We start from the raw sequence: 115343 nt of genomic DNA on the forward strand, positions 1-115343 counted from the left end.
TGAAACTCATCGGGGTATTGAAAAGAGCGATAAGCTCATTTTGAATCTGACGAGATTAAAAATCTCATTTGTGTTCCGGTTTTCATACAGCCAGATGGCATGTAGCAAAACCTTCACGTCATTCTGCAAGCAGAATGTTTACTCACTCGTTGTTCAGTTTTCAAAGATCAAACGTATTCTCGCTACCGAAACCAGTTCGTTTCAGCAACTCTTATATAATATCATGTCCGAACCAACTTTGCAAGCTCTTTTTTTCAAGTTTCTTTCGAAGCTTATTTTGATTTGCTTGCCGCACCGTGTAAACTGTGTTTTCTTGGCCGGAATAAGAATATACCACGCATCACTACCACATGTAAAGCATTATTTATTAAAATTTAATTTCCATATTTTGGACTTACTCTTTTTGATGCGTAGCTTACTCCATACCAAAACATCTTGTTTTTAAAGTCACATTATCTTATGAAACCTGCCGCCTGCCTTAAGAGCTAAACGAAACAGTGCACTTTAATATTTACCTCTATCTGTATAGTAAGAACGTTCTTAAATGTCTAATCCCGTAAACCGTCTGTTCTGGTAAGCCTGCATAAAAAAACAACAGTTCTTCAGATATGAATATCACATCCAAAAACTGCTGTTTCTCTGACAAACTAATCACTTGATTCCACTCCGCCTCTTCCCATGTCCATTTAGTTGGACTTATCCGTACCAGACTCGGCGCTTTCCTTATTCTTGGTTCCCTTGCTCTTATAAGGCTTTGGCGCACTCTTCGCTCGGTTGGCACTAGCTTGCCAGCGATTCCAGCCCTTCTTGCCTGTTCCGCGGCCTGTGCCGCCCTTACCTTTTGCTTTGCTCATGTTATCACTCCATTAATCCTGTCTATGTCTAAAAATGATCTTCCTCGGTAATGTTCCAATGTAAATCAGCCCATGTGGTTCACTTCCAGCATTTCTTATTATACCAAACTTGAAGTGTTCACGTTTTATATTTAGAAGAATTACACTTGAACCTTTGGCTCTTGTACCGATTTAACACTTCTTAGCACACGTAAGGATAATAAGAAACAGATACCAAGCACGACCGCAGCCGATACATACGGATAGTTAATATTCACATCAAACAACGCTCCGGCTACGATGGGTCCAGCGATGTTGCCCAGACTTGTATATGCTGAGTTCAGACCAGCCACAAACCCCTGTTGTTCTTCAGCGAGCTTGGACATCTGCGTACTGATTGCTGGGCGTAAAATATCCATACCCAAGAAGACGATAAATGTTACAACAACGATCAACCAGTACGTGTGAACGAACAAGGTTAGTAATACAAATACGGAGACAAACAGCAAACATACCGTGATAACCTTCTTTTCCCCAAATGTGTTCAGCAACCAGCCAATCAGGGATACTTGCACAACTGCTCCAGCAATGGAACCAAATGTAATGATAAACGCGATATCTTTGGTCGTGAAACCAAACTTGTGATCCACAAACAGGGAGAATACCGTCTCGTAGTTTGCCAAACCAAAAGCCATGACAAATACGATGATTAGACTGAAAAAGTAAGGTTCCCGGTAAGAATTGATAAGTTGGGATACCATGCCTGGTACTTTTACTTTTGCCCCGCTAGTTTCAGGTGTAGTCTGCTCACTCGCGCTCCGCTCGGATTCAGGCAAAATAATCAGTGTAATGATTGCAGCCATCAAACCCGCAACCCCTGCCGCATAAAAAGGAACCCGTATGCCAAACTCGGCTATGTAACCGCCGATTCCTGGCCCGATGATAAAACCTGTTGTGATCGCTGCATTAATAAGCCCCATACCTTTACCACGTTCTTCTTCCGTTGTGATATCAGCCGTATAGGCCATAATCGCAGGAAAGATCATCGCCGCACCAATACCGCCCAGCATCCGGGCTGCGAAGAGCAGATAGGGTGCATTTACCGCACCGAACATAAATTCAGATACGGCAAAGATCAGCATTCCAAATACGATAATCTTTTTGCGTCCCCACTGGTCTGACCACCTGCCAGCAGCTGGAGAGAACAAAAACTGTGTGAATGAAAATGCCGCGAATAGAAGCCCCATCGTGAAGCCCGTTATATGAAGTAAGTTCATATAAGCAGGCATAATCGGCACAACCAGACCTATTCCCATAAATACGAGAAAAATATTAAACATCAACAGCAGCAGCGCGCCCCTGTTGCGTGTCAGTAAAGCCATGATTCCATCCTCCATCGTTGTCTAATTATGCTGTTTATCCTTGGCAATCCCGTGGAGAAATACACTGGCGGCCTGACGATACAATGCAAGAGCCTCGCCGGGTTCCAGCTTTCGTGACATTTGGCTGAGCCCAATAATGGTACTTTCCAAAATCAACGCAAGATGCTCTACATTCTGATCGTTGAACTCACCGCTGTCTATTCCTTCTTGGATCAGCTGTTTATTGAATTGAATATGCCGCTCGAACAATACAGCGATTCGTTCTTCAATATCATTCTCTTTTTTCTCTCCAGTGAAGAACTCATCGGCCGCTTTCGTTAAAGGATGGTTAATATCATCCAGAATGAGTTGTTCCGCCAAGCCATAGATCTTCTCAGTGGAAGTGCGGTACAAGTGTACTTTAGACTTCCAGCTTGCTTCCCACTCCCGATCCCATTCATCAATGAGATAGAGAAAGAGTCCTTCCTTGCTTTTGAAATGATAATATATATTTCCCTTACTGCTTCCAGTCGCCGCGACGATGTCCTCAATAGACGTTGCTTTATATCCTTTTTGTACAAAAAGGGCTTTGGATGCATCCGCAAGTTTTTTCTTGGTCTGCTCGGACTGGAGCTGCTTTTTATTCAAGCTCACTCACTTCACTCCATTCTCACATACTGAACATTCGTTCTGTATTTTATCAAATATATGTCTAATCCGCAATATAAAAAGGAGAACCCGCCATGTGGCAAGCCCTCCTTTTATTCATGAATCCATTTATGTCTTCTTTTTACCCTGTCCATGTAATATTTTTAATTGTCCATTCTCGTATCCGACCTGATATGTCACGTTATATTTGGTCGTTACATATTCCCCATCCTTGCGCTCCTCGGCAGCGATCACACCGCTCACTTCCATCTCTTCCTTACTCGTGCTCGCAGACGAAATTTTCTCCACACTGACATAGCTCGTATACGTATAACCTTCACGGAATTTAGCGTAACTCGTGCCGCTCTGCCAATCACTCCCAAGCAACGCATAAGCAGATACATAATCACTCATGTTCAAGTAGTTGTAAAAATCAGCAACCAATGCTTCTGCTTCAGATAAAGCAGCAGACGACGTCTGTGAAGATGAGTCACGTACCGTTTGCGCCCCTTTGGTATCAGGTGAACGCTCTGACCATTGTTCCACTTGCTTCAATACACTGGTAATGGGAATGCTGAACCCCAGTCCACCTTCCTGTTTAACCACCGTTGAATTGATCCCCAGAACTTCTCCCGTTTCCGCGTTAATCAGCGGACCGCCGCTGTTACCGTTAGTAATTGGAGCAGATATCTGATATAAGTTGGTATAAATATAGGGCGGGATTTCAAAACTGCGGTCAAGTCCGCTAATAATGCCGGTAGTTACCGTGTTTTCAAAACCTAGCGGACTGCCGAGTGCCAGAATTTCATCACCAACCTCCGCTTTAGCTGACGCAATAGGCAGAGGTTCCATTTTCACAAGATCAGGGACTCTCACAACAGCCACATCCGTCTCTTCGCCAAAACCAATCACCGTACCTCGATATTCCTGATGATCCAAGGTGCGAATGGTCACTTCTTTGGAACCCTCGACGACATGCGCATTAGTGATGACATCGCCCTTGTTATTATATAAGAAGCCGGAGCCCAGACCATCGCTGCTTTCAATCGTAACTACTTTTCGCTGACTATCTTCAATAATCTGTTTACGCGTTTTCTTTTCTGTTGTTTTAGATGTTGTTTTTGCTTTGGGTTGATCCGCCTGTTTCGAGGAAGCCACAGCCAGTTTGGGAGCTAGCGCCATCTCATCTGCTGTATGCTGGTGAATCCAGAATACGCCTCCAGCGCCCGCACCAATAATGATTGCGCTGGAAATGATCGTTCCCCATACACGTTTGCTCATTTTGCCGTCCTCCTACTCCACATACCAAGATGCATTCGTAACTGTCACATTCGCTGCTTCATATACCCCGTAATAGTAGGTTTCAAAATACCCTTCTTCTCCTACATCCAATATAGCTGGGTATACATAAACATCTGTCTCGCCGATGTAATCGCCATTCGAGGCATTGATGCTAACAATAAGCGCCACGGATGATATGGGGCGTGTTCCCTGATTAAACACCGACCCGCTGATATACAAGTCTCCATACTCATCCAGCTTAGCAGACAGATCCGTTACGTATACAGCCCCTGTACGATTGCGAAGTTCCTCTTCAGCTGCTTGCTGTTCTGCAAGTCGGATACGTTCTTCCTCTGCCTGCTCAAAAGCTTTCTTCTCACGCAATACTTCATCCCGATATTTAGTCAGCTTCTGATCCTCAGGGGCATAAGATAATCCGTTGTCCACGGTTTGCAGTGCTGCTGTAAAATCACGCTTCTTCACTTGCTGCTCCGCCTGCTTGTAACTTATACCTGCCAGCTTATCCGTAATCTGCTTTTTCACAACTTCGGCTTCCTTACCGTTCAGCTTGGAGATCGTTTTAAGTTTATCAGCGAGTGCCTCGACGGTTGTTAACTGATCAATTTCCTTTTTCACTTTCAAAACAGCCAGGGTCACCTTTCGATTGTTCAACGCTGACCTTACCTTATCAAACACCGGCTCTTGGCGTTCGTTTAATGTTTTAGCCGCGGTTTGAATCATTTTGTCCGCTTCCGACAGCTTGCCTGTTTTGAGTAGACTCGCGGCTTCGTCCATTTGTTTTCGTAAGTTGTTCGCTTGCTCTGTAATTCGACGATCCAGCACGAGCGCCCCTACATTCGGTCTTTGAGCGAGGGCTTTGTCCAGCAACTCCAGAGCTTCTGAATATTTCCCGTCCAGTGCAGCCTTCTCTGCCTCAACATGCAATGTCTTCACATGAGCGTTAATCAGATTCTCCTGATTATAATAATACGTTAACAACGACCCCATAATTGCTGCAAGCAACAGTGGGATGATCCATAGAAATGGACTGCTCTTGCGCTTGCTCGCCGTTCCGGTTGCAGATGCATTACGTGGCTCCAGCCCTGATGGCTCCGACCAGATTTGCTCCTCTGTGGAGCTATCTTGTTTCAATCGGGTTCCACACTTCTGACAGCGGTCTTCCCCGGAGCTATTTTTCGTTCCGCATATGTGACAATACATCCTGATCCCTCCAGCCTAAACGTATGTAAATTTAGACATGTCATCTTTTGTTTTTTCTGTTGTCGTTCTGTTACTTGATATCACTCCAGAATATGTGTTGCCTAATCTCGGGGTGAATCGACATTTATCATATAGCAAAAAGGTAAAATGCACCATATATTCCTGATGAAAAATAAGATCTTCACAAGGATTCATGCAAAAAAGACCCTCCTTTATCAAGGAGGGCCTCTATATTAGTCGACACGATTTTATCTGATCTGTTCGGGCTGGTTTGAAGGGAACGCACTCAAATTAATATAAGAGACTTCCCATAGATGGTTGTCCAAGTCTTGAAAACTCCGTCCATACATAAATCCATGATCTTGGGGTTCGTTATATTGCTTCGCTCCAGCATCAAGGGCAGCTTGTACGATCGCATCCACTTCTTCACGGGAAGCAACAGACAAAGCGACGATCACTTCTGTTGTCTCAGCCGCATTCGCGATTTTTTTCGTGATAAAGGATTGGAAACGTTCCTCCACCAGAAGCATGGCAAAGATATTTTCTCCGACAATCATACAGGTAGCTTTATCGTCCGTAAACTGGGCATTGAATTCAAACCCCACTTTCGTAAAGAAATCAACCGATCTCTTCAAATCCTGGACTGGCAAGTTGACAAAAATCTGATTAGCACGAACAGCCACCATTGATCACCTCGGATTCCTAGAATAGATTCCACCCCAAAATATCACCTCGCGAATGCGCTGTCAATTCGGTATAATGGGACTATTCCAACATGTGAGGTGAAAGGGATGTTGTTCCCAATCGTTCGAAGTAATTAAATGTCGGGCTGGATCAAAACGCGTACCAGCTACCAAGGGGTAGGTCTGTCCTTTTGAGCCTGTTCGATGTGTAGATGAACGATGATTGAAAACAACAAATCCTAAATAACACATCACATACTGGAGGAAGAATTAATATGACAAAAAAGTGGGATTACAACACATTTTATGAACGTGTCGGTCAACAAAACGGATGGGATTTCAGCACAATGAAGGTGATCTCCGAACCCACCGACTGGGACTTCTATGATGAGGTGACTCGTTGCACACAACCATCCGATCTGCTGCTGGACATCGGCACAGGTGGAGGCGAAGCCGTGCTCTCCATTGCTGAACATGCTCATCTGCTTGTCGGCATCGATTTGGCTCAGGGCATGATCGAGACAGCTCGGCGAAATTTAAAGCGAACTGCGAACTGTATGAATGTGCGATTCATGCAGATGGATGCGGACAACTTACAGTTTCCAAAGTCATTCTTCAATATCGTTTCTTGCAGACATTCCGCATTCTCCGCGTCAGAAGTGTACAACGTTCTCGCAGAGGATGGCGTATTCCTGACCCAGCAGGTCAGCGAGCACGACAAATTAAATGTAAAGCAGGCTTTTGGACGCGGACAGCATCTCGGCATTGAACCTGGAACGCTGTTGGAAAAATACAAACAGGATCTGAAACATGCCGGTTTCAGACAAATCGACGTCCGCGAATATAATGTAACCGAGCATTACACTACACAGGAGGATCTCTTGTTCCTGTTAACCCACACACCTATCGTTCCTCAATTTGGAGAACTCGCGTTCGACTTGAATATTTTTGAACAGTTTGTTCAAGATCACGGCGACGAGAAGGGGATTCGCACCAACTCGGCACGGTTCATGATTACAGCCAGAAAATGATCTTAAATCCAAATCCCTTATAAATGTAATATATAAAGTAAAATGAAAAACGCGTCTTGGCGACCTGTATGGTTAAGCCAAGAACGCGTTTTTTGGTTATGTCTCATCGTTACACACTTAATAGTTCAGGGTGTTGCAATCCTTTTCAATCATGTTGATACGAGAAGCATCACTGGATTACGTTCATGGCTCAAGCTGCAGCTTCTCCAAGAATGGTTTCAAGCGATCCACCACATAATGGCTACCACCGCGACCATTCACCTCTTCGATTACAGCCGCCAGCAGGAACGACGGTGATTCGGTATCAAAGGTAACGAAAAATCCGTTCTCCTGACCTTGCTCACCCTTCTTTGCTTTCAGTTCGGCCGTTCCCGTCTTGCCTGCAAGACTGCCAGCAATCGAGCTAAGGGCATGTGCCGTTCCGCCTTGACGAGATACCACCTGTTTCAGTGCGTCTCTAACGGTATTGGCTACATCCGGTGTGATGATCACCTCAGGATCGGGGGTTTCTTTTCCAACAATCAATACAGGTTTCACCAGCTTGCCTTCATTCACAAACGGCGTAAACGCAGCAGCAAGATGGATCGGCGACATTAACATCTCACCTTGACCATACGAAGTGTCGGCTAGCAGTACCTCGGAAGAAAGATCCCTATGCGCCTCATTCGCATACTGGCTAGGTTTCAGATAGAGTTCATCCAGTCCGAAATTATCACCAAACCCGAACTTTTGAATGCCATCAATAAACTTTGCACTCCCCATCTCTGTCGCTTCCATTGCAAAATAAATATTGTCGGAGTATACGAGCGCATCCACCATATTCACAGGACTCAGGCTTTTCACCCGCTTGACGTAATATCCGCCCCAGCTATCGTTTTTCCGCCATTGCAAACCAGAAATCTCATGGGTTTTGTCCGGTGTTGTCACCTTCTCCATTAATCCCGCAGCCGCAGTAATCGCCTTGAAGGTTGAGCCGGGAGCGTATCGTGTCGTTACTCGGTTGATAAAAGGAAGCTTCTCGTTCGCCGAATAGGCATCCCACTCACCCTGCGTCAGACCGGTAACCATTTTATTCGGATTGTAGGAAGGCGCGCTCACCAGAGCAAGCATATTTCCATCCTTCGGGTCCATCATCACCATCGCTCCGGCATCGCCGCCACCCGCCAGCGTCTGATATAGCTTTTTCTGTTGTGATGAACTGATCGTTAGTTGCACATCCTTACCGTCGACTGCATCTTTGCGGATCAGTTCCGAACGCGTGTTGCCCGCTTCATCCGTAATTTCAATTAAACCGCCGCGTTCTCCGCGTAGTTGTTTCTCCATAGACTGTTCCAGTCCAGCTTTGCCGATCCAATCTTCCGCACGGTAATACCCTTCGGTATCTTTGTCCAAGTCTTCCTTGGTGGCCTTACGCACATATCCGATCAGATGTGCCGCTGCCTCGCCAAGCGGATAATACCGAATTTCCTTACTTTGCAGAGCAACTCCGCTAAGAGAAGCCGGTACATCAAATTCCTCTGTCGATCCCATAGGCACGAAAAATTCCGGTTTCACCCAGGTCTGACCCAGTGCCTTCTGAATGGCTTCTACGGACACCTTGTAATGATCCGCGATGCGTGTAATCATCTGATCCGGATTCTCTCCGAGCTTCTCGGGTACAATCCCCCACTCATTCATGGTGCCTTGGGTTGCAAGCGGCAACCCGTCACGATCTACAATATCCCCGCGATTGGGGAATAACGTCTTCACCCGGACTTTGCTACCTTTCACCATGTCACTAAGGATCAGAGAAGGCTGCCAGTTAATCTGCCAGACTTTGCTCCCGTCCTCAGTCTCCTGTCGAACCAAACTTAGCGTATGTGTTTCATTGACCTCGCCCAAAAAAGTGGTCAGATGTATATCATAATCGGTTTGGTAAAGATCAGGATTACTAGCCCCTTGTTCTGTCTGGTTCGTCCCCTTTTTGTCCGTTGTTGCTTGTGATTCAACCTTAGTCTTCGTTTCGGTTCCACCTTCAGTCCCTGTTGTTTGAGCGCCAGAGTCAGCTTCCGTTCCTGCCGTATTCGCTACTGTCAGCTCAGCTTTAACAGCAGAGACCTGCATACCCGAGTAGATTGCATTGTATTTCTCAATAAACTGTTCCTTGGACATACCTGCCTCGGTCAACGAAGCAGGTGACATCAACGAATACAGCTGGTCGAACTCTTTCTTTTGCAGATACTCTATGTACTGATTCACGGTTGCCTGGGGTTTTGCTTCCTCTGGTTTATTGTTCTGCATATAAAGATACATTCCGATGCCACCTGCAAATAGAATCGGCAAAAGTCCGTATAATAATTTACGTTTGGATTTCACGTCACATCACCTCTACTCTATACTATAAATTTCCTGCGCCGATTAAACAATGTAACAAATCTGATGAATTTGTCATTAAAAATAGCCTTAAGCTCACATAATATGTTTAAATAAGAATAGTGAATTACATACTAAAGCTTTTTTGCGATGCAAAAGGCTGAAAAGGAGCCCGATGATGGAAATCAGCTATTTTTTACTCCCAAAAGCCGAAGTGGCCTATATCGAGTCTACCGCTTCCATGAAAGATGCTATTGAGCAGTTGGAATCGCACCACTACACCGCCATTCCCGTAATTGATCCGGATGGAAAATATGTTGCTACTCTGTCCGAAGGTGATCTGTTATGGAAAATGCGTAATACGCCTGGATTGACATTTGATAATATGGACCAAGTGCAGGTCGATGAGATTAGCCATCGGGTCTATAATGAATGCGTGTACATCGAAGCAGAGATGGAGGATATGCTGACTCTTGCGGCAGACCAAAACTTTGTGCCCGTGGTGGATATAGATCGGGTCTTTCTTGGAATCATTCGTCGTAAAGATATCATTGAATATTACACCCGCAACATATCCGATTAAATGAATCTCGGTCGACATGGAAATGCCCTATTGAGATTCTAGTGTCTGCAAAAGATCAGCCGAAAAAGACGAGCCAATGTGCTCGTCTTTTTTGTGTCATCCTTTGCAATTTTCCAGATTATGGACTCAACATAAAAATGTTGCTAATTCCGACCAAAATAAATACAATATTCTTCATGAATCGACATATTTCGTCATTGTAAGACTGTTTTCGAACCTAAAACCATCCCATATTAATTGAATATAATAGATAAAAAACAAATATATACATATTTTTGTTCAGAATTCGTTCAGAACGCTATTGTACGATAGACATATGGTTAGATTTGATGAACGTTGATTTATTTCACCAATCATAGAGAGAGGTATGCACCTTGAATCGTTTAAGCACACGCAAAAAAATGCTGGTTACCGCAACGGTGATCATGTCTTGTATTTACGTCATATGGCGTACCTTCTTCACCATTCCTTTCGGCTATGGCCCGCTTGCCGTGACCGCCGGTCTTGCCCTCCTGATTGTCGAACTCATTGGTATGTTTGAACTCGCTGTGCATTTTTATAATATGACCCGGCTTGAATACCCTGAACTTCCTGTCGTTGATGAGTCATTGTATCCTGACGTTGATGTTTTTATTGCTACATATAACGAACCTACATCCTTGCTTTTCAAAACGATTAACGGCTGTCTCAACATGGATTATCCGGATCGCTCCAAAGTACATATCTACCTGTGTGACGACTCCAATCGTCCCGAGATGCGAGAGCTGGCTGATCATATGGGGATTAACTATCTGACTCGGACAGAGCATATTCACGCCAAGGCTGGAAATTTGAACAACGCCATGAAACATACTTCCTCCCCTCTAATCGCCACGTTTGATGCCGATATGATTCCGAAGCATGATTTTCTGACGTCCTGTGTGCCTTATTTTCTGACAGGAGAAAAGATTGGCTTCGTGCAAACTCCGCAAAGCTTCTATAATCCCGATCAGTTTCAATACAATTTGTATTCCGAAGCTCGAATTCCAAATGAACAGGACTACTTCTATCGTGATGTGCAGGTCGGGCGGAACAAGTCCAACTCCGTTATCTACGGCGGAACCAATACAGTGCTGTCGAGGCAGGCACTCGAAGATGTGGGCGGTTTCTATACCGGCTCCATTACTGAGGATTTTGCTACTGGCATTGAAATGCAGAGCAAAGGGTATCGCTGTTTTGCCACCAATAAAGTGCTTGCTTCAGGACTTGCTCCCGGTGATTTGAAAAGCCTGATCAAACAGCGCCAACGCTGGGCACGCGGATGTATTCAAACGGGCAGAAAAATGAACATTTTGTTCAAGCGCGGGCTTACTTTTGCCCAGAGACTGAATTATATCTCTTCCATAACCTATTGGTACTCAGGGCTGAAAAGGGTGCTCTACATCATGTCGCCTATTCTGTTTGCTGTGTTCGGTGTGCTCGTAGTGAAATGTACCATTCTGGAAATTCTCGTGTTCTGGCTACCGATGTATCTGTTAACGAATATGTGTCTGCGTATGTTGTCAGGTAATATTCGAACCACGAAATGGACGAATGTATACGAAACGATCCTGTTTCCGTCTCTTCTACCTGCGGTCATTCTGGAAACACTGGGCGTCACGATGAATAAATTTGCGGTAACCCGCAAAGACGGTGCCCATAACGATCGCAATTACCAGCTCAAACAGATCATTCCGCATCTGATCTTGGCCGTGCTCTCTATCATCGGTATCGTAAACTGCATTCACTGGACATTTAGTCAGGGCACCATTGGATTTCTCGTAGTTCTGTACTGGCTGTTGATTAATTTCTACAACATTATGATGTCGATCTTTTTCCTAAGCGGCCGTAAAGTGTTCCGCAACTATGAGCGTATTCTGGCTGCAGTGGACTGTACACTAACGACTGAGGGTGAAACTCTGTCCACGGTTACACATGATATTTCGGAAGGCGGGATCGCTATCGTACTGGATACACCGAGATACATCCCGAGCGAAGCCGAATTTGCTGTACGTCTGGTAACGGATCATTATTCAAGCGAGTTTACGGCCAAGGTCACTCACGTAACTTCATTCGGTAATAAGTGGAAGTATGCATTCAAAGTACACGAGATTACAGAGCAGGATCAGCGTCAGTTGTTACATATTGTGTATGACCGCGAGCCTACGCTTCCGCAGAAGCTGGATAAAGATATCAGTACGTTCGAGGACATCCGTTTGAATTTTGTAAGACGCGGACAAGCGGGCATCATGTCCAACCGTAAACTGGCACGCATTCCGCTGAATCACGAGCTGGATACACCCGACTATGGAACCGTTACGCTGATGGACTTTAATTATGAATTTTTGCTTGTGAATATATCTCGGCAGGAAATGGCCTATGAGCTTCGTTTGCCGCTTGCCGAAGGCCTCGAACTGGACTGTGTATGGGTGAAGTCGATGCGAAGCAAACATGGCATTCTGTACCGGATCAGAAATATTCAGGACATTGCCCGAAATGGACAAATGCCTGAACTGGAAGCTCTTTTGAAACAGTGGAATGTGGCGTATATCGACGCAAGCATACCCAAACGCCCAGTACAGAATAAAAGCTTCATCTCGAATGATGAACTGGACGAGATGGCCTATTTATAACATGGAGGCAAAGAACGCATGAGTACGAAATGGCAGCAATGGCTGCTTGTCGCAATCCTCACAGGTTTATCAAGCTTATATCTCGCTACTACTGCTTCGGCTCAGCCGGATCAGCTGCAGTGGAGCGAGAGCTCCATAAAGATATGGAACAATGGAGCCAAAGTGCAGTCCACGTTGAATCGTAACGGTAGTTTACAGATCAACACCTCGACACAGGATCTAGAAAAAGGCTATTACTCCGCCTATGTGTATGAGCTACAGAACAGGGACTGGTCGGGCTACAGCGAGTTAAGATTCTCGATTCGCAGTGATTCCGATCAAACGCTGCCGCTAAACGTTGTCATCACGCGAACGGATCAATCGGCACTGACGGTGGCGGATCAACGCAATGTCATCCTTATTCCCTTGGCAACCCAAGAACCGAAGCTGGTTCATCCGGTGGATGGGTTGATAAGGCTGGAGCCCGGGTTTGAGGGGGAGATTCGTGTTCCCTTTTCCAGCCTCATGGTTCGAAATCATGCAAATACGGTTGGCCGTGTCGCACCAGGGAAAATGCTGAGCTGGGGCATCACGATGACCACGACGGAAAACGCACAGCTGAATTACCGCGTTGGCAATATCAAACTCGTTCCTAGGAAAGAAGCTGTTGCAGAGAACCAATTATCTTCTGTGACAATCAAAGGTGATGAACGAGTCGTAAAACCGGTGGTCGGTGAATCGGTTGCAACGTATACCGTTAGTGGCCTGCAGGTGACAGAATCGAAAGCTTCGGAAACGCCAGAAGTACATTTCCAGCTTGCTCATCCTGTACAGGGCGTAACCATCACATCGGATGGTCTACTGACCGTTGAAACGGACGCCGCAAAAGCCGACTCGGTGACTATTCGTGCGCTGGTGAATCAGCAGTGGAGTCTTGATTATATTGTGAAGCTTGATCGTTCCACGGCGATGCAGATGAAGGAAGCGGATGGAACACCTCGTTTCATCCCCTCGCCAGGCGAGGTTCCCAAAGTACTTGAACCTTCCACCATATGGTTACAACCATGGATGGAATGGCTGATCCGGATCGGTCTTCTTCTGATTGGACTCATGGTGGTTGTTCCGTACTGGCTGTGGCGCAAACTTCAGCAAGGCTCACAAGCGGGAAAACAACGTTCGATGAATCATCGCAGGTCCAAGCGGCTGTTCAGAATGTAATTTAATTATTTCATCATCAACATCATCAAGGAGGAAAGGCAGTGCTCTTTTCCAGTGTAGTCTTCTTATTTTATTTCTTGCCGCTTGTACTTGGGCTGTATTATATATTGCGGTTTTCTGTGACGCTGAAAAATATGTTGTTGCTCGTGGCAAGCCTGTTCTTCTACGCATGGGGTGAGCCCCGATTTGTGCTGGTTATGCTGGTCTCCATCGCACTGAATTACGTGTTCGCACTGCTCGTGGACAAGTACCGGGATCGGCGCAATGCCGCCTATACCGTGATAACCGTGATGCTGGCTGCCAATCTGGGTATGCTGTTTGTTTATAAATACCTGGCGTTTGCCCTGCGTATTGTCAATGAAAGTACAGGCTTTGGCCTCAGTATTCCGCATATTGCGCTGCCGCTCGGCATTTCCTTTTTTACCTTCCATGCAATCTCCTACGTCATTGACGTGTACCGCGGGCATGGCAGTGTGCAGAAAAATCCGTTTTATGTCGCCCTCTATATTTCCTTCTTCCCTCAGCTTGTGGCCGGGCCCATTCTGCGTTACAACATGATTGCGGATCAAATGATCAATCGGAAGGAAAGCTGGGACAAGTTCGCGGTCGGCTGTTGCCGGTTCATTGTGGGTTTGAGTAAAAAAGTGCTGTTATCCAACAGCATGGCCATTGTCGCCGATCATGCATTCAGCATGGGCGGAACAGGCGATATGGCTTCAAGTCTGGCTTGGCTGGGGGCGATTGCCTATACATTACAGATCTATTTCGACTTCTCGGGTTATTCGGATATGGCGATTGGACTCGCGCTGATGTTTGGTTTCAAGTTCGAAGAAAACTTCAGGTATCCGTATATCTCACGCTCCATCACCGAATTCTGGCGCCGCTGGCACATCTCGCTTGGCACCTGGTTTAAGGAATATGTTTACTTCCCGCTGGGCGGATCACGTGTCAGCAATAAAGATAAAATGATTCGCAATCTGCTGGTCGTCTGGGGACTGACGGGCATCTGGCACGGGGCGGAATGGACATTCGTTATCTGGGGTCTAATCAACTTCGCATTCATTGCACTGGAGAAAATTTTCAACCTGGACAAAAGCACACGGTATGCTCCGCTCCGACATTTCTATGCCATGTTTGTTGTGGTCATTGGATGGGTGATTTTCCGGTCACCGGACTTGTTACAGGCTGGCAACTACCTTGGCAATATGTTCGGACTGTATGGCAACGGGTTCTGGAGTGATACGACCTGGATGTTCATGAAGGAATACGCCCTTTTCTTCATTCTCGGCATTCTGTTCTCCACGCCACTTGCCTTACGGATGAACAAATGGATGGTGGATGGTGTACGCTTCGGTAAACCGCTTGAACTGATTTACCCGGTGACCATTATTGCTCTGTTTCTCGTGTGTGTATCCTATCTGGTCAAAGGAACATACAACCCGTTCATATATTTTAATTTCTGAGAGAAGGATTCCATATGCATAACTTTTTTGCCAAAAAGAGAATGACCGCCTTCCTCTTCATTCTTGTGCTTGCCACATTATCGATCTTGAATATCATGCATTCCTTCGGACCGATGAAAAAAACACTATCGGCGGCAGACTACCGTTTCTCCAATGCCAAAGGCATCATCAACGAATTGGATGCAGACATCAATGAGCACGTTTTTGAAAAGTTTGGATTCGTGGAAGCCTACGGATACTTACAGTCACTCATGTGGAAGAACGAAGAGAACAACTTCGAGGTGGTCAAAGATACGGAGGGCAAGCTTCACTATACCTATTTCGCCACCGGGCCAACGGATACGACAGAGCTTTCTGATCGGGTTGCCGAGCTAGGGGCACAATTGGGGGCAAAAACCAAGCTTACGTATGTCATGACACCGGACAAATATGTACGTGGCTATACCACATTTCCAGATGGCATTCCTTATAACTATAACAATGAAACGGCCGATGGCTTCCTGGATCATCTGAAGCAGGCTGGGGTCGATACGCTGGATTTGCGCGAGGGTTTGCTGGAGAGCGGCATACCGGCGAAGGATTTATTTTTCACAACCGATCATCACTGGAAAATCAAAACGGCCTTCTGGGCCTTCGGCCAGTTGGTTCACCATCTGGATGGCATATATAACAAGCCACTTGACCCGGACCGTTATTTTACGGATATCGGCAACTACAACGTCATCCCGTACACGGATTTCTTTATCGGCTCACAGGGCCGCAAAACCGGGAAGTTTTTCGCGGGGGATGATGACTTTGACCTGATTTATCCTAAATTCAGAACCGACTACTCTTTTTATTTTAAGACGGGCAAAACGGAAGCCACACTGGATGGAAGATTTGAGGATGCGCTGTTAACGACATATCCCCTGAATGTGAAGGGCGCTGCGTATGACCTGACTGCGGACAAATACTTTACGTATCTGTATGGCAATCAGGGAATCGTACATGTGACGAATAAAGACAATCCAAACGGACTCAAGGTCATGTTTATCAAGGACTCACTCGCCGTGCCTATGATCTCTTTTCTCTCGACGGTTGTCTCCGATGTGTATCTGATTGATCCACGTTACTATACAGGAGACATCATTGATTTTGCGAAAAAGACCGATCTGGATCATGTATTTGTATCGATCTCTCCTCAAGACCTTGTCGATGAGTTTTTCCCTTACGGGAAAAACAAAACGGATGATCAATACACTAGCTCTAAGTAAAATATCGTTCATCGAGTTGGAACATACAAAAGGGTACTCCCTAGGCATTCATAGCCACGGGAGCACCCTTTTACTGTTACAGTGTGGTCACTTCCGTCAAACCGAAATACCACTCCAGAAAGGCATTGAAATCCGCCCATTGCGGCTTACTCTCTCCGTTCAGGAATCGTTCAATCGACTCGCCCAGTTCAACCAGCACAACCTCACCTGTCTGGCGATTATAGAAGAATCCCCCTTCCCCTTCAAAGCTGTCCAGCGGAATGTATGCCTCTGGTAATCCCAGTGTAAGTTGCGATATATGCATATCCTGTAGATATACGGTATTCTCGATCACCCAGCAGATCTGGTACAGCTCCTGATGCCGACTGTAAAAGGTCGGTCCATCCTCGGCATGCAGGTAAAATTGTGCGAAATCCGAATTCAGATCAATGTCCAGCTTACGCAGCGCTTCCTCGTATTCAGCAGGCACGTCTTCATGCCACCAGCCTTTTACGCGGCAATGTTCAATTACTTTAGTGGATAACATGGCGAGCCCTCCCGTTCATGAAGCTATACCTCATGTATATGTCATTGATAATGTAGAATACCCTATACACTATATCCTCTGGAATCTCCAGGTTCAAGTCAACTGATGAGTTCGTATATTGATATTCCTTCCAGATTAAGGTGTAACTTTCTCCCGTAAACTTCGTCCAACTAGATGAATACAACTCCAAGGAGATGACTATGAGAATAAGTTGCAGTCCCGGTTTTCCCGGCAGTATGATCGGTTCTATTGACCTGAGACCAACCAAGCATAACCAGCCCCCGTCCACAACAAGTCAAATTTCACAGTATGTTGATGCTGAACTGATTTCTATTCCCTATGTGACCGATCCCGAATTTGGATCACACTTTGATACGATGAAGATTATGAAAGGTACATATCAGGAAGAGTTCCACGAGAGTTACGATGTTGAATTTACGATCGACGTGGATCAGAAAGGTTATATTACACAGTTTGAGCATACCTTCCCACTGGAACGTTACATCGATCTGATTCGAACCCAGTCGTACCGGGTCATTCAGACGAACTGGCGCGGCCAGTCCTTTCATGTGATGACCTACTGTTATATGGAAGAGGTTATTAACCCGAACAATGTGATATTCCGATGTACGAATGCAGAGGATGTCTTCGTTGTAGCCGAGCTGGTTCGTTTTCGCGAAGGTAGCGACGTTGAGCTAAAGGGGCCTCCTTCTCTACACTTCCGTGCATTAATCTCGGCCAGGGACGACCTGTATCCCGTCGATTATATGTGTCAGCCGGATTTCGACTTGAATCTGGACTAAACGAATTGAAGTTGAGAGATATGAAAGAGGAGCATGCGTTATCCTGCATCTAAGGATAGCCTGTGTTCTTTTTTAATCCTTTCATTCTGGATTCACCCTAAGCAAAATCAACGAAACAGACGATAACATATATACATAAAGTTACTATACATAAAGTTACATTTGCGTATCCCTTTGGGTGTGCACTGAAGATGAGAGGAGTTTTAAAGGTTTATGATGGGTACAAAAATGAAAATCAGCTCGCTGCTTGCACTGCCACTCGCTGGCCTGTTATTGCTTCTGGGCGGAACACAGACCGCTCACGCTGAACAGATCGATAGCTTGCTTCCCGAGCGTAGTCAGCAAGAAATCGACCAAAAGTGGAATGAGTGGATGAGGGTTGATCAAACGCTCCCTATGTTTACCGAATCACCTTCTACCGTTTTCCCTTATTCTGCCGGCCTGCTCAATGAGAGATATCTGGAGCAGGGTTTGAATGCTGCCAACTTCTATCGATATATTGCCGGTATGTCCGGTGATCTTGTACTCGATCCAGCTTTAAATATGCAAGCTCAGCACGGAGCCGTTGTTGTCTCCACCGGAGGGCAACTTAGCCATTCCCCTGAACAACCGGCAGATATGCCGAAGGATTTTTTTGATAAAGGCTATACCTCTGCCTCCTCATCTAACCTGCATGTCACCAGCAATGGCAAATTCAATGTACTGGCCGGAAGCATCATGGGCTACATGAATGATTCGGATGCGTCCAACATTGATCGGGTAGGCCATCGCCGCTGGATTTTAAGCCCGAAGCTACAACGAATCGGATTTGGTCTGGCTGCCCATCAAGAGGAAGAGCGAACTCGTTATTATAGTGCCATGCAGGTTTTTGACAAAAGCAGAACTCAGGTGACACCGTATAACTACAGCCTGTTTCCCAATCAAGGCGACTTTCCGATTGAAGCCTTCGGCGCCCTGCAGGCCTGGTCTGTTCAATTAAACAGGGACGTGTTCGCAAAACCCGAATTGGAAAAGGTTCAGGTTGAAATGATCCGAACCTCTGACCAGCGGAAATGGACATTCAACCAGCAAGAGAAGACGGAATTCCCTTCGGAATATTATAATGTAGACCCTTCAAACAAACGCTGGTTTGAACAAGCCTACTTCAATGTCGAGACAACCAACTTTGGCGATAACAGCGCAATTATTTTCCGTCCTGACGATATTCAGTTGTTTAAAAACGGTGATACCTTCCAAGTACATATCACAGGCCTGCAAAAGAAAGATGGCTCTCCTGCCGAAATCTCCTATACTACACGTTTCTTCCATATAGACGGCAGGCAGGAACCCACGTTAACCCAGATTCGACCTGCAAAGTCCGATGTGATCTTGCGAGTTGGAGAAACCGCAGATATCCCTTTAGTCACGGCTATTCTTGGAGACGGTACTTCCTACACCCCCTATTCCAACCTGACCTATACGACATCATCGGATAAGATTGTGATTCGGAATGGTCGAATCGCTGGAACAAAGGTCGGGAAAGCCGAGCTGCATATCCGTTTTGGAGGGAAAGAAACGGTCGTCTCGGTTACGGTAAAGAAAATGCCTAACTATACAGACATTCAGAATCATTGGGCCAAGAATGATATCCTGTGGGCTATTCAGCAAAATATGGTTAGCGGGGATAATGACATGTTCAGACCTAATGATCAAGTGAGCGAAGCCGAATTTCTCTCCATGCTGTTTAATATGTATGCCAACACTAAATACCTGAAGAATATGGAGACGGCTCAGGATAAAGGTACGCTTTGGAGTGACCGATACTATACGTATGCAGCAAGGTTTAATCTGCCACTGGAAGCCAGCATTCAAAATCCCAAGCTGCGCAAACATGCGCTGAATCGGACAGAGGTTGCTGTAATTATCGCCAGCCTTGGGGGTAGAAACTATGTTAGAGAAGAGGACAATATTCAGTATTTGCTGAATATGGGATACTCCTCTGGCAAAACATCAGCCACTGTCGAAGGTTATGCCGGCAAGGAATTATTTACTCGAGCAGAGGCTGTTGTATTTCTGAGGAATCTAAAGGGCAAAGGATTCGAGCCTTGGGGCAGACCTGAACAAGTTACCGAAACGGGTGACAATGAGAAGCAAGGAAACCTCCCGGATGGTACGGTTCAGGCCGAATATACGGTGGATCACACCTTGACTTTACGAGGTACATTTAAGGCCTATGCCGGTCACACCATTCCGATTGATATCAACGGGCCTTCCCCGGAAGTATTGCCTATTCAGACCGAAAACGTAACACTGGCTGCAGACGGAAGCTTCAAACTGACGGTCAAGGTAAATGAACAAAACACCAAGCACCTCAACCTTTACTTGAATGTAAAAGAGGATTACACGTACTGGATTCGCGTAGAGGAAGGAAAAATGGCCGTTAACGAATATACAGAGGGTTAAGAACATGGAGCTGGAGGCATCGATCGCCCCCGGTTTAACCTAAATCGCACTTCCCGAACAAGCAGGCATGGGGGATCGTTTTCCACCTTGCACGTTCGGGAGGTGCTTTTTTTATGGAATCAGCAAGAATTAATTTACTTTTACGCAGAACTTCATCGTCTGGTACAAAAGGTTCATTTTATTAAAATCAACTAACTAATACATCCTCTACTGTCGATAAAATGCATTGAAAGTATATTATTTACATTTTACAAGTTGAAGGAGATTAGAAGATGTTTATTCGGAAAAAGGTTATTCACACACTGCTTACGCTTCCTCTGGCTGGTCTGATGTTCGTACTACTCGGTGCACAGCAGACCTTGGCAGCCCCTGTCGACAGCTTGTTGCCTGAGCGAAGTCAGCAAGAAATTAATCAAAAATGGACGCAATGGATGTCGAACAGGGATCAACCCGCTACATATACCCAAACCCCTTCCACCACAGCACCTTATGTTGCTGGCGTATTAAGTGAATCTTCTCTGCAGCAGGCATTAAATGCGGCCAACTTCTATCGTTACCTTTCGGGACTGGAAGGCGATCTTGTGCTGGATGCTTCGCTTAACGTTCAGGCTCAACACGGTGCAGTTCTTGTCTCTACCGGTCCTCTAAGCCATTTTCCGGCTAGGCCTGCCGATATGCCAAAGGATTTTTTTGATCTAGGTGCTAAATCAGCTTCCAGTTCCAACTTGTATGCTTCCTATGGCGCTACCGGCAATCTGGCGGTTAATAGTGTGGAAGCATATATGGACGACTCTGACTCAAGTAACATTGGCGCACTAGGTCACCGTCGCTGGATTCTGAGTCCGCAGTTGAAAAAGGTCGGCTTCGGAATCGCATCCCGGGACAACAAAAATTATGCAAGTCATTTTAGCACCATGCAGGTGATGGATACCAGTCGGGCAGGGAAGCTGCGCTACAATTACAATTTGTATCCAAATAAAGGCGCGTTTCCGATTGAAGCTTTCAATGTGTCGCAGGCCTGGTCTGCGCAGTTGAACCCGGATGTCTTTGCAAAACCTTCAAATTCGGAGGTTCAGGTAGAACTTACACGAACGTCGGATCAGAAAACCTGGAATTTCGGTGCCAAAACACCTGCCAGCAGTGATCCTTCCAAAGCGTTTTTCAACGTCAATGCCGATGGATATGGGTATAGCTATGCTGTCATTTTCCGTCCGGATAACGTAAAAGCATTGAAGGATGGAGATATGTTTACCGTTCGAATTACCGGATTGAAGAAAAAAGACGGTTCCAACGCGGACATCGTTTATCAAACTCAATTTTTCACGATTAGCCCCTCCGCAGAAGAACCCGTGACCGATCCACAGAATCCTGGAACGCAGCCCCAAGATCCCGGCACACAGCCTCAGGAACCGGATACCGGCAATGAGGTCGTTCTTGATGACCGTCATGTACAATTCGAATATACAGCGGAGCGCACCTTGAACGTACGAGGAACACTTACAGCATATGCGGGTCAAACGTTCTCCTTTCGGATTCATGGCCCGTCACCAGAAGAAAAACATATTCGTACGGAAACCGTCACAGTCGGTGCAGATGGCCGTTTCAATCTAACGGTTCGCAATCTTAGCGTGTCCGACCTGAACATCTATCTGCAGGTGAGCCCCTATTTTATGTATCTGATTCCTGCGGCCAGCAACTCCGATGTTACCTATTACTTTGAGTAGAAACAGTTGGGGAAAGAGCAGGCATCCAAAAAATCCGGATGAATCATCATCCGGATTTTGTATACATTGGTTTAGCCAGTAACGAAGTAGCATCCTATTATAAGCACATTCTACTTTTCAGTACCATGGCAGTACACATCACTAAATTCATCTGTATATAAAACCTCTATGCATCCTGACCAATTGAGAATCGTACCGATAAAATCAGGTATATCCAGCCCCTCCATGTCATACGTCTCTTCTGTATTCACCGTACCGGCCGCATCTTCAATCAGTGTCACTTTAAAACCCTCATGTTCAGCAGTGATCGCCGTAAAAAGACAACAATACTCCATGTTAAAGCCAACAATGAATACATGCTCAACCTGCTGATCGCTTAGCCATTTTTTCAATTCAATATTACTGAAAGCACTCGGTTTGTTCTTTTCCAGAACAAGATGTTGCTTCGTATCCACAACAATTTCCAGATGATTTGCTTTCCCGCGGTAGAGTGAGGACTCTTCATGTTGCTCATCAATATGTTTAGTAAACACCATGGGCCAATTCATCTTCTCGAAGGTCGCAATGACCGATTCGATCTTTGACACGGTTGCCGATACATCTCGTTGCATGGTAAGTCCTCGCTGGACATCAAGAACAATTAGACCTTTATTCATCTCTGATTCCTCTCCACGTTCTCCTTCATTCTAAATTCAACAATCTCGCGTATCAAGTTCTCTGGCAATGGCTCATCAAGTGGAAACTGGACGGAACCCTTCGCGCCCTTAAACCTGGAGAGCTGTTCCTTGAACGCCAGAATACCGCTGGGTGCAGGATAAAAGCCAATATGTTTCGTGTATGCCGCAAAATGAACCAGATTCCCATGCTGCGCATATGTAGGCATTTTGTAACTGATCTTTTCTTCAGCGAGCGGAGCCGCTTCCTGAATGATCTGCCGCAACCTCTGTAATTTTAGTTGCACATCTGCTGGAAATGAAGCGATATATTCATCCACCAGCTCCGAGTGTTGTCCGTTTTGATTCATTTTGCGATCCTCCTCCATATCTGTTTAAGAGTGATTTGCAACGAGTACTATTGGCTCTATTGTACGTTATAAGCATGATCGAACAACAACTGTTTTTCTCCGGGAGAACGCATCTACTTGATTTTAGAGATAGATAACCCTACAATATGTTTAAATGTTCGAACATTTAAACATTTAATGGAGGGTTAACTTTATGACTACCACATATCGGAAAATTCTTATCGCCGGCGGTTACGGCGCAGTTGGTGCACAAATTGCCCGCATCTTGCATGACAGACATATTGATCTAGAACTGTTACTCGGAGGCCGTTCTTCTGACAAAACACCTCCGTTTGTTTCAAACCGTGTTCGCACTGTCATTGTGGATACAGCTGCACCCGATCCTCTAATCCACGTCCAAGATGACGTATTCCTAATCATCAATGCCGTAAATGATTTACAGGATTCATTGCTCGTATCTGCCATTCGGCGAGGCATCCCGTTCATTGACGTCACTCGCTGGACAGAGGTATTTCATCAGGCGCATCACACGGCAAAACAAGAAGAGCTCCGCTCCCCTGTTATTTTATCTTCCGGCTGGATGGGCGGGACAGCTTCCTTGTTTGCGATGATGCTCGCAGAGAATCTAAATCATGTGGAGATGAACATCAGTGCCCTGTATTCACTCCGGGACAAAGCAGGACCTGATTCCGTTACTTTTATGGACCGGATGAGCATTCCCTTTCAGATCACTGAATTGAATACTCAGCGCGATGTCTATCCAATGACTGATCCGCTTCCTGTCACTTTTCCCGGAGGATATCACACGCAATGTTACAGGCTCGATACACCGGATCACGTTACGCTTCCCCGGCAGAGCCACATCAATACTTCCAGCTTCCGTATTGCCTTTGATCATAAGTTGTCTACCTACGCACTTGCAGGCCTAGTCAAAACTGGTATTTGGAATATGATTAGTGGCGAACGGTTTACGCCCCTCAGACGCAAGTTGCTCTACAACCCGGGGAATGGTGGCGCCCATCATCTCGTCATCGAACTGAAAGGTATCGATCACTCGGGTAAACAGGTGAAGCGTAGATTAACCGTCTCCGATCCCCAGGGACAGTCCCATCTCACAGCACTCGGTGCTTCTATTCAGGCGGATAAGCTGCTTCGCTTGCCTGCTGACCAGCCGATGGCTGCAGGAATTTATTATCCTGAGCATTGGCTGGATCACCATACGAATCGGGATGCCGCTGTACAATTTTACACAGAACACGGTGTTCAACTCGGTTAATCTACAGCGTCATGGCTCGGCCATTACGCATGAGATAATCTTCTTTTTCCTTGTAATCCGGCATAATACTACCTACTCTCCGCCAGAACGAACGGTCATGATTCATATGATGAATATGGCACAGCTCATGGATAATGACATAATCAATAACTTCTGGCGGTGCCATGGCAAGGCGGTAATTAAACGTCAGCTTTTTGTCCCAGCTGCAGCTCCCCCATTTCGTGGGAGAGTCTACGATGTCGATAGACTTCGGCTTCACCTTCAGTTCCTGCTGATAACGTGTAATTCGCTGCCCAATCATGCGCTTGCATTCGGCAAAATAAAACTTTTTCAGGTTCGCACGAAGCTCCTCTTCCGTAAATCCCTCTACCGGGATTAAGTCATGCAGGGCATGAGCCTGGCCAAAAAGCAGCAATGCACCCTTGCCCTCTTTCTCGTAATCCTTGGCTTGGGGACCGTCCAGCACCTGCTGCATGCGGGTGGATTTTTGTATAATCTCGGCGCCATGCTGCAGGACCAGCTGACGAATCACCTCCTCATTTGTGCCGTTCGGTGCCTTGATGGTGACCATGTAGGGCAGATCCATCGTGATGGAGGCTTTTTTTCGTTTGCCTAGTTCGATATGACAAGTAATCTTGTGTCCCTGAATCTCTATGTTAATCATTCGTTGTACTCCATTTCACAAATTAATCTATGTATCGATTATATCATTCAGATGACTAACATCCGAATCATCTCGATTGAATTTTTATACATTTTTATGTATTATTATTTGATCTGATTGTTATATTGCCTGTACCCCATGTTAGGAGGATAAGCCACATGTATGCAACAGAAAACAAACATCGTTTAATTGAAGAGTTAACGCTCAACCACTGGCAGCCTTTATCCACTTCACTATATGACGGTTGGGTACTGCGTTTTGCCAAAGGATATTCGAAACGCGCCAATTCCGTTCAGCCGATCTACCCTTCTACTCTGGATGTGCATGAAAAGATCAAAACCTGTGAGAATATCTACAGTTCAAACCGGTTAAATACAGTTTTTAAAATAACCCCGTTCGTTCAGCCAGGGGAATTGGATCAACTTTTACAAGACAAAGGTTATGACGTCGTGGATCGAACCCTGGTACAGCTTCGAGACCTGAAGGATCTGAAAGCTGCTGAACATCTACAGGTACATATCGAGGAACAGTTAACGGAAGAGTGGTTAAACCATTTTTGCCGTTTGAATGCGGTCAGTGAAGCGTTTCGGGGAACCATGGCTCAGATGTTATTCAATGTCCGTGCGAAGACGGGATTCATCACACTGTTTGTTGACGGCTTTGTGGTGGCTTGTGGGCTTGGTGTGGTTGAGCGCGGATTCATTGGGCTGCACGACATCATTACGGATAAGGACTACCGTAACCGCGGACTGGCGGAACAGATGATTCTGCATCTGTTGCAATGGGGGAAAAGACATGGTGCTGTTTCAAGTTATCTGCAAGTGGTCGAGGGCAATGAAGCTGCACGGCGACTATATGCCAAATTGGGATATACCGATGCCTATTCGTATTGGTACCGTGTTAAGAATCATGCATTGTAAGACTCCATCGTTTGGCAAAATCTCAACTAAATTTAATACAGGCCTCTCTTTTGTAAAAAAGAAAGGCCTCAACTGCTCCATCGTTGACTTTTATGCGTTCAGGTTGCGTTCCAATTGTTTTTCTATACCTAATCTATCGATTTGAATCCAGTATTCCACGATTTTGCCTTCCTCCACCCTGTAAACAGCACTGGCAATCTCAATTACCGGGAGCCCCGTTGGGCTGTAATGATCCACCTGGCCTGTATGGATACCCGATTGTTTCCAGCGCACATATACTTTGTTGCCTTGGGCAATCATCTCTTGAATCTCCAGTGTAAAAGAACCATATGCCTCAATCATCTCGCGCACATGAGCTGCATAATCGGCAGGTGTTCTGTTTACCGTGACATCTTCCTCGGATACCACTTGATGGGCTAACACCTGTTCCGCCATCACTTGATTGGCATAATCCGGATTCCGGCCTGACCGGACTTCTTCGAAAAATGTTCGCACAACCTGTTCTGCAATCATACAAGATGCCTCCTCCAACATTCTCCTCTAGGGATGAAATTATTAACTCCGATTGAACCATTGTATCATCATTTCTATGTAAAAATTGCTAAACTGTTCTACCTATATATAGGTCTACGAACCCCCTACAACCTACCTTGACAATAAGTAGATATGACCATAAACTATCAAAGGTATTAGGAAATTAATAGGAGGTTTTTGCGGTAGGAGGATCCAAATTAAGTTTTACCCAGAATAAGTAGAAAGCGGTGTACCATGAAACGATTATTTTTTATGATGTTTGTATTTACCCTGTTGCTGGCTGGTTGCCAGAGTAATGATCAGGAGAGTAGCCCGTCTGAGAACAAATCAACTGAACCCAAGCAAGGCTCCAGCATTTTAAGTTTGAAAGAAAAGTATGGAACAGCCTCGGAAAAAGCAATTATGCCCATGTACAATGTGGCTCAGGATGAAGAATTTACGTTTAAGTTCAAAGGCGATTTGAGAAAGTTGAATTTATCTTCAGATGATATTATCTCCGTACATACCGATATTAAAGCACTAGAGGCTAGTAAGGTATATGCACTACCAGAAATTAATGAAGACAGCGTATCGATTAAACCCTTAAGCTGGGGGGTGTTAAGCTCGGAAGCGATGAAAACGAAGGGAAGCAGCGGTTGGGGCGGAGCTCCAATCTATTATATTCGTCTAAACTATGATCCGGATGCAGAGAATCCCACTTTGCTTGATCAACCACTTATCATCCCATTTACAGTGAAATCGGAGTTGCCCGTACCTAAATTGAAGTATGTTATCGACAAAGACAGACGATTAACGCTTGCATGGGATAAAGTTGAAGGTGCTACCCAATATAACATTTATAAACGTATCGACCGAAGTCGAATTTTTGATCCTAACAATCTTGCTCTTCAAGGTGCAGAGAACGCTTATAGTGAAAGTACACCTCTGGTTATTGCAACCACAACCGAGACGACCTTTAATGACTTTATGAAAGATGGAAAAGGCGGCCTTGGTATTTACAATGATATTGTTACAACACACCAGAATTCCGGTATTCAGGGAGAATACTACGTTACTGCAGTCGGGGAAGGCAAAGAGTCCAACTTTAGCAACGGAGTTGCCACAGCCCCACTAGCCTCCCAGTTACCATCCGCATTAAAAGAAGATTTTTATCGAGACAAGTTGAAAAGCGTTAACGAACTGCCACAGAAAATAACGGTAGAGTACAATGACGGCTCACTGGCTCGTGAAACACTTGTCTATGATACCTCTAATGTAGAAATTTCACCGTTCAATGAAACGGTCATTCCTTTTCACGTCAAAGGAACAGCGCTTAAAAATTACGTACGTGTAGAGAATGTTACTCAGGAAGATCTAGACAAGCTTGCCCAACAGCGTGTGGCTGATTCCAGTAATGGATTCGTTGAGCCTAAAAATAATACACCTTATGTGCCTGCACCGGATGTACCAACGATTATTAACAACAATGATACTACCACCAGCGAGGAAGCTGCCGATCAGACGGCAAGCGAATCTGCGAGTGATTCCTCGAAAGAGGCATCTGCTCAAGAAACAAATACAGATACAGATACAGATACAGGTGTAGAAGCAGATACAGACTCCCAGCAAAACCTTGTCGACGAGCAGAAGTCTAATACCGAGCAAAATGTAGAACAAGGTAATCAGGAGAACGTGCCTGAGCCAGCTACTGGTGATGATTTCATGAATGCCGATTCTGCGCTGGAAGAAGTTTTGGCTAAAAATATGATTGCTGCTCAGGACAGTATCTCCTTGAAAGCTTTTCCGGAAGCTCAAAATTTTACAACACTCTCGGATGTTGTCTTGAAAGTCATGTACCAGAATCCACTGATTCTTGGGGTAGAAGGCTTCGAATATAACTATGGCACACTGACCCTTTCGATTCATTACAACGAAACGGCTGCAGATATCCAGAAAAAACAAACCGAGATTATCGCCAAAGCCAAAGAGGTTGTTGCTTCCATTATTAAACAAGGCATGAGCGATGACGAGAAACGTAAAGTCATCTACGATTATTTGAACGACAATGCAAAATATGATGATGCTGCACTCGAAAATGCAGAGCAAAACAACTTTAAGCATGTGGATGCACAGTTTAATGATTCGTTTACCACCTATGGTATTCTCGTCAAAGGCGTCGGCGTATGCGCAAGTTATGCTTCTGTATACAAACTGCTCTCAGATCTGTCCGGCTTGGAGAGTATCGTGGTTACAGGAACCTCCAGTGGCGTACCTCATGCATGGAACAAGGTGAAAATCGGAAACGAGTGGTTCAACGTTGACGCAACCAATAATCTGACCAACTCTGGAATTCCTTATTTCTTGTATAATACCAATGATGAAACGGCTGCAAGTCAGAAGACTATCGCGGATAAAGATTACTGGCTCGATTCCGAACTCAGTATGTTCAAAGGCGAAAGTGACGCCAATGATTATTATGTACAGAACGACCTTGAAGTCGATTCAATTAACGATTATAAGAGCAAAACAGAGACACATTTGAAAAAGGGAGAGGCTTCCGTCGTTCTCAGGTTTGCCTCACCTGTTGACTTCGATGAACTGTTGAATGCAACAACGGAAGCGGTGACTGCGGTGAATGAAGCACTGCTGGATAACGCGGAGCTCGCCACACTAGGCAGCTATGTACTACTTGAAACGAAGTCGGAGCAAAAATAAACCAACTTCTGATGTAACACAACACATACAAACAGGCCAAAGCAGAGTACACTCTGCCTTGGCCTGTTTTATTTGGAAACTTGATGGAATGGATTGATCTCCAATACCGAGGTTTTTCAATATAACTATACCGCCTTCTCCCGATTATGGACTAACCGTACCACCATTGGCATTCAAGGTCTCTCCGCTCACATAGCTGGATTCCTGACTCGCCAGGAATACGTAAGCCGGGGCCATCTCGGCAGGTTGTCCTGCCCGGCCGAGCGGTGTGTTGTTGCCGAATTCCGCCAGTTTCTCTACAGGTTGTCCACCAACCACCTGTAGAGGTGTCCACACTGGCCCTGGCGCGACAACGTTCACACGAATACCTTTGCTGCCAACCTGTTGGGCGAGTGCTTTGCTAAAGGTATTGATGGAAGCCTTTGTCGTTGCATAATCCAGCAAGGTCGGAGACGGTTTATACGCCTGAATCGACGAAGTATTGATGATCGAACCGCCTGCTTTCATGTGTTTGACTGCTGCTTTGTTGAGCCAGAACATGGAATAAACATTCGTTTTGAACGTCGCATCGAATTGTTCCGTTGTCAGGTCGGCGATCTGCTCGACAAACTGCTGTTTGCCCGCCACATTAGCCAGAATATCAATGCCACCAAGTTCTTTGACCGCCGTTTCGATCAGTTCCTCACAGTACTTCTCATCCTTCAGATCACCTGGGACAGCAATGGCTCTGCGGCCCGCTTCCTCAATCAGTTGCACTACTTCCTTGGCATCTGCTTCCTCTTCCGGCAGATAGGAAAGTACAACATCCGCTCCTTCACGTGCATAGGCTATTGCCACCGCTCGGCCAATCCCGCTATCCGCACCGGTAACGACTGCTTTACGACCCGTAAGGCGTCCGCTGCCTTTATACGTTTTTTCACCGCAATCCGGAACAGGAGTCATCTCACGCTGCAATCCCGGCTCATCCTGCTGCTGCTTCCACTCCTTCGTTGCCTTCGGATATTGTGTCGTTGGATCTTGAATCGAATGCTGATCTTGCGTAGCCATGTTTGGTTCCTCCTCGGTTCGTATTTATGTGTTGTGAATTTCATTTGCGTAAAGGTGTACTCTTTCCTTTGTAACCGAGATGCCCGTTATTTAAACTGCAAAAAAAACACTCCTTCAACATACGGGACTCTTTGCGAGTCACCCAGTATGTTCAAGAAGTGCATCATCATTGTTGCTACATAGGTAGCTTATCATTGGTAAAACGGATTACATTACAGATGTAATTATTATTTATTTGGAATCGTTAGCTTTGGACTGCCGACCACCGATGCCAAATACGTAATAACCAACCACTACAATCGCCATAAACGTTGCCCCCACAATCAGTGGCAGACGTGTATCCGGGTTAAAGGCCATACCGATAATGACCAGAATCAGATACACAATAATAATGTAATTGCTGATGGGGAACCATTTGGACTTAAAATTATGCTCCGCCAGGTCCTGCCCCCAACGCTTTCTGAATCTGAACTGACTGAACGCCAGCGCAAACCAAGGCACCATACCGGGCAATACACTTGCGCTGTAAATGTACAGGAACAGCTTCGAATCAGGCATCAGATAGTTGAGTACAACCCCGATCAGAAGAAGAGAGATGGTCACTACGATACTGTTACGGGGAACCCCGCCTTTGGACAGCTTTTTGAAAAAAGCCGGTGCTTGTCCGTTCTCTGCCAGTGTGTATAACATCCGTCCTGCGCTGTAGATCCCGCTGTTACATCCCGACATCGCTGCTGTTAACACTACGAAGTTGATGATACCTGCCGCTGCAACAATGCCCACTTTGGCAAAGGTTAGCACGAATGGACTTCCAGTCTCTCCTACCTCGTTCCAAGGATACAACGTGACGATCACAAATATCGCACCTACGTAGAAAATGAGAATCCGCCACACAATGTTTTTAATGGCTTTGCGCAGCGTGTATTTCGGATTTTCTGCTTCCCCAGCTGTAATTCCGACCATCTCCACACCCTGGTAGGCAGCCGTGACAATACATAGCGCAAACAGGAATCCTTTGATGCCTCCCGGGAAAAAGCCTCCGTGACTGATTAGATTGGACAAACCAATCGGCTCTCCTCCATTTCCCCATCCGAAGAAAATAAGACCTGTTCCGATGACAATCATCGCCACGATTGCGGTTACCTTGATCATCGCAAACCAGAACTCGAATTCGCCATAGAACTTCACTGCTGCCAGATTGGCTGCCGCAATAATGAGCACACCCGCGAGTGCCGGAATCCACTGGGGAATATCCGGGAACCAGTATCCCACGTAAATCCCGATGGCTGTAACTTCCGCCATACCCACCGTAACCCACAGGAACCAATAACTCCAGGCCGTGAGGAACCCGGCAAGCGGGCCAATATATTTGTGAGCAAATGTCGCAAACGAACCGGTTACCGGCTCCTGAATCAACATCTCCCCCATAATACGCATGACAAAAAAGATAATGATCCCGGCCAGCAAATAGGCCAGTAACACGGACGGACCAGCCCATTTGATCGTGCTTGCCGATCCCATGAACAACCCGACGCCAATCGTACCGCCGAGCGCAATCAGCTCAACATGGCGTGGTTTCAGCCCTCTCGATAGTTCTTTTGATTCCAAGTGATTCTCCCCTTTTCTCATAAACAGCTTCCAATTATCATTCCACTTCAATCCACTTACATTAACGCAATGCAGAATTACTTCATCAAATTGTACGAGATGTGAAGCAGAAATACAATATGGATTATGAGGAAGTAAGCACTCACAGGTACATATGTCAAAAATTGCTCAAATCTTCAATCATTTCTTTCTGATATGAGTAGCGCTTTTGCTTATGTTACCGGAACTTTTCCGGTGGGAGTACCGTATTATTTTTAATGCCTTTAACAACCGATCCATCAAAATTAAAATAGGAGGATAAAGATGCCAAGTTTGTTATTGATCTTATTTCTGTTTAACCTCTCCCTGTTTCTTCTGCATGAAATGGATGCGATCCGGCGGTCCGAATGGAAATTGTTTATCGTGTTAAAAGATATGGAAGCAGAAAAAGCATATACCTATTTCACCTGGATTCATCTTCCACTGTATACGATCATCTTCTCACTTCTTTTCAGTTCCTATCAGACCATAACATTCTGGATACTGGATATATTTTTTATCATACATACCGTATTACACTTCTTTTTTGAAAAGCATCCTCAGAACGAATTTAAAAACAGGTTCTCCAGATCATTGATCTATCCAATGGGATGCATTGCACTGATTCATTTAATATTCCTTATGTTGAAATAAACATACTAATCCTTAGGAGGTTTGCCCCCATTATTACTCTCCATAACAGAGAGCCTATTCTATTTCTATGGACAAAAAAAGTTCCTTGGTCATATCCTTACCGGATACAATCAAGGAACTTTTTATAGTTATTAAATAATCAGATTAACCCTGATTTTTGAAGCAGACGTTTAGCAATGGCTGCCACCTCAGCTCTTGTAATCGGAGCTTTAGGAGCAAGCTTTCCTTGGTTTCTCCCTGTAAAAATACCTGTTTGCACACTATCAACCATGCCACTGTATGCCCAGCTGGATACATCGGTTGTATCGCTAAATTTCTCTAACCCTATAGACTCGGAGGAAGCAGAGAGTTTGCCTTTCAGCCCGGTTAACTCCATGGCTTTAGCCATAATCGTCATGGCTTGTTCCCTTGTAATCTTTTCGTCAGGACGGAAAGTTCCATCTTCAAAGCCTTCCAGCAATTGATATTCATAGGCCGTATTGATCGCTGGACTGTACCATGCATCATTCGCAACATCGGTGAAAGCACTTGCCGAGGCATTAAGCTTCAGTCCCAGGCTGCGTGCCAATACTATGGCGAATTCCGCCCGTGTAATGTCTCTTTCCGGTGTGAATAAACCTTCCCCAGTACCCTCCATAACCATACGTGAGCCCATATCGTTCACTTCAGATTTCGCCCAATGATTCTGGACATCATGGAATTCAATAGGATTCCATACGATCGAATAGGTACTGTTGGTTAAACTGTTCACCTTAGCAAAATATTTGGAATCGTTAACCACTACCTGTGTTGGCACATGTCTGACAGATCCATCCTGTTCGATAACGACTCCTGTTGTAATCCGGTTGATATCGACTCCGTCAGGGATTGCAACTGTTCGTTCAACATATACGTTAAACTTTGTGATATCAATGATTCGATCTCCATACATGACGCGTGCTTCAAAATTATGCGTGGGGGCAACCAGTGTAAATTTATTTTTTTCAGCTGCATCTGCAACGACTTTTAACATCTCGGCTCGAGGCGTTGCGATTTCAATCTGAATTTGGATATCTTTGAGATCAATAGACTGGCCAATTTGGTTGGACAATGCTTGAATGTTAATTTGCCCAGAAGGCAACGTGTAGGTCGCAAAAGGAGCTTGAATTTTCAAGACTGCCCTTTTATCCTCCATGTTCTTGATCATTTGACCATTAAGTTCCCCAATAACAATATCAGACTTGGTATTGAGCAGAATCGTAACCGTTGCCCCGTTACCTTCGGATGACAGCTTTTCATCCAGCTTTGCAGAATCTACTGTAATTGTATTGGTACTCTGGCCATTGTTCTCGCTAAGCTTCGACGTTCCGATTCGTTCTACTTTTCCGTTAACAAGTACGTCCACACCCGAACTGCCAGATGTTGTTGGCGTTGGAGTCCCTGACCCGGGTGGCTGAACTGGAGTTGAGTTGCCTCCGACAGTACTTCCTCCACTGTTTCCGGTGTTGCCGTCTGTACTCGTTGGAACCACTGGAATAATCGCAATAGACGGTAATGAAGGCTCGCTTTTTCCTGAAGCATTTATGGCCCGCACGGTAAATGTGTAGCTCGTTCCATTCGTTAATCCAGTAACGATGATCGGGCTGCCTACGCCAGTGACCACGGTGTTTCCCGGTAAAACGGTCACTTCATATTCTGTAACGAGACTTCCACCTTGATCTGATGGAGTATTGAAACTTACCGTAGCCTGTCCATTTCCAGCAATAGCTGTCACTCCCGTGGGTGCTGAAATAACGGATAGTGGTGTCGCCGTTACCTCATTAGATCCGGCACTTAGACCACCTATTCCACCTGCCTTCACCATAAAATAATAGGTGGTTCCGTTCATTAGATTCTCAACACGATAATTTCCATCCGTAACCGTTGTAATTGCAGTACTGCTAAACTGACCGGTTACCGTAGATAAATAAATTTCATAATATGCAGCTTCCGGTACAAGATTCCAGTTCAATTGTACTTGGTGATTTCCCGGCGTTGCTACCAGATTCTGCGGGTTAGCAGGAGCATTCGGCAAGTTAACGGTCTGTACCGTCACTTGTGCTACACTACTTGTCGTGCTCGTCGTTTGGATACCACTCACGCCATTGTTGGTGTTGGTCACCACTGCATAATAGTAGGTTGTTCCTGCACTTGTTGTTGGCGCATCATAAGTAGAGCTTGTTGCTCCACTGATCGGCGTCCCACCTGTGGTGCTATTTGTTGCATTGCTGTACCACTGGTAACTTAATGTTCCTCCGTCACTGGTACTTGCTCCGACACTCAGGGTCGGGCTTGTTGCTCCCACGGTAGCTGTGTCATTGGCAGGTTGTGTCGTCATCGTTGGCGCTGTTGCATTCACTAGCGCATGGATTGTGATCTCAACTACATTACTTGTTGTGGTCATCGTTTGGATACCACTGACGCTGTTGTTGGTGTTCGTGACCACTGCATAATAGTAGGTTGTTCCTGCACTTGTTGTTGGCGCATCATAAGTAGAGCTTGTTGCTCCACTGATCGGCGTCCCACCTGTGGTGCTATTTGTCGCATTGCTGTACCACTGATAGCTCAGCGTTCCTCCGTCACTGGTACTTGCTCCGACACTCAGGGTCGGGCTCGTTGCTCCCACGTTAGCCGTATCGTTTACAGGCTGTGTGTTAATCGTTGGCGCTGCGGCATTGATCAACGCATTTACCGTCACTTGTGCTACACTACTTGTCATGCTCGTCGTTTTGTTACCACTCACGCCATTGTTGGTGTTGGTCACGACTGCATAATAGTAGGTCGTTCCTGCACTTGTCGTTGGCGCATCATAAGTAGAGCTTGTTGCTCCACTGATCGGCGTCCCACCTGTGGTGCTGTTTGTTGCATTGCTGTACCACTGATAGCTCAGCGTTCCTCCGTCACTGCTACTTGCTCCGACACTCAGGGTTGGGCTCGTTGCTCCCACGTTAGCTGTGTCACTTGTCGGCTGTGTGTTAATCGTTGGCGCTACGGCATTGACCAACGCATTTACCGTCACCTGAGCTACACTACTTGTTGTGGTCATCGTTTGGTTACCACTCACGCCATTGTTGGTGTTGGTCACCACTGCATAATAGTAGGTTGTTCCTGCACTTGTTGTTGGCGCATCATAAGTAGAGCTTGTTGCTCCACTGATCGGCGTCCCACCTGTGGTGCTGTTTGTTTCATTGCTGTACCACTGATAGCTCAGCGTTCCTCCGTCACTGCTACTTGCTCCGACACTCAGGGTTGGGCTCGTTGCTCCCACGTTAGCTGTGTCACTTGTCGGCTGTGTGTTAATCGTTGGCGCTACGGCATTGACCAACGCATTTACCGTCACTTGTGCTACACTACTTGTCGTGCTCGTCGTTTGGTTACCACTCACGCCATTGTTGGTGTTCGTGACCACTGCATAATAGTAGGTGGTTCCTGCACTTGTTGTTGGGGCTGCATAGCTCGAACTTGTTGCTCCGCTGACCGGAGTGCCGCCTGTATTGCTATTCGTCGCATTGCTGTACCACTGGTAACTTAATGTTCCTCCGTCACTGGTATTTGCACCTAGCGTTAATACGGGACTGCTTGCTCCCACATCAGCATTTTGGTTCGTAGGCTGTGTGTTAATCGTTGGCGCTGCGGCATCGATTACTCCAGGCACAACAGCATCATCCAGGATAATATCATTGATTCCATGCCAGCTTGTCTGATCTACTGAATATAAAAGAACCTTGTCCACATTATTAAAATCCGTACCCAAAGTAAGTCGTTTAGAATTGTAGTTATTTACGACATCATCATTGGTGAATGGGTAAGTCGCAACCCTAACTCCATCACGATACCCTTCGATAACCAGATTGATTGGACCTTCACCCCAATTGGAATAGTTCAGTCCATCAATTTGGAATTTAGAAGAATCACTTCTTTGGATCCCCATACCTTTCCATGATTCATAAGTCTGCACATCATAAGTCGTTAGAAAAGGGAAATAGCCATATTGAGCTTCATTCGCAAATAAAAGCGGTTTGACAAAAACAGTCCCGCTGGTATCACTAATATTGTAAAAGTGGTACACTCTATTCGGAATATCTGTTGATCCACCATCACCATCTACAGCGATACCGTCCGCCCAGGCACTACTATCTGTAGAAGTAAACGTTACAGTAGCTGGACCCGCCGCTGATGCAACTCCCATCCACGGAGTCCACAGAAATCCATTCGAGACAACTAAAATAAAACACAAGATCACGACCGAGACTCTCTTATACAAATTCACTGAACTGTTAATAGTCATCCATCCCTTTCTTATTCCGAAGTGAGAGCCTGTCTTCATCATTAATTGATTGATCAACCTCCAACTGATTCAAAATCCGTATATTTATTACAATCGTCACAATATCGCTAAATTCTTTGGCTTTTTACGAAAATAATATAGATAAATATTTTATTTTTTCATACTTTAATACCATTCAGCTAAATAGCACAAAGAAGAGACTCATACGCATATATGCAGATGAGCCTCTTCCTCTTATTTTCACACCTAAATCGGAGTGATCCCTCTTCAAAACGATTACACAATCCCCATCCCACGAAACTCTTCCAAAAAGTCATTCAGCCAATCCTCGCCGTAATCCAGCGCGCCCATATCACTATCGATAAAGGCCACATCCAGACCCATCACCCAGAACCTGCGAGCGATAATAAACAGATCAACCGCCTGTTCGTCTGCATCTGTAAAGTTCCGAACGGATCGGTAGCCTTTCATCAACGAATCCCATAGCTTTTGTCTCTGCTCCGAATCACCCGACTGCCGTTTCCGAACTTTCACTTGAGCCAGATCATATGCACGCCATCCCGGTGCAGCCCATTCGAAATCATAATGGATGAAGCGTTCTTGCTTCTCAAACACATTGTTGTTTCCATGCATATCCCCGTGACATAAGCCGTAGTCCAGACCTGAACTGGAGACGGCAGAGATCTTTTCTTTTAACACATTGGTAAACGTTCGCAAAAATGCTGTTTCGTTATGACTCTCTCCTATGTAACGAATGATTCGCTCCAGAGGCTCATCAATGAGAAATTTCGTATCCAGCTTAAACCTTTCTTTACTCCGCTCCCCCTTCAACCTTGTGTCTGCCACTGACACCAGTTCTCGCTCCGGTTCCAACTTAATCCCATCCATAGCATGGTGCAGTTCAGCAGCAGACCGGCCAAAAGCGTAGCAGGAATCCTCATCCTCCAGATTATTCTCTGTCCCCTCAATATAGTTAAAGATCACAGCTACCCGCTTTCCTTCAGCTGCATCCAGCATTGTATACCCTGTCTGATCTTTCGTTGGGATAAAGTCTCCCACCTCTGTATGCTCACTTGAACCTAGACCTTCTTTTAGTGCAGTCAGAACACTCAGTTCATAACGAACATCTGCTTCCGCCACCTCAGTACGATATACTCGCAAGATATATACTCCTGTACTCGTCTCTACCCGGTAAGTATCGTTCAAACCCCGTAGCCAAAACCTGCATTCTTCCCACGTTCCGATATCATAATGTGACTGTAATGCCCACTCCAGATATGCCGGACTGAGCACTGAACGCAAAGCCGTTGGATAATTAAACATGGTCAAGTCCCTTCCTGTCTGATATGTCATTAATATACTTAATATATACCATACAGGAATTTATTGGAACGATTATTATAGAGACGTTTTAGCCGTAGCTACTTTCCACTTTTGCTGTTGCTCAGGTTTAGATTCGATACCGGAACCCGACAAAGACGCGCACTCCCGAAAAGCGAAATGCTTACACCCCTTACACTTCTCTTCATTCAGATGCTGCAATGCATAATTAATGGCTTCCCCGGTATGTTCAAATCGATGTTCCGGGTGGATTCGCTCCAGCAAACCTGTTCGTTTCAGTATTTCGAGCGGTTGCTCCTGAAGACCTGACAACAGTACGATCCCGCCTGAACGTTCAAAATGTTTGATTAAACTAGTCAGGTTAGCCTCTCCTGTTGTATCTATAAAAGGAACTTTCCCCATGCGCAACAAGAGCATACCTGGACGCTCCGGAAGTGAATCCATAACCGATTTTTCAAACATATCCGCTGCACCAAAAAATAACGGCCCTTCGATCGTATACAGGCTGATCTGTGGACAATCATGTCCCTCCCGTACCATATGAGCCATCACTTTCTCATGTTTATGATCCGGATCAGGCAGTACCTTGGCTACCTTCAACATCTCGCTCATTCGTTTTACAAACAAAATGACCGCCAGAATCAGCCCTACCTCGACCGCAGTCGTAAGGCTCGTAAATACCGTAAGCAGAAAGGTCAGAAGCAGGACAAGCGAATCTCCCGTTCTGGTTCGCAGTACATAAGCAAACGATTTTCGTTCACTCATGTTCCAGGCTACCAACATCAGAACCGGCGCCATGCTGGCAAGCGGAATATGGGATGCATACGGTGCAAACAAAATCAGAACAAGCAGAACCACGACACCATGAATCACACCGGACAAAGGGGATACCGCACCTGATTTAATATTCGTTGCTGTACGGGCAATGGCTCCGGTCGCTGGAATACCGCCGAACAGCGGTGTGACCAGGTTGGCAACTCCCTGCCCGATCAGTTCCCGGTTGCTGTTATGGCGACTGCCTGTCATACCATCGGCGACAACAGCGGACAACAGTGATTCAATACCACCGAGCATAGCAATGACAAATGCAGGCTGCAGCAAATTCACGATACGCTCCCATGTGATCTCAGGCAGGTGAAACCCAGGCAGGGTTCCTGGAATCGTACCGAAGGATGAGCCAATCGTAGCCACCTGATCCTTGAAGAAAACGGCGGCGATAACCGTCGAACAAATCAAACCGAGCAGCGAAGCGGGCACTTTAGGTGCAAACTTCGGCACAAGCAGAAGAACAGCCAGGCACACCCCCGCTGTGAGCAAACTGTATATATTAATGGTACCGATGTGCATCCCGATCTCTTTCATGTTGGAGTAAAAATCCTCGTGTTTCGTGACACCGGTAAGACCCAGTACATTCACGATCTGCCCGCTAAAAATTAAAACGGCAATACCCGCCGTAAAACCAATCGTCACAGGCCTTGGTATAAATTTGATTAATGCTCCAAGTTTGAATACACCCATAACAATGAGCATTAGCCCTGCCATCATGCCGGCAATCAGCAAATTTTCATAACCATACTGCATGACTATAGCAAAAAGAATCGGAATGAATGCGCCTGTTGGCCCACCAATTTGAAACTTGGACCCGCCTAGCAGTGAAATCAAAATACCTGCAATAATGGTAGTATACAATCCATATTCCGGCTTGACTCCAGAAGCGATGGCAAAAGCCATACCCAGAGGAATCGCAATAATACCTACAATCAGCCCCGATATCAGATCCTTGCGAAAATCAGCTATTCGATACCCCGCATATCTCCCGATGCCTTTCATGCTCCATAACCTTCTTTTCTTCATATATTTGAATATTTGAATATATATTGAACACTACTCCTTGATATATGCTCTGTCAATCACAAATATCACAATCCATGGGATTGTACCCGGATAGAAAATGAAACAAAAAAACAAGAGATCCCGTTCAAACTTACGGTTGCTCTTGTTTTCCTGTGTCAACTGTCTTTACGTATACCCTCCAGCATCGAAATCGCATCGACCAGATGGTTATCAAAAATCTGTTTGGCAACAGTCAGCAGGTCTTTAATCAGCGGATCCCGCAGTGAGTAAGTGACGGTTGTGCCTTCTTTAATGCCTTGTACCACATTTTTGCTGCGCAGCACAGCCAGCTGCTGAGATACCGCAGAACCTTCCGTTCCAAGATTGCTTTGCAATTCATTGACGCTTTTATCTCCTTCACTCAGCAATTCCAGAATACGAATCCGCATCGGATGTGCCAGTGCTTTGAAGAAATCGGCTTTGAACTGTTGTACGTTCTGATTCATTTCCCTTTGCTCCTTCAATCGAACTCTTCGCCATGCTCACATCATACCATAGAACGAGGTTCATACTTCAATTCACATGATATGATAAGATGGAAAAGCGAGTACATTATACTGTGCAAGGGAGCTGTAAACATGTCCAAATCATCCGAATATTCACCCTCTGGCGTCCCCATACTTCGTCATAAGGATAAGAATCGTGAGTGGCAGTCTACTTCTTATGCAGAAGACGAATGGCTGGAGCGAATCGAGCAACACGCAGATACTTATCTAGGCGAAGCCGACTCCGTATTCCATGAGCTCATATCAGACAAAGTTCATATCGATGTACATATCATTCATCCAACACCAGAGCGTAATTATTATACGTTGTATACGACAGGCATGAGTGCTTTGCCGATGAACACGCCTGAAGATGCACAGGAATACGAGTATGCTGAACTGATGATTTGTTTACCGCCAGATTGGCCTCTACTGGAAGAGGAACTGGAGGAATCGGATAATTACTGGCCGATACGATGGTTGAAAACGATGGCTCGACTGCCACATGACTATGATACCTGGCTGAGTTGGGGGCATACGGTACCCAATGGCGACCCCGCAACGCCACTCTCTAGCAAGACTGACATGTGTGCCTTTATCGTACTTCCTCCACTTGAGACGGACGAGGATTTCTTGACGCTCGACATGCAGAGTGGACAGACTGTGCACTTCTATGCGATCCTGCCTCTTTATCTAGAAGAGCTTGAACACAAGCTGGAGTATGGCTTGGACGCTCTGCTTGATCAATTTGAAGCACATCACGTGAACGAAATTTTGGATGTGAACCGGGTCAATACCTGCGGAGATGCGTAGCATTAATCATTGGACACTCCTCTGCAATCCCTACTGAACACAACTTGAATACAAATTCATGAAAAAGCTTCAGAAGACATGAAGAAATGCATGGGTTATGCAGTTACGAACGCTTGCAGAAATCATTAAACGGCCTTACTCCCCATTTATTAAAGGATTAAGGCCGCTTAAACATGTTATCTTCTTAATTAATTCTGGACCTATTTGTCCAGCTTCATAAATTGTTGAAATTCTTTTCGAGTCATTTTTTTGATCGGTTTAACCTTTTTGGCTGCTGTATTATATCTAAAAAGACTCATTTGATCGGAAGGGTACTCACTAATGTAATCAAACGATTTTCCGTTTTTGTGCCAAAGGATAACCCCTGTACTGATATAGTTTATTGTACGCGGTATATATTCAAAAGTGCCTTTATTCGCATCGTATATGGCTAGCGAACTCTTCTCCGTATTCCCATATGAAATTGCGAGCTTATCCTCCACAGGTGACCAGTTAAATGAAGGGATACTCTCTACGCCTTTCTTACCTTCCTCTGCAAGGCGATCATTTAAAATCGTGGATTCACCTGTCTTAAGGTTCACAAGAATGACAGCATTACCAGCACTTTTTGCTGCCTGCACAGTTACCCAATTACCTGAATTTGAATCAACAACACGTATTACTTCATGCCATTTTTCTCCCAAATCATCGGCTTTTATTGTCTGTTTCATCTTTCCTTTAGAAATGACAATAGAACGAATTACTTTGGATTCTGGTGCAGGGACGTTTTCTTCCTCTACGATGTTTGCGATTAATTCAATATTTTTCCCATTCCAGATCACTTTGTTCTTACTTAACGTTTTTTGGAATTTGGGAACTTCTTGATACAAAGCGGGTTCTACCGATGCAGATTTTACAGAAGTTAATGATGTCATCTTACTACCCTGATCAGCTGATACTTGAGAGACCCCGGACAAAGTTGCGATGACTCCTATCGCTACTACACTCGACAGGATGGTTTTTGCAGCTTTCATTATACAATCTCTCCTTCAATGAGAGTTTAATTGTACGAACCGTATTCGAACCAGTCAAAGTCGGCAACCTGATCAGAAGCCTTACCATTACTGCTGCTGAACATGCCGATACAGCACCCAACAAAACCACCAGCCACTTCCGTGCTCAAGCTGGTCGTATTCACTTGTCCTGCAGCCAGATGATACTTACTTCCATCTGTGCTGTAGTAGAAGCTGAGTTGCTGTCCTAGCGCCACCATTTTAAGGTAAACACGCGGAGTTTCTCCATCCAGCACAACTTGGCCAACCTGTGATTCCTCACCATCAAGCCACGTCATTACCCGCAGCACCTGCTGCTCACCTTCACATGCCCGTTCAATCCGCACATGATACTGATCATTCTGGATAACCACCAGACCCGCCGTCTCATATTCATGCTGCGGCACAAATTCCATCGCAGTCGCTGCAACATAATCCATATGCCGCTGCCGTACACAGACAAAGCTGGAATTCTCAAGTTCCTTCAATGTTTGCGGTTTCAGCTTCAAGCGCAGGTAACCTTGGCGTTCAGTCAACGAGTACAGATCCTCCTGAGGATTACGCAGGAACATCCAATGCAAGCCCAATTCATCATTGTCAAAATTTTCACAGCGCAGATCTGGTTCCACAGGTACCGCTGGCAGATTCAATACCCCCTGCTCCTCCAGTTTGCCAAGCCCTCGATTGACCACAGGCCAGCCATCTTCCCATTCCACTGAAGCAATAAATGTCTCCCGGCCAAGGTTGCTGAAATCGCCGCCATACGGTCTGGAAGCCAACATCACCATGAACCACTCACCGTTAGGTGCCTGTACCAGGTCAGCATGTCCTACGTTGATGACTGGATAATGCTTGCCCATATGACGATGCGTAATAATCGGGTTATTCGGATTCCCGACATAACCGCCAGTCAAACTGCCGCTGCGTGCAATGGTAACTGCATGGTTCAGACCTGTACCACCTTCGGCAATCATCAGGTAATAATACTCACCAATTTTGTACAAGTGCGGGCCTTCAGGCCAGATGACATCTACCATCGCTCCGCGCCAGAGAACATAGCTGTCTCCGACCAGCCTCATGCTGCCGAGATCCAGTTCACGCAGCCATACTTCCCAGTTGCCATTGTAACGCACGCCTTCCGAGCAAGGCCGTGTTCCTAAATAATATGCTTTGCCGTCTTCATCGAAGAAAATCGTTGGATCGATACCTTCCGCACCTTCGATAAAATAAGGATCAGACCATGGCCCAGCCGGATCGGTAGCGGTTACAACAAAGTTTCCACCATGAGATACATTCGTTGTGATCATATAAAAGAGCCCATCATGATGCCGAAGCGTCGGTGCAAAGATCCCCTGCGAATGTCCTGCGCCCTCCAGCTTAAGCTGAGACTCACGATCCAGCACATTACCGATCTGCTTCCAATGAACCAGATCACGGCTGTGAAAGATCGGAACGCCGGGAAAATAGGCAAACGTGGATGTGACCAGATAAAAATCTTCCCCTACCCGGCAGACAGACGGGTCTGGATAAAATCCCGGCATGATCGGATTGTTAAACGTGCATTGCTCGCCTTGATTAACATTGTTCATTCTTTTACCCCTCCAATGGTGAGTCCAGTGACAAAGTATTTTTGCAAGAATGGATAGAGCACGACAATGGGCATCGCGGTCACGATGGTGATGGCTGCCCGAATGGATACGGGGGTGACCATATTGGTCACATTTTTGTATTGATCCACATTGACCGTTCCCCCTTGTGACGTCGCCGAAGATAACAGCTTCATCAGTTCATATTGCAAGGTGGTCAAATTGCGGTTACCTGCCGTATAGAGCATGGAGTCAAACCAGGAGTTCCATTGACCTACAGCAATAAAAAGTGCAACCGTAGCCAGCACCGGTTTGGAGAGCGGAAGCACAATACGCATAAAGATGCGGAAATCTCCTGCACCGTCCATTTTCGCTGATTCAATCAGTCCCTCGGATAACCCCTGAATGTAGGTTCGGATGACAATCATGTTAAATACCCCGATCAGGCCGGGAATAATGTACACCCAAAAGCTGTTCAGCAGTCCCACTTGTTTGATCAGCATGTACCCCGGAATCAAGCCGCCGCTGAAATACATCGTGATCACAAAGAGTGTAGTCACAAACTTGTTAAACATATATTCCTTACGGCTCAGCACATAAGCTAGCATGGCTGTACAGAAGAGCTGTACTACGGTTCCGATGACCGTTCTGGCAACCGAAATAAATGCCGCTTGGGTCAGATGTGGATTTTGGAACACGGAAACGTAGTTTTGCAGCGTCCATTCTCTCGGCCAGAGATAGATTCCCCCGCGAATCGTATCGAGACCGTTATTGAAAGATACGGCAATGGTGTTTAAAAAAGGATATAACGTAACAACCATAACAAGCAACATAAATATGCCATTGGTGATGGAGAAAATAGAGTCACCCAGGCTTCGTTTTCCGCTAATTCGATTCACAGCGCTGCCCCCTTATCATATCAACCGCTCTTCACCAAGAGATTTGGCAATCCCGTTGGCGATAAAGATGAGCACCAGACTGACCACACTTTTGAAGATTCCTGCCGCGGTAGCAAGTGAGTAGTTTCCAAGATTAATTCCGTATTTCAGAACAAAAATATCAATCGTTTCGGATACATCCTGCACCAGTCCGTTCCCCAGCAAATATTGAATCTCAAAGCCTGCATTCAGTACGTTACCCACATTGATAATCAGCAGGATAATAATAGTTGGTTTGATGCTCGGCAGTGTGACATTCCACATTTTGCGGAAACGGCCTGCTCCATCAATGGATGCTGCCTCATACAGACTTGGATTAATGGACGCCATGGATGCCAGATAGATAATCGTGCCCCATCCGATCTCTTTCCACATGCTGGACAGACCAACGATGCCCCAGAAATATTTGGGTTCGGCAAAGAAATTAATCGGCGTATCGATCAGCCCCAGCTTGGTCATCAGCACATTTACAATCCCGTTTTCCGTTGACAATACATTCGCAACGATGCCTGTCACGATGATCCACGACAGAAAGTGCGGAAGGTACGAAACGGTCTGCACGACCCGTTTAAATAAAACCAGCCGCAGTTCGTTGAGCAAGAGCGCCAGGCCAATCGAACCGACAAATCCCAGAAACAGACTGATCAGGCTCATCGCAAGTGTGTTGCGAATGACACGCAAGAAAGTCGGGTCTGTAAATAACGTCCGAAAATGATCCAGCCCCGCCCATTCCTGCTCCATAAACCCAAGGCCTGGTCTGTAGTTCTGAAAAGCCATGAGCCAGCCCCACAAAGGCCCGTAGGCAAAAATAGCAATAAACGCAATGAAGGGAAATGACATCCACATCAATTGGCGCTGACTTTTCATTCTGGACAAGTTATATCCGAGCCAACTTTTCCCTGAAGGGATATGACTGGTATTCACCGAGGACTGCAACTCCTTTTTAGCCATGCTTTTCTCTCTCCTTGATTACGAGTTTTATCTATATCATCCGCCATGGATGATTCGAATCCATTCCTGTCCAATGGGTACACGTTTATGTGTGGATTAAGAAAGGCTACAGGATGTCCCATAGCCTCTCTGCCTTAAATCTAGCTATTGATTACTGATCTTGCTGATCTTGCTTCTCTTACTACTCGTATTACTCTTCATACTTATCGTGCTACTTGTCATAGTTCTCTTACCGTAGTTATTTTCGCACCGCTTATCGTATTGCTTATTTTGCTTCTTATCGTATAACCTGTCTTACTACTTTCATCTGTTTCTCATGCTTAACCCCACAGGTCTACACGTCTGCGAACCTCTTCGGTCAATGCGTCCTCATAGGCTTTAATATCTGCACTTTCTTTGAGTGTCGCTTGATATTCTTCCCATGCTTGATCGAACTCTGCTGGTGAGGTCATAATCACTTTAGGCAACCATTTGCGCTTTACATCGTCCATCTTCTGTCTGGCAATCGTTTCTGGTTTATTCGGTTCAAAATTGAAGGTGTAGATCGGGAACCATGGTTCATTCTCTTCTGCAGGCTCCAGGAAATCCGTGAATTTGGTGTATCCGTAAGCCTTGAGTACTTTTTTATCAATGTCATTCAATGTAGCAAGGTATTCTTCAGGCTGTTCTTTCGGGTCCATCGCATTTTTACCGTCTGCTGTCATGCCCTCATGGTGTGGGAAATATACCAGCGGGCTTCCAGTGTTGGCGAGTACCCAGTCCGGATCTTTCGAATTGGCACGTTGCTCCTCGTTACGGGAGAATACACCTTTGTCATCCACCTGATAATCTACATCTTTCTGTCCCCACGTTCTCAGAACTTCCGTCTCCGGATCAAGCAGATCATTAATGTATTGAAGCGCTCCTTCAACATCCTTACAACTCTTTGTGATCGCAAGTCCGCCGTTGACGTTCAGAATCGGCTTATGCTGATAACGGCCTTTCACATCTTCGGACAACGTAATGGACAGGGGGACATAGGTTCTTTCATACAGCTTTTGTTTAACGAGAGATGCCTCTGCGTCAAGGAACTGCCATCCCTGATCGACCATGCCCAGTACACGTCCCGTTGAAATTTTGGAAATGTACTGATCGTAGTTGGCTGTGAACGTTTCGTTGTCGACAAGCCCTTTGTTGTACACCTCATTGATCTTTTTAAAATAAGCCTTAGCTTCCGGAATCGTATTGTAGTTTTTCGCTGTTAACGTAGCTTTGTCGATAATAGCGGCACCTTCGTTCGGGTAACCTGCCAGGAACAACGGCGGATTCTCCAGTGCGAAGTAACGCCAGTCGTATGAAATGATCTCGAATCCGATGGTCGGCTGACCGTTAATCGTTGGATTCGCTGCTTTGTACTTTTCGATCAAGTCGAAATATTGATCCAGCGTTTTGATCGTTGGGTAGTTCGCCCATTCCAGCACCGCTTTTTGAATCCAGAACGCTTCTCCATCATGGGATACTTTCATGGACTCACCCTGTAAATTTCCGAATTGCGGAATGAAATAGATGTGGCCATCCGTTGAATTTTTCATTTTCTTCCAATTGTCACCGAGATAGTTTTTGATATTCGGGTATTTATCGATATAGTCCTCAAGCGGCACTAAAGCACCGGCAGATACTAACTGCTGTGTACCATCACTGCCATCAATGAAATCCGGATATTCGCCACCTGCAATCATAACCCCGATCCGTTCTTTGGCGGTCTGGCCAGTGAGCCAGTCCATCGTAACGCGTACACCTGTCTTTTCCTCAATAGCCTTCATTACGCGGTTATCATCAGGTGCGAGCTTGCCTGGTACAGCAAAAAATGCGGAAAATTGCTTCAGTTCCTTGCCGTCTGCCGTCTTCTCTTCCGTCTTGGATGACCCCGGCGAACAACCGGCGAGCACAACCGTAAACATTAACGTTAGTAGAACGAGTTGCCTTAATCTTTTTCTGACATCCTTTTTCATCATGACCCCTCCAGCGAAGTATGTTGAGAGACACTCTTTAGAAAGCGCTTTCCAAAGGTTGATTTAAAATTATCATTGTTACCTGTCCTGCTCAACGGGACAAATTATAGACCTCATCCCAATAATTCCAGATATGCAAAAAATCCTGCTCCCCCTCAAGGCGTGCAGGATGATGAATCCGAAGATTGAATCGTTTGTGCCCTTTTTCGATACTGGGCAGGCGTCTCTCCCTTGATTTTCTCAAACCGGTTAATGAAATAATCGGAGTCCCGATATCCTACCTTCGTTGCGATCTCATAGACTCTATAATCCGTTCTGCGCAACAATCGAATGGCCTCGTCAATACGAACCTGATTCAGGTAATCACTGAAACTCACGCCATAATGCTTTTTGAAAATCTGTCCCAGATAGGCACTGTTCATGAAAAAATGCTCTCCGAGCAGCTTCAGGCTAATATTTTCCATATAGTGCTCATGAATGTAAGCCTCGACTCGCGCCAGTACACCCATCGCATTCCACTTCTGACGCTCTTTCAGCTTCTCCGCACATATGTACGAAAAGTAACACAGATTCTCGATATTCTCTTCCATGGACAGCATGGCATAATTTTCCTGTAAAAATGTGGACTGCATCCATTCCTCATCTGAATTCAGATCCGTATCTTCCCTGTTGACCAGTCCGAGCAACGTGTACGCCAAATAATGAAGATGAATGCCCACGATGCCCGGCTCGATGCGCTGCTCCAGAAAAAATTGAAAAACGGCCTGTGCATGGCCACGTATATCTTCGATCCGCTGCTCCTCAATCGCTTGAATGAGTCCATCGAAGAGCTGTTTTTCCCGACCGGCAGGCTGATTGGTGAACACACTTGTGTCCATATGTTCAAAATAATAAATCGGCCCGTACGCACTAAAGAAACGTAAACTTTTAATCTTACCGCAAGAATAATAGGACTCGTGCAGTTCCTCCAGCCTGTCCACTTCCTTGCCCACATAGATGGCTATGGCTGCACCCTGTATCTGACTTAGCTCTGTATACAGCCTTGTGACGTATTGTTCCAGTGATGATGCTTCACGCTTCAGCAACAGGTCAGTCACAACATGCAGCACCCGATTTTTCTCACCTGTAAAAGATTTCAGGACATAGCCTGCATGATTCCGATTCATATGGGCTTCCACGAGCAGACTACCATCGGTTTGTAGCTGCTCCCGCTCCGTTTCCGTTTCAATCATCAAGCATCGATACTTCATTACGTCCCCGTAAGCGGCCTGGATGCTGGCGAGTGTGTCCTCATCGGCCGTTCCAAGCAAAATCGATTGCACCTGTTGAGCCATCACGATCTGTTCCTGTTTTTCCTGATGCCGCTTTTCTTCCGTTCTTTCCATGAAAGCCTTGCTAAAGGCCTCAAGCACTTGCAGCAGCTCGTCCTTCACAATCGGTTTAAGAATATAATCGTTCACCTGATACTTGATCGCTTGTTTGGCGTACTCAAACTCATAGAACCCGCTAAGTAACACCATCTTCATCTCGCCGCCGTATTGTTCATAGATGATTTTGGCAAGCTGCATGCCATCCATTTCCGGCATTTTAATGTCGGATATGACGAGATCAGGCTTCATTGTACGGATGCATTCGAGTGCCTGTACCCCATTGGAAGCCTGACCACAAACTTGAAATCCAAGCGCGTTCCAATCGATCAGCAGAAGCAGTCCTTGGCGAATAAACGGCTCATCGTCCACAATCAGCACGTTGATCATATCCTCGCTCCTTATCCCTGAGATGCTTGTACAAGCGGAATTTGGATACGAATCGTAGTCCCCTTGTACCTTTCACTGTCAATGCTTACTTGCACACGTTCATCGAAATACATCCGAAGTCGAATATATGCATTCATCACTCCGATGCTACTCAATTCGCTAAGCCGTTCCAGACTTGGATCAAGCAGCATCGTTCGGATGAGTTCCAGTTTGTCCTTCTCCATGCCAACTCCGGTATCTTGGATCATCATATGCAGCTGGTCATTATCCTTCTGGAATCTGACTTCCACGACACCATCATTCAAGCCACCTTCAATACCATGGATGCAAGCATTTTCGACAAACGTTAATACGGTCAGCTTCGGAATCTTCATCTCCAGAATATCCGCATCGGTAACGTCAATAACGAACTGTAACTTCTCGCCAAACCGATATTGCTGGATGACCAGATAACTCTCGACAAAACGAATCTCATCTTGAATGGTAACGAGATCATTGCCCCAGTTAATCGTTTGCCGGAGCAGCAGCGCCAGCTTCTGAATGATATCAGAGGTCTCATGTTCATCCTTGATCAGACTCCGCATGCGAATGGTCTCAAGCGTGTTAAACATAAAGTGTGGATTGACCTGGCTCTGCAGTGCCTTTAATTCGGCCTGCTTCTTGGAGAGTTCAAGCGCCTGCCGTTCGACCTGCCCTTTAAATACAATCTCGATCAGATTCCTGATTTTGATGACCATCGTATTGTAACTATGGGTTAAGCTGCCGATCTCATCCTTGCCCGCAGGTTCTGTAATCACTTCGAATTTTTCCTGTTTAACTTGATCCAGATGCGTTGCAATTCGGCCCAACCTGTGAATGAGGGATCTGGAGATCAGCCAGATGAGCAGTGTCGGCACGAGCAGATTAACAATGATGAGCAGCAGCAGATTAAATCTGGAATCCACGATCTCGGTCAGAAAATCCAGTCTCTCTCCGCGCACGATAATCTGCCAATTTTCCGATACGACAGGAATCGATTCGGTGGATTGACCCCCATCTTTCGGCATGGCGGACATCAGATGGAACGGCTTCCGTGCCTGATTCAGCTGGGCATCATTGGAGAAAATAATCCGGTCATCCGAAACGATGTAGATTTTGCCGCCAGCACCCTCATTTTTAAACGATTTGTTAATGAAGGCGTAGTCGAGGTCTACCTTCAATACCTTCTCCACCTGTTGTTTTCCGAAATAATTGAGTTTGCGTATAAGGCTGACCTTACGGCCGCCTTGACTTTGCGACATCTCGGCCTGCTGCTTGTCAAAATAGGAGTAAATCATCATCTGGTCGTCTGTGTTCATCAATGCCTGATACCATTCACTTTTTCTTATGTCATCATTCAGCTTGATAAAGTTACCGCCATTCACAAACGTATCGTTATCTACATAAAACGTCACCTGATTCACTTGCTGGTAACTGTAATAATACCGAACCAGATTGTTGCCGCTCAGCATATCATAATATGCAAAATAATAATCTTCCTGATTGTTGTATTTGGATTCCATAAACCGATTTAGCGTTGCATCCGTGTATAAAAAATTGGATACGTACAGGCTGTTGTCCAGGCTGTTCCGCAGATTAAAGCGAATCCGCTGCTGCATTTCGTTGATCCGGCTCTGTTCTTTGGCTTCAATCTGTCCCTTGATGCTCTGATAAAATACGGCATTGGTCGCCAGCACCGGTACCAGCACACAAAAAATAAACATTATGTATAACTTCGTTCTTAAACTCCAATCATCCAGCAACTGAATACGCTTACACTTTAACTTGCGTTTCATGTCCGTTGTTGTCTCCCCCACCCGTGTCATCCATTAACACCATTATAACGAGCCATGGTGATAATGGAATACACGTTTCGGACTAACATCTTACATATTTGCGTTTGAAACCTAGCTGATTGCGGTCCAGCGCCTTTTGAATATTGCCCAGAGCACTGATCTGCTTGCTTTTCGGCTTGTCCAGACCTACTTCAAGCGGGCCAACCCTTTTGGCCGTTTCCACCGCTAGCTCATGCAACGGAACGTACGACATGGCGACCGTATAGATAAACAGATTCATGGCTATTTTTGCACGTTCAGGCGCACGGTGTATCGTTTGTTCTACCTGCTCAAGCATTTGTCTAAGTTTACTTTCCTCAAATTCGGTATCCTTACGGCTACCTAGAAGCCAGCAGTAACAACTCCATCCGCCGGACATTCGCAGCTCTTCTCCGCTCGCAATCCAAGTGTCTGCAACCTCCTGGGCAATATCTGTCTCCGCTAAAGTTACGGCAACGATATAATCGGACACCATGTAGAAATACGCCGCATCCATCCAGCGATCAAAATCGGCGTGGGTCATCGCTTTCGGGTCAGCTATAACACCTGCAAAGTACATGGCATCATAGTTGCCTGTTGCATACAATTGCTCTGCGAGCGGCTGATTTTTCTTGATCTGCTTCGCCATCGGTTTCATCGCCCCCGTCGCAACTCCAAACACGGGTTCATGCGCACCATTAGAGAGATATATTTTTTTCGTGCGTTCTTTGCCCAGAGCCTCAAGCTCTTGCATAACCTCGTTTACATTCATGTGAGTAGCTCCTTTGGAAGGATTAAGTGTACACGGACACTCCGATGACATCTGTGTAAACTGAATCCGTTTAGTCTCATAGTAATTAAAGTCAACTTGCGCTATACATAGCTTCAAGTTTTGACATAACTTTTTATTAGTCTAGCACATGAGGCCGTGTATCCATACATGTAACGTATGGCATCATAATAAATTTGTTTGCGCCACAAAAAGCCCAAGGCTTATAGCGTATGTGCTACAGGTCATGAGCTTTTTTTGTGTCAAAACTAATCGTTTTCAAGGTCGATTCAAGGACAGTACAATATGGAGAGTAGCCGATGTTACACCGATGTCTGCGCCCCAATTCGAGTAATGACGGTATCGAATGGAGCGATATGCAGCGTCTGCCTCCCATGCTCCGTGTCAATCGTCGTCGTCTGCGCCTGATCACTGTTGTTGATCACAACCAGCTTGCCGCTCTCGGGATAATACGCACACTCCGTATACACATTATCCGTAATATACTTGGTATGATGTTGTTCATTACCGGCGAAGCGGATCAGATTCAGCAACAGTCTGGCATTTGCCCAATTAAACTCAAACGAAGACAGATAGATTCCTTTTCCTTTGCCAAAAGCATGTACAGACAGCGCAATGTCCCCTTCCGTTTCCAGCACCACCTCGGCCGTTCCATCGGTCAGATAACGTTGCGGCTTGCCCTTCACTGTCGCCCCTTCTGGCACAAGCTCATGCCGATCCTGCGCATCATAGGCCCACTTTCCATGCACTACACGCGCACCTGTGTCCTCATCCACCCCAAGCACATGAGCCATTCGGAAAAAGGTATCATAACCTTCCACCGCCGACGGCTGGTTGATGCCAATGAATGCGCCTCCTTCGTGCACCCAACGGGTGAGCTGATCCACACATGCCGTGTCATGCCAGTGCTCGCCACCGCTCCATGCCGAACCTGCTCTGCCAGCGTTGATAACCACATCCACCTCGTTCAGCACACCTTGGCGAATATCTTCAAAATCGATAAACCGTACATCTACTGGCAATCCAGATAACGCCTCATTCACATGAATCAGATCATGCATATACGTCTCATGGAAATGCCCCGACAACGTCCAGGATCTCAATTGCCCCCAGCTATGGAGCACCGCCACACGCGTCTGAAGCCGCGCAGGTTTGCCTGCCTGGTGCAACGCTTTGATCTCCCTGAACTCATCCGCGACCTTCTCGATATATTCCACAAAATCAGGATAAGGCTCTACCAAATGCAGATATCCGCCCAGCCCGATTCGGTCAATCTTCTCACGCAGGAGCGCGCGCCGAATGTTAATCCAGTAGTTTTTGGCATCAAGCGTTGGGTTTCCGCCCTCCTGAAAGGTAGGTAATCCACCTAACCCAACGGGAAACAGATAGGGATGAAGGCGAATTTCATGTGTTTCAGCCTTGACGCCTGAACACATTCTGGCCTCATAGCCAGAGAACACACATTTGATCATGCCATCGAAGCCAAACTCTTCAAAGCGGTCGTTGTAAGGCTCCATGCCTACCCAGCTATCATCATAGAATACGTAAGCCAGCTTGCCATGGCGATGCACGATATCAATCAATTTTCTGCCAAAATCAATGACAAAATCATTGATAAATGCCATCCAGTCCAGCTTTCGTTGTCCCGCAGGCATATGGCTGACCTGGTACTTTCCACCATTCACAAAGTCCTCTGCCGTGAGTGCATAGCCATATTTTTCAGCAAATAAATCAAGCCCTCTTGAACTCACCGTGAAATCGTAGGAACCCCAATCCGAGAACAGATGGCGGTTGCGCTCATCACTGCCCCAAATCCAGGCAAAATTATAGAAAAGCGACGTGAAACGAACAACCGTTGTTTCGGGGTGAGCAAGACACCATTTTTCCATCCAATCCAATAGATACGTTTGTGTATCCACATACATGGGATCGATCTGCATCAGGTGTTCTTTGTCCCAGTTGTTCGTTGTGTGATTATACATAGAGATCTCTTCCCAGATGCGATAGACCATGAAACTTACCGTGTATTTGTGCCAAGGGGTAATGCCGGTAATGACTACGTTCCCGGATTCCCTTTCGTAATTCCACTGCGTTCTCGGTACTTCCTGTCCGGTCGTTCGGTCGTACACCTGCCAATATGTCAACGCTTCCTTCGAATCGTTCACCTTGAATTGTTCGGCAAAAAAGTCCTCCATCAGGTAGATGGAGATATAATCCTGCACGGCTACCTTCGGCTGGGTAATCAGAAAACATTGCTGGAGCTTATCCTGGTTCCTTGATGCCCACTCATTATGATCCCGAATGATGCAGATCGTCGAATAAATGCCGTATCCGGCCTGTATGATCTCACCCGACAGCTTTGTCCCGTCACTGTCCCTTATGACATCAGCTCCCCACCGTTCAGCCAGCTCCAGCGTCAGTGCTTCATAACCGGATTCTCCTGGTAACGTGAAAGAGCCTTTGGTTGATTTCGGCAATATGTTCACTCTCCTTGTCGCAACATATCCGACAGAAATGCCAGTGCCAGTCCCTGACCCCAGCCTTGGATCCAATCTTTCGGAATGTTACGGTACCCATCGCGATCCTTCATCACAGCTGTGCCGCCGGAGACCCCGAGTACACGTCCATCCTCGCTGATGTGGTTCAAAATACCTCTGAGCGCCTTTTGCACATATTTCGTATGCAAGGGGTTGCCATTATTAATCATGGCCGCTGCAATACCGCACGATGCTGAAACTTCCTCATACGATTCCGCATCATCCAGCACGGTGCGCCACAAGCCATCCTCCGTCTGCAGCAACTTGAGAGCCGCAAGTTGATCACGCAAGGAACATTCAACGTCCATACATTGCGGATACAAGTACCACTCTTTGAGTTGCGGTTTGACCTGTGACATCGTATAGGCTCCCCATGCATTCGCCCTTCCCCAGTAAAAGCCGGACATGTGATCCTTGTTCACGTTGTTATAACCGTGATACCACAGGCCGGTGCTCGGATCTTGCAAGTATTTGATATGCCAGTAATACTGATTCAGCGCATCCTGAATCATCGCTTCGTCCTTCAGCTTGCTACCCACTCGGAGCAGGAAAAAAGCCGCCATAAACAGCGTATCTGCCCAGGCCTGTTCAGGAAAATCATTCGCTGTTGATACCGTATGCTGTAACACCCGATCTCCAAAGCGGAGCGCATGATTTTGCATATAATCCACTTTGCTCATGACGGTATCCCAATACTTCTGATCGCCTGTCTCTTCGTATAACGTGATCAGCACATGTCCCATCGCACATGTATTCACCGTCCAGCTTGGCAAGCCGAGCTCTATATATTCATCCGCCCACTTCACCAGCCTGTCCAAAATCTCCTGATCACCTGTCGTTTGGTAAGCTCTCGATACTCCGTAATAGGCTACGCCGCAGGGCCAATCCCACGTTAAATCCATATCCAGTGTTTTTCTCGTTACGTTCTGAATGACGTTTAAAATTTGTTCACGGTCGTATTTCACTTGCAGCATTGAAATTCCCCTCTCCTGCGCACACTCCTCAAATTGAGTTTAAGAAGTGACCGTCCTGTGATGTAAACGCTTTACTTATTTCATTGTAAGCAGTAAAATAGTTTGCATCTAAGCATATTCGTAACAAAACTGCGCAATTTCGATCATTTATAATCCGACGAAAAGGAGCAGCCGGACATGCCCAAACCGAAAAAACCTGTCATTGAATACCGCCATTACAGCCTGCCCATAGACTTTCCTGTGCTGCTGCTCAGCGGGGAGCGCTGGAAAATCTCTGATATGAAGAGTGAGCACCTTCATTTCCATAATCATATGGAGATTGGCATCTGTTACTCCGATGGAGGTGTAATGGAGATCAAGGGAGAGAACGTGCCTTTCCGGGCCGGAGATGTTACCTTCCTGCCTCGTTACCTGCCCCATACGACATACAGTTCACCTAATACCGCAAGCAGGTGGGCCTACCTCTTTTTTTCGCCGGAGGAACTGTTCCAGCACTCCCTAAAAACACCTCAGAGTCACATGGAGCCCAATCTCCGGGCTATTCAACCAAGCCGTTGTGTATTACATAAAGATCAATATCCGAAGGTGTATATGCTGGCGACATCGATTGTGGAGGAAATACAGCGGCAAACCCCGTTCTATCGAGAAAGTGCGTATGGATTGTTAATGTCGCTGTATATTGAGTTACTACGCATTCATGCCATCGATGAGAACGACCTTAGCCGTGAGCAGAAGCTGGAGCGAGAACAGATGCGGGAAACGGAAAGGCAGAGCCGTCAGCCTGATCTGGTTATATCCCCTGCTCTGGAACATATCACGAGGAATTATATGATGCCGGTGACGATTGACGAGCTTGCAGATCTGTGTCATCTGAGCACCACCCATTTTCGCCGCAAGTTCCATGAGATTATGGGTACGACCCCTCTTGATTTTCTAAACAGTACACGCGTAGAGGAGGCTTGCAAACGATTAAAAAGTACCGATGCCTCTGTGCTCTCGATTTCCGAGCAAGTCGGTTTCAGGTCCATTTCCAGCTTCAACCGTTGCTTCGCCAGATTAATGGGTGAGTCCCCGAAGGCTTGGCGCACCGGTGCTCACATGGAAGCACAATCAGCCAAAGCATCTATTTTGGCATTCACAGGCTGGGTCTAAGCTACATAAAAAAATCCCGAAAGTCATTGAAGACTTCCGGGATTTTTTAATTTGTTCTTATGACTGTTGCACTGCTGTATTGTTGCTGTTTCTTGTTGCCGCCATTACTTACAGCAAGTCCAGTTCTACAAGCAATCTGCGGACAAGTATTGCCATCTCGGCACGTGTTACCGGAGTCTTCGGCTCAAGCTTTGTTGCCGACTTGCCTTGAATGAGTCCAAGTTTCACTGCTTGTGCGGCGCTCTCTTTGGCCCATCCAGACAGGCTGGATACATCCGTGTACCCTTCAAGGGAGCTTTCAGCACTGCTTGCAGCTGGTGCTGGATGTCCCGCCAATCCGTAAGCACGAATCAACATCACCATAACTTGTTCACGTGTCATCACATCTTTTGCACCAAACTGGTTACCGCTATAACCTGTCATCAGGCCATAAGTTGTCGCCGTTTGCACGACATCGTTGTACCAGTCCTTCGCAGTAACGTCTGTGAATGAAGCTACATCATCTTGAGATGTATCCGCACCAGGCTTCAGTCCCAGTGCTCTTACCATCAGTGCTGCAAGCTCGGCACGGGTCATGCTGCGTGCCGGTTCGAAACTAACAGCGGATACCCCGTTCACCACCAGACGTGATGCCAGGTCATTTACCGCTTCTGCTGCCCAGTGATTTTTCATATCACGGAACGAAGTTTCATAATGAACAGGCAGATACACACTGTTAGTCATACTGCTTGCGATTGCAATGATACGTCCATCTCTAGCTTCAAAACGTGTTGGCACATGACGCAGACTGCCGTCCGCTTCAAGTACAGTAACTGTAGAAACCGAACGCTCATCCTCACCTTGAGGCAAATTCAGTTCTTTCGTTGTCATACTCAAAAGTTTGTTGATTTCCACGGTTTTGCTTCCGTCACTTGCCATCATATCGAAGGCTACGGGCGTTCCCCGCGGAACAATGCGCCCTTCCTTCGCCAGCTTGGCAGCCTGCTGTTCATAGATAGATTCCGGTTTGCCCACATTCATACTAACTTTGATATTCTCTGCTTTCTGTCTAGGGAACGATGCTTCCAGTGCTTTCACATCGAGTGCCTTCCAGTCCAGTCGATAACTTCCCCAATCGCTCTCCAGGTCCATCGCAATATCTTTGGCGGCGAGCTGTTTAATCAGGTCTGCATCAAGATCAAAACGCAGCTTCTCCATCTGACCCGTTACATGCAGACGAATCCGCTGATCTTGCTTGGCGGCCTCCAGTAATGCTTCCCTAACAGGATGAGCGATAACCGTCGGACCATTAGTTCCTGGGGTAACATCTACCAGTAATAGGCCTTCTTGCTTCACCCCATTCAGTTCCAGCGGAGCCTTGAGGTCACGGCCTGCGGTTGTACTGTCGATTGCTATACCACCCACGGTCAATGGGCCAAAAGGTATATTGGATGCAGGTGGTTTACTATTCCCTGTTGGCGTTGTAACATCTGCATCTGCCGAGATTCGTTCATTGACTTTCACAGCTGCAGAAGCTGCTGTTACCAGCTTAGGCTCTTTGACTGTACGTTTGGCGACGACAACCCATTCGCCTGGTTTGGCTTTGATGATTTTATCGGCAGGCAATGTGTTCCACCCGCTGATATCCTGCTCAAACGTAGGCAGCATCACCTGTGCCTGACTCGTGAAGATGCGATACGCCAGTTCACTGCCAGCCATGTTTCCTTGGTGTCCGGCTGCGCTGATCGCCACACGGGTCTCTCCTTTTTTGCCAGTGCCGATCGTTGAGGCTTTAATCGTATCCATGTAATCTGGTGGTGCCGTTCCCGCCTTCGGTGCCTCGACGGAAACCACATCCATGGTGCTCAGCTCGGTACCCTGCCAGTTATAATCGGCCTGGATCAACGAAGCACCGACACGTTTACCCGTGAGCATACCGTTCTGTTCCAAGGATGCATTGGCTTCCCCATTAACGATGCTGTACGTCATTTTACTGTTGTCCGCAAGCTCGCTTGTGCCGTCTGTGTACTCCACATAGGTCTGAACCGGCGCCTGTTCTCCGCCTGCAACAAGTCCTTCAGGCATCACCATTTTCAATCTGCGCGGCAGCTTGAAATCTCCGTTCAGCACTTCCACGACGGCTGCGTTGACATTGCCAGCAGCATCCTCCGTTTTGATCCGTAAACGGGTCTTCAAACGACTGCTGTCCAATGGAACTTCATGTTTGAAATCTCCGTTATCATCAGGCTTGAACTGTGCCAAAGTTTTGTCATTATCCGCGTCTGTTACAGTAATCCGGGCATCCGTCATGGTCGTACCTTGCACGAGGACAACGCCGCCCTGTGCACGCCCACCTTGCGAAGGTGAATCCAGATAGATCATTGGAGCCGTAGTATCCACGGTGATATATAACATCGTTACCGATGTGTCTCCCGTACTCGTATTTCTCGCTTTGAGCTGAACAGCATACACCCCGTCCACTGCAAAGTTAAATTTCACCTTGTCCGCAGTGCTCAGGTTATACGTTCCCAGCACACCATCATCCGTGGAAGCCTCTACAACGACGTTAGGTTGATTGGACTCTACGCTCACGGTTACTTCGTTCGAACCGGCCACCACTTCTGCTTGGTTATTTACCACTTGCTTATTGTTTAATGAGAGCACAGGTCCTGTCGGAACGGGAAGCCGTTTCCCATCACTGTAAGTTGTCGTCGACAGACGCATGTTGCCTTGGTCATCCGAGGCAGGTTTACGCGCAACGGTAACACCCAAGCGATACGTTTTGCCCGGCTCCAGTCCAGAATGGCGAACTTCCTTATCTTCTGTCCCATTCGTACCATCATCTTCCATCACAATCGTACCGTCTGCATTGCGCAGCACCTTGCCATCCGTACCCAGCTTAGGGGTACCCAGTGCATTCCAGCCACCGACAGTCACATGATATTTGCCATCCTTCAGCGAAGCTTCCAAGTCGGATTCGCTGTAACCTTCCTCACCAAACGGATCGTACAGTTGTCCTTGCTCATCTGATGCAGTCACGATATATGTGAACTCGTCGGCTTCTTCCGCAGCGGTTTTGGCGATTGCCGGAAAGGCAATCTCGAACATGCCGTTACCGATGCTTCTGGTTTCCACAGATGGCACGGCCACTGGAGCTAACGGATCTAAGAGTGTGTAAGCCTCTTCTGAGGATAAAACAGAGAATGCCATGTCCGTCTTAAGCTCGGTTCGCAAATAATATTTTCCTTGTTGCAGCAAGCCGCGAAGATCGGCTCCGCCCAAATAAGCGATTTGCTTCACGTCAAAAGCCATCTCACCGGAAGCACGACCATCTGCATCAATGTCCGCACTCTCGATTTCAATGCCTTTGGCGATCATAATGCCTGGATCAACCTTCTCATCCGGTGTTACTGTTGCTTGCAAACGGTCAGAGGACAGATACAGATCCACGGTATCCCCTGCTGAAGCATTATCAACCGTCCAGCGTGCGGTGAATTGATCCGCATCTTGCGGATCCAGTTCCAGAGCCGTTGAACTCAGTTCCGGGAGTACCGGAATGTTCATCAGCTTGGATTTGACGGACTGACTGGAGGTTAGCGTCCAACTACCTGTTTTTGCATCCTCTTGAGGGATCGCAATATAAACGCGGCGCACGTCCGTGCTTTGCTGTTCTTCTTTCTTGGTTACGGTTGTGCCATCACCCTTCAAGTCGCCCTCTTTCGGCGCTTTGATGATCTGCTCAAATGCGGTTGCATTTTTGTCTGTTGCTTCCCCGAATACGATGTTGTACGTACTTCCATCAGTCCGTTTCAGGGTCAGTGTTGGTCTGGTCGTAGTGAAATACTCCACTTCCAGCAACGCGTCCCCCGTTACTCCAGTCATCGGAATGACATGGGTCTTGCCTCCATTGGACGTACGAATACCGCCAATGCCGAGGTTTTGAGAGCTATCTTCTATCATGTCGATGCCATCTTCAACAGCAGTATATTGAATCTCGTAACGCTCCAGCTCTTCATTTTCCCATGAGGTTGCCAATGTCTTGATGCCTGTACCGATCTGTAACAGACGAGGCCCCTGCTCCGGATCATTAATCGCCAGATGTGCCAGTGCTTCGTTGTCCAAAGCCGAGCCATCGGTCATAAACGAGATCCCGCCGCCCCAATAATACTTGATGCCCAGCGTCAGGAATAACAGCGAGATGCCTGCCCACAACTGGTCATTGTTGGCTCCGGCCCGGACGCCAAATCCCATGCCGCCAACAACCGGCACTGAACGTGGCACCTGTATTTTGGAGCTGACCATGCCTTCAAAATCAATGCGCCCTTTTTCCAGGTTCTCACCGATAAACAGGCTGGCACTGCCCACAATAATATCCCAGCCGCCGACATCAATCTGCGCACGGGCACGAATAAACATCGGACTCGCCCACTGCGTCTGGATCAGTGCTTCGGTCAACATCGGAATGACTTTGCTACCTTCACCAAAGCCCAGTTTGCCGACCACTTTGAAACCTGTTGCTTTCAGAGTCAGGTCCACGCTACCCGAGAAAACGGCCGGCTTCTGGCCGATTTCCATGTCAATGCCTGCTTCAAGGGTGAGTGGCAAACGCTCCGTCCCGCCAGCGATGGTCATCGCAAGTTCACGAACCGCTCCGCGCAAACTCGAGATTTTCGTAGCTGGATTAATACGAATGCCCGGATCAGGAAGGTCTGATCCAAATGCAATGACGTCAGGAATAATCCGTCCATCCGGAACACGCTTGAAGGCAAGCTCTGCGCTGATCGAGAACAGGTTCTCCAGCTTGGCTTCAAAGTTAACCCCGTATGAGTTCATGACACCATATTTGTTCGGGTCTTTATAATGCGTAACATCGATTCCGCCTTTGATGCTGTCCTCAGAGCCTGGCTTGAACAAACCAATGCTGTTATCCAGCTGGAACTTCAATGCGGATTCAATGCCCACAAACCCGGATTTGTTGAACATGACGTTTTTCACTTCACCATCCACGATAAACATTTTTATCGCACCGCCAAAAGAGACCCCATCCTGTCTCAAAATGAAATCATTCAGCTTCAGGCCAAACCCGTTCAGGGAGAAGGATGGCGTGGTGAACAACGTATGTTTATTAAAGTACACATACGATACGAGCAGCGTCCGATAAGGGTTAAGCGCATCTCCAATCATGCCGTTCGCCCATGTCAGCGTGCCGTTCAAGGTAGGGTCTTCAGGGTTACGCCCCTCTTCCCATGCCTGCTCTTCATCACTCAGCTTCGATTCCGTTCCAAGCGACTTGTCAAATCCGTTATAGAAATCGACGGTCCATTCGCCGGAATGAAAAACAAATCCGCTGTTGGCCACACTTAACGTACCATCCCCACCTACGAAGAGTGCTTGCAAGAACGGCGTGTCCGTATTCGCTCTCAGCCGATCGGCAAGCGGGAACTTCCCGGTGGAGATTGTCAGGTCTTTACCTTTGTAGGCAACACTTTGGTTAAGAATTGCTGGTTCAGTGTCCGATTGAACAGTGTATTGAGCGTTAGCCCCCGTACCGGACTGCACGATTTTACCACGCACTTCCAGCACGACTTCCTGCTCCGCATCTTCGTCTAGTCCATTTTTGAACGTTTCGAACGCTTTCTCATCCTCAAACGTTTCCACTGCATATACCGGTGATCCTGATGCATCCAATGCTCCGGCGATATCCAGCGCAGGATCAAGCTTGCGTGAAGCAGAAACCATTTCCTGTTTTGCAGCCACAAAACGTGCCCGGTCCTGATCCAGTTTCGTTTTGAACTGTGCATCGGTAAGATTTCCGTACGTCCATGGCAGTACATCTGCGAATGCCCCTTTGTCACGGGCTGCTGCATTCAAATCCAGCTTGGTTTTGTATACAGCCAGAATGCCTGCCTGACGAACACGATTCTCTTCATTGTCTGTTACAGCAAAGGTCTGACTTGTTGTAAAGCTGAGTGCCTCCGCCAGCTCGGGAATCGTTTTGTCCTTGTAGTCGAGCTGCACAGCATATTCCCCAAGTGGCAGAACCGAATTATTGAGTACTTCCAGGGTTGTACCATCCGGCTTCACCTTTTCTCCACCGCGGTAGATCAGCTTGATATCTCCGGCAAATCCATTACCTAGGGGCTGGGTTGTCACGGAGCGGGTCACCGGAACCTTGTAACGATCTCCGTTCTTCATGTTTACCAGATACATATCAAAATTAGCTGCGGTTGATGTCGCTGCGTTACCGACATTGTATGCCGCAATGTTGGACACATTCAGCGTGATATATTTCTCATCTTTGCTGAACGTTTCCTCCGGTGACAAAGCGTACACCAGCGTTTTGCGAAGTTCGCCAACGGGCGGCAGGAAAATAAAACCGGCTCTCGACGATTCATAGATCGCACGAATCTCCGATTCAGGGAGCTGCTTGCTCTCACTGATCGTTGTCTCCAGCTTTTTCTCCGTTTCCGGACTGCTCACAGTTACCATGTATTGACGTGTGGAGGGCCAGGCTTTGCCTGTACCCTTGACCCGCCACTTGGCTGCAACCACTTCGCCCGGTTTATATGGAATAAATTCCACACCTTGCGCAGCTTGCTCCGGCGGAACGTCTTTGCGGAACGTGAGCTTCTGGCTTCGTGTGTTCAGTTCCTTGCCATCCTCATCCACAAAGTTCAAACCGTTCTCCAGGGTCAACGTAACATCAATCTGGCTATGGTTCATGCTGAACATTTCCAGATTCTCGATCTCGGTGTTAACTTCAAACACACCTTCACGCACGTAACCTGTCTCATCCTCGTTGGTCTCCAGCTTCTGAGTTGGATCAAGGAATCGTACGTCGAAAACCTTCTCCGGCGATACAATCTCACCCAAGCCATATACAAGCTCATACGTATACTGACCGCCAGCTTGTACTGCATCCGGCTCCCAATAATAAGCTACGGCCGTATCTGCTGTGCCATATTTATTCGTATCCTGGGTATAATCCAGATTTTCGTCCGGTTCGTAATCCCATTTCGTGCCTGCGAGATTAGCCCAGTGTCCAACGACCATCTCGTCAACAATGTTGATACCGCCCTCAAACAAGTTGTTAAAACCGTAGGCAATCACATTTGTTGCAGAGGGATTCCCCGCCTCCAGCTTGTCCCGCATAACCCAGTATGCTGGCAATTTGTGCAGGTTGTAGGCTTGCTCGTCCACGTTTTTGTCATAACCAAGCTTCTCCGGCTCATGAACCAGCTTGCGCTCCACTGTCAGCGGAACCGAGTAGTTCTGTCCAATCTGGAAGGCAGGCCCATCATTGCCACCAACGGACGTATCCAGCAATACACGCGAGCCGATGTCTACTTTGGCATTCGTTGTATTTTCAACAACGTACTGGACGCGAGCATTACCGCCTTGATCCTTGTCTTCTTTCAGTAGCAAAGTAATGATCTGGCTGATCCGAATTCCTTGAATGGTCCACACGGTAACGACGCTTTGGGTACCATCATTTCCCGTAACAACCTTCGGAGGGGTTACCTCCGAGGTCCAGTTCGGTGCCATTTTATAGGGATTACCGAAGATCAAGTCAACTCCGTTAATCTTAAATGTAGTAAATGAAGTCTCCGGGTTATCTCCACCAAAGATCATGTCTACTCCATTGTCCTTCTTACGGATAGGCTGACCGTCCTCCGTACGAATGCTGAAACGGCCGCTTGCATTATCCACGGTTACTTTAATGAATCCGTTCTTGATTGATGTCGTTCCCGCTGCAGAAACCGCAGCGGCAGCAATATGGAGCGGCAACACGCTGATCAGCATTACTGCAGCCATCATCGCCGCGATCATCCGTATGATGTTTTTCCGTCGCATGGGTGAACCCCTTCCGTTTCTCTAATTGGCCCGGTTAACGAGCAGTGTGGAGTAGACGCGTTCGCGCTCTGAATTTTGCACCACGATGGTATACCATCCGGCTTTGGGCAGTGTTACTTTGAAGTCCTTGCTTACTAGTTCCTTGTACGTTACTTTGGTCGCAATGTACTTCAGCTGTCCTTCCCGCACCAGTCCAGGGAAATAATACACGTCGTACGTCCCGAGTTCATTCTCCAGCTTGGTTCCGCCTACGGAGCCAACCGAGCGGAAGTTACTTACATTAAACGTAATGACACCTGTATTTACAATCGCTGTTTCAGATTCGGTATCCGACAACGGCAGACCATTTGCCGTAACAAACATACCGTCACTTGAACGAACAAATACCGTTTGCAGAGCATAACTTACGTTGCCAAGCTGATCCTTGGCAGTGTAACGCAGGGTGTGTTTTCCCGTAACGGTCAGGTTTAGCGGTTTGTCCACGTATTGTCCGCCCTCCAGCACATACTCGGAGGCGGTCACCTGAATGTTCTCTGCAGACGATAGATTGTCACTCACCACGTAACCGCCCAGATCTGCTGCCAGGTCAAAGTTCGGTTTGTTTTGAAGCAGCGTTGTGGAAGTTTTGTTCAATCGAATCGTTGGCGCCGTGTTATCCAGACCCTCTATCGTAAAATTGACTTGTCTCTTGTTGCCGAGCAAATCCGAGAGCAGGATCGAATGTTCACCATTGGTTGCATACTCGGCGCTGAAACTCGATACCGGTGTTGCACCTGCATAGATAACATTGCCCTCAACCGCCGAAGCTGGCATCACCAGACCTACACGTACCTTGCCTTTGGAATAAGCCTGATCCCCAATCCGCACAAGCTTGCTGCCATCGATAACTTGTCCGTCGTTATCTATACGAACCATCGTGACTTCATCTACAGCAGGAATAGAACCGACCAGTGTAGAGATGGCTTCAGATTCGATCTTGGCACTATTCCCGGCGGCATCTGCCAGTGAGAAGCGTGCTTTGCTGCCCGAAGTCATCACGATTGAAGATTGATTCGTGCCCGCGCTGTTCGAGACTACCTGATAGTCCGGAACCTGTCCTGCCTTCGGCAGAACTTGAGCCACGATCAGATTCGATGCAATCACATTGCTTGATGTTGGTGCTGCAAAATGAGTAAATTCTCCGTTTGCGTTATAACCATCCCCTGCACTGTCCACCACAGCCGTACCGCTCCCGTATCGAATCAGCGCTTTGAGGTCTGGATGATTGTAGTGCAGCGTAATATCCGCTTCTGGCGGTGTTGTATCAATATTGCTCACTGTAGCTGTCACACTTCCGGTAAAACCGACTGCATCTTCGTACTCAAACGTAAATTCTCCGTTTTCTTTGAAATTTTTGTACGATGTGGGCAGATTGGTGATTCGGATCGGTTCGCTGGATTTCAGACTGACTTTAACGGTTCCGTTCGTCGCAGCAATGGTGGAATATTTCACGTTTACCACTGGCGGCGTATCATCAAAGTTGGAAACGACAATAAATACAGTTGCCGTATTGCTGCCATCCTTGACGGTAAAGGAATAGCTTCCGTTCCGATAAATCTTGAAACGTTTGTTGGTTTCCAGTGTCTCCGGCATTTCCGGGTTACTGCCTGTTGGCTTCACCGTCTTGCCATCCACCAGATCAAATACGATCTCCTGACCTTCGTTCTGTCCGCCATCCTGAACCTTTTCTCCGCCGCGAATCGGCGTGATCTGCTCCAGGGAAGCAAGTGCATAAGCCGGTGCATTCTGGATTTGAATTTCAGGGGTTACAATCTCACTGATATTGTCGTAGAAGCCCTTGAACTTCACACGAACCTTGGACTTGAGTTGTCCCGGGTCTTCGGTGTCAACCGGAACTCCCACATAGTTTGTATAAGGTAGCCAGGTACTCCAGTTGTCTCCGCCATTGGTAGAAACCGAGTAGAAATATCCTTCCTGTGCCGGAACATCCACCGTTAATTCCATAATTGCTGTATACCCGTCGTCTCCCGGTCCTTCGGTCCGGATCAAACGCGCACTGCCTACAGGCGGCTCACTGCTTAAATAAAAGACGGAGAATACACCGGTGGTATGGAACATTTTGCTGTTCCCCAAACTGTCGCTGGCATGTACATACAGACGATAGTTGCCGTTGTCTTTTTTATTGTCCGCCTGAAGGGTAATCAGGTGGTCGGCGGGTGATGTACTCCATCCTTTTCCATCCGGGTCGGGTTCCTGCTCTTCTTGTCCCTCGACCACCTTGATCCATCGGTAACGAATGTTCTTCGCGGCAACACCGGCAAAGTCAACCAGTGTATCCGACACATCGATCTGCACGGATTGCTCCGGCATCGGATACAAGTAACCTTGAGAGCCAAATTTCACATTCGGAGGCAAATGATCAAACTTGTATTCCTGATAGTAGTAATAAAACCGGCCTGTATCCTGCTGTTTGATGCGTACATGGGCGTACCATGTGCCATTCAGCGTTTTGTCGGCAGGGAAGCTGTATTTTTCGGCAGCTACGTCGCCCAGCTTTGTTTCTTTCGGTGCGTCTTCAAAAGCAGTCCATTTGCTGTTGCCCGCAGGGCGCTCGGAGCTTTGTGTGTACTGGTATTCAATCGTCTCGATTGGAACACCCGCTACCGTAAATTCGGGTCCGTCATTGATCGCATACGTGCCCGGGTAAGCTTTGAATTTGGTGGAGATGACGAGCACATCCACCGCTTTCGGTTCAGCCGTTGCTGAATGACCCGCGACATCCTGTGCTTTGACATGTAGCTCATAACGGCCGCCTTTGGTTATAGCCGGATCTTTCAATGTCGAAATCTCCGCCTCGCCTGCCGCATTAAGTGTGGCATCCTGCCAGCCGGAAGCAGCTACATTTTTTCCCTCCGCAACAAACTGGTACTGAACCTTATCGTTCTTGATGGAAGATGTCGGATCAACAGCCTTAACGGTAATCTTCACGTTGTCCGAGTTGTTGTCCACCACATTGCCGATTTCTACGTTCGGGTCATCGTTATCGATCTTAAGAAGACCTACATGATAAGACCAATTCGAATCATCCTGCATGTAATCGGAAAGCGGCCATTGCGCTACATTGCCGTAATCGGAGAGATTAGGCAGTATATTTTGACGATAATATTCTTCCAGCTCCGCAGGTGTCGCATCAGGATGCTGTGCAAGAAAGGCTGTGCGTTCCGTGCTTCCTTTGTCGTATTGCATCCGTTGACGAGCCGAATCCCAAGTCATGTCTGCCGTCCATGTATGCAAGTACCAGTTCCCGTTCAGGGGTGTGCCGTTATTCGGCAGTTCGACTTTGGTACCGTTCTGGCCCGCTGACAGTGTCACGCCTTCATATCCTGAAGAGTACAGTTCGTCCGATGGCTGCTTCTGTGCGAGCGAGTATCGTTTCACGGCTGCAAAGTGATCATTTTTCCCTGCAAAAGGATCAGCCTGGCTCTGATTCAACACGTAGTATACTAGTCCTGAACCGTTGCCTGGGCGGAACAAACCTTTGCTCGGCTGGCCGTTCAAATCGGGATCAAACGCCTGAATGGTAAATGAACCATCCCCCACGTACTGACCTTCGGGAATAACTTCTCCATCCTGATTTTCGTAAACAAAATTCACTTCAGGTGCCGTATTGTCCACAGACAGATCCGCCCAAGCGATCTTCTTGACCGGTTCAACGAGCACGTTACCAGCGTAATCTGTTAGTGCCTTCCCGTCTCCAGGATTGCTGGCATGCTCCAGTGCAGCCGTCTCCAGCAGCGATGTTTCAATACTTTTTCCATCTGGCACAGTCATGCGGAATGTCCATTTATTGGTGTTCTGACCACTGACATAGGCCGCTGTCAATCCGTTGGCGAATTTGAGTCTGGTATCCTCGGTTGGATTAAACGCACTGATGACCTGCTCGTTGAGATATACAGTAAAATCAACAACATCGCCTTTGTTCAGTACAAGACCTGTCAGCACCTCCGGCTGTACGCCGTTGCGAGCTCCTGAATACTGGGGTACGCGTGCGTCGATAATTGTTCGGAATGTACCGCCGGGCTGTGCGTTGTCCGCAAAGGGAATCGTCCCGATTCCGTTAAAGGCTGCAACCGGATTGCCCGCCCCATCGACGAAACCGGCCGCATTCATGCGCTCCAGAAAAGTTGGACGATCTGGCTCCGATGGTGAGCTCAGACGTTTTGGATCAATCGGAATATTCCCTGTACTGTCATTCATTGCTGCCTGATAACGGAAATTAAAAGTGGATCGAGCTTGAGTGTTCCGATCCAATCCACCTAAAGCAAAATCACCATAGCCATTGTCTGCACTTGTCAGATAGTAAGTAGAAGGTTCAAATCCGTCTCCACCCGGATTGCTGAACAGTTCGGTTCGCATGAAGCTAAATTTGCCATCAACTCGCTCCGAAGCATTCTCTGCGTCCCAAGGGAATACAGGCTCACTAAAATTCAGCGCCAGATTTATGAAACTACCCTGCTTCAGGAACAATTCATTCTTCTGCACAGCCGGATCGGCATTGAACCGAACCGCCCCGTTATGTGTGAATGTGTTGCCACTATATGTAGGCGGTGTGATGTCCGCGAAATAAAGCTCGATGTCGCTTGCGCCGTTCATCATACCAAAAATATAAATTTCAAGCGTATCGTTGGAGTCGAAAGCAATCCACGACGAATTAGCTGTACTTTCGTGGCTGTATTGACGAAACTTCTCCTTGCCGTTTACTTTGACCAAGGTTGTGACTCCACCTAATAAATAATCAATTGATCCAATTTTCAGAAGCATTCTGGCCTGTCCACCTTCGGCCAGTCGCCGTAGTGTGGGATTGTTAGCTACAGAGATCGTTGCATCAATTCCACCGAATGAATTTACTCTCATGTGGCCTGCACTGAATGCTGTTAGATTAGTTTTCTCTACCGATGTTCCCGGCGCCCCCCCAGCAAAGATACCAAAGCTGTTCGCATCCGAATTTTTAATCTTGTTGTTCCAGGAGGACATATCTTTCTGATTTATGATTTTTCCGCCACCGTTTGGTATCCAAATATCCTGATAGCCTGCTGCTGCGGAAACCGTGCCCATCTGTGGCCAACTGACCGATGTCAGCGTAAGTAGCACGGCTAGCAAGCAAATTCCTAACTTTTTGAACATGCAGAGATTCCCCTTTTCCCCGTTATGTATTCGATTTCTTCAAAAGCTTGCGTATATCTTCTACCGTCACGCAGATATGGATGCCATTCATGGTGCGAAATGAGCCGGAGATTAGTCCGATGACACGCCCCTCCTCGTTCAGCAATGGGCCTCCCGACATGCCCGGTGATACTTGCGCGGAAGTCAACAGGCGAATGACATCGTTCACCTCAGCCGTCGGAGCATTAACGATGCCCTCTGTGATGATCTTGCCATCCTTAAGCGGATAACCAATCGCAAACGACCGCTCCCCGTGTCTCGCGGAAGGTTTGTCATCAGACAAAGCAAGTACCGGACGTTTTGCAGTATCTTTTACAGACAGGAGCGCCACATCGGTATCTTCGTCAGCACCAAGAACCCTGAGTTTCTGCACAGAGCCATCTTCGAACACCGCCTCATACGAAACCGCATCCTTCACAACATGTGCGGCTGTGAGTGCTTGCCCGTTCCCGATCAGGAAACCGCTGCCCACGGTCTTAAGTGTGCCGTCCTTTCGATACGCTTTCAGATAGAAAACCGCTTGGGCTGCCGAGGAATAGACCTTTTCGGCTCCAAAAAGCGCCTTGGTTTGCGTACTCCCTTCTGCATGAGCAATCGAAGGTTCTCTATACCCGCTCACACTCACAATCATGAGCAGCAAGACCGTTACCCCAACCATTAAGTTCCGAAAAAACCACATTGTGATTTTCCTCTCCATGCTCACCACTCCATAAGTCCATAGTTGCGTAAAGATAGGTCTTTTGATGCTTCTATTAAGTTCTTTCGACATATCACGCACCCGAATTATACAAGATTACAATAAACAAAAAATAAACAAAGAAAATTGTCGAAATTCAATTGCACCCCCTGGGGATATCCGCTACAATGCCGATAGAATACTAGAGATGATTGGTAATCTCCCAAAGGAGCAGCAGAACGTGTTAATACGAATTTTAGGTGTTGCTATCACAGTGTTAATTGCTGTTTCGCTGCTGGTTCTATCCACGGCTAGAGAACCTCAAGCTGCCGAGCTCCATGCACATCAGGGCATTCTGGACCTATCCACCTGGAACCCGAAGCTTGAGGATCGCATCAGGCTGGATGGTGAATGGGAATTTTATTGGAAGAAGCTACTGCCGCCCCCAGCTCATATCGCGGATCAAAAACAACAAGGATCACCTGCATCCCCTGATGCTTATGCAGAGGTTCCCGGTACTTGGGGCCCCATTCAGATAGGGGGTAAACGATTACCACCCTACGGTTTTGCTACATACCGGCTTGTCCTGCGAAATACACCCGTTGAAGGCACTCTTGCCATCAAGAAAAGCAACATTCGCTTTGCCAGCGAAATTTACGTCAATGGCACCAAACTGGTGGAAGACGGACAAGCCGTGGAAAAAAACGCAGGATACCAGGCAGGCAATTCACCACAAATCGCATTTTTCCCTTATCATGGCGGTGATATTGAAATATTGGTTCGGGTCGCCAACTATGATTATCCGAATGCAGGCATCTCGGGTCCGCTTTTTTTTGGAGAACAGGCTGCCATGCTAAAAAGCCATCAGAACCGCACAGCCATTGAACTGGCAACCATGGCTGTATTGGCTACCATATCCATCATTTTTCTCATCAGTTATTTAGGATCTGCGCTATATCGAAACCGGGATGACTCTCTGCTACTGCTCGGCCTGGTATGCCTATTGTATGCCCTCTATAATGGCATGATCAGTGAACGAGTATTGGCAACATCAAGCACAGATCTTACATTTAGTACGTTATATAAATTAAAAGATTTTTGCTCCGTTGCCTGTCTCGGCTTGTTGATCTTTTATTTCTACCGTTTCAGGACAGGCATGTTCTCGGGGGTAGTTACCTCTGTAACCCTATTTATTTTTGGCGCATATATCAGTTTGCTCGTACTCTTTCCTATCTCCGTCTACGTGTTAACCGCACCTTATGTTATCGGACTGTACACATTGATTCTGCTATGGCTTCTGGTGCAATGTGCTCTGCGGTTTATGCTCAGTGAGAAGGGAGAACGATTATCAAGCTTTCTATGGTACGCAGCCATGCTCTGCATTACGCTGTATTGTCTGGACATCAACTTGTTCTCCATTTCACTCAAGGAAAATGTCAATATCGGTCAAGTGTGTATCGTACTATTCAGCATCCTGATGTTATTTCTAGCCGTCCTGCGATTTTTCGAGGCCTACCTTACCGTTCGATCTCTGAAGGATCAGCTTCTCCTCCTCGATCAGGTTAAGGATGATTTTCTATCCAACACGTCGCATGAGCTCAAAACACCGCTCAACGCCATCGTTAATATTAGTGAAAGTCTGCTCAAAGGTTCGGAAGGCCCGCTCACCGTCGAACAAGCACATAATCTGGCGATTGTGACGGGCAGTGGCCGGCGTTTGACGTACCTAGTGGATGAACTGCTGGACTATTCCAAAATGAAGCATGGGGACATCTCGCTGCACCGTTCAGCCACAGACCTGTCTTCCTATGTCGAATCGGTGTTGCGCATGCATTCCTTCCTGCTCGGTACCAAAAAGGTGGAACTAGTCAACGACATCCCTGCCTATTTCCCGGCCATTTATGCGGATGGGAATCGGCTTGTTCAGATTCTGCACAATCTGATCGGTAATGCCATTAAGTTCACGGAGCAGGGTTCGGTCCGAATCAGTGCTGCTCTCGTTCAGGGAAAAGCAGAGTTGCGCATTACCGATACAGGACGCGGCATTAGCCACGACAAGCTGGAGCATATCTTCCTGCCATTCGAACAGGAAGCAGATGCGGGGCCAATGGCTACGGGAGGCACGGGTCTAGGTCTAAGCATCACACGCAAGCTTGTTGAGATGCACGGCGGAACCATTCACGCCGAATCAACGCTGGGCCAAGGCGCCACATTTATTTTGACGTTCCCACTGGCTGAAGGTAAAAAAGAGAAACGTGCCAACGTGACGCCTTTCAGCATGGCTCCTACGATTTCCGGGAATCGATCTCTAAGGTATGAAGAACCTGTCATAACACAAGGGTTGAGGAATGAGTGGATTCTTGTGGTTGACGATGATGCCGCCAATCTGCAAACCATCGTTGGTCTGTTGAAGCTGGAAGGGTACAGTTATGCCGTTACATCTCGTTCCCAATCGGTAATGATGCTGCTGGACAAACTTCCTGCCGTGCATCTGGTGATCGCCGATATTATGATGCCAGTCATGTCAGGTTATGAGTTATTGGATCGAATTCGGGAGCGCTTCTCCCCTTCCGAGCTGCCGGTGCTTATGCTAACGGCAGGCAACAAAGCCCATCAATTAAAGCTCGCGCTGGAGAAAGGTGCCAACGATTTTGTATCCAAGCCCTTTGAATCGGAGGAATTGCTGGCCCGAATCGGTGGTCTAACCCGGATGAAAATGTCCGTTCAGGCTGCACGAAATGCCGAAATTTCGTTTTTGCGATCCCAGATCAACCCGCACTTTCTATATAACGCTTTGAATGCGATTGCCGAGTTATGTGTCGATGCGCCAAATGAGGCAGAACGATTAATCTTGCAGCTATCGAGTTATTTACGGGGCAGTGTGCACTTCAAACATTTGGATTCCAAAACCAGTCTGGAGAACGAGCTAGGCATGATCGAGGCATATATAGCGATTGAACAGGCCCGTTTCGGATCAAGGCTCGAAGTCATTATTGATGTGGACGCTGATGTGGATCGAAACATGCAGATTCCGCCGCTGATCCTGCAACCCTTGATTGAAAATGCGATTCGGCACGGTCTGATGTCCCGAGTTGGCGGCGGTCGCGTGATGCTGTCTATTCGCAATCTTAGCGAAATGGAAACCCGGTTTACCATTGAAGATAACGGCATGGGTATGACGAAGCAGAAAATGAAAGAGATCCGGCAGGTCGCTGACGGTAGCACAGGTGTCGGACTATGGAATATTTCCAGCAGACTCAAACTGCTGTACAACAGGGATTTTCGGATAGAAAGCCATGATGGCGAAGGTACACGCATTACGCTGGATCTTCCCATTCAACACCAGAGCAATAAGGGTAACGGGGGTTACAGTACATGATAAAAGTGATCATCGTAGACGATGAGGATCTATCACTCAAGCGACTGAAACGTATTTTGACTGAAAGTGGATCCATTGAGGTATGCGAAGTATTCCATGACCCGGAGAAGGCTTGCGAATATGCGGTAAATCACAGTTTTGATGCTGCTTTTCTGGATATCACGATGCCGCGAATCTCGGGAATGCAACTGATCGGCGAATTGCGCAAGCATCATGCTTCCCTCCCGATTGTACTGGTCACAGGATATGAGGAATATGCCGTACAAGCTTTTGAAAAAGAAGTGATCGACTATATCATCAAACCTGTGACAGCGGAACGTGTAAGCCGTACGATTCAACGCTTGCAGCAGCTTCTCCGTAACAACGCAATCTCTCTCGATCCGGTCTCATCGCCCCCTCGCTTGACTGTACGGCTGTTCGGTGAATTTACAGTACATGACGGAGCAGATGCAGAGAGTCCCGTGAAGCTACGAACACCCAAAACGGAAGAATTGCTCGCTTTCCTGTTATGTGCTAAATCGACGAGCCGTGATGCTCTGGCGGATACGTTATGGAAAGACCTCAGTCCGCAGAAAGCCTGGACCAACATTAACTCAACGCTGTACTACGTCAGACGTGCGGTTGGAGATAACAGCGATGTTCCCCTTATCCAGAAGGATCGCAACGGGATTCGGATTGACCGTGATTCCATCGATTGTGATCTATATGAGTTTGAAGCGTTATTCCGCCAGATCCGTCAAGCTTCAACCTATTCACCTGAGATGTTTGAACGAATAGACACTCTGTATCGGGGTGAGCTTTTGAAAGGACGGCATTATGAATGGGCACTTGCATGGTCAAGACAACTTGAGATGGACTTTATTACAATGATGGAAACGGCTGCTCAATATCATATCCAGCAAAAGCAACCGCTTCGTGCACTGCATTATTTCGATCGCATCCTGCAGATTGATTCAATCCGGGAAGATATTCACCGCGAAAAAATCGTGATCTATCTTTCGCTTGGTCGACGGACTGAAGCCCAGTGGCAATACCAGCTTCTCGAGGAATTGCTTCACGAGGAGCTTGGCTCCCGCCCATCAGCCGATATCCGGAAGTTGCTGCGTCAATCTTAGCTGAGGCAGTCACAACGACAGGGACAGACCTAAGACAAAAAAGCCCAAGCCTGGCGGCATAACCACAAGCTTGGGCTTTTTGAACGTTTACGTTGAGTCACGTTTTATCCAGCTTAGTAAAGTTCAGTTTCCGTTTGAAGTTATGTTACAGATTCTCTGTTGCCAGCGTGAAACCCTCAATCACTGCATCTTCATCAACTTCAATCATAATACAGCGTCTTCCCTGATAGTTCACTTGTCTCACATATTTGAGGTCCTGCGGACTGATGGAGATGGTCGCCACCTTGGTGTCGATCTTGATCGACTTGGAAGTGTACTTCGGCATCACGCTGTTTGCCTTCAGCTCATAGTTTTTATTGTCGACGATGGTTTCGAATGCACGTTCCACCTTCTCGGTGGTCAGTTCTTCTACGCCGCTGGCCGTAAGCAGACGTTCCACGTCTTTGTAATCCAGCTTCGGAGGCTCTTCCTCATGGGATTCCTCGTTCACTTCAATAACCCGGTTAATCTCTTCATATACATGAGCCAGCGTAGTGGCATCCATCTGCTCACCCGTGATTTCTTTGACGATATCCTCGAATATCGCCCGCTCCTCCAGTGCCGTTACCGAACGTTCTCCATTCAGCACATTTTCAACAAAATGAGGGTCCGGGAAATTAGATTTGCCCGTGCAGTACAGCACACGGTTTACGTCCGAATAGTTGTCCGTCACGCTTGGATACAGGAATCCCTGCTCCGGCGTGCTTAATTTGATGATCGGATCAACGATGATGTTGTACTTGAATTCCCGCTCTACGTAGTCAAAGAGAAGCGTCTTACGCTGTTTCTCGGTGGAATTCACACTGCACAGGATAAAGGGATGGGCGAAGACTTCGTTTCTCTCACTCTCTTCCGCTTCATCATTTCTAGCTTTCGTTGGCAGATAATACTGTCCTTTAATAAAGGTGACCACCATATCCCGTTCGTACTTGGCATCAGCCATCATACGATCGACGAGCAGCAGCATCAGATCCTGCCACTCATCCGGGTCACCTGTGACGAGTGCCTGGTGAAGCATCACCTGTGCCGGTTCCTCCGCCTCTTCCTGGAATTTCAGTTCGAACAGTTTCTGATCCAGTTCACCTGTCAGCAATTTTTTGAAATTACCCATGTATAACTCTTGCTTCTCCCGATCCACTAGTTCAAACGGATGGCGTTCCCAGTGATAAACTTCGTTGGTTTCTTTCGTAATATAGACATTCAGGATGTCGTAAATGTTCAGCAGGTCATGATCCAGCTTGAATTGTTTGCGAATGTGCGCGACTTCTTTTTTATTCATGATTCGTTAGACAACTCCTCAAGTAAATTGGCTTTACAAGTATAAACGATAAAAAAAAGCTTCGCCAGAAGGATAATCTTTGCATTCGTCTTTTACCATATTTTAACTTCATTCTTTTAATGACTCTAAATAATATATAGTAAGCAATTAAATTTATTAAAGAAAGGAATCTTCAATATATGGATGAACAACAATTAAGAAATATTAAACAAGCAATAATTAATTTTCAAGGATACATACCCGCAGGAAAAGAAGAATTTTTAACGATTGACTCTATGGATATAAAGGATTTGTTATCTTCTTTACATACTGCCTTTGAATTAGAAGAACAAGCTATAGACTTGGTACATGCCCGGCCATATGTAACTGACGATTATGAAAATGATATTATGTTCTTTGCTACACAATTGTTAGATTCCATGGTTCCAATCCACAATGAACTTAAGACCTATGATGAATATAAGAAATTGCTCCACCACAGACATGTGGCTTATGGGTTTTACAATACGATCGAGCAAAAGCGTATAGAAGTAGTTGATGTGTTGAATGACACCCCATTAGAAAGTCTGCTCTACTCGGGCTTAGTTGAATTTTACCAAAATTATTTTGGGACTTTCACGGATAATCAAAGAGCAATCAAATTTCTCTGTAAATTTTTCCCTAAAGACAACAGTTTAATAGAACAGAAAGAAAAAGATGCTACAGTTAAAGCAATTTATAGACATATTACTAATGCTGGAACGCCAAGTGATTTCGGTTTCGCCTTCGGTGGGATAGAAAGAATTCGTGAGTATATAGGATATCTTCCTGTAGAAATTATTGATCTTTTACTTCAAAAGTATGAGTTATATAAAATCGTTAATAAAGGCGTTTACAGGAACCAAATATTCACCATTATTGATTACTCCTTAATACCTGATTCAGAAAAGCAAAAATATAAATTCAGTTTTTTAGACAGTTTACTTATAGCAGATTTAATGAATTCTGGTCTTTATGAAAAATACGGAGTCCAAGAACATTTAATTAGAAATTATCTCCATCTCGATCAAAATCTAGCGTCGGAAAAGCTTGAATTAATAACAGATACTAATCAAAAAAGTTATGGCTATTGGACAAATTCTTGTGCTTTCGATAGACAATTTATCATAAATGAAAAAGCAATTATCAATATACATCTCCATTCTGACAATAAACAGATAGCTGTAACCTACATAGATAATCCTAGTACAGAGGTGATTTTTGAATATTCCTATCCAGATTGGATGTTAGGTAACTATCGTTCAATAGAATCAGAACAAAAAGTATTGGAATTCATAAATGAAGATCATTCAAAAGAATCAGAGTACATTTACAGGCCTCTTAAGTTTTCACTTCTTTATCTTAATCGTTATAGAGGTATGAAATCTCAACTAATTAATTTTGACCACAAATTCACTTATGACATTAACACGAAAGAACTCAAAGCTTCAGTTAACTCCGATGAGATCCCAAATTTTTATGGAAATAAAGTCTACTCACTTTCATGTATAGTTGGCAAGAATGGTATGGGCAAAACCAGTACGGTAGATTTTTTACGAGATACTTTTTTCCGCCTCATCCATATCATAAAAGAGAAGCGTATTTCATGTAATAACGGAGTCGTAAATGAACTTGAATATGAACCTTATAAAATAATGGAGAATAACATCGAATTTTTTATTGTATTCCATTTAGGAGATCAACCATATTATTTGACAAATATAAACAGTGCCATGACTTCAGGTGCCAATGCCTTTAATCACAAAGCATATAAAAGTAGAAATGAATTAAGCAAAGTTGTATATTTCTCAAGTATGCTCAGTGTTAACCAAGATAGTCTATTTGATATTGAAGGACTGACAACCAGAAGAGAAAAAATAGATAATGAAGAAGACAACAAGAGCAATAAAGAGGATTATGCCAAATCTCTTATTGGTTCAAGGCACGTTGATTATTCTGAAAATTCAAGTTTCATTGAAAAAAGGAATGTTATAAAAAACGCTATAATTAATAAAGATGAGCGAGACAAGCCATCTGAAACATTCAACAAGGATCTATTTTATCAACTTGCTTTTTTAGACTATTTGTCACAAGAAGACTTTTTGAATTATTTTGATTTTCCAGATGATAAAATTTTTTTTGTGATGAGTAACTTGTCTGAACTTCCTGAAAAACAAGTATTGGTAAAAAATTTTAATGAGAATCTTAACTCTATTAGTGAATTTCTTACTTTACCTGATGCCAAGCTTGGGCATTTTTCATCTGGACAACATGCTAAATTTTCTTTTCTATCTAAGCTCTACTGGTTTCTAGAGGGCCATGGAAAGTATTCGAAAACTCTGGAGGATTTAGTTAAAAATCAACTTTTTAGTGATGATGAGGCATTACAAGAAGGAGAAACTGCTCTTCTATTTATAGATGAAGGGGAGCTTTTTTATCATCCTGAATGGCAGCGAAATTACATTAAGATCCTTCTTGATCTCATACATGCTTCAAAAACCGAATCTAAGATCCAAATCGTTATTACGACAAACTCACCATTCATTATCTCCGATGTTCTTAGTGAGGACATTTCTTATCTTTCAAAAGAAGATACCAAGTTTGACCAAACATTTGGCCAAAATATACACAAACTCCTTACACATAATTTTTTTATGAATTACACCATAGGTGAATTTAGTCGTGAATTCATTGTAGATGTCAGTGAATTACTGAGTCCTGATGAAAACAATAACATTAAACCCAAAATCAGCGCGTTTCTAAAACAATACTTTGACACTCCTTTTGAGTCTGAACAATTGTATGAAAAAATGAGCCAATTGATTAATAAAATCGGTGAACAAGTATACAGAGAAAAACTGATGCTCACTCTTAGCCAAAAGTTAGGAAAGGATGCTGAGTTGGATCATTTAGTTAAACAGAGAGCAGAATTAGATCACAAGATCAAACAGTTTAAATTAATTAAAGAAAGGAAAGAAACAGATTGATTCAAATTCAAAATTATTCAGAAGAGTTTGAAAGTGAATATTTGAAAGCTGTTATTCACAAAATACCCACCTCTTGTCAAAAACTAATTTTGAAAAGCTGTAAAAAATATCTACCCTCTAACTTCTTTGATGAGAGCAGTGATGAATTTAAGACCCTAGTTCTTGCACCTTTGCAAAAGTTAAAGGATGCATATTCCTTCATCAATGAAAATAGCCTTGAAATAATGAATAAAGAATCCTTTACACAATCAAATAAAAAGAATCCTCCTATGAAGAAATTATATAAAAAACTACATGACTCCTACTCAATCATTGCAAATTCGGAGGTTAACAAGGTTTCTGTCCGTGTCAGATTAGTTCGAAATTCCGGTCTTAATGTATGCCCCTATTGTAATAGAGATTATATCAATTGCAGGGCAGACAATGTCGCAGGAGCACAATTAGATCATTTCTTTAATAAAGGTAAATTTCCTTTGTTTTCAATTTGCCTATATAATTTAATACCTGTGTGTGGAAATTGCAACAGAATAAAGGGGGCACAGAAATTGGAATTCTCCTCTCCTTTTGATAGTTCAATCAACTGGATCAATGATATAACGTTCACTTACGATGGAACCACTTCAGATGATATGAAAATTATTGTAAAAACAGAAAGTGGTACCGAACATAATATTGCAGGAATGAGAATTCGTGAGGCGTATCAAATTCATAGCAATGAAGTACTTGAACTACTCGAAAAAAAACAGATGTACAACAACACACAAAACGAGGAAATTCAAAAAGTATTGGGCAAAATCAATTTATCTGATGCAGAAATCAAAAAAATTATTTTCGGACCCGAAATTACTGAGGACCAATTTAAAAATAAACCTCTTACAAAGATGATGTATGATCTACATAAGGAATTGAAAATTTATCCCTGATTTCTTTGTAATTTTCTGAGAATTATATGGTTTATAATACACAAAGAAGATGTGGTAATTCAATATTTACGCCTTTCAAGATACCGTATTTCACGGTATCTTTATTTTTACTCGTAATGTACACATCCAGATCAGAATTAACAATGGGACACTAGCTCCCCTCAACATACATTATCTCTTTCATATACCATTTTTTAACCCAAACAACATTTGTCCATGTCCAAGCAACGTCAGGCTATGGTTAAAATGTTCTTAATCCGTTAAGTTCATGAGAGTTAGTAACTCCACCTCACTACATGAAAAAATGGCATTTTGTCATTTTCAAAAAACGGTTTGAGAAAGGAAGCGATTCAGATCATGAGTAATAACATCAATGCAATGATGGGATTTGCCCCTGCGCTTGGCTGGAATTCATGGAACACGTTTACGTGGGACATCAATGAGCAATTGATTCGGGATGTTGCCGATGTGTTTGTAACGGAAGGATACCGGGACGCCGGTTACGAGTACATTGTCATTGACGATTGCTGGAGCCTGAAGGAGCGGGATGCGGACGGCAATCTGGTCGTAGACCCTGCCAAATTCCCGAGTGGAATGAAGGCGCTTGCAGATTATATTCACGACAAAGGTCTGAAGTTTGGCATGTACTCCTGTGTCGGTACACATACTTGTGCCGGATATCCAGGCAGCTTCGAGCATGAATTTCAGGATGCGGCATTATTCGCCGAGTGGGGCGTGGATTATTTAAAATATGACTACTGCTTCAAGCCGCGCCATATCTCTGGCGAATTGTTATATAAACGCATGAGTCTTGCGCTCAAAAACTGCGGCCGCGAGATTCTTTTCTCCGCTTGCAACTGGGGAGAGGACAATGTCTACGAATGGATTCGCGAATCAGGGGCGCATATGTACCGTTCCACCGGGGATATTCGCGATAACTGGGACTCGGTTAAAGAGCTGGCTCTTTCACAGCTCGGAAAACAAAGCTATACGGGTTCTTTCTGCCACAACGACATGGATATGCTCATTGTTGGCATGTACGGCGGAAGTAACAATGACTTTATTGGCAGCATTGGCGGCTGCAACGATATTGAATACAAAACCCATTTCTCCCTCTGGTCGATGATGGGTTCACCGCTTATGATTGGGTGTGATGTGCGCAAAGCCAATCAGGTCACCAAGGACATTTTGCTGAACCCCGATCTGCTTGCCATTAATCAGGACGCAGAGGCACGCGGGGCTTACCGCATCAAACCTGAGCCGCAGTGGTTCCATACCGATGATGTATTCATGCTGGTGAAGGTGCTTACGGACGGTGATCTGGCGATTGGTTTCTTCAACCTGAGCGACAGCCAGCGCGAACTGTCCCTGCAATTCTGGGATATGGGACTGCCTTACGCATCAGGTTACTCCCTGTCCCTCTATGACTGCTGGGAGCACAAGGAACTCGGTGTATTCCGAGAGCGTTATGCGCCCGTCGTAGCGGCCCATGATTGTCTCGTTGTGCGAGCCAAACTGGTGAAATAAATGGCACACAGCCGGTTGTGCACCACCTGTCAGGTTCCGCTCACTTCCGACGATGTCGGTATCTATCTGAAATTGGTCTCGCTAACAGCCCGGCAATTTGTCTGCATTGATTGTCTTGGCGTGAAGCTGAATTGCGGGCGGGAGCCGATCGAGAAGCTCATTCGTTACTTCCGCGAGTCAGGGAACTGTGCTCTTTTTCGTTAAAGGTATACAATGCTTGTTCCCTAACGACCTGCTCTTTTCTGGTGCAACATCATATAGGCAGTGGGCGTGTATGATGTTGCCTTTTTGAATACTCTGGAAAAATAAAGCGGATCATTATATCCCACCGAATAAGCTATGGATTGAATGGATAATTGAGATGACTCAAGGAGCTCGCAGGCACGCCGGATACGACATGCCGTGATGTACGTTGACACCGATTGACCTGTAGCTTCCTTGAACTTGCGGAACAGGTAACTTCGCTCCAGATTTACGGCCTGTACAATTTCCGCCACCGTCAAGGACGATTGCCAGTAATTTTGCTCGATATAGGTTTTTGCCATCCACACGTCATCTCTACTCTCTGCCTGCTTCTCGTTCGGAAAAAACTCCATGTAATAGGAAAGTAACAGCTGCAAACGTGCATCCGCTCTTAAGACTTCACCAGGTGATGATCCTGCATTCCAGCCCAGATGAAACCACGGAGCCATCGTTTTCGGAGCAACTGGGAGTACAGGATGCCGCACCGATAGTTGTATCAAATCTACGATTCGCCCCGCGTCTCTTCCGTTGAACTCGACCCATACATACTCCCACGGGTCAGCCGGGTCGGGGTAGTAATAGATTTCTTTTTGCGGAAAAATGATAAAGCTCTCCCCGGCACCCAGCCGATAATGCTGGCCCCCGGTTTCCAATGTGCCCTGCCCTCGAATGATGAAGTGTAGCGCATAGACGTCACGTACGCCGGGTCCCCACTGATGAAGATTTACAGGTTTGTGTCCGCCGCTGATAAAATAAATCTGGCTCGCCCTGCTCCCGTCTCGCCATAATGAGTCCACTTCCAGCACCTCCATTCGTGATATCAGTCATTATATATGATTATGAGGGGTTCTTGGTTTAATTTCGATGCTGGAAACAACGTTCCAAGTTGCTTATGATAGAGAAAGAAGGCACATCACCTAGCATAATTGTAAGCGCAACCAAACATCTTGGATCGACATACATGAACGATGTTCAATTCAGAGAGGAGAATGTTGTGTTGCTTAGAAATGTTACGGTCGAAAATGGTCAAGTTCAGGGACTGCCTGCCGCAGATCCACGTATTACAAGCTTTAAAGGTATTCCGTTCGCCGCGCCCCCTGTAGGCCGGAATCGCTGGCGTGCGCCACAGCCTGCTTCCGATTGGGATGGTGTACTGCAAGCCTTTGATTTTGCGCCAACCTCCATGCAGGCACCAACCGTCATTGATGATAATAACATCTACACAAGGGAATGGGCGGTTGATCCCGACCTGCCGATGAATGAGGATTGTCTGTATCTAAATGTATGGACACCTGCCAAACGAACCGATGAGAAGCTGCCTGTATTTGTCTGGTATTTCGGTGGTGGGCTCCAAGTCGGTCACACGGCCGAGATGGAATTCGACGGTGAACGCATTGCACGCAGAGGCATTGTGGTCGTGACCGTCAATTACCGCTTGAATGCGTTTGGTTTTCTGTGCCATCCAGAGATCAGTGCGGAGTCACCGCACGCACCAGCGAATTTCGGGCATCTGGATCAGCAGGCAGGAACAGCGTGGGTGAAGCGTAACATTGCCGCGTTCGGCGGTGACCCGGATCAGATTACAATCGGGGGACAGTCTGCTGGCGGTGGCAGTGTTCTTAGCCAGATGACCTCTCCGCAAAACAAAGGCCTATTTCAGCGTGCTGTCATCATGAGCGGTATAGCAACAGAGTTGTATCCGAACGTTCCTGTGCCTGCTGTTCGCAGTACGCTACGGGATGCCGAGCAGAAAGGCGTTGAATTTTTCCGTTTTCTGGGGGTAGCTTCACTGGAGGAAGCAAGGCAGCTGGACGCCATCACTTTACGGGATAAAATCCTGGAATATCGGAGTTTCTGGGGAACGGTCATTGATGATCAGTTCTGTATAGGTGATCCGTTCACCCGTTTCATGCAACATAAGCGTGAACTTGTTCCTGTCATGCTTGGACATACATCCTCCGAGTTCTGGACCAAGCCTGCGGTAAACAGTGTGGAGGAACTGAAACAAATGGCTACAGAGCTATTTGGCGAGGATGCCCCTGCCTTCTTAGAGCGATGTGAAGCCGATACTGGCGATCTCGATCATGCCTTACAGCGGGCTTCTGTGCGCATGATTGAACATGCGATTCAGCTTGTAATCCGTTCTAATAGCGGTCATCCGTCGGAGACGCCACTTTATTATTATAATTTTGACGCAGAGATTCCAGGCTGGGATCAGCCAGGCACGTTCCATTCGGTCGATCTGTGGTTCTTTTTTGAAACCCTCGCCAAATGCTGGCGCCCTTTCACGGGTAAACATTATGATCTCGCACGCCAGATGTGTAATTATCTATCGAATTTCATTGCGACAGGTGATCCTAATGGCTTGGATTCCACCGGTAAACCTCTACCCTACTGGATTCCGAGCAGTACTGAACAGCCGTATCGCATGGAATTTACGGATCAGGCACAGTTGCAGCTAGCGGAGCCCGAACCTGTGCTTGAATTGGTGATTGAGCAATATTTTAAAAAGCAAAACGAACCTGTCGTTTGATGCAGAAGATTTTACACCTCACGGTTTTTGAACAAGATTCAGGACATTAGTTTTAAACCCATATCTGCTTCTTCCTTCAGCAAGTATCTGTCCGACAAAAAAGAGCCATGCAATATGCACGGCTCTTTTGGTCTTGTCTATCGTATATTTTGCTATTTTTCTATCCTACTATTTAGCTGTTTTAGTGTTTTACTGTTTTATGAGCACTCTCTGGATCAGTCTCCTTAATCCCACTCAAAAGCTCCAGTATACAATTGATAATACGTACCTTTCTCCGCTAACAACTGTTTGTGGTCGCCACGTTCCTTAATCTTGCCATGCTCCAGCACCATAATGGCATTGGAATTCCGCACGGTAGACAAACGGTGGGCGATCACAAATACCGTTCGGCCCTGCATCAGATTATCCATGCCCTTCTGAACCAAGGTTTCGGTACGTGTATCGATGGATGAAGTGGCTTCATCCAGAATCATGACAGGCGGACTCGCAATCGCTGCTCTGGCAATCGCCAGCAACTGGCTCTGCCCCTGTGACAGTCCATTCCCGTTACCATCCAGCCAGGTCTCATACCCGTCAGGCAGACGTTCAATAAAACTCGCCGCATACGACAGCTTCGCCGCCTGAATGACCTCATCGTCACTGGCCTCCAGCCTTCCGTAGCGAATATTCTCAGCTACCGTACCCGAGAACAGATGGGTATCCTGCAGTACAATTCCCAAGGAACGCCGCAAATCTGCTTTGCGAATACGCTGAATGTTAATGCCATCATAGATGATCTCGCCTTCTGTAATATCGTAAAAACGGTTCAGCAGGTTGGCAATCGTTGTTTTGCCCGCACCCGTGGCACCTACGAACGCAAGTTTCTGTCCAGGCATGGCATATAACGTAATATTCTGAAGCACCTGTTTCTTTCCGTCATACGTAAAACTGACATCTTTAAACTCCACTTTACCTTTCAGAACAACACTTGTTCCATCCTCCAGTTTCCAGACCCATCCGGCCTGATCCTGATTTTTCTCTAACGTCACACGGCCTTCATCTGCTTCAGGCTGTTCATCCATTAAGTTAAAGATCCGCTGAGCCCCTGCAAGAGCTACAACAAACATGTTGACCTGCGAGGATATCTCGGCAATGGGCATCGTAAAATTACGGGATAAACTCAAAAAAGCTGCGATAATTCCCAGACTCAGACCGGCGTTCCAGCCCGATATTGCCATAGCTCCGCCTGCAATGGCCACAAGTACGTAGATTAATGTGGCCAGATTCGCATTGATTGGCATGAGGATATTCGAATATTTGTTAGCTGTAGCCGAGTCGTCAAATAACCCATCATTCAGGCGGGCAAATTGCTCCATCGCTTTTTGCTCCCGACCGAACACCTGCACCACTTTTTGCCCATGAATAATCTCTTCAATATATCCATCTACCACACCAATCGATTCCTGTTGCCTGAAAAAGTGCTGGGTTGCCTTGGTACCCACAACTTTGGTAATCCAGAGCATGGCAAGTGCACCTAGTACAACCACGATCGTTAACGGCACATCCAGATATAACATTGTACCGAGAACGACCACAACGGTCACGACAGTGGATAACAACTGCGGCAATCCATCCGTCAGCATCATGTTCAGCGTGTCCACGTCGTTTGTGTAATGACTCATAATATCCCCGTGGGCTTTACGATCAAAATATTTAATCGGCAACTTCTGCATGTGATCGAATAAGCCGTCACGAATCCTCTTCATAATCTGCTGTGAGACGGTAATCATCAGCCGTCTTGAGATAAACGTGCTGATAACTCCAGCGACGTAGATTACAGCCAGAATAACCAAAGCCTGTAACAAGGCGTCAAACACGGGGTTCTGATTCCCGAGCAGCGGCGTAATAAAGTCATCGATTAGCAATCGTAGAAAGGCCGCTGAAGCGACAGAGACGGCGGAACTCACCAGAACCAGAATCAGCGCTAGTGTCGTCCTGAATTTATAGTATTTAAAGTAGGCTAGCAGACGTTTTATCGTCCGACCATATTGAATGTTATCCATCCAGTGCTTCACCGCCTTGCGTCTGTGTATAATAAGCCTCTTGATAAATTGTATTTCTGCCCAGTAGCTCCTGATGGGTTCCGATATCTACCATCTTGCCTTCATCCAGCACGACAATCTGATCGGCATCTTCCACAGATGCAATACGCTGGGCAATGATTATCTTGGTTGTATCCGGTATGCTTTCCTTGAAAACATTGCGTATTAACGCGTCGGTCCGTGTATCTACGGCACTGGTGGAATCGTCCAGAATCAGAATCTTCGGTTTTTTGAGCAAAGCTCTGGCAATACATAGCCTCTGTTTTTGCCCTCCCGAAACGTTCGTACCCCCTTGTGCCAAATGAGTGTCATATCCATCCGGAAACGTGGAAATAAACTCATGTGCCTGCGCCGCTTTGCACGCTTCAATCAACTCTTCATCAGCCGCATGTTCATTGCCCCAACGCAGATTCTCCTTAATCGTGCCTTCAAACAAGACGTTTTTTTGCAATACCATCGCGACCTGGCTACGAAGCAAACTTAAATCATACTCCTTCACATTGACTCCACTGACAAGCACTTCACCCTCACTGGCATCATACAGACGTGGAATCAGCTGTACCAAGGTGGATTTTGCACTGCCCGCAGCTCCAATAACACCAATCGTCTGTCCCGAAGCTATTCGCAGATTGATGCCAGACAGGGCATAATTCTCGGCTTTACCTGAGTAACGGAAGGACACATTGCGGAATTCGATCTCCCCGTTGTGCAGCTCTGCAACTGGCGATTCAGGGCTGGTAATGTCCGGCTGTTCACTTAACAGGTCATTAATCCGTCCCGCCGAAGCTCGGGCAATGGCAACCATAATAACAACAATGCCCAGGGTCATCAAACTCATTAGAATTTGCATGGAATACGCGAATACACTTGTAAGCTCCCCGGTAGTCATGTTTCCGCCCACAACCAGTTTGGCGCCAATCCATGAGATGATCAGCATCACGGTATATAGCACAATTTGCATCAGTGGGATTTCATACGACAGAATGCGTTCTGCCTTAACCATCTGTGCAAATATCCGCTGGGATACAGCTTGAAACTTGGATACCTCACGCTCTTCTCGCACATACGATTTCACAACCCTGATGCCGCGTACATTTTCCTGAACAACTTTATTGAGATCATCGTAACTATCAAAGGCCCGCTCAAAAATCGGAAAAGAATACTTCATGATGATGATCATGCCAATCGCCAGCACGGGTATAACAATCACGAACCATGTTGCGATGGATGGGCTGATGCGATACGTCATAATTGTTGCAAAAATCATCATCACCGGACTGCGGAAGGCAATCCGGATAATCATCAGAAATGCATTTTGCACATGCGTAATATCCGTAGTCAGCCTGGTGACGATGCCTGAAGTCGAGAATTTATCCATATTGGAGTACGACAGCTGCTGCACATGACGGAACAGGTCATAACGCAGATTTTTGCCAAATCCCGACATTGCGATCGCAGAATGTTTACCCGCCAACGCCCCGAAGACCAGAGACACGAGGGCAAACAACACCAGAATCAAGCCGTACTTGGTCACCTGATTCATCTGGCCCCCAGTGATTCCCTGATCAATTAATTCGGCCATAAACAGCGGGATAATGACTTCCATGGCCACTTCACCAAGTAAAAACAAAGGCGTCAGCCACGTATCTTTTTTATATTCTCGTACACTTTGCAGTAATTTCCTGACCATATGCATTCTCCTCATCTAAAATAAACACGCTGATCTGCCATCTAGAAGTAGATCGGCGCTCAGAACAGCTGTATTATAAACTGTATAGTAACTATACAGTCAATCCATTATTTTTGACCTGGAGGTACTTATGCATTCCAATGAAATGTTGTCCATTAGTGCTTTTTCCAAGCTATCCGAAGTTTCGCGCAAAACTCTTATTTACTACGACCGGATCGGTCTGTTCAAACCTGCCTATGTGGCAGATAACGGTTATCGCTATTACAGCCACAACCAGTTTGAAATAATCGGCGTTATTCATATTTTCAAAGAGCTGGGCATGTCCCTCGAGGAAATTCAGCAGCATCTCGGTGAGCGTTCCCCGGAAACCACTCTTCAACTTTTGCGCAAACAGGAGGAAAATTTGCAGTTGCAAATTGCCAAACTGACTCAGGCGAAACAGATGATTATTCAGCGTGCGGAAAATATAGAGCAATCCATGCACCTCGACACCAGCCAAATGCATGTTATCTGGCAACCTGAAACCCCCTTGCTACTGAGCCGCCAGATCTACTCATCAAAAAAGGAGTTTCCTGAGGAACTATGGGAGGATTTTCGAGTACGTTTGAACAAGGAACATGCACCACTCGGTTATCCCGGCGGTGTCATCATTCCTAAAGCGGATCTACTTCGGAAAAATGGAGACATGATCTCCCATATGTATAGCTACATGACCACAGAGCATCATGAACAGGCCTATATGCCGGAGGGATTCTATCTGGTTTCTTATGCCAGAGCCGACTATGGAGATACCGAGAGATTTTTTCCGCAAATCTTTGATCATATAGAGAAGAATCAGTATGTCATTAAGGGTGATGCTTACGAGGATTACATGCAGGATGAGATTGTGCTGCAACATGCGGAGGATTATCTGGTTCGGGTTATGGTGCATATTGAGGAGCCAAATGACAAAGGAGATATAACTTAACTCACTTAACTTAATTTAAATCAAAAAGAGGAACCATTCGCAACCTGCCGAATCGTTCCTCTCTATCCCTGTTGGGACTGCCCTATTTCACTTGACCTAATGCAATCTATATAAGCTGAACTTTCTTTTACACGTTAACGAAGAGGACAGAAAAAAGCTGGAAAAGCAAAGCGTTCGCCTTTATCACCAGATTTTCCCCTTTAGAGAAGGAAATCAAAAAATCTGGGGATAACAGCGATTGGAGGATTATTCTGTCATCGGAGTGAACTGTGTAAAATCTTTAGTTCACTTATCTAGATTTCATTTACACCCTTAACAAACCACGGAAACCTCTTGCAGCGTAATAGGACTCTGCCCCGTTATGGTACATAAACACGGTATCGTAACGGCGGTCGCAAAAAATAGCTCCCCCCCGCTGTCTAATATGTTCAGGTGTCACCACCCAGCTGGAGGTTTTCAGATCGAAGTTACCCAGTTGCTGCAGTTCACGATACTGGGTTTCATCCAGAAGCTCAATGCCCATCTCGATGCACATTTGAACAGCGCTATGCTTAGGTTTGTTCTCTTTACGTGCATCCAGTGCGGCCTGATCATAACATACACTGCGACGGCCCTTCGGGCTCTCTGCTGAACAGTCTACAAAGATATATTCACCTGTCTCACTGTCTAACTCCACAACATCCGGTTCGCCGCCTGTTTTCTCCATCTCGTGGAGCGACCACAGTTTATCAGGGTGAGCTTCGAGTTTGGCCTCGACGTTAACCCAATCCAGATCGGGATGACGACTCATATTCTTTTCAAAACGGGTCTTTAATGCCTTGAACAATTCATCACGTTGTTCCGGTGACAGATCTTTTTCATTTTCAATGGAGTTCGTGGTCATCCTCATTCTCCCCCGCTTCATTAGCATGTAGTGGTGTAGCGAACTGATTCTACTCGATTGTAGTGAAAACAATGATGTTATTCAAGTATTGTCCAACTGTCCAACGCCTGCAGACGAACCGCTTCTTGCTCATGCTGTCGGTAAGCTCTTAAGCGATTGCGGCAATCCTGATTCCATAGTAACTCCTCACCAGCAATCTTTAGCAATGACAGCCCTACCCAGGAAGACGCCATATCCTTCCGCACTCTCAACACATCTACGATGTCGAGCAGTTGCTCCGGTTTCCAATATCCTTTGCTGACAAGCACTGTTTGTGTAATTTCCCGATTCACCGATTCCAGTGTATATGGATGTGCATTAGCGATATCAATGACAGGATGCAACCGGAGTACCACCTGATCCGGCTGGCTCCAGTCCATTGCAGCCAAGTGCAGACGAATCGCGCTCAGCTTCAGCGATTCATGATGCTGAAGAGTCTCGATCATGGCTACATATAATGGAGCAAGTCGCCTTTTCACCGATATAGAACCCGAGACAAGCTGATCAATCAACTCCAGCAAACGTTGACGATGCGGTAAATCCCTCTCTCTACCTGCATTCCAGTTGTCCTCTACCTCCACTTCAGCCAACTGCCGGATGACCTGTACCACCTCATCATTCACTTCCCCGTCCCTGCTAACCGTAACCAAGGCATGAATCGCGGCTTTCCAGCGCGTACCATCCTGCAGATCGATTAATGCTTTGCCAGCACATTGTGAAATGACCTCTGCACCCACATGTCCCCAGCGTGACATCGCATGAAAAGCTTCCATCGATACAATCGGGTCATCATGGCCCGCAATTTCGGTAATCCACTGTAAATATCGCAGTCGCGCTTCCACCGGAAGTTCATCCGGACGCTGATTCAGCAAACTGCGCGCAATGTCGCGATCTGAAGAGGACGCCATTACACTCATCATCGCCCAGCTTCGCTCATCATCCAGACATTGTCTGGCTGCATGACCAATGGCAATAATGACATCCTTGTGCCGCTTCGGCTTCTCAAATTCACGAGTGAGTAAGGTCACGCTTTCACTACTTCTATAAGTTCCCAGCAACCGAACCGCTTCTTTCCGCACTGTAATCTTAAGTTTCTCCCGGTCCAACAGACTCGAAAGCATGGACGTGAGCAGCACCGGGTTCACCCTGCGTGCACACCTCGGAATGGAGTACATCGCTACTCGGGCACGATCTCCATCCAGATTATTTAATAAAACAGGTAGGGCGTCTTCCGGTTCCTCCGTTAACGAAAAAGCATGCAGGGCGGCCTCCACGATATGTACTTCCGGATCATTTAACAGATGCTCTAGTAGCTGATTCGAGCGATAATCGGGCATACCCGCCATACTCCGCATCGCATTGGCACGCTCATAGAAGCTCCGCTTGCTGTCTTGTGCCACCCGGTCAAGCAGCGAAGCCAGCGCCTGTTGCTGACGAGGCAACCAGCGGTAAAAGCCATGATAAGCTGGAACGAGATAGACCGTTTTCCCTGTCAAATGCTTGCCTTTGAGGACTTTGCCGGAGATAAACGGATCAAGCCACTCCTGACGTTTCAGATGCAAGTGCTCGAACACTTCGTAGAATGAAATGAATGTCGGATCAAGGTCCAGCAGTTCCCTAACCCGTTTATCCCTGGTCTTGTAGGGTGCGAGCCAATACCTGACCGCTTGAGCCGCTGACTTCTTCCCTTTCACTAACTCTTCCAGAAGGGCGTGAAGTTTGGGCAACCGATCAATCGCTTTGCCAAATGCACTAGCCATCTGCAGAACGACGTAGTCACTCTCCCGCTTGTTCGCTTCTACACCTATGGCATAGATCTCATCAAATAAGGTTTCGAGTGCGGCCTGCGGCAGACTGTTCCACTCTCTGGAAAATAACATAAACTGCCCATCACGCATCGCCATGCGCTTGATCGTTCTAAGCGCAAATTGGAACAAGGGACGCTCGGGTTCACTTGCATGCTCCAGCAGCATGTCAAAAGCCAATTGCTCGACTCCCGTTCTGGTTCCATACGAAGTATCTCTGGCCTCAATGACACTGTCCACCAGGATCGTCAGATGTTGCACATGCTCTTGCTTAAACATCGTGACTGGACATCTCGATAGTTCGGCTATAACCATAAATCGCACCGGGTCCTGATCGTTTTTCACTCTCGTCAGGAACCGTAACGTTTCCTCCATCCCACTACGGGACAGAGCCGTGCTTTGTATCAGCCGGGAATACGCCATAGCACGCTCATCCGCATTCGACACCTGAACAGCCTGTTCCAGCGTTTCTCTAACTTGTGCAATCAGACGACGTGCTGTCATTTCGAACGTTCTTCCTTGGTCTTCCCGGACTTCTCGCAGGTTAAGCATGCGAACCGCTTCTTTGTCGCGCAACTGATGCGGCAGTACATCGAGCAAGGATATTGGGAACACTCGATTTGTTCGCTCCTGCTTCGGATATGCTGCGTTAAATAACGCTTCACGGCTCGATGGGGCAAGCGTACCCAGCACCTTTGCCACTTGAAAAGGTGCATCGGCAAGTAGGGTCACAATTGCAGTCCAATGCGCAGCGGTGAAGTATCTTCTCTTTTTCAACACACCAGCCGGAACTCCGTTGTTCAGCAGATATGCCCTTGTCTCCTGCCTCGTAAGCAACTCGAATACTTGCTCAGGGCTAGTCCGAATCAGGATGCCCAGTTGATTCTTAATCACAGGATGAATCTGTTCCTTGGGACCATAAGACAATGCATATTTCAGGACTGCTGCTGGTCTTAATACACTAAGCTTCTCTACCGCCGTGCTCATTTCATACCACACACTGGACCTGTCGCTCTCCGATACCTGATTCAAGGCATTTTCTAAGTAAGCGGCGACCAGATCCGGGTACCGGGTTGTTACGGTTCGCCAATTATGAATTGCATATCCAAGCTGTGGCAATCGTGTGCAAACCGTTGCTTCACCACACATGGATAGCAGGAAAATAGCGTCATCTGCGCCCCAACGTTCCAATACGATCGGCAACAGCCGTTCCGCCCAGTCCTGTCTGGTATACTTCACAATGCTCCGCAACAGTTGCTGACGACAATGGTGCGACATCGAAACGATCTCGGTTTCAATGTCATACCCCGGATCAGTGACCACCTCTGCCAACATCCTGGCAGCCCGGCCCCTGACCCCGGCCTTGAGATGATTTAATGCATGTATAACAGCTTGTGCATCCTTTACCGCACCAGCTCCGGTTAATGCCAGATGTGCCTCGTACGCTGTCCCGCTGTCCAACAGCTCAATCAGTAACGCAGCGTAATCATTCGCGCCCACAGCCAGGTGATTCCGTCCCAGCCGTGCAATCTCTTTCATTCGGTTCGAATAACCAAGCGAGTCCAGTTCTTCTAAAACCCGAGTTTTACTCAGTGGAGTATGATTGTTCTTCATAAAGCCTCTCCCCTCACTCACATTGTGGCCCTTACTTTCACTTCATTTTCATTTACACTTTTTCCCCTTTTACTACTCTCTTATATAACCCTTCTTAACAGGCGGAAGTTACATCGAATAAGCGAAAATGTATTATTTCTTCCCGGGACGTGTCTTCAAACCTACTGAAGTGCATCTTTATCCCCCTTTTTCGCCCCTGCTACGTCAATACGACTTCCGAGCTCATTTACTGAGAATAACGGGCAATTCGATCTGTAGGATAAATATGTCTGCTGCCTGAGATATCTTCAATGTTCCGTTATGCTGTTCGATGATTTTCTGGCAACTCACAAGTCCGATCTCGTTACTGTCCTTCGTTTTGTCCACAGGTCTAATCCGGTTCCGAGCGGTCATGATTAAAGACTGTTGCTCTATAGATAAATCGATATCCACTGGATGAGAACGATCCGCATATTTCTTTATATTCGAGAAAATATTATCAAACACACGACGGATCGCTACAAGATTCAACTCGATCAAAAAGGCCTGTTCCCCGTATTTCTGCTTCAACTCAACATCGAAATGTTCCATTAAGGCCAGTTGCTCATCCAGAAGCTGATCAAACAACTCTCGCCCATCATAGATTTCGGATTCCACATCCTCTTCCTCTGACGCAGAAGAGACCGTAAAGTACTCAAACAGCTTATCTGATAATATCTTGATCTGATAAGCCTTCTCTCGGCTATTGTGAATATACTGGTGCAGATCCTCCTGTGTCTTGTATTTGCCCAGTTCAATAATGTCCATGTATCCCAGCAGAATCGTGAGCGGTGTGCGCAAATCATGAGAAATCGCCGTAATCAACTCTCGATTCGCGCTTCTCACCCTCTCCTCGCTGCCAAGCCGTTCCACAAATGATTTCCGCATTTCATCAATACTCCATGCCAGCGATGACAGCTCGTCTTTACCAGATACCGTAATCTTATAATCCAGATTGCCGCCTTCCAGTATTTTAATCTCACGCTCCAGATTGCCAATATAGGATATTTTCCGATTGATCATGAGCAAGAAGGCAACAATAAACGTAATCAAAGCTGCGAATACCGTCAAAATCAAAAGCAGATTATAGTATTGATATTCATAGAAACCAACCAGATAGATCTGCACTGTTTTATCTGCAAACTGCACGGTTGTAATCGGTGTTCGGGAAGGCAGGAACTGAGTTAACAGTTCTTCACTGATCGCAGCATCCGCTTCTATGTTGGACGCATATATCAATTTATCCTGTTCAAACATAAACAGCTCCAGATACCGTTCCCCACGAATCCACTCCGAGAGCCGCTGATGATCCTGTGTGGACAAGTGCTCGCTACTTACCATGGTCTGGAATCGTTCCAATGCATCCTGCTGTCTGTTCTCGCTAAACGTAGATTTACTAAGATAACTGTCAAGCGCGGTTTCGCCAACCACCTGTAACACAATAAATGTACTTACCGCAACAAACAGAGAGAGAATAATGGCGAGCACCAGCTTGAGCTTCAGTTTTTTCCCGATGAGCAGTTTATTCAATTTTGTACCCCTTCCCCCAAACGGTCTGCACATATTTAGGATGCTGCGGGTCATCTTCCAGCTTGTTTCTCAAATTCCGAATATGAACCATTACCGTGTTATTACAGGTATAAAAATAAGGCTGTTGCCACACGCTCTCATAGATATTTTCGGCTGAGAAAACCTTTCTTCGTTTGGACGCCAAGAGCAACAGAATTTGATACTCAATTTCCGTCAGCGAGATTTCTTTCTCACCGATATACACCGATTTCGCATCCTTGTGAATGGTCAGATCCTTCACCGCAATGTTCTCAGCCTCTTCGACCTTCTCCTTGCCCCGGTAGACATAATATCGGCGAAGCAGCGCTTTGACCCTTGCCACCAGTTCGGTATACGAGAATGGCTTGGACAAAAAGTCATCGCTCCCCGACGAAAAGGCCAGTTGTTTATCCGAATCCTGTGTTTTCGCTGTCAGGAACAGGATCGGCGCACTTGTTTTTTCACGAATCTCCAGACATGCCTTCAGTCCAGACTTATTGGGCATCATCATATCCAGAATAATAAGATCTGTCTCTTCCGTTACTTGATCTACCGCATCTTGGCCATCGACGGCTTCAATGACTTCGTAGCTTTCACTTTCTAGCAAAATTTTCACGATCTCACGAATCTCACTATTGTCATCTGCAATTAAAATCTGCTTGTTGTTGTTCATTCGAAATCCCTCCGTTCATTCCAGTATAGTCTGCGTATTTTAACAGAGCCAGCGGATCAGGATCGCCTTAAGAATTCTTAAGAAGTTAAGTAGGTATCTCTTCATGATTTCGTTTTATACTGTTAATAGTGAATGTCATTACAAAAAGGGGTCTTACGTTATGCCGAAATTCTCAAAACGTATTGCGATGAAAATATTGTTGGGCTTGTTCGCTGCCTTATCCATGGGCCTGCTGGTTTATTATGCGCCTGCCATCATTAAGATCATGTCGTCAATGGACAATTTCAGAGCTTATATTCATTCCACGGGACACTGGGGCCCGATCATGTTTATTTTATTCCAGATTCTCCAGATCGTCGTTGCGCCGATTCCAGGAGAAATCGTGCAAATTGCCGGGGGATATATCTACGGTACTGCACTCGGTTCCTTCTATACAACCGTTGGTCTGGTCTTAGGTTCAGCGATTGCCTTCTACTTCACCCGTTTCATCGGCCGTGATTTTGTATCGCGTCTGCTGCGGAAGCAAAATCTGAAATGGATGTCATTCATGCATGATGAGCGAAAATTTGCCGCCTTTTTGTTTATCTTTTTCCTCGTTCCCGGGTTGCCCAAAGACATGCTTGTCTTTGTCGCTGCGCTGACATCCATCAGCTCTTTACGATTCTTCACTATTCTGCTGATTGGACGGTTGCCCTGGATTATCGCTTCGACCGTGGTAGGTTCCAACCTTCACATGCAACAATATACCATTGCCATCATCATATCGGTTATTGCTGTCGTTGGATTTATATTCGGATACATCTACAAGGACAAATTAATGAATCTGTTCTCCAAAGCGGATAAAACGAGTCAGACAAATATGAACATCGAGAACAATGAAGATAGTGAGATCAAGGAGATGAACGAGACAAAGGAAGTCCACACAACGTTTAAAACAAAAACTGCACCTGCTTTAGTTAAGCCGAGAGACTTCGCACCGAAAAAAGGATAAAGATTACGGAAGATTTGAATATGCAACTATACAATCACGCACAAAACAAAATACGGAATACGGAATATGGAGTAGATATCCAAGATCTATTTCCGTCATCATTGGAGGAATCAGATATGCAAAACATTGTAACGGATCGATTGATTTTACGTAATTTTGCCGCAACGGATGCTGCCGGATTGCTCGAGTATACCGCGAATCCACGAGTGAATTGCTTTATGGATCACCAGCTGTCGACACTTGAGGAAGCAGTCGCAGAGGTAGCGAAACGAAGCAAGGACGACTCCCATATCGCCGTTTGTCTAAAAGACAGCAATGAAATCATTGGAGAGCTGTTTGGGATGACAGAGGGCCATGATCCAGATTCAGATTCGGACTCGAAATCGAATCCAAAATCAACGTCAGATTCGGATACGTATAGTGTCGGCTGGAATTTTAACGGAAGGTTTGAGGGAAAAGGATACGCCAGTGAGAGTGCCCGTGCCTTCATGGAATACCTGTTCATGGAGCAGGGAATTCGGAGAATTTACGCTTATGTGGAAGACGATAACTTCCGGTCTCAGAAGCTCTGTGAGAAACTCGGCATGCGCCGGGAAGGACTGTTTCTTGAATTTATTTCTTTTGTCAAAAATGAAGACGGTACGCCGAAATACGAGAACACGTATCAATATGCGATATTAAAAAAAGAATGGCTGGCGCAGCAGGCTACTGCGAAATAGCATGATTCACTTCTCTGGATCGTGTGAATATATTCCTTGAGCCGATGATTGCAGCGTAAGTAAATTCAGTGCCCTGCCAATAAAAAGCGGCAACTTTTCCCCGATTGATATTCGGGACAGGTTGCCGCTTCTTTATGTTTATCCAGTTCCCAACAGCGTGCTAATAACTTTCTCCGCCATGGTCTTGCCTTGAGAGATACAATCGGGTACGCCAATTCCGCGGTAACCTCCGCCACCAGCGTACACTCCCGGCATAACATCTTCCAGTAACTTCTCAACCTCCGCGATTCGTTTTAGATGCCCGACTTGATATTGAGGCATGGATAACGGTAATCGGTTAATTTCTGTATATACGGGTTCTGCGGATATCCCCATAGTATCCTGTAATTCAAGGCGTACTTCGGCAATGATTTCTTCATCGGTAAGTTGATGACTCATCGGGTCACGGCCGTATTTTCCCACATATGCTCGCAAAAGAATGTGCCCTTTCGGCGCCGTATGCTCCCACTTGCTTGATGTCCAGGTGCAAGCCGTAATTTTGCGTTCTTCCTTGCGCGGTACGACAAAGCCGGATGCATTCAGGGAAACGCCCACATCCTTCTCCCGATAAGCCAGTACAACGTTCATCACCGAAGCATACGGGATCGAACGCAGGTGTTCTGCAATCGACTCATGCTCATGTGCAAGTATATCTGCTGCTGCATACGCTGGAGTCGCAATGACTACCGCATCCGCTGCAAGCGTCGTTCCATTGTTAAGATGAACCGTATAACGTATATTTTCTTTTCCTTGCTCTTGTTCTGTTTTCGAGACACGGGAAATTTTCGTGTTTCGGATCAAATGCGCTGTGGAAGAAAGTCTCTGTTCAAGTTGCGTTACTACACCTTCCAATCCACCCCGTGCACTCAAAAACATGCTTCGAGTGGCCGTGCCCGATGGTTGTGATGCGGGTTTGGAAGCTGGACGAGCTACCGATTTGGTTGCAGGTTGTAACGTAGACTCCGTTGTGGTTTGAGCCCCAGGCTTGATTGTTTGCTTCGGTGCGCGGCTTTTTCTCACACCCAGCATACCCACGATCAGGCTACGGTGTTTTTGCTCCGTTTCCTGCAACATTGGAAACGTTGCTTGTACACTCAGTCCGTCCGCATTGCCAGCATATATGCCTGCCAAGAGCGGCTCGGCGATCTGCTCCAGCACTTCATCGCCAAGACGTCTGCGTAGCAGTTGCCCCAGTGACTCATCCTCCACGCCAGGTCGTCGTGGCAAAACAAGATCTGCCGCTGCTCGCACCTTGCCCCGCAGTGACAATAAACGAGTTGTTACGAAGGGTTTCCACTTCGTAGGCACACCGAGCATAAAGCCATCCGGGATCGGATGCAATTTATTCCGATAGGCGATATAGCTATGCAACACCCCTGGACGCGTACCAACAATCTCATCCCCCATGCCGAGTTCTTGCATAAGCTCAATGATGGATGTTTTGCGTGCGAGAAAAGAATCCGGCCCCCGTTCGATCACGAATCCCTCCCTTTTACCGGTGTGTACATGTCCGCCGAATCGATCACTTTTTTCCACAATAATAAGTTCTGCTGCAATATCATTCGCTCTGCAAAACTGTTCAATATAATAAGCTGCGCTTAATCCGGTAATCCCACCGCCAGCGATGACAACTTGTTTCTTGCGTTGATTGTTCATGCTACACTTCCCGCCTATATAGACTTTAACCCCTAATCCGTAACTCACTCTTCACAAGTGTAGAGCAGATGCCAGGTCAGAAAAGTGAGAAGAATCACAAAACAGCCATAACGAATATAATGCAACGAATCCGTCAAAATAAAAAAGCGACCTCTCCTGAATATTGCTTGGAAAAGATCGCCGTCTATAGCCAGCACGTATGGTCGAGTTTGCTCCCCGTTTACGAGGCGTTAACTATTTCTACGCTTATGTCTATGTCACGCCTATGAAAATATCTATATGCTATGGAGACTAGCTCCCCCAGTATTGCTTCGCAATCTGCTGGCCCTGATGAATCTTCGCCCATTGTTGGGCTTCGCTCAGTTCGTTCCCGCCATCACAGGAGGCAAAACCACATTGGTGAGACAGCAGTAGCCTATCCTTGTCGATAATCTTGGAGGCTTCGTCCAGCAGACGAACCACGCGCTCCTCATCATCGAGCGTACTTGTTTTGGAGGACAGCAGACCCAGTACAATTTCTGTATCCGGTCTGTCTTTGAACACTTCCAGCGCTTCGATGGAACCCGCACGATCATCATCCCACTCCAGGAAGAAACGGTCATACTTCAATTGCTTTAGGAACAGATTCGCAATCTTCACATACGATCCGCCGCCCATGTTGCGGGAATCATAATTGCCGCGGCAGTTATGTGTCCACATTTTCAGCCCCAGACTATGACCGAAGTCAATGACCGTATTGTTGATATCAATAAACTCCGTGGCGAGGCCCTGTACTTCCTCTTGATTAATATGCTCTCCGGTAAACGGCGAGTTCGGATTGTCATCGGCAAACAGCTCCCAGAGACAATCATCCATTTGCAGAATTTTACCACCCGCAGCTGCAAACTCCTGCACAAATTCCGTATAAGCACTCACCAGACCCGCTTTTAGCTCCTGTGTATTCTGGTATACTGCGTCCTTGCCACCAATATTGTCCGACCACGATAATTCACCGAAAATATGGGATGGCGATGGAATGCAGAGTTTGGTCTGCTGGTCCCCCGCTTGGTCCTGCAACTGCTTGAACAGTTGAATGAAATGATGATTTTTGCCGCTCAGTTGACCCGTAATACGAAGCCCGATATCTTTGCGCGTTTCATATTTAGAAGTGCCGTCCACATCTCTGAAAAAGTACCCATGATCCGCAATATACCGCTCCACTCCGCCAAATCCCCACACAAAGTCGAGATGCCACATCGATTTGGAAAATTCGCCGTCCGTGATGACAGACAGGTCATTCTCAATCTCCTTTTGGATCACTTGTTCAATCGCTCTCGTCTCACATTGCTGGTATCCTTGAAAGTTTTCATAGAATGGATACTGGATATCATCCCGGTGTTCAATCTGTGTTTTATATGTCAGCAGCTCTTCCGGCCGCAATAAACTGCCTACGATCTGGAACTTGTCAGTCATGTAAATAACCCCCTCGTTGTATATGATCATCATATCATGCGGAGCGAGGTTAGAAGAGATACCAAAAAAGTATGACTGGTAATAGCTTCAGGCTATAGCAAGTGTGGAATAAAAACGTGTATGCTCTTCAACTCTGGTCTTTGGTTCTTAGTCTTTTCCCTCTATTGAAATCGTCTCACAGTGATTGAATATTGCAAACCGCTCGAAACATTCCTTCACCACGGCTACAAGCTCTTCCGTTGGCTGCATGTCTTTTTCGTACCAGACACGTTTAACAACAAGTCTTCCAGATTTCCGTTCCACGATAATCTCGGCTCGCCCAATGAACCGATCACCATACAGTAAAGGCAACACATAATAACCAAATTTCCTTTTGAGAGCCGGCGTATAGATCTCCCATTTATAGTCGAACTCAAACAATGCATAAATAAGCTTTCTATCCCACATTAAATTATCCAGCGGAGCGATTAATTCGCAACGCGATTGTAACTCCGGATTTTGCAGTATGCGTTCAATCATAGGTACGTCTTCTGTCCGGCAGTATAAACGTTCCTTCATTTGTTCTACCTCAACAGCAACAATGCGATCTTCCAGCAATAGCTCATGAAAAGCCCTGTTCCGCTGCCCTGTCTTTAAGCCCCATATATTAAGCCAGGCATCGGATGCACGATTCCACAGTAAACCGACAGCACCGATTCGGCGCAATACCCTCCACTTGTGATGATCTAATTCGTTCAATAACGGTTCCGGGGCATGCAATACATCAGCTCGTATGTGTTTCTCAGCCAGATCATAATATTTACGTGTTCCTTTTTTATGATGGATAACCAGTTCGCCTGTCGAATACATCTGCTCCAGCACCGAGCGCGAAACGTTGTTCCCACTACTCCAGTGAATGGCCGAACGCCAAGTGAAATCTCCCTCCAGTTGCAATGCATTTAATTCGTTCGAACTTACCGGACCAACCTGCTGTATATAAGACCGTACTTGCCTTGTGAGCGCCTCCATCTGGGGATAGCTTTCGGCATGCTGTCTGGCCGCCTGTCTGTACCGTTCGAAATAAGGCCAGTCCTCTACCGGGATTATAGCGAGATTCTTATCGGGATAATCCATCAGCAATCGATCTTGATACAAAAGCTCTTCGAGCATATTCTTGCTAAACCCACGAATGCGTGACTGCAGCACCAGTTCGGCATTTTTTCCACAGATATCGATAGGATCGTATTGAATGCAACCAACTTGCCTTGTAAATTCCATGACCCCTGACTTTCCATCATATTGATGCTCGCCTACCAGCCCATGCTTTAACAATAAAAATTGCCTGGCTTGCTGTTTGGTTAATCGTATCATCGGACATGTTCACCCCTTAACAAGTTCAAGCAAAGCAACCCCTCGAATATGTAGCGGCTATTGTGCAAAGAGTCGTGTTACAGCACGGCTCTCTTTGCTTAATAGGCTGTTTATAGCCTTAGTATAATACGAGCAATTAAAATTTTCACACCGTTCTGCGGCGCAATTCGTAAAAGTACTGCACGGCAGAATGCTTCATTTTAATTGAATCGGACATATTCAGAATCCGCTTTTTGCCTACTCGCCTGTCGATCAACGCGAGAATATTGAGCAGGATGTCACTACTCTCCAGATTGTCCTCAATTGAAGTCGCCAGAAACGTAGTGGCTACCGCCGTAAAATTGGTTTTGCTCAACGCGGCCTGAGCCGCTAACAGCTCTTTGGCATGAGAAGTGCTCTTGCGACCTCGCACCATGATCTCAAGACGTTCCTCCGGCACAGCCCCTTTGGTTTCCTTGCGAATCGCTTCAATCTCTTCAGGGCTTACAGGAATGACGATATTGGGATCATTCTTGATCTCCTGATCGTTCTTATACCACTGAATGGGCGTCGTCGCATCCGCCATATTGAGAATGTTTTTCTGATCCACAGTCAGGTAACAGCTCCCCGATCTATCCGGCAAAAAGCGATAGCTGGTCGCCCGATATGCTACTGTTCCAGCCAGTGCGGGGCTAAGAAAACTGTCTAATTGTTGTTTTAATTTACTCCAGGACATAGTTCCTCCTATGATTGAACCCGTTCTATCCGCCGGGAAGCCTACCCCAAGCGAAAATTATCTCGATTATAACACAGCCTGACGAACTAATAACCCCGAGAGCTTATACATGTCTATTCACTTGACCCCACCTGAAAAGCCTCAGCCTTCATTCAAGTATTCTTCAATAATCCAGTCCTCCTGCTATCCAAATCGTATATGAAGAAAAATTTAACTTCACTGAAAGGATGTTTTTATCTCCACGACCCACACATTTTCTTTTGTTGATGCTATCATGAAGATATTCAGATATTTTTAGCGCATTTTGTAGATTGGGGTCGACTTCATGATCAGGGATATTCTTCGAGTCAGTTCTCGTACGATCTTGCTTCACATCACTTTTGTTGTTGTTATCGGTCTGGTCATAAGCTATGCCATTATGTCTGCACCAGACTCCCCTTCTATTCGAAGCGAAAAAGGCCTGCTAGATTTAACTCAGGATCACATTCGTACGAATCCTGTAAAGTTAGACGGGGATTGGACATTCTACTGGCATGAATTGCTTTCGCCTGAGGATATACGGAACCGGATCGAAAAGGGTGAGCTGCCAGATCGATACATCAACATCCCTGGATCATGGCTAGGTTACCCATTGGATGGTCAAGAACTGACAGGAGAAGGCTTTGCCACGTTTCGTCTGCTCATTCAACTTAGCGAGCAGGACAAGAATGAGCGACTTGCGCTACGGCTACCTACCATTTTTCATGCTTATAAACTATGGGTTAATGGAGAACTGCTTGCAGAAGAAGGTAAGGTAGGTCAAGACAAAAGTAATACGATACCGCAGTTGGCAACGAAACTAGTATTCTTCGAGTCCAAAAGCGACAGGATGGAACTAGTCATGCAGGTATCCAATTTCCATCATAATCGAGGCGGCATCACCAAGGAAATCGAACTAGGCGGCAGTAATGTGTTAACGGTCAGGACTAAACTGAAGATCGCCACAGATATGTTCATCACTGCAAGTCTGCTTGTCATTGGCATGTATAATTTGATGTTATTCCTTCTGCGCCGTCAGGATAGAGCACCGTTATACTTTGGTTTGTTTACCTTGTTGTTCGGTGTCCGCTCCTTGCTGAACGGCGAGTTGATGTTCACACAATTTTTCCCTGATTTCCCGTGGGAATTGCAATTTAAGATGGAGTATCTGACTCTTTCTCTTGGCGGGTATGTCATTACCAAGTATTTTGAATGTATTTTCCCGAATTATGTCTCGCGATGGTTCCGTCTTGGCAGCCGGATCGTAACGGGATTGCTATGCGTGGTTGTTGTTGTAACTCCCGCACTGATCTATACCAAATTGTTAATGCTGATTGGTGTGGTCGTGGTTCTACATATGACATATCTAATGGTTGGACTGGCCAAGGCAGCTATACAGCGGTCAGAGGGAGCACTGATTTTCCTGCTCGTTTCGGTGGTTGCTTTGATTACGGTGATTAATGATTTTTTATATTTCAGTGAGTGGTCCCCAATCGGGAATACTTCTCCGGTAGGTCTGTTGATATTTACGATTGCACAGATGATTCTGCTTTCTTCCAGATTTACAAGGGCAGCAACAAACGAAGAACGGATTACACGTGAGCTACAGGAAGCAAATGACAGGCTTACGGATATGAATACCAATCTGGAGAAACTGGTGGAAGAACGCACACATGCATTATCTGCAGCTCACGAAGATCTGCGTACTTCGTATGAGCAGTTACTCCGATCGGAGCATGGAAGAAAGAAACTGCTTGCCTACATTACGCATGATTTGCGCCTGCCACTGTCCAGCATGCTTGGTTATGTCGAAGCGGTAAAAGACATGGTGAAACCCGAACGAAACGAACAGTATCTAAAGTATATCCGTGATAACACGATACGAATTAATCATATGATCGGGGAGTTGTCCTTCTTGTCTCATCTGGAGACAGGACAAGTGGAATACCACATGGAGCCGGTTCATGCAGCCGACTTCTTACATCGCTTTTTTGAACAATATGAGCTGGTTGTGCTTGACGCAGGACTGGAATTCACTCTGGACATCGGCGGAGGAAAAGAACAGCGGGTTGACTCTCCTATCCTTGAGATGGATGAGCAACGATTGGAGCAGGCAGTGTTTAATCTCCTATCCAACGCGATGAAGTTCACCTCTGCTGGTGGAATCATACGTCTTGCTCTAGCCGTGGACGAGACAGAAGATCACCCTTGTGTGATCATTAGTGTACAAGACTCCGGCATGGGTATTCCCCCGGATCAACTCGAGCAAATCTTCGATCGCAATTACCGATATGATCGGCCAAGCACGGACATGAAAGTAGAGGGCAGTGGACTTGGACTCGCAATTTGCAGGGAAATTGTTCAGGCACATGGAGGAAGCGTTCATGCGGAGAGCGATGGTAAAACAGGGTCAATATTCTATATATCGTTGCCGATATATACAAAAAACAGGAAGGTGACCGCATGAAGGACCCGCACAAAATTATGATCATCGATGATGATCCCCATATATGTGAAATTGTTCAGGCGTATTGCGAACGAGAAGGTTTTAATTGCGCTTATAGTCATACCGGGACAGAAGCCATGAAGCTCCTTGCATCGTTTAATCCTGATTTGATTGTACTGGACGTGATGCTAGCCAATGAAAACGGCATTGACTGGTGCAGGAACGCAAGAGGTTATACCGATGCGCCGATCTTGTTTCTGAGCAGCCATGAGGAAGATGAGGTAAAGATCAGCGCATTGACGGATGGCGGGGATGATTATGTGACCAAGCCGTTCAGTCCAGGCGTGCTCATGGCCAAAATCAAGGCTCATCTTCGCAGGGTATCGTCAAGCAGGCGGGAACAATTGCTGGAATTACCAGGGTTGCAGCTGGATTTCTATGCGCAGTCCGTCAACATAGGTAGTAAAACCATTTTTTTATCCAAAAAAGAATTCAGTCTCCTGTCCTACATGGCACAACATGTGAACCGGGTCATCTCGGTCGATACCTTGTTCAATCTCATCTGGGGCATGGAAAGTCTGGAGGATACGAGAACAGTCGCTGTACACATCAGTAATTTACGCAAAAAGATCGAGGAAGACCCTCTCCATCCCGAGAGAATTATTACGATTCGGGGAGCAGGATACATGCTGGCCTCGTCATAACTATTTTCATATTTTCAACTCAGCGATTCGCTGGTTTGGCATCAATCTTTAGTAGCAGTTCGTATTAAGTGTCAGGCGTGTACTGGAATTTCTGGTCGATGTGACCATCCATTCCGGTAACGTCTTTTTATTTTTAATGGACATAAGCATGCATGTAACGAGCTTCCAGCCGTCCGAACAATATAAAAAGCCCAAAGCGATGATTCCACTTGGGCGATTTAGAATTGAATATTTATTTATCCAGGCATTACATACTGCTTTCCTCTGCCTCCGCCTTCTCTACCTGTTCCTTTCTTACGAACTCATCCAGCAGCTCACGTACCTTAGCGGTTGTTTTGGCGTTCATCAGGTTACCTCTCAGCTCACTTGCACCGCGGAATCCACGAACGTAAATTTTGAAAAAACGCGCCAGCGGGCTGAACGAACGCGGTTCCAGTTCCGCATATTGATCATGCAAATCCAGATGCAGCTGCAACAGATGAAGAAACTCCTCCGTCGTGTGCTCCCGCGGCTCCTTCTCAAAAGCGAATGGATTCTGGAAAATACCCCGTCCGATCATAATGCCGTCCACACCATACTGCTCTGCCAGTTTAAGGCCAGCCTCCCGGTCGAGGATATCCCCGTTAATGGTAAGCAGTGTGTTCGGTGCGATCTCATCCCTCAGTTTTTTGATCTCGGGAATCAGTTCCCAGTGGGCGTCCACCTTGCTCATTTCTTCTCTCGTGCGTAGGTGGATGGATAGATTCACGATGTCTTGTCGCAAAATATGAGTTAACCAGTCGCGCCATTCATCAACCTCGGTGAAACCCAGTCTTGTTTTGACACTCACCGGCAAGCCCCCGGCTTTTGCCGCCTGAATAATCTCCGCCGCAAGCGCCGGCCGGCAGATCAGACCGCTCCCTTTGCCGTTCTCCGCTACATTCGCTACAGGACAGCCCATGTTAATATCGATGCCTTTGAAACCTTCCTTCGCCATGCCAATGCTCATCTCACGGAAAAATTCCGGTTTATCTCCCCAAATATGCGCCACAATCGGCTGTTCATCTTCGGTAAAGGTCAACCGCCCACGCACACTTTTGTTGCCCTCCGGGTGACAATAACTTTCCGTATTCGCAAACTCGGTAAAAAACACATCCGGTCTGCCCGCCTCACTAACGACATGCCGAAATACAACATCCGTCACGTCCTCCATCGGCGCCAATATAAAAAATGGTCGTGGCAATTCACGCCAAAAATTGTCTTTCGTCATATCCAAAACCTCTCTATGCATACTAGGAATATTCTTCATCCCGAAAATAGACAAACAGTTGTAGCTCAATTATATCACACCCCTGAAAGAAGCATACTTCTCCTGTAAAACTGAAAATATTTGACATCAATATATATGGAGGATATTATAGATATGTTTAATCTTTAATTAAAAATGAATGGTTTGCCGCTTATAAAGGAGATTAATTAAAATGAATATTTTAATGTATCAATATGAAATGATTAAACGAACGAGAGAGCCCCTTTCCAGATGTGTGAGACGATGTCCCCCGCATCATACCTGCAACCCCTTGAAGCATTAGGTGGAGAATCCATCCGTAATCTGCATGTTCATGTCACAGATTGTTATCGTGTATGGTTAGGCGTTCGCGGTCTTGGACGAACCATTCCCAAGCTAAAGCCGGAATCCATAATAGATGTACAGGAAATGCGTGCGTTATTTGCAGCGACAGATTTGCTGGTACATGAATTTCTTCATCGAGGGCAGATTACGAAAATCGCAAGAATCCTCGGAACCATTCCTCCCAAAATGAATTTATCTAAAATTAAATAATCACATACGATTTAACTGATTTTCACTTGCTGATCCCTAAAGGCTCAACTACAATTAATCTCGGAAGGCTCTGGATTGGGCCAATTGTATATAATGGAGGTTTACGTCACTTATGGAAATTTCACTGGATATCATGAAGGACAAGGTTGAATGCCTTCAAGCTTATGACTTTCAGGAACTGGAACGGGCCATCGATGAACGAATGGGCGTGAACAAAGCCCTTCTTTTACGTGTGAAGCTGGTTCAGCATCAAACTACGTTTGATCCTGTTCGCAACAAAATGTTGTACAGTGCCGTGGTGCATTTTGCTGCAGATTGATGGGTTTATAATTTTTTGACAACAAAAAAAACGAATTGCATTAGAATTACAATTCGTTTTTTTGTTCCTTTAATCTTAGATAAATAATAATAATTCTCAATTTAATCACATGATTGAATAAGAATTTATATTAGTCAAGGATATAGACTAATTCAACTGCATTTAAATTATATACTCGTATATCTTTGTATATTTATGCTAAAATTTAATCCTCGTGTTTATATACGTTGTACTTATTCAGCAAAAGAGTTTATATCTAACTTCATAATTTAGTTAGTGATTCCCAATTCCTCACTAATATCCCTCGACAGCTTTGCTAATATACGCTTATCTAGGTGCTTATCTTGTACATAATTAGAAAGTAAAGTTTGTATCACATCAATTCTACTTGTAAATAGCTTTCCCTGATACTGATGGAACAATTCATCTATTTTCGAGTCAGGATACATTACGCTTTTTTTGATTAATTCAACTATATATTCCTTATGCATATTATATAATTCATTTAGTTTAAAAACTTCCGCACTGTTTCTAAGCCGACTTTCCAATTTTGAATCCAATGTATTGCATTTAAATTCTAAATCGAACTCGTCTCCACTGCCTAACAAAAAGTCTATTTGGCATTCGCCCATCCCATTAAATAGGGTATTGCCTGACCGCATTTTTAGACTGAAGGTGTAATCTTTCCCGAACCCCTCCAAAAAAGGATGAACATGAGTATCCAGTGAAAATTCCTTATTACCCTTTAAATCTGAGTTACACAATTTGCAACTGGGGATCAAATTATAAAACGATAAAGCAAGATAAGGATATGTTGATTTTTTATAAAAATGGTCTATAGATCCTCTTGTTCTACCTGTTCTAGAGTCACATAAGGTGAAAATGTACTGTCGATTACAATATGGGCATACATTTACACCTAATTCTGATACAAAGGTGTAGGCTCCCCACTCAGATGTCTGGGGGTAGCGTGATACAAAATCACTATAATTGAAAACTTTAACCATATCTTTGTATAATTTTCTATTTTTGCTATTTTTAGAATCGAAATTAACCCCCATTCTTTGGAGATCAACAATTAGATTTCTCAGAATTTCTGGCTTACCAGTCACCAATTCATCAAAATTATTTAGGAGATAACTATATACTCTTTTATTATGAACACCTTTTTTTTTTGATATTTCTTCAAGTTTAGGTAAATGGCGAATTTTCATATAATCCAAATGTTTATTTTCCAGTTCCTTCAAGTTAACTTTCTGGTCAGAATTAATTTTAATCATGTTTTCTTTCCCTCTTTAGTTCTTCCAAATCATTTTGGAGTTTCCTTACAAGATCGTAAAGCTTCTTATTTTCTTCATCATTCTTATACTGATTAGTCAATTTTTCCTGCAACATATGTCTGATTTTATTTCGTAATACGGGTTCACCAATAATATTTATTGACTTTTCTAAAATATCTTTATCTTCCCACAAATCATCTGATGACCTATTCATAATCTGGTTTATTAAAAGATTAACTTTATACCTAGCAAAATCTCCTATTAAACCCGTGCTCATAAAGAAAGCGTCCGACATTAAAGTATGAATATTAGCGGCAAAAGTTTGTTTATTGTCGAGTAGACCGTCTATTACTTTACTACCTTTCTCTGTTTTATCTATAAATATAAGATTTGACGCAGGCAAGTCAGAGACAATTATTGGAGAGTTTGAAGTTATAATTACCTGAATTGTTCGTCCTTTATAAATAGTTGGAAGAAAATTAACAACACTTAATAAAAATCTTTTTTGCCATTCTGGGTGAAGATACAATTCTCCCTCATCAATCAGAACTATGACCTGATCATTTAGTTTCAGATTGTGATACCGTTCTTGTTCATCTGACAATCTAAAGAAACGAGCGTAAGTACTAAGCATGGCCTTTTCCCCTGAGCTTAAACCTCTCCAATCAAAATTTAGAAAAGGAGTGAAGCCTGAGGCTTTTTTATACTTCTCTATCAAAATATTAATGCTTTTTTCCGTTTTGACTCCATTACCGAGAAAAAATGTAAGACGGTCATCATCAATATTGCTTTCATCAATTTGATTCTCAAAGAAGTCAAGCATCTCTTGAACACCATCAATTCTGCGATTTATATCAACATAATTAATATTTTCACGACTAAATACAAACTTTATTTCCTTCATAATCCGTTTAACAGAGGACCTCCAATTACTCTGGGATTCTATTAGATTTTCACTCGGAAATGATACTGGAATCAAATCTTCCTCATAGCTAGCTAAATCATACAGAAATGAATCGATTAAAGCATGAAAGAAAACTATTTTGACTTTCTCACTTCCTCCGATATTAATACTTCTGTCTAAAAAGATAGTTTTCATTTTTAACCGAAAGGACAGCACTCGCTTTTTAAGAACATTTTTATTTTTTTTATTATCATGAAATGTTTCACTAGAGTATATTCTGTTCACGCTGACCCATACCTGGGACGGTAATTCAATTGGCAAATTAAGCTCTTCAGTATTATAGTCATTAATAAATTTTAATTGTCTTTCGATTTCAGATAACCTAAAAATCTCAGTTTCACTAAAATTTGGTTCATGAATTCGCAATTGAAGTGCATCTAATTTATCTTGTTTGACCAAAAAATTAGTTGAGATATTCTTTAAATTATTCGATTGTATCTCACGTTTAGCATCAAAAATATTCGAAAAAAATATATAGGATATCTTAGAATGAATTCTTTTATGATCAAGTGCATTTGCAAGTGAATAATCACCTTTAGTATACTTTGTTAAACGAAAACCGAAATCCATATAATTACCCGAATCTATACGAATATCCTCATGGTGGAAAATAATTGAGTCATTTTTTGTTTGGTAAACAACTATAGCTTTATCTCTCAAGATACTAGAATCATATACCAACTGCGCCTTTATAAAATCTAACAAAGTAGTCTTTCCTGCCCCATTTCTTCCGATGATACCAGTCACACTGCAAACTCTTCCGTTATCTTCCCTGTCAACTATGTTTTGAATTTCAAAAAAATTTGAAATATAGTATTGGTTACGTTCAATATCTAATTTCCCTCTATCAGAATCATAATGAAAATGGAATTTATTATGTAATTGGAAACCTTGTTTTTTAAAGGAACCATAGTTATCAAGCCATATGTACAGTAAAGTCATAATAATCCCCCTCAAACTAAATTAATTAGATAACTCTAGAAGATATTTTTATATTTCTATATATTATTTTCAAAAAAACATAAATGCCCTGTAAAACACCTCATTTCCATTTCCCTCATACTCTATTATACAAAGATAACAACATCGAAAGATAGAACTTATAAACTTATGATATGAAATCAAACCTATTACAACCTTCCATAATTCCGAAGCACCGATAACGTAAAAATCGTATGATAGGCCTGCCAATGCTTCAAGCCATGCTCATCGCTCCATCCCCCGTCTTCCCGTTGCGAGGATGCAAGGTCATCCAGAAACTTGTTTAGTAATTCCTTAGGCATAGCCTGGGCTACTCTGGTATTGGGTGTATTCGCGAATTGGAAAAGAGTAAATTGATTTTTCTCCGTTGCGTTCTGAGCACACTTCAGAATATTTTCGATTGTTGCTTCTATAAAAGGTCTATTCTCAGGCGTATCTTCCAGATTGAGATAGTAGTCATGAGCATGGTACGCCATAAACAGCCACTCATTAGCCTGAATATGCTCTAGCGTCAGATTGGATTTTGCCCACTTTGCTGTCGTTGTAGCTAAGGAAGCGGAGCAAATCCCCTGTTTAATCAAATTACCTGTAATTGAATCGGGTGCGGACTGCCCGCCACCACTCCACCATGAAGCATGGGGATACTTATGTAAGGAATCAGGATTCTTTAAAGAGCCATCATCATTTCGATTGTGTTCAACCCAATTCACCGTACCCTTCAACACCTCTGTCAGCGACAGATTCATATCCCTGCCCATGGTCAGCAGAAACTCTAGGGCGAGCGGATGCGAATCCGGACATTTAATATCATGTTCCAAACCGTGCCCCCACCCGCCATCCGCATTTTTGTAACAAAGCAGGCGCTGATACAGCCGTTCAACCGAGCCGCCATCAAAAAGATAACTAAACAACGCTTGCTCCCAGAGTGAACCGTTAGCATATACAAAATCCCTTGCCTTATCTATCGATACGGGCATGGTATAGCCTCCATTCTGTCTCATTCTCCATCCTACTTACACCTTCGGTTTCAACTGTTTAATTACAGCCATGATCAATATGATCATACCTACGCCAAAACCAGATATAGATAACGGAGCAAGTAAAAATCGCATCGCTTCCCCCTGCACCACAAAACTAGCAAGCATGACAACCATACAGATCACCGTGAAGATTCCCACTGTCAGAGTGCCCATAAAATCATGTATTGAATGATTTTCCTCACGAGCAATCGTAATTTTATTGTCCTTCAGAATAGGCAGTTCCAACAACTTCGGAATGTAGTCCGTAATCTGCTCTTTGACCTTGGTTAAACGCTCTTTGACTACTTGTCCTTTATCCATATGAGTTGCGTAAGATTGACTGGTTGCGGATAAAGAGTACATATCATCTACAGACGAGAGCGTCCCATCCAACGTAATGATGGCTCTGAATGCTCCGGCAATCGTCGGTTTTAACGACATCCCCATCTCCGTGATCATGGACATCATTCGTTTCATCATGACACTTGTCGGGTCTGGTGAGAAAGACGCTTCAGACAAAAGTCGGCTCAGACGCTGTTCAATCATCTTTTCATCCAGCAAATGCCCATCCTCACACACTCGTGTCAAACCATACGCCATCTCTTTCGTATCTCGATTGCTGTATCCCATCAGGAAGCTTAACATCCCACCTCGTTCTTCATCCATTAGGTAGCCCACTGAACCAAAATCGATCAGCGCAACCTCTCCATCAGCGGTCAGCATCAGATTTCCGGGGTGCGGGTCTGCATGAAAGATACCTATCATTAGAATCTGATCCAAAAATGCGTGCATCACTCTCTCCGAAACGTCGCTTGTCACTGCTTTCGTGAAGCTGGTTCCTTCGATATATTCCATGGTTAAGATCTGTTTTGTCGAATACTCCGAATATATTTCGGGGACACGGATACGAATGTTGTGTTCTTCGAATGCTTTTCTCATCAGATTCGTATTCAAAGCTTCAATATCAAAATCCGTTTCCTCGATCAAATTCTGTTTGAACCCTTCGGCAAGCTGAATTAATCCCAGTCTTTTGATTTTGACAGAGCGTTCGGACAGCCATGACACGAACTGGATCAAAATATCCAAATCGACCGTCATTTTCTGCTTTACATCAGGTCTTAAAATTTTGACAACAACCTTCTCTCCCGTCAACTTCAGCTTCGCCAGATGAACTTGTCCAATCGAAGCCGCTGCGATGGGTTCCATGCCAAAGGATTCATACGTTTCATCCATATTGCCGATTTTGTCGTCGATAATCGTTTTCAGCTCCTGTGGGCTTAGCGGTTTCACCTGATCATGCAAACTGGAGAAGGCTTGGATGTAGTTTGCAGGCAACATGTCCTTTTTGGTCGATAACACTTGGGCAAACTTCACAAATACGCCACCCATGTTATCCAGTACCTCAGCAATAACATATGGCAGTTTGGCATGATCCTGCTGAATTAAATGAGCCAAACCTTTGCGTGAAATAATCCAGAACATGTACATCATCCGCCGCCACGCACGGACTTTATTCAAGATATACAGGAGCGGATTAGTCGCCTGCAATATTTTAAAATTAAACAGGTTAAGAAGCATATAGGCATAACACGCGATGAATATAACAAGCAACGGATAATAGATAAACATGACTCTAAGAATCTCGGCATCCGGTGGTGCTGTCTTTTGATTAAAATAGGTAAAGGAAAAGACGAGCGTTACGATCGATGTACTGAATAATATCGCCAAGCTCAGCTTCAACTGGTTGCTTTTGAACGTGCTGATATTTCCGATGATAAAGTAAACCAGAAACGCTGCCACCAAAATACTGCTCAGATAAAATTGCTCCAACACCTGAAGTAACATGCTCACCGCAAGAGCACTGGCGAACGAGATCAGCACTTTATGTTTCCTGTTGAAGAACGACGTCAGCAACATGAATACAATGAAACACACGAGTAATGTAACAAAAAAGAACATCTTACATCCCACCTGTTATGTAATGGTATTGAATGAATGGTTGCTCCCTCAATATAACACACCGAACTTGGGATGGTGATTAAAGATGTTATTAACATAACATGAGGATTTAAAATGAAGGGGTTTAACCGTTTTTGTCGAATAATATCTGGTAGAAATGTAAGAGTAATCGGGCTTATTGATATACATAGAAAAAAAGCTAAGGAGAACATACCATGCAGGATTTGAAATTTACGAAAAATTATAAAAACAACGACACCCTTCGGAACAGTTTTTTTGAACTCGCTGCGAGTACATTTGATATTCATTTCGAAAATTGGTACCAACATGGTTGCTGGGGCGAAGGATACAACCCTTTCTCGTTTGTAGATGGAGATCGTATTGTCGCTAATGCATCCGTGAATATCCTTGAACTGATCATCCAGGGGGAGAAGAAAAAAGCAATTCAAATCGGCACGGTGATGACACATCCCGACTACCGCGGGAAGGGTCTATCTGCAAGTCTAATGAACAAAATTTTGGAGGAATACGAAAACAAGTATGATCTCATGTACCTTTTTGCCAATGAGTCCGTTCTTGATTTCTATCCCAAGTTTGGGTTCAAAGCTGTGGAAGAACATTTATTTTCAATGGACTTTCATTATAAAGCTAACCCGGTAGAACCTGCGAGCCTGCGGAAACTAAATGTGACTGACGCAGAGGATCTAAAGCTTATTCAACAATTCGCATCGCAACGATTGCCTGTTTCCAAGCGGTTTGCAACCGATCATACTCCTGGCATATTCATGTTTTATTGCTTGAATGTGTTTAGTGATGATATTTATTATTTGGAAAACGAAAACGTCATAGTCATTTATCAGAAAGAAAACAGTAATATCGATCTCTTCGATGTAGTCAGCCTAAACGAAATTAATATGAGAGATATTATGAATACGATTGCAGATGCAG

78 protein-coding genes (1 of these 78 running past the window's edge) are annotated in these 115343 nt (G+C 45.6%); 30 read left to right on the forward strand and 48 right to left on the reverse strand.

Translation table 11 applies throughout. From position 1 onward, the window contains the following. Positions 1-686: 686 nt before the first annotated feature. The 6 genes from FS818_RS24535 to FS818_RS24560 form a co-directional block, all read right to left on the reverse strand. On the reverse strand, positions 687-854 hold the full coding sequence (locus FS818_RS24535; RefSeq protein ID WP_145335591.1) for a DUF3934 family protein: 168 nt from the start codon (positions 852-854) through the stop codon (positions 687-689). Between the two features lie 140 nt (positions 855-994). Beyond that, a complete protein-coding gene (locus FS818_RS24540) occupies positions 995-2215 on the reverse strand; it encodes an MFS transporter (RefSeq protein ID WP_145335593.1) in 1221 nt (406 codons plus the stop codon). 21 nt (positions 2216-2236) lie between these two features. After that, positions 2237-2842, reverse strand: a complete 606-nt coding sequence (locus tag FS818_RS24545) for a TetR/AcrR family transcriptional regulator (RefSeq protein WP_145335858.1) — start codon at positions 2840-2842, stop codon at positions 2237-2239. A 129-nt stretch (positions 2843-2971) separates the two neighbouring features. After that, positions 2972-4123, reverse strand: coding sequence for a S1C family serine protease (locus tag FS818_RS24550; protein WP_145335595.1), 1152 nt, complete (start codon positions 4121-4123; stop codon positions 2972-2974). Positions 4124-4135: 12 nt separating this feature from the next. Continuing rightward, positions 4136-5344: a zinc ribbon domain-containing protein gene (locus tag FS818_RS24555; protein WP_145335597.1), complete on the reverse strand. Its 1209-nt coding sequence runs from the start codon at positions 5342-5344 to the stop codon at positions 4136-4138. Between the two features lie 248 nt (positions 5345-5592). Continuing rightward, entirely contained in the window at positions 5593-6027 is a 435-nt protein-coding gene (locus FS818_RS24560; RefSeq protein WP_145335860.1) for a VOC family protein, read from the reverse strand. Between the two features lie 275 nt (positions 6028-6302). On the opposite strand from FS818_RS24560, the gene FS818_RS24565 reads away from it, so the two are divergent. Continuing rightward, positions 6303-7058 carry a class I SAM-dependent methyltransferase gene (locus FS818_RS24565; protein WP_145335599.1) on the forward strand — a complete coding sequence of 252 codons (756 nt, stop codon included), beginning with the start codon at positions 6303-6305 and terminating at the stop codon, positions 7056-7058. A 183-nt stretch (positions 7059-7241) separates the two neighbouring features. On the opposite strand, the gene FS818_RS24570 is transcribed toward FS818_RS24565, so the two are convergent. Next, positions 7242-9413: a penicillin-binding transpeptidase domain-containing protein gene (locus tag FS818_RS24570; protein ID WP_145335600.1), complete on the reverse strand. Its 2172-nt coding sequence runs from the start codon at positions 9411-9413 to the stop codon at positions 7242-7244. 175 nt (positions 9414-9588) lie between these two features. Here FS818_RS24570 and FS818_RS24575 point away from each other — a divergent pair, with 175 nt between their 5' ends. The 5 genes from FS818_RS24575 (at position 9589) to FS818_RS24595 (ending at position 16557) form a co-directional block, all read left to right on the forward strand. Continuing rightward, complete coding sequence (locus tag FS818_RS24575) at positions 9589-9993, forward strand: CBS domain-containing protein (protein ID WP_090923108.1); 405 nt, start codon at positions 9589-9591, stop codon at positions 9991-9993. 374 nt (positions 9994-10367) lie between these two features. Then, complete coding sequence (locus FS818_RS24580) at positions 10368-12644, forward strand: glycosyltransferase (protein ID WP_145335602.1); 2277 nt, start codon at positions 10368-10370, stop codon at positions 12642-12644. An 18-nt stretch (positions 12645-12662) separates the two neighbouring features. Next, a complete protein-coding gene (locus tag FS818_RS24585) occupies positions 12663-13841 on the forward strand; it encodes a carbohydrate binding domain-containing protein (protein WP_145335604.1) in 1179 nt (392 codons plus the stop codon). 41 nt (positions 13842-13882) lie between these two features. Next, positions 13883-15304, forward strand: coding sequence for an MBOAT family O-acyltransferase (locus tag FS818_RS24590; RefSeq protein WP_145335606.1), 1422 nt, complete (start codon positions 13883-13885; stop codon positions 15302-15304). Between the two features lie 14 nt (positions 15305-15318). Continuing rightward, on the forward strand, positions 15319-16557 hold the full coding sequence (locus FS818_RS24595) for an alginate O-acetyltransferase AlgX-related protein (protein WP_145335608.1): 1239 nt from the start codon (positions 15319-15321) through the stop codon (positions 16555-16557). 76 nt (positions 16558-16633) lie between these two features. Here FS818_RS24595 and FS818_RS24600 read toward each other — a convergent pair whose 3' ends face one another. Beyond that, positions 16634-17083: an SMI1/KNR4 family protein gene (locus tag FS818_RS24600; RefSeq protein WP_145335610.1), complete on the reverse strand. Its 450-nt coding sequence runs from the start codon at positions 17081-17083 to the stop codon at positions 16634-16636. Positions 17084-17283: 200 nt separating this feature from the next. Between FS818_RS24600 and FS818_RS24605 the strand changes: the two genes are divergently transcribed. The 3 genes from FS818_RS24605 to FS818_RS24615 all read left to right on the forward strand — a co-directional run bounded on the left by FS818_RS24605 (position 17284) and on the right by FS818_RS24615 (position 22052). Beyond that, on the forward strand, positions 17284-17886 hold the full coding sequence (locus FS818_RS24605; protein ID WP_145335612.1) for a hypothetical protein: 603 nt from the start codon (positions 17284-17286) through the stop codon (positions 17884-17886). Between the two features lie 213 nt (positions 17887-18099). Beyond that, positions 18100-20328 (forward strand): S-layer homology domain-containing protein, encoded by a 2229-nt coding sequence (locus FS818_RS24610; RefSeq protein ID WP_145335614.1) that lies wholly within the window; start codon positions 18100-18102, stop codon positions 20326-20328. 272 nt (positions 20329-20600) lie between these two features. Beyond that, complete coding sequence (locus tag FS818_RS24615; protein ID WP_145335616.1) at positions 20601-22052, forward strand: CAP domain-containing protein; 1452 nt, start codon at positions 20601-20603, stop codon at positions 22050-22052. A 110-nt stretch (positions 22053-22162) separates the two neighbouring features. Here the strand turns inward: FS818_RS24615 and FS818_RS24620 are convergent, their stop codons facing one another. Together FS818_RS24620 and FS818_RS24625 are read right to left on the reverse strand one after the other, a co-directional pair. Next, the gene (locus FS818_RS24620) at positions 22163-22708 is read right to left on the reverse strand and encodes a cysteine hydrolase family protein (protein WP_145335618.1); all 546 of its coding nucleotides are present in this window, start codon (positions 22706-22708) and stop codon (positions 22163-22165) included. Further along, the gene (locus FS818_RS24625) at positions 22705-23076 is read right to left on the reverse strand and encodes an iron chaperone (RefSeq protein WP_145335620.1); all 372 of its coding nucleotides are present in this window, start codon (positions 23074-23076) and stop codon (positions 22705-22707) included. Before FS818_RS24625 ends, FS818_RS24620 begins: the two co-directional genes overlap by 4 nt. Positions 23077-23269: 193 nt before the next feature. On the opposite strand from FS818_RS24625, the gene FS818_RS24630 reads away from it, so the two are divergent. Further along, positions 23270-24352 (forward strand): saccharopine dehydrogenase family protein, encoded by a 1083-nt coding sequence (locus tag FS818_RS24630; RefSeq protein WP_145335622.1) that lies wholly within the window; start codon positions 23270-23272, stop codon positions 24350-24352. Position 24353: 1 nt separating this feature from the next. On the opposite strand, the gene FS818_RS24635 is transcribed toward FS818_RS24630, so the two are convergent. Continuing rightward, positions 24354-25013: a M48 family metallopeptidase gene (locus FS818_RS24635; protein WP_145335862.1), complete on the reverse strand. Its 660-nt coding sequence runs from the start codon at positions 25011-25013 to the stop codon at positions 24354-24356. A gap of 161 nt (positions 25014-25174) precedes the next feature. Between FS818_RS24635 and FS818_RS24640 the strand changes: the two genes are divergently transcribed. Continuing rightward, positions 25175-25936, forward strand: a complete 762-nt coding sequence (locus tag FS818_RS24640; RefSeq protein ID WP_145335624.1) for a GNAT family N-acetyltransferase — start codon at positions 25175-25177, stop codon at positions 25934-25936. Positions 25937-26026: 90 nt separating this feature from the next. Here the strand turns inward: FS818_RS24640 and FS818_RS24645 are convergent, their stop codons facing one another. Beyond that, positions 26027-26449 carry an ester cyclase gene (locus FS818_RS24645; RefSeq protein WP_145335626.1) on the reverse strand — a complete coding sequence of 141 codons (423 nt, stop codon included), beginning with the start codon at positions 26447-26449 and terminating at the stop codon, positions 26027-26029. A 255-nt stretch (positions 26450-26704) separates the two neighbouring features. Here FS818_RS24645 and FS818_RS24650 point away from each other — a divergent pair, with 255 nt between their 5' ends. Then, positions 26705-29164: a transglutaminase domain-containing protein gene (locus FS818_RS24650; RefSeq protein ID WP_145335628.1), complete on the forward strand. Its 2460-nt coding sequence runs from the start codon at positions 26705-26707 to the stop codon at positions 29162-29164. Positions 29165-29308: 144 nt separating this feature from the next. Here FS818_RS24650 and FS818_RS24655 read toward each other — a convergent pair whose 3' ends face one another. Together FS818_RS24655 and FS818_RS24660 are read right to left on the reverse strand one after the other, a co-directional pair. Then, on the reverse strand, positions 29309-30211 hold the full coding sequence (locus FS818_RS24655; RefSeq protein WP_145335630.1) for an SDR family oxidoreductase: 903 nt from the start codon (positions 30209-30211) through the stop codon (positions 29309-29311). 231 nt (positions 30212-30442) lie between these two features. Then, the gene (locus tag FS818_RS24660; protein WP_145335632.1) at positions 30443-31819 is read right to left on the reverse strand and encodes an amino acid permease; all 1377 of its coding nucleotides are present in this window, start codon (positions 31817-31819) and stop codon (positions 30443-30445) included. Positions 31820-32122: 303 nt separating this feature from the next. Between FS818_RS24660 and FS818_RS24665 the strand changes: the two genes are divergently transcribed. Then, a complete protein-coding gene (locus tag FS818_RS24665; protein WP_145335635.1) occupies positions 32123-32491 on the forward strand; it encodes a DUF6713 family protein in 369 nt (122 codons plus the stop codon). Between the two features lie 139 nt (positions 32492-32630). Here FS818_RS24665 and FS818_RS24670 read toward each other — a convergent pair whose 3' ends face one another. The 4 genes from FS818_RS24670 to FS818_RS24685 all read right to left on the reverse strand — a co-directional run bounded on the left by FS818_RS24670 (position 32631) and on the right by FS818_RS24685 (position 40477). After that, positions 32631-36698: an S-layer homology domain-containing protein gene (locus FS818_RS24670; RefSeq protein ID WP_260989965.1), complete on the reverse strand. Its 4068-nt coding sequence runs from the start codon at positions 36696-36698 to the stop codon at positions 32631-32633. A 375-nt stretch (positions 36699-37073) separates the two neighbouring features. Next, positions 37074-38120 (reverse strand): phosphotransferase, encoded by a 1047-nt coding sequence (locus FS818_RS24675; protein WP_145335637.1) that lies wholly within the window; start codon positions 38118-38120, stop codon positions 37074-37076. A gap of 75 nt (positions 38121-38195) precedes the next feature. Further along, positions 38196-39968, reverse strand: a complete 1773-nt coding sequence (locus FS818_RS24680) for a SulP family inorganic anion transporter (RefSeq protein ID WP_145335639.1) — start codon at positions 39966-39968, stop codon at positions 38196-38198. Positions 39969-40147: 179 nt separating this feature from the next. Continuing rightward, entirely contained in the window at positions 40148-40477 is a 330-nt protein-coding gene (locus FS818_RS24685; RefSeq protein ID WP_145335641.1) for an ArsR/SmtB family transcription factor, read from the reverse strand. Between the two features lie 132 nt (positions 40478-40609). Between FS818_RS24685 and FS818_RS24690 the strand changes: the two genes are divergently transcribed. Beyond that, a complete protein-coding gene (locus tag FS818_RS24690) occupies positions 40610-41329 on the forward strand; it encodes a suppressor of fused domain protein (protein WP_145335643.1) in 720 nt (239 codons plus the stop codon). Between the two features lie 200 nt (positions 41330-41529). Here FS818_RS24690 and FS818_RS24695 read toward each other — a convergent pair whose 3' ends face one another. From FS818_RS24695 to FS818_RS24740, 10 genes are all read right to left on the reverse strand, one after another. After that, a complete protein-coding gene (locus tag FS818_RS24695) occupies positions 41530-42342 on the reverse strand; it encodes a hypothetical protein (protein WP_145335645.1) in 813 nt (270 codons plus the stop codon). Positions 42343-42368: 26 nt separating this feature from the next. Next, the gene (locus FS818_RS24700) at positions 42369-43949 is read right to left on the reverse strand and encodes a glycoside hydrolase family 43 protein (protein WP_145335647.1); all 1581 of its coding nucleotides are present in this window, start codon (positions 43947-43949) and stop codon (positions 42369-42371) included. Then, complete coding sequence (locus FS818_RS24705) at positions 43946-44845, reverse strand: carbohydrate ABC transporter permease (RefSeq protein ID WP_186375587.1); 900 nt, start codon at positions 44843-44845, stop codon at positions 43946-43948. The genes FS818_RS24700 and FS818_RS24705 overlap by 4 nt, the downstream gene beginning before the upstream one ends. A gap of 15 nt (positions 44846-44860) precedes the next feature. Beyond that, entirely contained in the window at positions 44861-45835 is a 975-nt protein-coding gene (locus tag FS818_RS24710) for an ABC transporter permease (RefSeq protein ID WP_186375588.1), read from the reverse strand. A 320-nt stretch (positions 45836-46155) separates the two neighbouring features. Then, positions 46156-47826 (reverse strand): extracellular solute-binding protein, encoded by a 1671-nt coding sequence (locus FS818_RS24715; protein WP_145335649.1) that lies wholly within the window; start codon positions 47824-47826, stop codon positions 46156-46158. A 155-nt stretch (positions 47827-47981) separates the two neighbouring features. Further along, positions 47982-49583: a response regulator gene (locus FS818_RS24720; protein ID WP_145335651.1), complete on the reverse strand. Its 1602-nt coding sequence runs from the start codon at positions 49581-49583 to the stop codon at positions 47982-47984. A gap of 11 nt (positions 49584-49594) precedes the next feature. Then, positions 49595-51397: a sensor histidine kinase gene (locus tag FS818_RS24725; RefSeq protein ID WP_186375589.1), complete on the reverse strand. Its 1803-nt coding sequence runs from the start codon at positions 51395-51397 to the stop codon at positions 49595-49597. 82 nt (positions 51398-51479) lie between these two features. After that, positions 51480-52187, reverse strand: coding sequence for a DNA alkylation repair protein (locus tag FS818_RS24730; protein WP_145335655.1), 708 nt, complete (start codon positions 52185-52187; stop codon positions 51480-51482). Between the two features lie 320 nt (positions 52188-52507). Further along, positions 52508-54691 carry a 1,3-beta-galactosyl-N-acetylhexosamine phosphorylase gene (gene gnpA / locus FS818_RS24735; RefSeq protein ID WP_397351815.1) on the reverse strand — a complete coding sequence of 728 codons (2184 nt, stop codon included), beginning with the start codon at positions 54689-54691 and terminating at the stop codon, positions 52508-52510. Next, a complete protein-coding gene (locus FS818_RS24740) occupies positions 54688-55716 on the reverse strand; it encodes a glycoside hydrolase family 88/105 protein (RefSeq protein ID WP_145335659.1) in 1029 nt (342 codons plus the stop codon). Before FS818_RS24740 ends, gnpA begins: the two co-directional genes overlap by 4 nt. Positions 55717-55893: 177 nt before the next feature. Here FS818_RS24740 and FS818_RS24745 point away from each other — a divergent pair, with 177 nt between their 5' ends. Further along, complete coding sequence (locus FS818_RS24745; protein ID WP_145335661.1) at positions 55894-56868, forward strand: AraC family transcriptional regulator; 975 nt, start codon at positions 55894-55896, stop codon at positions 56866-56868. Between the two features lie 108 nt (positions 56869-56976). On the opposite strand, the gene FS818_RS24750 is transcribed toward FS818_RS24745, so the two are convergent. The 3 genes from FS818_RS24750 to FS818_RS24760 are packed head-to-tail and all read right to left on the reverse strand — an operon-like array spanning position 56977 to position 70621. Further along, positions 56977-64701 carry an S-layer homology domain-containing protein gene (locus tag FS818_RS24750; protein WP_145335663.1) on the reverse strand — a complete coding sequence of 2575 codons (7725 nt, stop codon included), beginning with the start codon at positions 64699-64701 and terminating at the stop codon, positions 56977-56979. Positions 64702-64722: 21 nt separating this feature from the next. Then, positions 64723-69885, reverse strand: a complete 5163-nt coding sequence (locus FS818_RS24755; RefSeq protein WP_145335665.1) for a hypothetical protein — start codon at positions 69883-69885, stop codon at positions 64723-64725. A gap of 22 nt (positions 69886-69907) precedes the next feature. After that, a complete protein-coding gene (locus FS818_RS24760; protein WP_186375590.1) occupies positions 69908-70621 on the reverse strand; it encodes a S1 family peptidase in 714 nt (237 codons plus the stop codon). A gap of 220 nt (positions 70622-70841) precedes the next feature. Here FS818_RS24760 and FS818_RS24765 point away from each other — a divergent pair, with 220 nt between their 5' ends. Next, a complete protein-coding gene (locus FS818_RS24765; RefSeq protein WP_186375591.1) occupies positions 70842-73979 on the forward strand; it encodes an ATP-binding protein in 3138 nt (1045 codons plus the stop codon). Next, on the forward strand, positions 73976-75094 hold the full coding sequence (locus tag FS818_RS24770) for a response regulator (RefSeq protein ID WP_145335669.1): 1119 nt from the start codon (positions 73976-73978) through the stop codon (positions 75092-75094). The genes FS818_RS24765 and FS818_RS24770 overlap by 4 nt, the downstream gene beginning before the upstream one ends. Positions 75095-75239: 145 nt before the next feature. Here FS818_RS24770 and FS818_RS24775 read toward each other — a convergent pair whose 3' ends face one another. Next, positions 75240-76412: a DUF4317 domain-containing protein gene (locus FS818_RS24775; RefSeq protein ID WP_145335670.1), complete on the reverse strand. Its 1173-nt coding sequence runs from the start codon at positions 76410-76412 to the stop codon at positions 75240-75242. 179 nt (positions 76413-76591) lie between these two features. On the opposite strand from FS818_RS24775, the gene FS818_RS24780 reads away from it, so the two are divergent. The 4 genes from FS818_RS24780 to FS818_RS24795 all read left to right on the forward strand — a co-directional run bounded on the left by FS818_RS24780 (position 76592) and on the right by FS818_RS24795 (position 82071). Continuing rightward, on the forward strand, positions 76592-79417 hold the full coding sequence (locus FS818_RS24780; protein ID WP_145335673.1) for an AAA family ATPase: 2826 nt from the start codon (positions 76592-76594) through the stop codon (positions 79415-79417). Continuing rightward, positions 79414-80340 carry a hypothetical protein gene (locus tag FS818_RS24785; RefSeq protein ID WP_145335675.1) on the forward strand — a complete coding sequence of 309 codons (927 nt, stop codon included), beginning with the start codon at positions 79414-79416 and terminating at the stop codon, positions 80338-80340. The genes FS818_RS24780 and FS818_RS24785 overlap by 4 nt, the downstream gene beginning before the upstream one ends. A gap of 357 nt (positions 80341-80697) precedes the next feature. After that, positions 80698-81867 carry a glycoside hydrolase family 27 protein gene (locus FS818_RS24790; RefSeq protein ID WP_186375592.1) on the forward strand — a complete coding sequence of 390 codons (1170 nt, stop codon included), beginning with the start codon at positions 80698-80700 and terminating at the stop codon, positions 81865-81867. Next, positions 81868-82071, forward strand: a complete 204-nt coding sequence (locus FS818_RS24795) for a hypothetical protein (protein WP_145335677.1) — start codon at positions 81868-81870, stop codon at positions 82069-82071. Positions 82072-82091: 20 nt separating this feature from the next. On the opposite strand, the gene FS818_RS24800 is transcribed toward FS818_RS24795, so the two are convergent. Next, entirely contained in the window at positions 82092-82907 is an 816-nt protein-coding gene (locus tag FS818_RS24800; protein WP_145335679.1) for a helix-turn-helix domain-containing protein, read from the reverse strand. A 200-nt stretch (positions 82908-83107) separates the two neighbouring features. Here FS818_RS24800 and FS818_RS24805 point away from each other — a divergent pair, with 200 nt between their 5' ends. Continuing rightward, positions 83108-84643, forward strand: coding sequence for a carboxylesterase/lipase family protein (locus FS818_RS24805; protein WP_145335870.1), 1536 nt, complete (start codon positions 83108-83110; stop codon positions 84641-84643). A 224-nt stretch (positions 84644-84867) separates the two neighbouring features. Here FS818_RS24805 and FS818_RS24810 read toward each other — a convergent pair whose 3' ends face one another. After that, entirely contained in the window at positions 84868-86685 is a 1818-nt protein-coding gene (locus FS818_RS24810) for an ABC transporter ATP-binding protein (protein ID WP_145335681.1), read from the reverse strand. Then, entirely contained in the window at positions 86678-88414 is a 1737-nt protein-coding gene (locus FS818_RS24815; protein ID WP_145335683.1) for an ABC transporter ATP-binding protein, read from the reverse strand. The genes FS818_RS24810 and FS818_RS24815 overlap by 8 nt, the downstream gene beginning before the upstream one ends. Before the next feature lie 130 nt (positions 88415-88544). Here FS818_RS24815 and FS818_RS24820 point away from each other — a divergent pair, with 130 nt between their 5' ends. Continuing rightward, positions 88545-89381 carry a MerR family transcriptional regulator gene (locus tag FS818_RS24820; RefSeq protein ID WP_145335685.1) on the forward strand — a complete coding sequence of 279 codons (837 nt, stop codon included), beginning with the start codon at positions 88545-88547 and terminating at the stop codon, positions 89379-89381. Positions 89382-89685: 304 nt separating this feature from the next. Here the strand turns inward: FS818_RS24820 and FS818_RS24825 are convergent, their stop codons facing one another. From FS818_RS24825 to FS818_RS24840, 4 genes are all read right to left on the reverse strand, one after another. After that, a complete protein-coding gene (locus FS818_RS24825) occupies positions 89686-90264 on the reverse strand; it encodes a DUF4256 domain-containing protein (RefSeq protein WP_145335688.1) in 579 nt (192 codons plus the stop codon). A 77-nt stretch (positions 90265-90341) separates the two neighbouring features. Further along, positions 90342-93722, reverse strand: a complete 3381-nt coding sequence (locus FS818_RS24830; protein ID WP_145335690.1) for a HEAT repeat domain-containing protein — start codon at positions 93720-93722, stop codon at positions 90342-90344. A 222-nt stretch (positions 93723-93944) separates the two neighbouring features. Continuing rightward, positions 93945-95270, reverse strand: a complete 1326-nt coding sequence (locus FS818_RS24835; RefSeq protein WP_186331847.1) for a sensor histidine kinase — start codon at positions 95268-95270, stop codon at positions 93945-93947. Beyond that, entirely contained in the window at positions 95263-95961 is a 699-nt protein-coding gene (locus tag FS818_RS24840) for a response regulator transcription factor (protein ID WP_145335694.1), read from the reverse strand. The genes FS818_RS24835 and FS818_RS24840 overlap by 8 nt, the downstream gene beginning before the upstream one ends. A 160-nt stretch (positions 95962-96121) precedes the next feature. On the opposite strand from FS818_RS24840, the gene FS818_RS24845 reads away from it, so the two are divergent. Then, complete coding sequence (locus tag FS818_RS24845) at positions 96122-96952, forward strand: TVP38/TMEM64 family protein (RefSeq protein WP_145335696.1); 831 nt, start codon at positions 96122-96124, stop codon at positions 96950-96952. A 116-nt stretch (positions 96953-97068) separates the two neighbouring features. After that, the gene (locus FS818_RS24850) at positions 97069-97671 is read left to right on the forward strand and encodes a GNAT family N-acetyltransferase (protein WP_145335698.1); all 603 of its coding nucleotides are present in this window, start codon (positions 97069-97071) and stop codon (positions 97669-97671) included. A gap of 138 nt (positions 97672-97809) precedes the next feature. Here the strand turns inward: FS818_RS24850 and hemG are convergent, their stop codons facing one another. The 4 genes from hemG to FS818_RS24870 all read right to left on the reverse strand — a co-directional run bounded on the left by hemG (position 97810) and on the right by FS818_RS24870 (position 102883). Further along, positions 97810-99366: a protoporphyrinogen oxidase gene (gene hemG / locus FS818_RS24855; protein ID WP_145335700.1), complete on the reverse strand. Its 1557-nt coding sequence runs from the start codon at positions 99364-99366 to the stop codon at positions 97810-97812. A 291-nt stretch (positions 99367-99657) separates the two neighbouring features. After that, positions 99658-100818 (reverse strand): cobalamin-independent methionine synthase II family protein, encoded by a 1161-nt coding sequence (locus tag FS818_RS24860; protein ID WP_145335702.1) that lies wholly within the window; start codon positions 100816-100818, stop codon positions 99658-99660. A gap of 147 nt (positions 100819-100965) precedes the next feature. Further along, positions 100966-102168 (reverse strand): winged helix-turn-helix domain-containing protein, encoded by a 1203-nt coding sequence (locus tag FS818_RS24865; RefSeq protein WP_145335704.1) that lies wholly within the window; start codon positions 102166-102168, stop codon positions 100966-100968. 145 nt (positions 102169-102313) lie between these two features. Next, positions 102314-102883, reverse strand: a complete 570-nt coding sequence (locus FS818_RS24870) for an SF0329 family protein (protein ID WP_145335706.1) — start codon at positions 102881-102883, stop codon at positions 102314-102316. Positions 102884-103208: 325 nt separating this feature from the next. Here FS818_RS24870 and FS818_RS24875 point away from each other — a divergent pair, with 325 nt between their 5' ends. Both FS818_RS24875 and FS818_RS24880 read left to right on the forward strand, forming a co-directional pair. After that, complete coding sequence (locus FS818_RS24875; protein ID WP_145335708.1) at positions 103209-105368, forward strand: ATP-binding protein; 2160 nt, start codon at positions 103209-103211, stop codon at positions 105366-105368. Continuing rightward, positions 105365-106051, forward strand: coding sequence for a response regulator transcription factor (locus tag FS818_RS24880; protein ID WP_145335710.1), 687 nt, complete (start codon positions 105365-105367; stop codon positions 106049-106051). The genes FS818_RS24875 and FS818_RS24880 overlap by 4 nt, the downstream gene beginning before the upstream one ends. Before the next feature lie 247 nt (positions 106052-106298). On the opposite strand, the gene FS818_RS24885 is transcribed toward FS818_RS24880, so the two are convergent. Next, positions 106299-107300, reverse strand: coding sequence for a tRNA dihydrouridine synthase (locus FS818_RS24885; protein ID WP_145335712.1), 1002 nt, complete (start codon positions 107298-107300; stop codon positions 106299-106301). Positions 107301-107582: 282 nt separating this feature from the next. Between FS818_RS24885 and FS818_RS24890 the strand changes: the two genes are divergently transcribed. Further along, on the forward strand, positions 107583-107873 hold the full coding sequence (locus tag FS818_RS24890) for a hypothetical protein (protein ID WP_260984801.1): 291 nt from the start codon (positions 107583-107585) through the stop codon (positions 107871-107873). A gap of 112 nt (positions 107874-107985) precedes the next feature. Then, complete coding sequence (locus tag FS818_RS24895; protein ID WP_145335714.1) at positions 107986-108192, forward strand: DUF2536 family protein; 207 nt, start codon at positions 107986-107988, stop codon at positions 108190-108192. A gap of 269 nt (positions 108193-108461) precedes the next feature. On the opposite strand, the gene FS818_RS24900 is transcribed toward FS818_RS24895, so the two are convergent. The 4 genes from FS818_RS24900 to FS818_RS24915 form a co-directional block, all read right to left on the reverse strand. After that, the gene (locus tag FS818_RS24900) at positions 108462-109472 is read right to left on the reverse strand and encodes a hypothetical protein (RefSeq protein ID WP_145335716.1); all 1011 of its coding nucleotides are present in this window, start codon (positions 109470-109472) and stop codon (positions 108462-108464) included. Continuing rightward, positions 109465-111378, reverse strand: a complete 1914-nt coding sequence (locus tag FS818_RS24905; protein ID WP_145335718.1) for an AAA family ATPase — start codon at positions 111376-111378, stop codon at positions 109465-109467. Before FS818_RS24905 ends, FS818_RS24900 begins: the two co-directional genes overlap by 8 nt. A 188-nt stretch (positions 111379-111566) precedes the next feature. Continuing rightward, positions 111567-112394 (reverse strand): prenyltransferase/squalene oxidase repeat-containing protein, encoded by an 828-nt coding sequence (locus FS818_RS24910; RefSeq protein ID WP_145335720.1) that lies wholly within the window; start codon positions 112392-112394, stop codon positions 111567-111569. 36 nt (positions 112395-112430) lie between these two features. After that, positions 112431-114395: an ABC1 kinase family protein gene (locus FS818_RS24915; protein ID WP_145335722.1), complete on the reverse strand. Its 1965-nt coding sequence runs from the start codon at positions 114393-114395 to the stop codon at positions 112431-112433. Positions 114396-114610: 215 nt separating this feature from the next. Here FS818_RS24915 and FS818_RS24920 point away from each other — a divergent pair, with 215 nt between their 5' ends. Continuing rightward, positions 114611-115343, forward strand: partial view of a GNAT family N-acetyltransferase gene (locus tag FS818_RS24920; protein WP_145335724.1) — the 5' portion only. It continues 152 nt past the right edge of the window; the window shows 733 of its 885 coding nt (coding positions 1-733); the start codon lies at positions 114611-114613; its stop codon lies off the right edge, out of view.

Origin of the sequence: Paenibacillus xylanexedens, assembly GCF_007680605.1 — a bacterium.
Lineage (GTDB): Bacteria > Bacillota > Bacilli > Paenibacillales > Paenibacillaceae > Paenibacillus > Paenibacillus xylanexedens_B.

What these genes read in the sequence shown, in the direction of transcription:
- FS818_RS24535 (WP_145335591.1), bottom strand. Translation starts at nt 854, where the DNA reads ATGAGCAAAGCAAAAGGTAAGGGCGGCACAGGCCGCGGAACAGGCAAG.
- FS818_RS24540 (WP_145335593.1), bottom strand. Translation starts at nt 2,215, where the DNA reads ATGGCTTTACTGACACGCAACAGGGGCGCGCTGCTGCTGTTGATGTTT.
- FS818_RS24550 (WP_145335595.1), bottom strand. Translation starts at nt 4,123, where the DNA reads ATGAGCAAACGTGTATGGGGAACGATCATTTCCAGCGCAATCATTATT.
- FS818_RS24555 (WP_145335597.1), bottom strand. Translation starts at nt 5,344, where the DNA reads ATGTATTGTCACATATGCGGAACGAAAAATAGCTCCGGGGAAGACCGC.
- FS818_RS24565 (WP_145335599.1), top strand. Translation starts at nt 6,303, where the DNA reads ATGACAAAAAAGTGGGATTACAACACATTTTATGAACGTGTCGGTCAA.
- FS818_RS24575 (WP_090923108.1), top strand. Translation starts at nt 9,589, where the DNA reads ATGGAAATCAGCTATTTTTTACTCCCAAAAGCCGAAGTGGCCTATATC.
- FS818_RS24585 (WP_145335604.1), top strand. Translation starts at nt 12,663, where the DNA reads ATGAGTACGAAATGGCAGCAATGGCTGCTTGTCGCAATCCTCACAGGT.
- FS818_RS24595 (WP_145335608.1), top strand. Translation starts at nt 15,319, where the DNA reads ATGCATAACTTTTTTGCCAAAAAGAGAATGACCGCCTTCCTCTTCATT.
- FS818_RS24600 (WP_145335610.1), bottom strand. Translation starts at nt 17,083, where the DNA reads ATGTTATCCACTAAAGTAATTGAACATTGCCGCGTAAAAGGCTGGTGG.
- FS818_RS24605 (WP_145335612.1), top strand. Translation starts at nt 17,284, where the DNA reads ATGAGAATAAGTTGCAGTCCCGGTTTTCCCGGCAGTATGATCGGTTCT.
- FS818_RS24610 (WP_145335614.1), top strand. Translation starts at nt 18,100, where the DNA reads ATGATGGGTACAAAAATGAAAATCAGCTCGCTGCTTGCACTGCCACTC.
- FS818_RS24615 (WP_145335616.1), top strand. Translation starts at nt 20,601, where the DNA reads ATGTTTATTCGGAAAAAGGTTATTCACACACTGCTTACGCTTCCTCTG.
- FS818_RS24620 (WP_145335618.1), bottom strand. Translation starts at nt 22,708, where the DNA reads ATGAATAAAGGTCTAATTGTTCTTGATGTCCAGCGAGGACTTACCATG.
- FS818_RS24625 (WP_145335620.1), bottom strand. Translation starts at nt 23,076, where the DNA reads ATGAATCAAAACGGACAACACTCGGAGCTGGTGGATGAATATATCGCT.
- FS818_RS24630 (WP_145335622.1), top strand. Translation starts at nt 23,270, where the DNA reads ATGACTACCACATATCGGAAAATTCTTATCGCCGGCGGTTACGGCGCA.
- FS818_RS24640 (WP_145335624.1), top strand. Translation starts at nt 25,175, where the DNA reads ATGTATGCAACAGAAAACAAACATCGTTTAATTGAAGAGTTAACGCTC.
- FS818_RS24645 (WP_145335626.1), bottom strand. Translation starts at nt 26,449, where the DNA reads ATGATTGCAGAACAGGTTGTGCGAACATTTTTCGAAGAAGTCCGGTCA.
- FS818_RS24650 (WP_145335628.1), top strand. Translation starts at nt 26,705, where the DNA reads ATGAAACGATTATTTTTTATGATGTTTGTATTTACCCTGTTGCTGGCT.
- FS818_RS24655 (WP_145335630.1), bottom strand. Translation starts at nt 30,211, where the DNA reads ATGGCTACGCAAGATCAGCATTCGATTCAAGATCCAACGACACAATAT.
- FS818_RS24665 (WP_145335635.1), top strand. Translation starts at nt 32,123, where the DNA reads ATGCCAAGTTTGTTATTGATCTTATTTCTGTTTAACCTCTCCCTGTTT.
- FS818_RS24670 (WP_260989965.1), bottom strand. Translation starts at nt 36,698, where the DNA reads ATGGGAGTTGCATCAGCGGCGGGTCCAGCTACTGTAACGTTTACTTCT.
- FS818_RS24675 (WP_145335637.1), bottom strand. Translation starts at nt 38,120, where the DNA reads ATGTTTAATTATCCAACGGCTTTGCGTTCAGTGCTCAGTCCGGCATAT.
- FS818_RS24680 (WP_145335639.1), bottom strand. Translation starts at nt 39,968, where the DNA reads ATGAAAGGCATCGGGAGATATGCGGGGTATCGAATAGCTGATTTTCGC.
- FS818_RS24685 (WP_145335641.1), bottom strand. Translation starts at nt 40,477, where the DNA reads ATGAATCAGAACGTACAACAGTTCAAAGCCGATTTCTTCAAAGCACTG.
- FS818_RS24690 (WP_145335643.1), top strand. Translation starts at nt 40,610, where the DNA reads ATGTCCAAATCATCCGAATATTCACCCTCTGGCGTCCCCATACTTCGT.
- FS818_RS24695 (WP_145335645.1), bottom strand. Translation starts at nt 42,342, where the DNA reads ATGAAAGCTGCAAAAACCATCCTGTCGAGTGTAGTAGCGATAGGAGTC.
- FS818_RS24700 (WP_145335647.1), bottom strand. Translation starts at nt 43,949, where the DNA reads ATGAACAATGTTAATCAAGGCGAGCAATGCACGTTTAACAATCCGATC.
- FS818_RS24710 (WP_186375588.1), bottom strand. Translation starts at nt 45,835, where the DNA reads ATGGCTAAAAAGGAGTTGCAGTCCTCGGTGAATACCAGTCATATCCCT.
- FS818_RS24715 (WP_145335649.1), bottom strand. Translation starts at nt 47,826, where the DNA reads ATGAAAAAGGATGTCAGAAAAAGATTAAGGCAACTCGTTCTACTAACG.
- FS818_RS24720 (WP_145335651.1), bottom strand. Translation starts at nt 49,583, where the DNA reads ATGATCAACGTGCTGATTGTGGACGATGAGCCGTTTATTCGCCAAGGA.
- FS818_RS24725 (WP_186375589.1), bottom strand. Translation starts at nt 51,397, where the DNA reads ATGAAACGCAAGTTAAAGTGTAAGCGTATTCAGTTGCTGGATGATTGG.
- FS818_RS24730 (WP_145335655.1), bottom strand. Translation starts at nt 52,187, where the DNA reads ATGAATGTAAACGAGGTTATGCAAGAGCTTGAGGCTCTGGGCAAAGAA.
- FS818_RS24740 (WP_145335659.1), bottom strand. Translation starts at nt 55,716, where the DNA reads ATGCTGCAAGTGAAATACGACCGTGAACAAATTTTAAACGTCATTCAG.
- FS818_RS24745 (WP_145335661.1), top strand. Translation starts at nt 55,894, where the DNA reads ATGCCCAAACCGAAAAAACCTGTCATTGAATACCGCCATTACAGCCTG.
- FS818_RS24750 (WP_145335663.1), bottom strand. Translation starts at nt 64,701, where the DNA reads ATGCGACGGAAAAACATCATACGGATGATCGCGGCGATGATGGCTGCA.
- FS818_RS24755 (WP_145335665.1), bottom strand. Translation starts at nt 69,885, where the DNA reads ATGTTCAAAAAGTTAGGAATTTGCTTGCTAGCCGTGCTACTTACGCTG.
- FS818_RS24760 (WP_186375590.1), bottom strand. Translation starts at nt 70,621, where the DNA reads ATGGAGAGGAAAATCACAATGTGGTTTTTTCGGAACTTAATGGTTGGG.
- FS818_RS24770 (WP_145335669.1), top strand. Translation starts at nt 73,976, where the DNA reads ATGATAAAAGTGATCATCGTAGACGATGAGGATCTATCACTCAAGCGA.
- FS818_RS24775 (WP_145335670.1), bottom strand. Translation starts at nt 76,412, where the DNA reads ATGAATAAAAAAGAAGTCGCGCACATTCGCAAACAATTCAAGCTGGAT.
- FS818_RS24780 (WP_145335673.1), top strand. Translation starts at nt 76,592, where the DNA reads ATGGATGAACAACAATTAAGAAATATTAAACAAGCAATAATTAATTTT.
- FS818_RS24790 (WP_186375592.1), top strand. Translation starts at nt 80,698, where the DNA reads ATGAGTAATAACATCAATGCAATGATGGGATTTGCCCCTGCGCTTGGC.
- FS818_RS24795 (WP_145335677.1), top strand. Translation starts at nt 81,868, where the DNA reads ATGGCACACAGCCGGTTGTGCACCACCTGTCAGGTTCCGCTCACTTCC.
- FS818_RS24810 (WP_145335681.1), bottom strand. Translation starts at nt 86,685, where the DNA reads ATGGATAACATTCAATATGGTCGGACGATAAAACGTCTGCTAGCCTAC.
- FS818_RS24815 (WP_145335683.1), bottom strand. Translation starts at nt 88,414, where the DNA reads ATGGTCAGGAAATTACTGCAAAGTGTACGAGAATATAAAAAAGATACG.
- FS818_RS24820 (WP_145335685.1), top strand. Translation starts at nt 88,545, where the DNA reads ATGCATTCCAATGAAATGTTGTCCATTAGTGCTTTTTCCAAGCTATCC.
- FS818_RS24825 (WP_145335688.1), bottom strand. Translation starts at nt 90,264, where the DNA reads ATGACCACGAACTCCATTGAAAATGAAAAAGATCTGTCACCGGAACAA.
- FS818_RS24830 (WP_145335690.1), bottom strand. Translation starts at nt 93,722, where the DNA reads ATGAAGAACAATCATACTCCACTGAGTAAAACTCGGGTTTTAGAAGAA.
- FS818_RS24840 (WP_145335694.1), bottom strand. Translation starts at nt 95,961, where the DNA reads ATGAACAACAACAAGCAGATTTTAATTGCAGATGACAATAGTGAGATT.
- FS818_RS24845 (WP_145335696.1), top strand. Translation starts at nt 96,122, where the DNA reads ATGCCGAAATTCTCAAAACGTATTGCGATGAAAATATTGTTGGGCTTG.
- FS818_RS24850 (WP_145335698.1), top strand. Translation starts at nt 97,069, where the DNA reads ATGCAAAACATTGTAACGGATCGATTGATTTTACGTAATTTTGCCGCA.
- hemG (WP_145335700.1), bottom strand. Translation starts at nt 99,366, where the DNA reads ATGAACAATCAACGCAAGAAACAAGTTGTCATCGCTGGCGGTGGGATT.
- FS818_RS24860 (WP_145335702.1), bottom strand. Translation starts at nt 100,818, where the DNA reads ATGACTGACAAGTTCCAGATCGTAGGCAGTTTATTGCGGCCGGAAGAG.
- FS818_RS24865 (WP_145335704.1), bottom strand. Translation starts at nt 102,168, where the DNA reads ATGATACGATTAACCAAACAGCAAGCCAGGCAATTTTTATTGTTAAAG.
- FS818_RS24870 (WP_145335706.1), bottom strand. Translation starts at nt 102,883, where the DNA reads ATGTCCTGGAGTAAATTAAAACAACAATTAGACAGTTTTCTTAGCCCC.
- FS818_RS24875 (WP_145335708.1), top strand. Translation starts at nt 103,209, where the DNA reads ATGATCAGGGATATTCTTCGAGTCAGTTCTCGTACGATCTTGCTTCAC.
- FS818_RS24880 (WP_145335710.1), top strand. Translation starts at nt 105,365, where the DNA reads ATGAAGGACCCGCACAAAATTATGATCATCGATGATGATCCCCATATA.
- FS818_RS24885 (WP_145335712.1), bottom strand. Translation starts at nt 107,300, where the DNA reads ATGACGAAAGACAATTTTTGGCGTGAATTGCCACGACCATTTTTTATA.
- FS818_RS24890 (WP_260984801.1), top strand. Translation starts at nt 107,583, where the DNA reads ATGTCCCCCGCATCATACCTGCAACCCCTTGAAGCATTAGGTGGAGAA.
- FS818_RS24895 (WP_145335714.1), top strand. Translation starts at nt 107,986, where the DNA reads ATGGAAATTTCACTGGATATCATGAAGGACAAGGTTGAATGCCTTCAA.
- FS818_RS24900 (WP_145335716.1), bottom strand. Translation starts at nt 109,472, where the DNA reads ATGATTAAAATTAATTCTGACCAGAAAGTTAACTTGAAGGAACTGGAA.
- FS818_RS24905 (WP_145335718.1), bottom strand. Translation starts at nt 111,378, where the DNA reads ATGACTTTACTGTACATATGGCTTGATAACTATGGTTCCTTTAAAAAA.
- FS818_RS24910 (WP_145335720.1), bottom strand. Translation starts at nt 112,394, where the DNA reads ATGCCCGTATCGATAGATAAGGCAAGGGATTTTGTATATGCTAACGGT.
- FS818_RS24915 (WP_145335722.1), bottom strand. Translation starts at nt 114,395, where the DNA reads ATGTTCTTTTTTGTTACATTACTCGTGTGTTTCATTGTATTCATGTTG.